This is a genomic window from Parachlamydia sp. AcF125 (assembly GCF_018342475.1).
Taxonomy (GTDB): domain Bacteria; phylum Chlamydiota; class Chlamydiia; order Chlamydiales; family Parachlamydiaceae; genus Parachlamydia.
In genome coordinates, this window is sequence record NZ_JAEMUD010000001.1 from 576,714 (window position 1) to 692,056 (window position 115,343).

The following is a 115,343-nucleotide window of genomic DNA, read 5'->3' on the forward strand; positions in this document are numbered from 1 at the left end:
AGGCATCCTTTTACCTCATTTTGCAAAAGCAGCGTTTCTAAGGGAAATTTTAGAGCTTCTCTTTTTAAAGAAGCTTTAAAAAGAGAGGTCAGGCAAAAAAAGTCATCGCTGGGAATTTTTCGCGCGTCTTCTTTTTCTAAATAGATTCCTAATTTTTTGTTGAAATAGTGTTCAAATGGATTGCGAGTAAGGGCTGTAAGCTGTTTAATTTCAATTAGGTGTTCTTCTTCATGGTTAATAGAGGGAGCAGGTAAAGAAAGAAACCTGGGAATAAAATGATGTTTAGGGGTTTTTTCTGCGGATAAGTTTGCTTTAGCGGCATGATAATTTTCTTGAGAAAAACTGCTAATAGGAGAATAAGGGTCTGTAAAGTAATGGCAGGCATAGGCATGAAAAGGATGTTTAATGAAACATTGCTTAGATGGAGGGCTATTTCCTAAGCGATAACTTTTATCCATATAACTGAGCAGCTCTTGAACAAGGAGAGAAGGAGGGTGTTCTTTTCCATCGGGTGAAATTGCTTGGTAGCTTAGTAAAAGATACTCTCTAGCAGAAATTAAGGTTTCTAAAAATAAATATCTGTCAAAATCTACTTGCGAAGGGGCGTAATCTGCCAAAGGGTGGCGGGCTAAAAGATGGAGGGAAGATTCGGGCAAAAAGCGAGGAAAAGCCCCTTCTTCTAAGCCCATGAGAGCTATTCCTTTTGAAGGGATAGCTCTCATAGGAAGCATAGAGCAAAATTTAACAGCTCGTAAGGATGTTTCTGAGTAAGAAACCGTTTCTTTTTTGAATAAAGAGACGAGTAAGGGGCGAATTGTTTGGAAAGAAAAGGAATGGTGAGGGAGAAAATCTTTAAGAAAACTTTTAAGCAGGATTTCGAGTAAATCTTTGTGTTCGGAATTTTCTGGAAGTAAGTAAAAGTTAGCTAGATTTTGTAAGTAAGCTCCCCATTCTTGAATTGTGCGGCTGGAGTTATCAGAGAGAGGTTTTAAATCTTGGTAGAGAGAGCGGACAAGGTAAATCCAATTTCCTAAAAGAGAGCCTTGCGTATTTTCAACAGGAAAAGTTGTAAGGTCTTCGCCTACAACAAATCCTTTTAAAAGCATCTGGAAACCATGTTCCCAAGTACCCGCCGGATTTTCATCTACGAGAGTTTGAGGACAGTGTTCCTTTTTTAAAACTGCTTTTCGATGAGAAACGTCCATTCCCCATCGAATACCGGTTTCTTTAATCCACATTCTAATTTGATCAATATCTTCAAATTCAAGCCCCCACTTATTTCGAAAAGGGAGGTAATCAAATAAGGTTAATAAAGTCAGGGTATCCCAGCGCGAGCTGGATAACTTAAGCAGATGTAAAAAACTTTGAATATAGAGATTTTGTTCGGGTAGCTCGGCATCCATAATTTGGTAAGCAAGGGGGCTATTTGGATGACCGAATACCATTTTGATAAAAGGAGTATATAAGCGGATATCGGGAGCCATGACGATCCATTCATTAGGAAAAATGGGATCTTCTGTCGAAGCGCGGTAAATGGTACGAATTAAATTGTCATGCAAAATTTGCACTTCCCGCAAAAGAGAAGGAGCTGCATGGATTTGAATAGAGGAATCGTTTTCAGTTAAAGCTAAAGGAGAAGATAGCTCAGGATTTCTAAAAAGAACCATGTCGGCTTGTATAGCCTGAAGCAGGCTTAAGCAATCCTTATGGGGAGAATGGAGAAGAAGTTCAGGGGTAATTTTTTCCTCGTAACAATCAAAGCCTCGCACGCACGCTGGTAGAGTATAACATGCAACTGTCTGGGCATTAGAATCCTCAATAGCAATAGCCATCTCGCGACCTAGACGCCCAAAGTTTGCTAGCAAAGGGTTTTTATCTCTTAGAAGCTCTTCTAAAGCAACTTGCTGGGCTTCAGAAGCTTCTTGTTTTTTCCAATATAGCTGCATTTTTTTGCTTTCTTTATCAGAGTAAATATCGCTCCAAAATGCTTCACAAGGAGATAATAAATAAAATGAAACAGCCACGGTTTTTGCGATTTTTTCAAAAAAATTTTGGTATAACCTGGGGAGATAGCTCATAGCAAATAGATGCACTTGTAACTGGTCGGTGGGTGCTTCTGGAATAGCAGCTCGGGTGAGAAATTGATAAGGATAGGTCCAATTGTAGGAATTGCCTTCTTTAAATAGGCGTTTCCATAAGTAGGCTTGCCAGCAAGAAGAAGGGGCTTGCTCCCATAACGCTAAAGCCTCTCCTCCCGATATGCCGTATTCTAAAAACAGGCTAGCTAGCTTTTCTACTAAAGCGATAAGCCTTTTCTCCCCTTTTTGAGGTAAAAAATTTAGAGAAGGATCAAATTTCAAGTAGTTAAACAAGGGTTTCCAAAGTTTTACTTCTTCACAGCTCAAGGAGGAGTAATTCATTAACGCCTGCCGAATTTCAACTTCTAGAGCTAAGGTTAATTCAAAAGAAGAGGGATGCTTTGCAGGGGGTTGATTGCTTGCAAGCAGGTGGTATAAACGTTGTATCCCTTGATCTAAGTAGAGGATCTCAAATCCCATGGCAATGCCAAATTCTTCTGCCATTTTAAACATGATCCACGACTTCATAGCCGGGCTTGGCACAATAATGAGGCGCTGGCAAAAAGGCTGCCCTTCGATTAATTGTTGCTTCAAAGGATGAATAAGCAACTCAGCTTGGTTGCTAAAGAATACGCGGTGTTCAGGTTGATGAAACATAGTTTTCCCGGAAATATAGAGGTTTTATCATAAACATTGAATGATTAAAAACCAATTTTCTCCGCAAAGAAATGCAGAATGATTTCCCGATTGTTAAGGATTTTTAATTTACACAAATAATGCCATTTATTATTTTGAAGGAATAAAAGCATCGAGTGATTTACACTCACAATAAATTTGGATATCTTTTTTCGATTACTTCTCAACGGCGTATTTGGACCGCGTATCAAAGTTACAAGTAAGTTAGCTAGTTATAGTTTTATTAAACCTTTTACAAGGAGATAAAAATGAAATCTAAATTACTTATTCTTCCCCTTCTTTCATTGGTGTTAGTGGCATGTGAACAACAAGTTAGCAAGCCTCCTCCTAAGCCGCCTGTCCAGAATAATGAGACAATATTAGACAATCGGACGGCAGATACACATCGCAATGGACGAGAACCTCCCTACCCAAAATCGACAAGGGAGGCTGACAATACAGCCCGTAATTTGCGCGATCGAAATGGTGGCACTTTGACCCCTTTTGATCAGCCAGAAAGCGAAGCTGATCGTACAATTTTGCAAAACATTCGCAAAGCGTTAGTTGGAGACCGTGATTTGTCTACCTATGCAAAAAATATTAAGATTATAAGCGTGAACGGGGTGGTAACCTTACGAGGCCCTGTAAAGAGTGTGGCTGAGAAAGAAGCCATTGAGAGAATTGTTTCACGGATTCCTGGAGTTAAACAAGTAGATAATCAGCTTGAAGTACTTCAAGAGAGTGAAAGATAACTTAATTAAAAATTTAATTTTGGAGGTTCTCATGTCAAAAGCAGTATTTGGTCTTGCTAAAAATGAAAGCCAAGCGCAAAGGATCGTGCAAAAATTGCAAGAGTGGGGATTTGCCCCAGGGGAAATTTCTGTGCTTTATGCAGATCGCAAGGATGAGGGGAAAGCGGTAGGAGCTGTTCCGGAGAAAGGGGGCGTGGGACATGAAAAGCACACTAAAGCGCCTGAAGGGGCAACGACAGGCGCTCTTTCAGGAGGGATTATTGGTGGTTCGTTAGGAATGTTGGCTGGAGCAGGCGCGTTAGCGATTCCAGGGCTAGGCCCTTTTATTGCAGCGGGGCCTATTATGGCCGCGTTAGCTGGTAGTGGCTTGGGAGGCTCTCTGGGGATGTTGATTGGAGCCTTGGCAGGGATGGGGATTCCCGAGTATGAGGCCAAAAGATATGAAGATAGCTTAAGGGCTGGAGGCATATTAATCAGTGTACATACAGACGACGCGCAAGACGTAGATCGAGCTTTTGAACTTCTTAAAAAAGAAGGCGCCGAAGATCTCTCTATTTCCTTTGAAAAAGGAGGAGATTCAAGTGATTAGAAGAAGGTTGAAAACATTTTAAAACATTTTCAACCTTTTGTTTGCTTAGGAGGTTTATTAATGGGAAGGATGATTCTCTTATGGTTATTGGGGATACCCCTTTCTATTTTAATTGTTCTAAAGCTTATAGGGATCATTTAAATAGGAGGATAATATGGTTCAAAATGCATTTTATAAGCTGTTTTTAAAAGAAATAAGCGATTTGTATAGTGCAGAAAAACAATTGGTGGAAGCATTGCCGAAAATGGCGCAAGCTGCCACCACTCCAGAGTTAAAGGAAGCTTTTGAGCATCACTTAAGTGAAACGGAAAATCAAGTGGCAAGGCTGGAAAATATTTTTTCCATGTTGAATGAGAACCCTTTAAAAGAAAAGTGTGAAGCGATGGAAGGGTTAATTATGGAGGCCAATAAAGTCATTCAAAATGAAACTCCCTCGGTCGTAAAGGATGCTGCCTTAATTGGGGCGGCCCAAAGGGTTGAGCACTATGAGATTGCAGGGTATGGGGTTGCTAAAACTTTTGCAATCCAGCTAGAGCTGTATGAAATTGCTGAGCTGCTTAAAGAAACTTTAGCGGAAGAAGGAAATGCAGATAAGCATTTAACCATGATTGCTGAAGGAGGTTTTTTTACGGCAGGCATTAATAAGCGCGCAAAAGATATTTCATAACTTAAGAGAGTTAATATTACCTACTAGTCTCTAACTAATAAGGGGGTTGTTATGATTAATAAAGATATCCTTCAAGGGCAATGGAAGCAAATTGTAGGAAAAATCAAAGAAAAATGGGGAAAATTCACGGAGGATGAATTAACAAAAATCAATGGCCGTCGTGACATACTTATAGGAAAGCTACAAGAAAAATATGGAATGGCAAAAGAAAGAGCAGAAAAAGAAGTTCACGATCTAGAAGAATCCTTTAGTCGTTTACAGGAAGAAAATGAAAGTCGTTCTTCTGATTCGTTAAAACGTCAATTCTAATTTGCATGAACAAGGGGGAGAAAAGGGAATTTTTCTTCCCCTTAATTTTTCTCATTTTCTTTGGGATTTAAAACTTGAGAAAACTGAATGTAGATCTCTCTCAAAAATACATATAGAGGGGTTATCCACAGAGGCCCTGTAACTCCAAATAGGGAGAAGCTGGCCACTATTAATAAAATAAGGGTGAGAGGATGAACGTCTAGACGTTTCATCATGACATGGGGGGTTATCAAGTTGGCTTCAAGGACGTGAATAGAAATCATTACTGCAGCAGTGCTCGCGCCCATTAAATAGCTAGACGTTAAGCCGACGAGAGTAGGAGGAATAATAGCGATAAGGGTGCCTAAATAAGGAATTAAGCTTAATAAAAAGGTTAACGATGCCATAAAAATAAGATTATCTACCTGGATGATGGATAAACCTACGAATGCCATCAAAGAGACAACCAAAGCTACAAGAACTTGCCCATTAAAAAAATTTAAAAGAGTTTTATCTAACTGATAAAAAATCTTTTTACACCTCGGTTGATAAGTTGAGGGGATCATTTGCATTGTCCACCCATAAAATTTTTGATCATCTTTTAGGAGATAAAAAAGACAAAAGGGGGTGACGACAAAAATAGAAGCGAGGTGGGTAATCGTAGTCAGGATGAGATAAGTATTCGAAAAAATAAATTGCTGTGTCTTTTCTAAGAGGTGGGTGAGGAGCGATTTAATTTCCTCATATGAATACATATTCAAATTGAAAATACTGATAAAATTCAGCGTAGCATCTTTAGCTTCTTCTAATTTTTGGGCAGGCGAAACGGCCATTTGCTGAAGAGAGGTGATAATGGTGGGAACAACAAAAGTGGCAATGCTCGCAACAATCCCTCCTAAAATAACAAATACGGTGCACATTGCAAGAGCGAAAGGAATATGGTGGGCTATCATGAACCGTACAAGCGGTCTAAACATGTAGTAAAGCACAACTCCTAAAATGAGGGGGCTAAAGAAAGAGGCGATAAATTGAACAATCGGATAAAAAAAAGGCAATAGCTGAACGCTCAGAAAGAGGATAAGTAACCCTAAAATGACTTTTACAGCATATCTGATAAAAGAGGAAGTGTACCACATGCATTTAACTTATGACAGAATGGAATAATTGACAATCTTTTTTAATCCTTAAATTTAAATTTTGTTGACAGGCTTTTTCTTATTTAGTATGCATTAAGTAAACGAAATAATTAAGTTTTTACTATGTTTATAGATGCGATAATTGTAGTTTCCGTAGTTATTTTTGCTGTATTGGCTTATTTTACCATAAGAACGCTAATCACAGTTCGAAAAGTCCTAACAAAACTAGGTTTTTTTATGGATAGCATGGAAATGCGTATGGAGAAGATAGATCCTTTGCTTCGCTCTCTTGCAAACATGGGGGAGATTTGCGAAGAAAAAACTTATCGACTACAAAAAGAATGGATGGAAAAAGAAGAGGCCATCGATTTGCAAGAAGAACCATCCGGTGATCTGGCAGCTTGGTTGCTTTTAAGCTTAACCTTAGTGAGAAAATTTTTAAAAAGGAGATGAATATGGGCTCACAAAACCATGTGAATTGCTTTTTAAAGGGAGCATTTTTGGGGGGATTAACAGGAAGTATAGCTGCCCTATTGCTTGCACCGAAGTCAGGGCGTGAGCTCCGAAATGATCTATCCGAAACTTATGAGGATATTTGCGAAAAATCTCACACGTTTGGAGATCAGTTAAGGCAAACTGGTCACAGAGTTCTTCATCCTTTTGAAGGTTATGAGGCTGAGGAAGAGGAGGAAGATAGCTCTTCAACCATGTGGATGGGGGGCGTTGTGGGGGCCGTTCTAGGGGCCACATCTGCTTTATTATTAGCTCCTCAATCCGGAGAAAGATTGCGCGAAGAATTGGGAGATAAATACGAGGAGATTCGAGAAAAAGCAGAAAAATTTATGTCTAATGTTCAGCATAAAGGGCACGATGCGATGGAGTATGCGGCGGATGAATGGAGAGAGACTTTAAATACAATCATTGAGAAACTCTCTTCTAAAAAGAAACGAGCGGGCTCTCAATTGGAAGAAATTTTTGATTGGGCAAATTTAGGCCTCCGAGTTTTGCAACAAATTCAAGGTAGGAGGAGGTAGTCGCATGGTTAATAAAAGTCACGAAGATTTTTTGTGGGGGACTTTGATCGGAACATTTTTAGGGGCTGCGACGGTTTTGTTGCTCGCGCCAGCTTCTGGGGCAAAATTGAGGGAAAAAATCAGTAACCACCTAAATCAGCTGAATGGGAAAAAATCCAAGCCTACAAGCTCGGCTTCTCCCCGCCCACGCTCAAAAGTTTTGAAACCTCCCCTCTCTCAACCTAAAAAGGCTCCTCGAAAACACCCTCGCACCCACTAGCATCAAAGGAGGAGAAGTCCTCCTTTATTTAAAAAGGATCCCCTTCATGCAACTGATAAATGAGTCTGTCATCCATTCATTCCCCGCGGAAACTTTTTTAAAAAGGTGGCCATTTCCTTGGCATAATTTTCACCAATTTCTAACGGCAGAAAGTTTCAAGCAATTATGTGAGGAATTTCCTCCTCTTGAGCTATTTAAATACCATGAAAACCTGGCAAGAGGCAAAAATCAAAGGTCACATAATCGTTATTATTTGGCTTATGAAAAGTCTAAATATGAGGAAGAAAAAGAGGGTGTCATTCACGCAGATGGGCTATCGCCGCTCTGGCAACAATTTTTGCATGAAATTGAAACAAATCTTGCATATCAAAACCTAATGAAACAAATTCTAGGGGATCAGAAATATCAGAGGCGTTATGCCTGGCATATGGGAATTTCCAGCAATGAAGTCTCTCCTCACTGCGATAATGCTTCCAAGATAGCGACGCATATCTTCTATTTTAACACTTCTGAAGAGTGGGATTTAAGTTGGGGAGGAGCGTTACTGGTGCTTGGCGATAAGCTTACCACTAAGCAAAACCCTGATTTTCATGACTTTATGACTTCAACGCCCATAACCTACCTCAACAACTATAGCTTCTTATTTAAAAATACGCCCAATGCTTGGCATGGAGTCAAGGCTTTAAAATCTCCCTCCGGAAAATACCGTCGATTATTCAACGTCATTTATGACATGGAGTAGCTAAGGAATTCCTCTCGATGAGTTTCGGCGGCTATCTTGTTACCTCATACGCCTTGAGAATGCCATTTTATTTCTAAGTTTTAACATTTAACTAACGTATTAAAAAACGATAAGCATAAAAAATGTGAGGCAACCTTGGCCTTGAAGCAAGAAAGCCTGGTTCGAATCTCTTTCTCACGGGGATGTTTTTACCTTAATTGCCTAAAAATGAATAATTTGAAATTGCCTTAGTAAGCTTTCCTCAAGCTATTTAGCTTTAAAAAGTGGAGTTTCGTTGTATTTTTTTGCTTCTATTGTGATAAGATCCAATTCTTAATCTAATCTCTTGTAAAAACAGAGAAAGATTTTGAGAATGCTTCTCAATAATAGTTAAGTATAGGAACTAACTCGATCAAGATGATTCAATTCTTTAGAGGTTTTATGAAGACAAAACTCCTGATTTCAATCCAATTGCTTTTAGCTTTGATTTTTAGCTTTGGGTGTTCACGATGCAAAGACGAGATGTGGGATGACACTAAGTCTGCTGGGCGTCATATGCAAAGAGGTTTTCGTTCGTTAGCTGGAAAGCATGGTGATTCTCGTCAAGTAAGATGCCGAGAAGAGTTTTCTGTTTATGATGAAGAATATGCTTTTTCTCCGGAAGAAGGGGATTATGTCCCTCTTCAAGACTTAACTAATGACAAATTGATTGCCATGGCAGACATCTCTCGTCATCCTAGACGTTCTCCAGGAGATCCTGGGAGCTCGATTCCCGGAATTGATGCTTTTAATGATCCAGCCACTTATCCTGAATTAGCTGGCATTTTTGAAAACGTGCATTTTCCCTACAATAGTAACTTAATTAAAGGGGAAGAAAACTTATTAGTTTTGCGAAAAGTAGCCGATTACTTAAAAAAACATGAGCGCGTCTACGTATTTATTGAAGGCCACTGTGATGAAAGGGGGGCGGAAGCGTATAATTTAGCTCTTGGAGCTCGCAGAAGTAATGCCGTGCGTGAATTGTTGATTAAAGAAGGGGTTAATCCTGAAAACTTGTTTACCATTTCCTATGGCAAAGAGCGGCCTTTATTCCTGGACCACAATGAGGAAGCGTGGGGCCAAAATCGGCGTGCAGAATTTAAAATTTACCAGCGTTGAGGTAGGGAATGCCGAGGCGATCTAAAGGTTTAAGAAGGGAAGTGATTCCCTTTTTTTTGTTGTTAATCTGTATGTTTCAGCTCGAAGCAGCTCCTTCTCAACGATCCGCAAATCATCGCCTATTGTTTGAGCAAGAGCTAAAATCCTCCTTAGATATCCTACAGCATGAATTTAATAATCATGAAAAGGAAATTGTGATTTTGGAACAAAAGTGTGAAAATTTGCAGGAAACTATTCACGCTTTAAGCAACCAAATATCCGATCATCAGAATAAGCAGAAAGAATTTATCAGGACAAATGCAAGCAGCCAAGAAGGGCGTTTATGCGAGCTTGAATCTCTTACGAAAAAAATGATGCAAGACCTAAAAAGCTTGCAAACGCATTTGAATGAATCTAACCATGCCATTTCAAAGCTCGATCAAAAGCTGACTCAGTTGGCTCATTCCTCTGAGCTTCAACGTAAAAATATGGAGAACATGCAGACAGCCTTGGCAGCTCTGATGGATTTTCTCCAGCCTCAGCAGCAAGTTGCACAAGAGCTGAAGTTATACGAAGTGAAAGAAGGAGATAGCTTAGGTAAAATTGCGCAATTGCATAAGACTTCTGTTAAAGTCTTGAAAGAGCTCAACGGGTTAACCCAAGACCGTATCCGCAAAGGACAAAAACTTAAACTCCCTTAACTGTATGTCTCTAAACAGCGAAAAGACGTCTAACGACTATCCTATTGGGATGTTTGATTCAGGAATTGGGGGCTTGACGGTGATGCGAGCCGTATTAGAGCTTCTTCCCCATGAATCGGTTTTGTATTTGGGAGATACCGCTCATTTTCCCTATGGAGACAATGGGGCGGAAGCAATTGTTCAATACTCTTTAGCAAATGCCCAGTTTTTAATTGAGCAAGAAATAAAACTTCTTGTCATTGCCTGCAATACAGCTTCAGCCTTTGCTTTTGCTCATTTGCAAAATCATTATGCGGTTCCAATTGTCGATGTGATTTCTCCGAGCGTAGAAAAAGCGGTTGAGCAAACTCGAGGTGGCTCTATCGCCGTATTGGGAACAAAAGGCACGATTCGCTCCGGTATCTACCCACAGAAAATCGTGGATTTGATGCCCGAAGCCGAAGTGATTTCCCTGGCATGTCCTCTTCTTGCGCCGTTAGTAGAAGAACAGTGGGTCGAGCATCCTGCTACACGTTTAATTGTCCAAGAATATCTACGCCCTTTAAAAAAGAGGGGCATAGATACGCTTATTCTCGGCTGTACCCATTATCCCCTACTTAAAAGTGTGATAGAGGAAGAAATGGAAGGAAAAGTTAAAATTATAGACTCTGCTTCCGCTTGCGCTTGGAAAGTTAGGGAAAAATTAAGCCAGTTGGAACTATCTTCGAGCCAAAAATCTCCCCACTATCATTACTATGTTTCAGGCGATCCTTCCAGATTTCAACAGGCTGGTGAGCAATTTTTGAAAAAGCCCCTTGAGCATGTATGGGGGCTTCAAACAGCTCAAGCTGTCGTTTCATTTATTTGAAATAGCAATTGGCGATTATCCACTAAAAATTCTACATAACCATAATCAGGAAGAGTATTTTTCTCTTGGTTTGCCCAAACCAAGGGATTCTCTGCAAACCTTTCTGTTAAAGAAACATTTGCGGGATTAGGGACTTCTAGTGTATCTGTAAAAGTTTTTTCTAGAAAAACTCTTTCGAGATTTGGGGTTGCCCGGGCAAAGTTCAGAAAGGGGATCTTCTCTCCTTTGGTGATTTTCCAGGTTTGATAAGCGAGAGCTAACATTTTTAGATAATCATTTAAAAATTGTTTTTCCTCTGGGGCCAATGTGCCAATGGCACGTCGCATCGCTTGTATGTTTTCTGTGTCTGTTTTTTCTGGGGAGTAGATTTCTGGAAGATTTAATGCGCGAAATTTTGCCATGGGTGCTTTAGGCGCCATGACTGTTCTCTTAATCAGATTGGCCGCATCATTCCACGTCTTTGGAAGATTTGGGCTCCCTTTATTTTCTATAAATTCTCTAACCATCTGGTTGACTGTATTTTGACTGCCAGACTCTCGAAATAAACCTTCGGGTATGCCGGAGGCTTGATTGTTGTCTATTGTATCTTGCAACCGTTTGTTCATCTGTTTAATCAGGTGATGATAAGCCTCAATCCTTGAAGGGAGCAGCTTTGGCGGATTTGCCGTTTCTGCATCCGTAGTTTTTTTCGTTTTAAAAAGTTGATTCTTTTTTGCCTTAACGTAGGAAATTAAACTGCGCAAGAATCGCGCAACACTGAAATTCTTTTTCTTAGCTTCTTGCGCTTCAGGAGAAGCCCCCATTTTTTTTGAAATCGCTTCTGAAGAAGCGATTTTTTGAGAAAAGGGTACATGTAAACCATTTTCTTGCCATTTTGGCGCTTCCTTTAGGCTGGCATTCTTTTGTCCAGTTTGACTTTTCTTCGATTTGTTTGGAAAAAGGTTGGCAAGAAATCTTAAAACTTTACTTAAATGACTTTGAGCCGCTTGGTTTTTTTCTTTAAGGTTGCTGCTATCGCTATTCGCAGGTGGAGAAGTAGCAGGGATAGAGGGACCAGATGAAGGTTTGTCTCCTAAAACTTTAGCAGCAGCTTTCCCCACCTTTTGTTCAACTTGGTTTGCTTCTGACTTGGGAAGAGCGTTAGAGGGAGAAGTTTGTGTGTCTTTAACTGAATTAATTAAAGGGGCATGGGGATCGAGATTATTCATAGAATAAAACCTATTAAGATGTTTATTATCTAATAGATATTATAATATTTAGTAAGTTTATTTTAAAGTTATATTTATTATATTTGAAAGGATGAAAAGAAACTAAAGGACTTAAGATTAAGTCCTTTAATTAAGAAAGAAATCTTACTGTTCTTCTTGAGCTAAGGTGTAACCTGGAGACCCGTCAAATGAGCAAAGGTGTTCGGTTTTCACAAAATCAATCTCTGCATCCGCAAATTTTTGTAAAAGACGGGCAATTTGATGATGGGAAAGAGACGATCCTTTTTGAGCTGCTATGTATCGGCAGCGCCAGCTATCTGAACACGCGGTTTCTGGCATTTTAGTCGGCCAAACTCCTGCCCCTCTATTACTAATTAACGACAACTTAAAATCGGGATCTTGGATTTTAACAAGCTTTTTCTCTAGCTCCTCTATTTTTTGGCAGGAGTCTACAAAGATGTCAATGCCGTGAGTGGTTTTGTGGAGGCGCGTTTGCTTTGGTTCGTGCTTTTGGACCGGAAGAGGGTTAAATGCTGTGTAGCTCACTTTTTTAAGAAGTTCGGGTTTTTCTCCTAGTCTTTGCGCCACGGCTTCTGCAAATTCCTTAGTTCCGACCAGTTGCTTGCTAACATTGTCGGCAAAGATGTCATAAGTATGAACCCCTTGCTCAAGTGTAGCAAGCCAAGCGTTATGCACTAAAGTTGCTACGTCTGGTAAGCCCACATGCACAAGCATCAAAATGGCCCCCATTAACAAACCGGAGGGATTTGCCATGTTTTTGCCAGCGCGCCGAGGGGCAGAACCGTGGATGGCTTCAAACATAGCGGCATGCTCGCCAATATTTGCAGACCCAGCTAAGCCAACAGAGCCGGCGATTTGCGCAGCCACATCCGATAAAATATCCCCGTATAAATTGGGCATTACAATTACATCAAATGCTTCAGGCGTATCAGCCAACTTTGCCGAGCCAATGTCGATAATCCAATGTTCATTCTCAAGAGAAGGGTACTCTTGGGCAATTTCTTCAAAAATCTTATGAAACAGTCCATCTGTCAGCTTTAAGATATTATCTTTAGTAAAACAGGAGACTTTTTTTCTTTTGTTAGCCAAAGCATATTCAAAAGCATAGCGAATGATTTTTTCACAACCGGGGCGCGTGGTGATTTTTAGAGCCTGATAAGTATCCGATGTTTGTCTATACTCAATTCCCGTATAAAGATCCTCTTCGTTTTCACGCACGATCACCACGTCCATATGAGGATGTTTTGTTTGAACAAAGGGGAAATAAGAGACACAAGGGCGAACGTTTGCATAAAGCCCAAGAGTAGTGCGAACCGTAACATTTAAGCTTTTGAATCCGCCCCCTTGGGGAGTTGTAATAGGGGCTTTTAAAAAAGCTTTTGTGTTGCGGATGATATCCCAGGTGTCGGGGCTGATGCCTGTTTTTTCCCCTTTTTGATAAACCTTTTCTCCTATTTCTACTTTTGTAATCTCTAAAGGTGCTCTAGCGGCCGAAAGAATGTGCAAAACAGCTTGCATAATTTCAGGTCCAATTCCATCGCCTTCAGCGATTGTAATCGGAATGCGTTTTTGTCCCATTTTCACTCCTATTTAAACCTATTTGCAGCAATCAACTTTTACGAGAAAAACAAACTTGACTTGAGCCTAATACTTTTTTCATTTAATATCCAAGGTCTACTTGATAAAGAAAAATCCACCCTCCTAAAAATTTTTTGATTAAAGCACTTGTTGTCAATTTGGCAATTTCATTTCTAAGGAACCTTATGTTGGAAGATCTTTTTGTAAAGGCAAACACGCATATTGATTATTTTTTTGAACATTTAGATATTCAAAAGGCAGAGAAAGTTCTCGACATATGCAGAACTTGCAAAGGAATGTTGTTTTTTACTGGGGTAGGAAAAAGTGGATATGTCGCTCAAAAGATTGCCGCTACGATCACTTCTACCGGAACTCGAGCCCTTTTTCTTTCTCCTACCGATGCTTTGCACGGAGATATTGGCATTGTCAATACGGACGATGTTTTTTTAATTTTTAGCAAAAGTGGGGATACAGACGAATTATTAAATTTAATCCCTTGTTTGCGCAACAAGGAAGCGAAGATTATTGGGATTATTTCCAATCCTAAAAGCCGCCTGGCAAAAGTTTGCGATCTCTTTATTGAATTGCCCCTTCAAAAAGAATTATGTCCCTTTGATTTAGTCCCCACCACCTCTACGACTATTCAAATGATTTTTGGAGATGTTTTAACGGTAGGTTTGATGAAGCATAAAAAGTTTAGTAAAGATGAGTATGGAATAAACCATCCTGCAGGCACCATTGGAAAACGTGTGAATGTAAAAGTGATGGATCTCATGCTGACTGGTTCGGCAATTCCTGTTTGCCATCCTGAAAACAAATTAGTAGATATCCTGGTCGACTTATCCAATAAAAAATGTGGATGCGTGGTGGTGGTAGATGAGCAATTTGCCTTGAAAGGAATTTTTACAGATGGGGATTTACGACGGGCTCTTCAAAAAAATGGAGTTCAAGTATTGGAGACACCTATTTGGCAAATCATGACTAAAACCCCCAGAATGATCTCTCCTCATGTTTTAGCCCTAGAGGCTATGCGTCAAATGGAAGCTGATCAAACACACCCCATCACAGTCCTTCCTGTGGTGGACGACCATCATAAGGTCGTTGGGCTGATTAAAATGCACGATATTGTGCAATCAGGAATTTAACTCCTTTTTTATTTCCTTGCTTGGCTTAAAAACAGGAGGGACTGCTTGAATAAAAAAGGGCGCTAACGTAAAATTTTATCCTTAATAATATAGGAGAATTTTTTCTTAAAATTCTCAACTACAATGGGAAGAAATATGTTCGGAATCCTCAAAAAAATTTTCGGCACCGCACAAGATCGTCTTGTGAGGAAATACTTTAAAAGTGTGACATTAGTTAACGAGTGGGATGCAAAATTCACTTCGCTTAGCGATGAAGCTTTACGCGCTAAGACAAATGAATTTAAGCAACGGCTTACTAATGGGGAAACTTTAGAACAACTTCTTCCAGAAGCTTATGCGGTAGTTAAAAGTGCTTGCAGACGCCTTTGTGGGACGGAAGTGCACGTCTCAGGTTATAATCAAAAATGGGATATGGTTCCTTACGATGTACAAATTGTAGGCGCAATTGCCCTTCATCATGGTTGTATTGCAGAGATGATGACAGGAGAGGGTAAAACTCTGACGGCTTCAATGCCTCTTTATCTAAATGCCTTAACAGGAGAACCTGTACACTTAGTGACTGTTAACGATTATTTGGCTAAACGAGACTGTGAATGGATTGGAACGATTTTCCGTTGGTTAGGTTTAACAACTGCTTCCATCACTAACGACACCTCACCCGAAGAGCGTAAAAAACTCTATGAAGCTGATATTGTGTATGGCACAGCGTCTGAGTTTGGTTTTGACTATTTGCGCGATAACTCTATGGCCACACGCAAAGAAGAGCAAGTGCAGCGCGGCCATTATTTTGCAATTATCGACGAAGTGGATTCTATTTTAATTGATGAAGCACGCACCCCCTTAATTATTTCTGGCCCTGTGCCCGTTAGTCGTCAAATGTATGATGAATTAAAAACGGGAGCAGCCGACTTAGTCAGAATGCAAAGAGATTTATGCAATCGCTTAGCCAGCGAAGCGCGTAAAACTTTAGAAGGCTTAACGGAGGCGGAAGGAAAAATCCGTGCTAAACGGGATAAAAAAGAGGAAGAGAACTATCAAGAAGCCCTTAGAAAGCTATGGTTAGTAAGTAAAGGAACCCCTCACAACAAACTTTTAAAACGGGCGAAAGAGGATCCTGACCTACGCGCCGCCATTGATAAGTGGGACCTTTATTATTACGGGGATACAAATAAAGAAGAAAAGGCGCATGCGCTTTCAGAACTTTTCATGGTTGTAGATGAAAAAAGCAGTGAATACGAATTAACTGACAAAGGGATTGCAGCTTGGCAGCATGGGGCAAAAGAAGGTTCTGCAGAGGATTTTGTCATGCTAGATATTAGCCATGAATATTTGCTGATTGACGAAGATCCTCATCTAGATGCTGATACCAAAATGGAGCGCAAGCTAGCTATCCAAGAAGAAGATGCAAAGCGAAAAGAAAGGGCCCATAATCTTCGCCAGCTTTTACGGGCGCACCTTTTAATGGAACGGGATGTAGATTATATCGTGCAAGATGGAAAAATTGTCATTATTGACGAGCACACCGGACGCCCTCAGCCTGGAAGGCGTTTTTCAGATGGGCTACATCAAGCCATTGAGGCTAAAGAGTCGGTGTCTATTCAAAAAGAAACGCAAACTTATGCAACTGTAACTTTGCAAAACTTTTTTAGAATGTATAAAAAGCTGGCGGGAATGACAGGAACGGCTATCACCGAAGCGGGAGAATTCAAACAAATTTATAAATTGGAAGTTTTGGAAATTCCTACCCACCGCAAATGTATTCGCAAAGATTTCAACGATGAAATTTACATGACAGAGCGGGAGAAATACAACGCAATTTTGAAAGAAGTGCGGGAAGTGCATGAGCAAGGGCGCCCCATTTTAATTGGGACAGAATCAGTGGAAGTCTCCGAAAAACTTTCCAGAATTTTTAAACAGAATAAGCTGCCCCATACTGTTTTGAACGCGAAGCAACACGATAAAGAAGCGGAAATCATCGCACATGCGGGAACCCAAGGTGCTATCACAATTGCCACTAATATGGCCGGCCGTGGAACTGATATTAAGTTAGCTTCTGGGGTGGCAGAGTTAGGAGGCTTATATGTGATGGGCACGACGAGGCACCAATCGCGCCGCATTGATAGACAGCTGCGGGGACGTTGCGCACGTCAGGGAGACCCGGGAACTTCAAAATTTTATGTGTCTTTTGAAGATGCTTTATTGCGGCTCTTTGCATCCCCCCGCTTAACGGGAATTTTACAAAAATTTAGACCTCCTGAAGGTGAGCCCATTTCAGCGTCTATTTTGAATAAGTCCATTGAAACCGCTCAAAAGCGGGTTGAGCAACGCAATTATACCGTCCGAAAGCATACGTTAGAATATGACGATGTGATGAATAAACAACGTCAAGAGGTTTATTCCTTTAGAAATGAAATCATCCATACAGAGCATCCTGAAGCTGTGGCTGTGGATGTCTTACGCACTGTTTGCCAGACTGCCGCCGATAAATATTTTAAAAATCGATCCGAAGAAGGTGCATGGGATCCTGAGGGCTATCGTCAATGGTTGATCCAACATTTCCCTGTGAGTTTTGAAGAAGGGTATTTTGATGATGATCATCTAGAAATTGAAGAGTTAGAAAAAATGGCTGCTGAGAAAGTGATCGCCGCTTTTGAGGAGAAATTGAAACGGGAAAATCAGAAAGTAGCGCCAGATAATGTTTCTCTGGGCTCTGTGGGACCAGCTCATGAGGCTATTCGCAACCTGATGATTCGCAAAAATGATCGGTTATGGCAAGAGCATTTGCTGACGATGGATCATTTGCGTTCGGAAGTGGGACTAAGAGCTGTTGGGCAACGGGATCCTTTGATGGAGTTTAAGCAAGAAGCTTTTATCAGTTTTGACGAGTTCGGTCAAAATCTGCGCAGCGAAATTGCCCACGACTTGTTCCGTTTCGAAATCATTACACGACAAGTCTCTATTCAAGATTTACTTTCCAGTTTGCAACTCGAAACCAATCGCTCTCTCTTTGCCGGTTTAGGAGCTCATCCTCCTCAAGAAGGGCTGGAAGCCCCTCTACAGCAGCCACAAGTACCCGAAATGGCTGCTCAGCCAGTTATAGCGCAAGGACCTCGGGTGGGTCGTAATGATGTCTGTCCTTGTGGAAGTGGAAAGAAGTATAAAAAGTGTTGCGGGATAAATAAGGATGTCTCTGAGAATTAAACATGTTTACTCACATCGACTTACTTCCCGATGATCCCATTTTTGGCTTAAATCTTCTTTTTTCTCAGGACCCTTGTCCTGAGAAAGTGAATTTGGGGATTGGAGCTTATAGAGATGGGTGTGGAAAACCAGTAGTTTTATCTTCCGTGCGAAAAGCCGAGTACATTTTATGGGAGCAGCAACTGAATAAGGAGTATCCTCCCATAGAGGGGGACTCCGATTTTGTTCAAGTAACCCTCGAGTTGATCTTCGGAACGGATCATCCCCTTTTAAAACAAAATCGGGTAGCGGCTATCCAATCTGTAGGGGGAACCGGCGCCTTAAGAATAGGGGCCGAGTTTTTTCGTGAAATGTCTCTTTCAGGCTTCGTTTTTCTTCCTACCCCCACGTGGCCTAACCATCTTCCAATTTTCAAGTCTGCTGGATTACAAGTGGCCTTTTATCCTTACTATTCCGATCGAGCCCATGCTTTTGATTTTGCTCAAATGTGCGAAGCCCTCACCACCATGCCTGCTAGAAGCTTAATCGTGCTGCATGGATGTTGCCATAATCCCACCGGGATAGATCCTACGTTTGAAGAATGGAAAATACTTTCACACTTAATCAAAGAGCGTCAATTAATTCCATTTTTTGACTTTGCTTATCAAGGGTTTGGAAGCGATATAGAGCAGGATGCCCAAGCCATTCGTTTTTTTGCTAACCAAGGGCATGAAATGTTGGTGGCAAGTTCTTATTCTAAAAATTTTGGCCTTTATGGGGAAAGGGTGGGCACCTTAGTGGTTATTACGCCAGATGATTTAACAAGGGTAAAAGTAAAAGGGCATTTAAAACACCGAGTTCGCAGCAGCTATTCTATGCCCCCTTTACATGGAGCTCGCATTGTGTCCACCATCCTTCATTCTCCTTCCTTGCGACAAGAATGGGTGCAGGAATTAGAAAAAATGCGCAAAAGAATTGCGGATGTGCGCAAATCTTTTGTCGAAGGATTGCTAAAGGCTAGTTGTCAAATAGATTTTAGCTTTATGAATCGGCAACTTGGCATGTTTTCTTTTTCAGGGCTTAATGAGAAACAAGTTTTAACTTTAAGAGAGAAGTATGGAATTTATACCCCTTTAAATGGCCGTATAAATGTGGCTGGCCTTAATTCAAGCAATTTAGACTACGTGGTGCAAGCCGTTAACCAAATTGTGAAAATATGAAGCGCACCCAATCTCATTCCTACCTTTTAGTTTTTTGTTTTTTATTCTTACTTGTCAGTATTCCTTTGCAAACAGCTGAAAAAATGAAGGGAAGCGTGTCTGCCTTATTAGGGCCTTCTTGGGAAAGCTTGACTAACTTCAGGTTAAGACTAACGTCTTTTTTAGCTTTCCCTAAAACAGGAGACCCTTTTGAAGGACAAGTAGAACAAAAACTGAAAGAATTAGAATTGGAGAACGAGCTTTTAACCACAGAAATTGAGCGGTTACGTTTGATAACAGAAGGGGAGAAAAGAGATCCAGGAATAGAAAAACCTCCCTTAGCGCTCCGTGGAATTCCTGCAAAAGTGATTTTTCGCTCTCCCTCCTCGTGGAATAGTTCCTTATGGCTAAATGTAGGCTCTGCTAAAAATGAGGAATTGGGGTTTTCTTACATTTGTAAAAACAGTCCCGTCATGTTAGGAAAGTCAGTCATTGGAGTGGTTGACTATGTGGGAAAAAAACAATCGCGAGTTAAGCTTATTACAGATCCAGGCTTGACCCTTTCGGTTAGAGTACATAGGGGACATGCACAAAAAATCACTCTTTTGGAAAACGTAGATAGGCTTATTCAGTCATGGTCAGCCTCTTGTGTGGCGGATGAACATTTGAAAAAGTCACTTGAAGATTTGAAAGAGAAATTAAAAAAAGAGACACCTCTAAGGTTATTGCTTGCCAAAGGGGAATTAAAAGGGTGCAGCAAATCTTTATGGAGATCACAGATCCCTTGCTTGCGTGGAACAGGGTTTAATTATGACTTCGCAGATCAAGAAGGCCCCGCCAGAGATTTACGAACGGGTATTCCCGAGGATGTGCCGCTTTCACAGCGGGCTACCTGCCAAGCTCCCCCTTTAGTTAAAGTCGATGATCTTCTGGTCACAACTGGAATGGATGGTATTTTCCCTGCTGGATTGCATGTGGCAAAGGTCGTTAATATCTACCCTTTAAAAGAAGGCGATTATTTTTATGAACTTGAGGCAGAACCAACAGCCGGGAGTATGGACGATCTTTCTGTCGCATTTATTCTTCCTCCCTTGGGATTTAATTCTTTAGATTTGCCTCCCCCTATCCATCGGTAACCCCCTCAAGAAAAGCTGAGCATTTATCTCCAATCAGGGTGTAACAGAGTTACACGTGACTTTTTCCATAGAGTACAATGTCAAAATATCCTTTTCTCTCTTTTTTAAGCGGCTCGCAGGGCTTTTTTTTCTTGGGGAGCCTTTTCTCACTTCTGGTTCTCTAAAGTATACCTAGAATGATCGAATGAATACTATAGCCTTCATGCATGGCGAGCAAAGGGTATTCTAGCAAAAGGGAGACAAGATTGGCTATCTCTACGCAGTTGAGAAAAACTTAAGAAGAGTCATTTAGCTTTTTTTATTAGCCAATCAAACTACTTTAATATTAGCCCTCTTTTAAAACCTCTTTTTTTTCTTAAAGGGTAGAAAAGCTTTTACATTTAAAAACAGTTCTGAAATGCTTGTCTTAAAGTTATATTAAATGAGAAAAATGCCTGACGATAAATCTCTTTTAGAATTGCCACCTAATCGATTGGTTGTGAATAAGCCCACCAGAAGTTTTTGGCGGGCGGTGTCTTACTGTTTACTCCTCTTAGCAACCGTGGAGATCGGTTATTTCCTGTACAATGGGGCCTTTTATTTTGCATCCCCAAATCCGCTTATTTTATCTTTAGCAGAATACGGAGATACTTCCTTAGACAGCACGTGGGAACAGTTATGGTATCGCATTCAAAGGCAACCTTTTAATTTGCTTTCTTTAATCATTTTTCTTTGTGCGATCACGCATACCTTTTTTGCGCATAAGTTTATGGAAAAGTCTAATCAACTGAAAGCTGCTCAAAAAGATTTAGAAAACCCCTCTTCATTTGAAAATTTTAAAATAGAAATTTTGCATTTTTTAGGGGAAGTAGAAATTGTCTTTGGAGTGTGGGTAATTCCTCTGATTTTATGTATGGGATACCTTTACAATTGGAAGACTGCCATCCACTATCTAAATGGGATTAGCTATATCGAGCCTTTATTTGTGGTGGTAATCATGGCAATTACCTCTACCAAACCTATCATTTATTTAGCGGAAAAGGGGTTGAAGTGGGTAGCAAGAGTAGGAGGAGAATCAGTTAAATCTTGGTGGTGGGTGCTTTTGACTATAGGACCTTTGACAGGATCGTTTATAACCGAGCCCGGAGCGATGACAATTTGTGCCTTACTTCTAGCTAAACAGTTTTATCATTTAAAGCCGACCCCCCTTTTAGCTTATGCCACTTTGGGATTGCTATTTACCAATATTTCGGTGGGGGGAGTTCTGACAAACTTTGCGGCGCCTCCCGTCTTGATGGTAAGCAAGGTGTGGGATTGGAGCAGCCAAAACATGTTAATGCAGTTTGGATGGAAGGCGGTTTGTGGGATTTTAATCGCAAACTTTTTATATTATCAGTTGTTTCGAAAAGAATTTTCCCAATTGGAGATAAAAAGGCAGCAATTGAAAATTTCCCAAAAGGATGAATCGCAATCTATTCCTGCGTGGATTTGCCTGGCACATATTTTCTTTCTGGCATGGATGGTGCTGCATGCCCATTATCCAGTCGTCTTCATTGGAACATTTTTGTTATTTATAGGTTTCTATCGAGCCACACTCCCTTTTCAGTGGGAATTGGAGCTTAAAACTCCCATCTTAGTGGGGTTTTTCTTGGCCGGTTTAGTCATCCATGGAACCTTACAAGCTTGGTGGATTTCCCCCTTACTTGGGCATGCTTCCAAGGAGATTTTGCTTGGCCTTTCCATTTTATTGACTGCCTTCAATGACAATGCAGAAATTACTTTTTTGGCGACCTTAATTCCTACTTTTACAGAGCCGATGAAGTATGCGGTGTTGGCAGGATCGGTGACAGGCGGAGGCCTTACAGTGATTGCCAATGCTCCTAACCCGCTTGGGCAAGCTATTTTAGCCCCTTATTTTGCAGATGGAATTTCGACCCTTTATCTCTTTTTAGGGGCTCTTATTCCCACTCTGATTATGGGGAGCATGTTTTATTTTTTCTAACTGAGCCGCAGAGCACAAGCAAATCCGCCATCTAACCCTAAAGTATTCGGAAGAATGGTATGGCTGGTTCGCATGAAAAGCCCACATTGGCGGCTGATTTTTTGCACAAGCTTTTGGTTTTCTTGGCTTAAAATACTGCAGGTCATATACCAAATTTCTCCCTGTTCCGAAAGTAAAGTGTGTGCATGCGACAATAGGCGCAATTGGGTGTCTTCCAATTGTTTAAGAACTTGATCCGAAAATCTCCAACGGGCTTCTGGCCGTTTATTTAGCACTCCTGTGTTGCTACAGGGAGCATCTACAATAATCAAATCAAAGCGTTGATTGGCGATATAGAATTCTCCTTTTGTGCAGGTAAGGGTGGCCTCTAATTGATATTTTTGGCAGTTCTCTTGTAGCGTCCTAATTTTAGGGAGAGATACGTCATTGGCGAATAAAGGTGCTGAAGGATAAAAATCATGCGCTAACAATAATTTGCCACCAGGGGAAGCGCAAAGGTCTAAAATGGTGCCAGGGGGAGGGGCACCTTGGCGCAAGTGCTCCATTAAAAGGTAAGGTGTTCCGTTTTGAATGTAAAAATGTGGAGATCGAGCAAAAAGAGGGATGTCGCTTGCTTCTTTAATGAAAGCGAGAGGAGGGGGAAGCTGCGGCACTCGTGTAAGTTTGTCTTGTTCGTTATGAGTGAGAGAAGTTTGGGGCCGTAGTCTAACCATGGTTGTAGAGGGGCGATTTCCTAACTCTAAAATTTGTTTGCATGTGTCTAGGCCGAAATTGGCCAGAAAAGCTTCTACGAGGGGAAGAGGGTAAGAATAACGAATGCTCAAATCTTGGGGCGTATTTTCTTGAGGAATGGGGGGAAGCCCTTTTTCTGCCTTTCGCAATAAGGCATTTAAGAAAGAAACAAAGGTGGCATGGCAATATTTTTTTGCTAGATCGACACTCTCATGTCCAATGGCGTATAGGGGAGTTGTTGTCTGAAAGGCAGCCTGGAATAAAGCCGTTCGAAGGAGGGCTTTTTCTTTAATCTTTAGCGATAATGTTTGCCTTTTAGCCATAGATTTTGCCGTAAAATCTAAGGTCAGCGCCATCCTAACTGAACCATAGGCAACATCTTGTGCAAAAGCAAAATCTAAAGGGGAAGGGGATTCTCTTTGTTTCCACTCTTCAAGAGATTCTGCGAGGAATTTTCCTTCTTTCAAAAAAGCATAAACAGCCAAAAAGGCTGCTTCACGTGGATTTGTTTGGGACATATACTTGGCCAGGGTGAATTCCCTTATAGCTTACTCGATCAATCATTTTGTATCTAGCATTAACCATTGTCCTAAAAACCACTTATGAAACCATTCTTGCAAATTTTCGGCGCTATTTTTAAAGATTGAATCTGTTTGCTCTTCTAGCCATTCACAAGCCTGGTCAATCGAGCAACCTGTTCGGAAAAGAGAGAGAAAGTGGTATTCATCTGGAGCAAGGGGAGCGGTAACGACTTGATTGTTACGATTTCTGAAAACTGCGCAATAGCAGGGCGTATGCTTAAGCTCAGGAAAGTCATGCTCCAACCAGTAGTCAGGCTCTTGCTTTAAGAAGGCTTCCCGGAACTTTACTAATTCATATTTGAAGGCAAAGATTTGCATGTGGGGTTGCAATTTCAAGCTTTTTGCTAGAACAGCCTCCGAATCTCCTCGCATCATCTCATGGAGATTGGTGGAAATGTGGGCCGTATAAAAAGCTTGATTGAAAGCGCAGTCTAATTGAGCTGCATCATAGACAAACTGAAAATCATCCGCACGATAACATTCTTGAATATAGAGGGAAAGGCGGTCTCCGATAGCTTGTAAAAACCAATGAGAAGGGGGGTATAGCACCAAATAAGGGAAGCCTAAAATTTGATTAAAATCCCGGTAACCAAACAAACGTGTGACTAAGGGAAAGGTATCGTGCAAAACATTCAGCAGCCGCCACCAGTATTGTTGATTATAAATTTCAATTCTTTGGGCCGGCTCTAAGGTCGGGCTTGGAACAATATAATGAGCGGCTTCCATCTCCATAGGTTGACCGCTAGGGGAGATGGGATTCATGTGGCTGTCGATATCGATTGGGCGAGCGATGATACTGCCAAACCATTCTTGAATGGATTGAAGGGCAGGGGGTACAAGTGTTTGTTCGGTGCTCATGCCTACCCTTTGCAACTGATGAGGGATTGTTGAAACTGCTTAGCTTTCAAAGCTTCGTTCCAGGTATCTTGGAAACTAAGAAAATTATCATCCCATTCTAGCAATGTTGAAACACCGCCTGTCTTAGGATAAACTTCTGCATAAATTTGCCATACTTCATCAATGACCGGATGGTCATGCGTATCTAAAATATAGGCGCCATAATCGGAATGCCCGGCTAAGTGAATTTGAAGCACGCGATCAAGAGGAATATTTTCCCAATAAGTTTGAGGGGCAAATCCATGATTGCGACTTGAAACGTAGACGTTGTTGACATCCAACATCATATAGATGTCGGCTTTTTCTACCACTGCTGTATAAAAATCCCATTCGGGCATTTCATCTGCTTTATAAGCCACATAGGAGGAAAGATTTTCTAAAGCAAAGGGTAGCTCCAAGTAATCTTGCACAATGCGAGCGCGTTCAGCAACGTAGTCGATGACTTCTTTTGTGCGAGGAAGAGGGAGGAGATCGTGATAATGGGCCCCCGGAAGCCTACCCCAGCACAGATGGTCTGACACCCATGGGGTTTTGGTGAGTTTTGTTAGATCTTTTAATTTTTTTAGATAGTCGAAATCTAAAGGATCTGGGCTTCCGATTGCCAAGGAGACTCCATGCTGCACCACGGGATAACGCTCAAGAATTCTTTCAAGATTTTCGAGCGGTAAGCCACCCTCTACCATGAAATTTTCGCTAATGATTTCAAACCAGTCAATATCCGGTTGATCGCGAAAAATCTCATGATAGTGAGGGATTCTGAGGCCAACGCCAATTCCTAAATTGGGGATATTAGAATTTTTTCTCATAGGTAAGTGTAAAGTCTTGTGTCAGGCTTGTATGTTTATTTTTTAACTTGGATCCCTTTTGCGGCTTGTTTTCTTTTCTCCGCCATGTGTTGAACAACGAGCTTAACAGCTAGGTTTTTGTCGGCAAAAGCACATTTTCCTTGTCCTTTGCACTTCCCTTTGCCCGCACAAGCATTCTGATCTGTGTTGCAAGCGTTTAATCCTCGGCACGCATTAGTACCTGTGCACCGTTGGCTGGCTACATAACGTGCGAGCTCTTTGCCTTTTTCATCTAATGAATTGTAAAGCGAGACACCTTCAGGACTTAACTCCAGCAGAAGCTCATCTTCTGTCATTAAATGATAACCCATGTTGCCACGTTCGCTCGTTTGCTTGGAAACTCCATACTTTTGAACGGCATCGCTATCAGAAGCAGTTCCAGCATAAACAACAGTATTAGCGGTAACAAAAGCGCTTAAAATTCCTCGCAAAGCAAGTTGTTTAGCTCTATTTTTTTTCATATTAAGCTCTTATTTTAAAGGATGAACGTATCATTAATTTTAAATAAATAGCTTATGCATGCCGCGGCATGCATAAGCTATAGCGCTGCTAAAATGAATTAACGAGTTTCTGATAGGATAGGGGGTTAACGGGGAGACTGTTGTCCACCGCAGCCGTTTGAACCGCCACAACCTGAGCCCTGCGTTGGTAGTTGAGTTTGAGGATGAGATTGCCCTCCGCATCCATGAGAGCTAGCAGCGCAGCTAGCAAATTCTGTAAAAGAGTCGTCCTGTGTGCTTTCGGCAGAACCTCTATTGTCTCTGCTATACGCATAGTTTCCACGACGGATGTAGTTGCCGGAGTAGCCGTAGTTATAATTTGAAGCTAGATGGCTTTCAATGGATGGGGCTTCTGCTTGCACAGGAACATCTGCTTGCCCTGGGGATGCCATCATTAGACCGCTGGTAATTCCCAATAAAGCTAATTTTTTCAGGTGATTTTTTTTCTTCATAAATCCACTCCTTAAAGTTGATGGAACACTATTGCATGATAGTTTGCGTCAATCATTCTCTGGGAAGATGCGCTCTCCTCGAACATAAACAGCTTCTAGATAGTTTATGAAGGCACTCGGCCTTTTCTCTTTAATTTGTTTGTAGCATTAATCATTTGATGTTGCAAGTTTTTTTTTGAGTGCTCATAATTGCTTGCTTATCTCTTTGAAAATCTTTGGCTTAATTTCAATCTACTTCCCAGGATTTTGCCCTCTATGAGGATAGCCGGAAGCCTTCACTTATTGTTCCCGCTATAGTAGACTAAAATCGAAGGACCTATCAGCCATAAATATCCTAATTTGTTCAATTTAAGAAAGTAGTAGCTATCTTCGATAGGGGAGGCAATTTTATTCATGATTTCTCCTTTGATGTAAGCAGCCATAAAATCAAGTAGGGGTTGTAAAAAGGGCGCTCTTCAAGTTTATTTTGGAAGGTCGTTTTTTTGGAGGTTTCCAAATTTTTGATAGTTGTTAGCGGTAGGGCTTTAGGTAGAGGGGGTTCAAATTTCCCATAAAAAAAGCTTCCGACCTTGAGGGATATGCTTCATCCCCTACTGCAGCTTTTTGTAGGAATAAAAGGCTTAACGCCCGGCATAGGGCTTACTTTCTAGCTTTCTTTAGTTGAAGGATCTAACCCAGCCTATCTGATCACATAGGAGGGGAAATCACAAGAGAGGCTTTTTATAAGAAGATAATTTCAAGAGCGGTAATCGAGGGCAAATTAGATAATCCATTTCCTTTATTCTTGCATTCTGTTAAAATAGGGATTTGTTCTGTACCTTTTATCATTTACAGGCTGTTTTGAGGAGAGTTGCATGCATAATGAAGTTCAACTACGATTAAAAAATCTAGAAGATCGAATTCTTCATATGTGGAGGTATCTTTGACTTGGCTTCAAAGGAAGCGAAAGTTAGAGCGTTAGAAGCTGAAATGGAAACTCCCACATTTTGGGACAATAATGACACAGCTCAAAAAGTGATCAACGAATGTAATACCCTGAAAGCTTGGACAACTCCTTATTACGATCTCAAAGTACGGTTTTCAAATGTGAATGAATTGTTAGGAGAAGCTTTTGAGTTGGACGACGAAGGTTTGGTTCAAGAGCTTTTGCAAGAATTGAATTCCATTGAGGAACATTTGAAAGAACTTGAAATCAGAAAAATGCTTTCAGGAGAACTTGACAACAAAAACGCTTTTTTAAGTATCAATGCAGGCGCGGGGGGGACCGAAGCGTGTGATTGGGTACTCATGTTATCTCGGATGTATCAACGTTGGGCGGCCAAAAAAAATTGGAAAGTGGAGTTGATTGATACGATTGATGGAGATGTGGCGGGGATAAAGAGTATTACCTATAAATTTACCGGAGCTTTTGCTTATGGGTATGCCAAAGCAGAAAAAGGGGTGCATCGGCTGGTGCGTATTTCTCCTTTCGATAGCAATGCGAAAAGGCATACAAGCTTTGCATCAGTGGATGTAACCCCTGAAATTACAGAGGACATTCAGATCGAAATCAAGCCAGAAGACTTGCGCATTGATACCTTTAGAGCTTCAGGGGCTGGGGGGCAGCATGTGAACAGAACCGATTCAGCCGTTCGTTTAACCCATCTTCCCACAGGAATTGTGGTGTCATGCCAGACTCAGCGCAGTCAACTTCAGAACAAAGAAACTTGTTATAAAATGCTGCGTTCTAAGTTATATGAAATGGAAGTTACGGCGCGCGAAAATGCACTTAAGGCCATAGGTGGTGAGAAAAAAGAAATAGCATGGGGAAGCCAGATTCGCAATTACGTTTTTCAGCCCTATACTCTAGTGAAAGATACGCGCACTAAAGTAGAGTGTGGAAATATTCAAGCGGTTATGGATGGGGAGCTTGATGATTTTGTTAATGCTTACTTAATGGAGTTTGGGGGATGACAGCTCAAAATCAGTCAGATAACGATATTCGTTATACAGAACCTGGTGATGCAGTTTATCTAAAAGAATGGTTGATGGATAAAAGTGTTTCTCGCTGGTTTCCAATGTGTGATGAGGCGGAGATCAACGATGCAGTGAATCGTTGGATTGGTTTTTACCGCTATAAATGCAGTTTAACCGCTGTAAGAGATGGAGTTCCTTGCGGGTTAGCAACTTTATATCTGCAGCCTTATCGGAAGCTCGCGCACCAATGTGAATTTGGAATCATTGTAGGGGCCGAATACAGAAACCAAGGAGTGGGCACAGAACTTCTGAATAATTTAATGTATTTGGCAAAAGAAACTTTTCGCATCGAACTTCTTCACTTACAAGTTTATGCTGAAAACCCGGCGATCCGCCTTTACGAACGTTTTGGGTTTAAAGAATTTGGAAGGCAAAATCAGTGGATTAAAGAAGAAGACCGCTATGTAGGACGGGTGTTTATGGAGCGTTTCTTAACTTGATTTAATCTTAAATGGGCCTCTATGTCAATTATCCATTTTCAAGAAAAGCTAGAAACCACTTCGGGGAAAAAGCTTATCCTGCGTTTTAATAATAATCGCTCCACCATGTTAAGTGTAAAATGGGGAGAGCCCGATTGCGTGGTATCCTTGCACTCTTTTTTTTTGGAAGCTCCTCAAAATGTGATGGATGCTTTAGCTTGCTACATTAAGCAAGAGCACAAAAAAATTGCTCCATCGATTAAAACTTTTATTGAAGACAATCTTAAAAAATTAGACTACTCGCATCAAATCGATCCTTCCAAGCTTTCTACACAAGGTAAGTTTTATGATTTACAAGCAATTTATAACGAGTTAAATGCAGAATACTTTAATGGAGAAGTGAAAGCAGCTATTACCTGGTATAATAAACAATCGCGAAAAAACAGCTCTACTGTGACGTTTGGGCTTTATCATCACCTTCTGCGTTTAATCAAAATCAATCGAATGCTGGATGCTTCTCATATTCCTGCGTACTTTGTGTCCTTTGTAGTTTATCATGAAATGCTGCATGAAGCATGCCCTTCTTATGTAGATAAAAAAGGGATTAACCGTATCCATAGTAAAGAATTTAGAGAGCGAGAGGTTCTCTTCAAAGACTATTTCAAAGCTAAGAAATGGGTTGATCAGTATCTTAAAGAGACGTTCGCATAAACCAAATTTATCTGATTTAAAGGAAATGTAATGGCAGGTCATAGTAAATGGGCAAATATTAAGCACCGCAAAGGGCGTGCAGATGCAAAGAAAGGGAAGATTTTCTCAAGGATTGCCAAAGAAATCATCAGTGCTGCCAAACTAGGGGGCCCCGATCCAAAATCTAATCCCCGTTTGCGCCTCGTTTTACAAAAGGCCAGGGAAGCCAACGTTCCAAATGAGATTATCGAACGAAATATCAAAAAAGCTTCTAGTGCAGACCAAGCAGATTATATTGAGATGACTTATGAGCTTTATGGCCATGGGGGAGTGGGGATTATTATCGATGTAATGACTGACAACAAAAACCGGATTGCTTCCGATATGCGCATTGCGACAAACAAGAGGGGTGGAAGTATTGCAACCCCGGGAGCTGTGGCTTTTAATTTTGATCGTAAAGGTGTCATTCAGATTTCTAAAAAGCATGGGGTAGAGGAAGAATTATTTAATGCCGCTATTGAAGCAGGGGCAGAAGACTTTGAAGTTGCCGATGAGTTTTTCATGATCACGACAGACCCGGCGGGATTGTTTCAAGTTAAAGATGCTGTAAGCCATTTAGGCTTTCAATGTGAGGAGGCTTCTTTAGAAATGATTCCCAAAGCTTATGTGGAATGCGATGAAGAAACAGCTAAAGCAAACTTAGCCTTGATTGATTGGTTAGAGCAATTAGAAGACGTAGATGCCGTTTATCACAATATGAAAGTTCCAGATCAATGGGTGGATGAGCAGCTTCTTTAATGCACTAGATTTAAGCTCTATTATTGCTCTTCCCGAAGATCTTTTGCAAATTGCACGCTATTTTTCACACGAAAAAGGAACGTGCTTTCTTTATTCAGGAGGCTCTTTCCCCCTCTCTAAAAAATCTTTTTTGTGTTTATACCCTTTTTCTTTTATTTGTATTGAACCGACTATCCAAAGAAAATCTTGGGGAGGGGGCATTCTTAAACCTCTCGAGCTTCATTTGAAAAATCCGTGGGATGCCCTTAAACAATTTTTAAATGAGCCGAGCCTCACTTTCTCATTTCCTCGTTGGGTGGGGTATTTAGGATATGAGATGGGGGCTTATAGCGATTCCCAACTGGTTTTGGAGTACACTCCTCCCGAAATTCCTTTGGCTTATTTTCAACGGTTTGCTTGCACAATCGTTTTTGACCACGATTTGAAAAAATGCCAATTGTGGATAGACCAAGAATCTTTCTCTTTTTTAGATCGCTCACAAATAGGGCAGATCCTAGAATGGAGCACTATTTCTACTTGGATACGCGTGAAAGCCCAAGCCTATGCGCTTGCTTCGCCATCTGAAGTTTCTAGCTTGATTTTTAAGATTCAACCAGCTGGACGGGAGTCTTATCTCAATCAAGTCCAAAAAGCCAAAACATTGATCGAAAAGGGGGAAATTTATCAGGTTAATCTCTCGCAGCCCTTTACTTTGCAGGGAAGGCGAGAAGGTTTTGAGCTGTTTTATCGATTAGCTAAGCTCAACCCAGCCCCTTATTCTGGCTACTGGGATCTTCCCTTTTGCTCGATTGTATCTTCTTCCCCTGAAAAATTTTTAAAAAAAGACTCTCTTCTTCTTTCTACCGAGCCAATCAAAGGCACAGCTCCACGCGGAACAACTCCCACAGAGGATGGTGGCAATCGCGAACGGTTAGTGCGTTCCGAAAAAGAGAATGCGGAGTTGCTCATGATTACAGATCTCATGCGGCATGACTTAGGAAAAGTCAGCGTAGCTGGCAGCGTGAAAGTAAACCCTCATTGGAATTGCTATGGCTACCAAAATGTTTTTCACCTAAGCTCTGAGGTTGAGTCTATCGCATGTTCGTCTTTGCATTTCTTAGATATCATACGAGCCTGTTTTCCTGGTGGCTCTATTACAGGTTGCCCAAAAATTCGAGCAATGCAAACCATTCACGCTTTTGAAAAGCGAGCTAGAGGCATCTACACAGGCTCATTGGGATATTTTTCCCATAATGGAGATTTCGATTTTAATATTGCCATTCGCTCTTTAATTCTATCTCCCACTTCTATTCATACAGCCTTTGGGGCGGGAATTGTGGCGGACTCACTTCCCGATCAGGAATACCAAGAAATTCTCTCAAAAGGTCAATCTATTTTTGAAATTTTAAATGTTTCTCTCGTTTAAATCAATTCTAAGCTTTTAACTACCAATCGTTAATGGTTCCCTCGCAAAACCTCAATAGGGGAAAAATAAGAAAGATTTTTAAATGTATCGTCTTTTTTGTTAAACACAAAAATAATTGCTAACACTGCCACAAAGGAGATGATGATGACCTTCGAATCGACTACGCGAATTCCTTCTACATCCTTCTATACTAGTCCACCATCTGGGGAATCTCCTAGAAGTAAAGCTGGAAGCCTAATTAAAGCGGAAAAACTCAAAAATACTTCCACTGACAAAAGAAAGAGCCTTAGTCTAAGTGCTTCCGTAGTGACTAGAATCTCGCAATTGAGGAAGCGTTTAGGTTCTCCTCGAGGAGGATCCCAAGTGTTGGGAAAAGTTGACGAGGATGAGCTTCCACTCAAACAAAAGAAATCTCGAGTTTCCTTAAGAGATAAAGAAAGATTGCAAATTACGCGGCTCAAAGCAGAAGGGGAAAAAGCTCAAATCCCTTCCAAAATGGAGGAAGGCGAGATAGAAATGATTACCTCTCACGAAAACTGGTTAATTCTCTTATCAGAGAATCCGGATACAGAGGAGGAGGATAATTCTTGGGACTTTGTGCATGATTCTGCTGAAGAAAGCGATAGAGCAACAAGCCTCTCCTCCTTAAGGGAACCGGGTATTCAGCAGGTAAGAAAAAATCGGAGAAAAATAGGCTTAAGGCTAGACTCGAGCGAATCTTTCTCCTCTGAAAAAAGCTCTTTCGAGAAGGAAGAGGAAGTTATGGATCCTTGTGAGAGAAGAAAAGGAAAGGAAAAAAGCTTTGAAGAAATGGCGCATAAGCCTGAAGAGCATTGCAGTTCGGAAACTTTGCCCGATTTTTCGGAGGATTCAGAGATTTTAGAGCGACCTGATAGGAAAAAACCAGACAATGAAACGCGCTCCTACTTAACCCCGCAAGATGAAAAACAAACGGATAGAAACGCTCAAAATGCTTTATTGAAAATTAAAGAGGACCTTATTTTTTACGATGCTAAAGTTCTCGATGCCAAAATATGGCATTATTTAAAAAAGCATGCGGAGGAAATCCTTAAAAAGAAAAATTGGGATACCATTACCGCTAAGCAATTAGAACGCTTATTCTCTCCCCGCTCTCTTTACCTTTTTGAAAAAATTCATGCGAGCCAGTCTCTCTTAAAGGGTCTTATCCACAACTTAATTGCGATGGAAAAATGCTTATATGAGTTTGTAGAGACTTCCAAATCGGTAACAAAATGGATTAAAGCCTTTAAAGGTCACTTAAACTTTTTGATTAATGCAGGTTTAAAATCATTTGTTGATTATTTTGAAAATAACCTTACAAGTGAGGATAAAAAAATCATCCTTTTAGCATTGGGGTGCGATGCTGCAAATAACTTGGAAGTCTTAAAAAAATGGGCGAATCGGAGTAACGTAGAAGAGGTAAAAGAATATCTCTTGGCGCGCGAGCGTTTTTATTTAGGAGTAGAAAATCTTACTGAAAAAGAGATAGACGTTTCTTCTGATATTTTTGCAAACCCCAATGTTTTTCATATACCCCGCTCCCATATTGTGCGAGGGCTTCTAACAAAAAATATTTTTGAAATGCCTCATTTTTTAAAGGACCAAAAAATTGCAGTAGATCGTCAGGCGGGCCGCAGTGAGGTGAAGCTAAAAGCTTTTCTGAGCCAAATCTTACAGGAATTTGGGCCTTCTTTTTTTCTAGAAATAAGTCCCCCAAGCTATGCGGAAAAGTTTTTAAAGTTGGAACTCACTCCCTTTGATTATTTTTTTCGACTTTTATATATCGGGCATTTTAAAACGGGGGCTTTTATTCATCGGATTTTTAATTCGACTTATAAAAAGGCTGAGATTCGCTGTTTAGAGTGTAAAATTCACTTTGAGAACTTAAAAAAATTCAAATTAAATTTTGCGATGAATTATTCTCTGCAAGGGGAAGCTGAGTTTGTATTTAGTTTAGAGCTTATCCCTATAAAAAAGGAGATTCCTTCTTTCAAAGCTATCCTGAAGGTAGTTAAATATGAATTTAATGAGGAAATTTTAGAAGAGAAAAAAAATGAAATTTTAGAATGTCTGGTTCGCTATTCCAATTCCATTCCTTCCTATAAAACTCTTCCTCGCGGGATATCTTATTATACCCTCCCTGGAAGCAAAAGTCTTACCGTGGAATTAAAAAAAACATTCGAGCAGCAAATCATAGAATGTAGAGATAAGCATCCTTGTTTAGATTTGTTTAAGTTAGAAGATGGATACCTCAAAGAATGTCGCGCAGCTATATGTGAGAACCATGGCCGTTATTCTCGAGAACTTATCGAAGAATTGTGCCAAAAACTTTCCCTCAATGCGCCCTTTTTTGATTCTGTTATTCCTAGAATTTCCTACCTCGCCAAAACTTTGCAAAAATGTTATGAAGAAAAAAATAGGCAAAGCTCTTTTTTTGAAGAGCTTATGAAAGTTTTGAGAAAAGTCCTTAACTCTTCAGATTACAAGGTGGGAGAGCAAGGGATAACGAATCATCCAAACGTTGCAACTTTACTGAAAATCCTTGGTGAAGTTTCGGACCTTGAAATACGCAATTGCTTTTTTCAAGCGATAGGAGAAACTCCCGAAGCTGGAGAAAGGTTAATAAATTTTTTAAAAGAAAGCGTGAACGTAAAAAAGATTGAAAGGACCCTTGAGAGAATGTCAGAGGAATATCATCGGTATAGGCACGAAATGCTTTCTTCTAAGTGTTATTACTTGACGATTCCCCAGAAATTAAAAAAGAATTTTTTTAGCATTTTACCTAAAGATATGTTTCGGAGTTATAGACCTAAGGAAAGCCAGGTCTATATTTTTAATTCCATTAAAATTAATGGAAATTTGCTGGTTGATTTAGAAGAGGAATCTGAATTTCTCTCTCGTTTTTTTGCGGAAATATATGCTCACTTTGAAAAGGATCGGCACGTCACACGCACAGATTATGAGGTAAAAGCGTTTAATACATTCTTAAATACTTCATGGAAAAAAATCCTTCCCTATTTTTTTTATCGAAAGAAAGAAGATGGCAACCTTTATAAAAACAAGGAGTTCGATATAAACGCTTTGCGCGCCTTTTTTTCTTCTTCAGCCATTAACTATGAGGAAATTCGAAAAAATTTTGGGAAATTTAAGAAAAAGAAAACCCATACGGAAGAGGAGTTATGCAAAATTATCGCCTCCTGGTTTGTTTCGGCAACCGTGTCTTGTTATCCTATTTTAGCTTTGGGAGCTAATGGCATCTGGAGCGTGGTAGAAACCATTTTGCAATCTACTTTTCCCCAATTTAATCAGCTTCCTTTTGGTTTTAAAACTATGTCAGGCATTGATTTAAACCTTCATATTGAAAGCTCAACCTGTTATAAAGTTGGGGTGATCAAAAAAGCTGGGGTTTGTCCTCGGTTGGATCGATGGAATCCGACCTTAACCGCAGTCGATAACAAGAGTCCTTTAGCGACACTGCAGGTAGAAAGTACATTTTCAGTCAATAAAGATATCCTGGAAGTGAGCGTCGAAGTTAGCCCTCCTGTTTTTTTTAGAGAAAATATATATTCCTATGAGGACTTTTATCGCATTATTAATATATTTGAAAAAGCTGTTCCTCCGGCTAGCCTTGAATTTGGCCTTCTAACGGAATCGCAAAAGAAAAAGAAAGTCTGGCATTTAAAAATTAGAGACCGCTCGAATGAGCAACCAAGCGGGCCCTCTCATTCGCTTGCTATCATGCCTGAAGATAAAGAAACCTTAGAAAAAAACTCGGAATTCACATGGCATTAACAACAAGTAAAAATATTTTAATCACTGGAGCGGCAGGATTTATTGGTTTTCACACCGCTCTTTCCTTGGCCCAAAGAGGAGATAGGGTTGTTGGGTATGATAATTTTAATGATTATTATTCTCCTCAACTCAAATATGATCGCTGCCAGCTGCTTAAAAAAGCAGGCATTGAGGTGATTGAGGGAGACATTTGCGATACTTCTAAGCTTAAACATTATGTGAAAGCAAATAAGATCACGCACCTTGTCAATTTAGCCGCGCAGGCAGGCGTGCGTTATTCCCTCATCCATCCGCAATCTTACGTCAAAGCTAACCTCGAGGGTTTTGTCTCAGTCCTGGAAACTTGCAAAGAGCAGCCTGGGATTAGCTTAGTGTATGCGTCCTCCTCTTCTGTGTATGGCTTGAATCGCAAGATTCCTTTCTCTATTGAAGATCGTACAGATCAGCAAGCGAGCTTGTATGGGGCAACTAAAAAGGCGAATGAGTTGTTTGCACAAACCTACCATCACCTATATGGGATTCCTGTAACAGGGCTACGTTTTTTTACCGTGTATGGTCCATGGGGAAGGCCTGATATGGCCTATTCTTTGTTTACAAAGGCCATTTTATCTGATGAGCCCATTGAAATTTACAACTATGGGAAGATGCTACGCGATTTTACCTATGTTGATGATATTATCCAGGGAATTTTAGCAGCCATTGATCGAGAAGCGGGGTGCGATCTATTCAATTTAGGGCATCACGAGCCTGTCGAATTGCTAGAGTTTATCCAGACATTAGAAGAATACTTAGGAAAAACAGCCATTAAAGTATTTAAAGAGTTGCAACTAGGAGATGTACCAGAGACTTTTGCAGATATCCGGGAAAGTACGCGGAGCTTAAATTTCATTCCTAAAGTAGGAATGCGAGAAGGATTGGCTAAATTTTTGGATTGGTACCGGGAGTATTACCAAGTGTAAGCTTGGTAAGTATTCCAAGACAGAAAAAAGGAAATCGTTTATAATTTTCTTAATTTTCCAAGGATAGGCCATGATTTTAATTAACCTCGTCAGTCTGGTTTTTCAAACCTATTTTCTCATGCTATTTGCGCGTATTTTAAGCTCGTGGATTCCTGAATTGCATCAGTACCGAATGATGCAGTTTATTGCCTTTTATACGGATCCTTACCTCAACTTTTTCCGAAGGTTTATTCCTCCTCTTGGAATGATTGATATCAGCCCCATTTTTGCTTTTATGGCGCTGAGTTTTATGGAATATTTCTTAAAAATTGTGATTTCAAATTTGCCATTTTAATGAAGCCTTTTTCTCCTTTCCAGCTAGGGAAATTCACTCTTCCCAATCCCATATTTTATGCACCGCTAGCGGGTTGCTCCGATTTTCCATTCCGACAAATGTCTGCCAAATATTCACCCGGTTTAATGTATTGTGAAATGGTTAAAATGGATGCATTAGTGCGCCATGATCCCAATACCTTTCGCATGCTAGATTTTGAAAAAGGGATGCATCCTATTGGAGGCCAATTATGTGGAGCCAAGCCTCAATTGGCAGGCAAAGCAGCTAAGATCATTGAAGAGTTAGGTTTTGATGTGGTCGACTTAAATTGTGGATGTCCGGTTGATAAGGTGACCAAAGATGGAAGCGGTTCGGGCCTCTTAAAAACCCCCCAATTAATCGGGGAAATTTTAGCAGAGATGGTGGCCGCAGTTAAAATTCCAGTGACGCTTAAAATCCGCGCGGGCTGGGATGAGGAAAACATCTGTGCTGAAGAGGTCACCCAAATTGCAGAACAAGCTGGTGCGCAAGCAATTGCCATTCATGGACGGACCCGACAACAAGCGTATCGGGGCCCCGCTAATTGGGATTATATTAAAGCCAGTAAGCAGGCTGCTAAGAACATTAAAGTGATTGGCAATGGGGACGTAGTTGACCCCGAATCGGCTAAACGCATGTTCGAATATACGGGCTGCGATGCCGTATTAGTCGCGCGAGGTACAATGGGCCAACCCTGGATTGCTCAGGACATTTTGAGTTATCTGAAAGGGGAGCAGGTTCCAGTTCGAACTCCTGAAGATTGCCGGCAAGCGCTTTATACCCATTTTTTATGTGCAGAGAAGTATTATAACCCACGCCAAGTGGTGGTTGAAATGCGCCGAGTGGGGTGTTGGTACATTAAAAGTTCTAGCGGAACGCGCGAATTCAGAGGATTAATTAGCCGAGCTTCTTCGCCAGAGGAGGTGCGGCATTTAATCCAAAACTTCTCCTTTAGCCATGAGAATGAGGCCACCCATTCTCTTAATTCCGATGCAGATTGCGAAGCCTGCTGATTTTCTTCTTTTTTTGGTCGCTTGAGCGCTAAGACTGAGCTTATTAGCCTCGATCCATACATGGATGTATGCCATAAGCTTCTTTCTCCCTAAAGCTGGTTAAGCAACCTTTCCCCTTTCCTGCAGCTTCTAAGTTTTGCCATTTTCTTGGCCTTTAATCGGTTCGAGGCCATCCCGATCTCTAAAAAATAAGTGGAAAAGGCTCTTTCTTATGTTAACTTAATTGGAGGGATTGGTGCTGGGGGACTAACCCTTATGTGCTTTGAGAGGGGCTTAATCCTTTCACGAGCAGCGAGGGATTTATTAGACTCTGGCTAGTTTTTTAAACGGTATCGCGGCATGAGGCGGCTCTACGAGGGCGGCAGTTGACCTGTAAACCTGCCTCATTTTATTTTTTCTTTTATCATTTGCTGTTTTATTCCCTTTAAAATTAAAGGTAAAAGGGCTGTTAAGGAGCAGGGGGCAAGGACGAGTTAATTTGCCTAATTTTTTCTATGAGCTTTGTGCGCAATTCGGTTAAGGCTTCATTTGGCATTCCTATTTTTTCCATTTCTCTTACTATTTCTCCACTTAAGTTTTGATAATGAAAGAGTCTTTGATAGGGAGGAATGCAGGGGTCAAAATCGTAAGTGTCTTTTCCGATCCCTTGAGGAAATTTTTGCATCAATTGTTGGATTGCTTTTTTGTTTTTTAAATGCACGACCTCTTGGTTAAGCGCGAGAAGCTTTTCTGTTACTGCAAATTTGCGCTTAAATATTTTGTTATTCTCATCCACTAATGCATTAAGCTTAGCCGCAGCATGGTTGATGGTGGCAAGTGTTAAGTTGTCACCCTTAAGAGGGGAGATAATCGTGTGTAACTGCCCTCTTGCTTGCGAGGCAGACTCCAACAAAGCATGGATATGCCTTGACAATTGTTCAATCAGTTTTCGGTCGCTTTCAGGCAGCCTCTTTAATGATCCCTTACCTCGAAGTTCAGCCAGCATGACATTTAAAATATCTTTTTGCCTTCTGAGACTTGCCACGTGACTTTTTTCGGTCTCCTCAAGCTCCTTAAACATCTTAAGCGCCTTATTTTTAAATTTATCTACAGGAGTTAGAATTTTTTGGGTGACCTGAGTGGCTTTATCAGCGGCTGGAGAGGTGTTATAGGAGGAGATCGTTTGCTGACTAAGCCTTTTAATGGAGGAGGCCTCTTTTTTGGCTAACCTAAAAAAAAGGCTTTTAAAAAAGCTTCCAATCGTTTCCATGAGGCGTTTCCAACGATGTCCTGCATGTTGCACACTTGAAGAATTGACTGCCGCATTGGTAGCGGAAGAGTTAACTCTAGCTTCTGGAATTTTGACAGGGAATTCAGGGGGTTGCATAATGATTATCCTTATAATTTTTATTTATAGGAGATAGTTTTCTTAAGCTTTGTTTTTATAAAATTAATTATAGCATTTTTTCTGTTTTTTCTAATTATAATTTTAAATTGTCTGTTTTTTAAACCTTTTTAAAAATATGTTTTTTACTTCCTAGGAAAAATAAGGCCTGTTAGGAAAAAGATTGCTGTGATAGGATGAGGCTAATTCAATAAGTGTGAAAATTCGCAAAATTTTATAGACGGAAAAATCAGATCATGTCGAGAGTTAAGAACTTGGGTAAGCTATTAGGTGCTGTTTTTTTGGTATGCATGGCTTTTTTACTCACGAGTTGTGAATCACGCAAAACAATTGTGAATGGCTTAGATGAAAAAGAAGCTAACGAAATTGTAGTGTTCCTTTCTAGCAAAGGGATAGATGCGATGAAGGTACAAAGCCAAGAAGGTGGCGGGGGGGGATCAAAAATTGTGCTGTGGGATATCAGTGTATCTGCAGATAAAGCCACCCAAGCCATGTCCATTCTCAATCAGAGCGGATTGCCGCGCCGAAAGCCGCAAAGCTTGTTAGGAATATTTTCAAACGTAGGACTTGTCCCCTCAGAATTGCAGGAAAGGATCCGCTATCAAGCTGGCCTTGCCGAGCAAATTGCGAGCACCATTCGTAAAATTGATGGGGTCTTAGACGCAGAAGTGCAAATTTCTTTTCCTGAGGAGGATCCCTTAAATCCTGGAGGAGAGAAAAAAGGTAAAATTGTGGCTTCTGTGTATGTCAAGCATTCGGGTGTATTAGACGATCCCAATTCCCACTTGGTGACTAAAATTAAACGCCTTGTGGCTGCCAGCGTCACGGGATTAGATTATGACAACGTGACGGTGATTGGGGATAGAGCGCGTTTTAGTGAGATGCCTATTGGGCTGAAGTCGGGTGGGGATGAAAAGCAATTTGTGAGTATTTGGTCGATCATTGTGGCAAAAGAGTCTGCTTTTCGGTTTCGGGTGATCTTTTTCTCCTTTAGCCTATTTCTCTTGCTTCTGTCTTTAGCGATGATTTGGGCAGGGTGGAAACTTTACCCCCTTTTAAGAGCACATGGTGGAATTAAGCAGCTTTTCCATTTGCAACCTATTACTGCTGAGCCTGTAAAACAGGAGGAAAAGGAGGTTGTGAAGGAAGAAACAAAAGTGGCCGAAGGTGAAGAAGAGCAGGATAAAGGGGTAACCTAAGAGCGTTTTTGGCAGGATTAAACCATGATGAACACAAAAAGTCTACTGATGCTCAAAGTTCTGTTGAATCGTTATCACGAGAAAAAAATAAAAGAACTTGTGGAGTATTTGCCTGCAGAATATGCCCAAGCTGTATTAAAAGTACAAACACAGGCTTCCACTCCCGAAGCGGTCTTGTGGAATTTTGAAAATAAAATCGGCCAAGTTCATTATTCATGGCTTGTCCCCATTTTTGAGAAAATCCCTCAAGAAGAAGCTGCCTGGATGGTAGAGGCCTTGCCAGCTGAGATGGCGACAAAGTTGAAAAAGGCGTGTCAGATCTCTCCTGTCGAAGCGAATTTGTCAGCCCCAGCTAAGGAATTTGCTTTGCATTACCTTTGGAAGCAAATTGAGCCACCAGAGGTTATGCCGTCTGAGTTTCTACCTTCTACGCCAGTGTCTTTTCTCTTGCAATTCTCGCGTGAAGAGCTATTAGAGATAATAGATCTCTTGAGTATTTATGATTTAGCAGACAAAATACGTCAAATTGTCGACAAAAATCAGCTAAAAAATATCTATGCTAGCCTAAAGCCCATTGAAATTCAGTTCTTGCGCTATTGTTTGAATAAGCAAGAAAAATTGGCTGCTTCTCCTTTAAACCTTGCAGATTGGGATGGAGGTAGCCAGCAGCTTCGACAAAAATTGCACAGAAGGGGGCTTAGCCGATTGGGGCATGCTTTAGCTGGCGAGCATTCTGATTTTAAGTGGCACTTCATCCGTAAACTAGATGTCCCCCGGGCGATTGTCTTGCAACATTGTTTCGCAAAAAAGGACGCTTCAAAAGTGACAGCTATCTTAATTCAACAGCTATTAGGTGTGGTGAATTTTAGAAATAAAAAGGGAAATCGTGAGCACTAAAAAATTTTTATCTTTAATTTACGGAAAAGACGCCATTCATTTAGCCCCAAACGCTAAAGTCATTCCTGCTGATGTATTTTCAAAGATCGTGGATGCCCAAGAAATGCTGGCTAGGGTGAAGGAAGATGCTGAACGTTACCGCAAAGAAGTGATTACAGAATGTGAGAAATTGAAAGAGATTGCTCAAAAAGAAGGCTTTGAAGCAGGCTTTAAGCATTGGGCTGAACACATTGCAGATTTAGAAAAAGAGATTAAGGAAGTGCGGGCAGAATTTGAAAAAATTGTTCTCCCAGTTGCTTTAAAGGCTGCTAAAAAAATTGTGGGCAAAGAATTAGAAGTGTCAAAATCCGCCATTTTGGATATTGTGACTTCCACTTTGAAAGCCGTAGCACAGCATAAAAAGATTGCGATCTTTGTCAATAAAGAGGAGCTGGAGGTCTTAAATGAAAATAGACAGAAAATTAAAGAGGTCTTCGAGAATCTAGAAACTCTCTCTTTAGGAGCTCGCGAGGATATTGCTCCGGGCGGATGTATCATTGAGACTGAAAGAGGAATCATTAATGCTCAGATTGAAAACCGATGGAAGTTGCTGGAAGGGGTTTTTGAATCGATAGCCAAGCCTTTGGTGAAGAAAGAAGTAGATGAAGAACCGGCAAAAAATCCTTAGGAAGTTGTACAAGATAAAAAAGGCAAATCGATGACATTTATAAAATGTTCTTTTTATAAGCTCTTTATCCCATTTTTTGCTCTCCTGCTGATGATAGGAGGGGTAGCCGGTGCCTTTCAAGATGTTGTATTGGCACAAGCAGGTTCAACTGCTCCTTCTATAGGGGTGACAAGCCGCCCTACTGCCACTTCATCCTCTTCTTCCATGCGCGCTCCCAAAAAGCAAAGTGCAGCAGAACAGATCTTAAATCAAGGGGGGCTTGAGGATATCAAACATCCTTCCCTGATTACACAGGCAGCTGTTTTGGCAATTCTGTCTCTATTGCCTTTCATTATTATGATTTTGACTTCTTTCCTCAAAATCGTGATTGTTCTTTCCCTTTTGCGCAGCGCTTTAGGCGTGCAACAAGCTCCTCCGAACCAGATTATCAACGGCGTAGCTTTTATGTTGAGCTTGTTTATTATGTATCCAACAGGATTAAAAATGTACGATGCTGCCCACGATGTGATCCAGTCGGCTCGAGCGCCTGATTCATTAGTCTCCGTAGAATCTTCCAAGTATATTGTAGATGTCGCGAACGCTTCTAAAGAGCCGTTAAGGTTATTTTTAAAGAGAAATTCGAGCGTCAAGCACCAGGCTTTATTCTTTCGTATGGCCTATCGGGTTTTACCTGAAGATTACCGGGCAACATTGAAGCCAGATGATTTTATGATTGTGATGCCTGCCTATATTACCAGCCAGCTTAAAGATGCCTTTGAGATAGGAGTATTAATTTATATTCCTTTCTTTGTAATAGATCTTGTGACATCTAACATCTTGCTCGCAATGGGGATGATGATGCTATCTCCCGTGACAATTTCAATGCCTTTAAAGCTTTTTCTCCTCGTCATGTTAGATGGTTGGACTTTACTCATTGATGGTTTGGTTAATACGTTCCGTTAAAAATCCAGGAGATTTCAAAATGCATGCAACGCAGGTCGTTCAATTAGCTTACCAAGGCTTGTTGCTGATTTTAATTTTATCAGCTCCTCCTATCTTGGTTAGTATGTTTTTTGGAATTTTAGTGGCTATTTTCCAAGCTGCTACCCAAATTCAGGAACAAACGCTTTCATTTACCATTAAGCTATGCGCTGTTACGTTGACGCTTATGTTCTTGGGAGGATGGCTAGGGGCTCAAATCATGACCTTTGCTTCCAATATTTTTCAGCATTTCCCTGAATGGAGCGTAGCCACCCAATAATGCGCAAAATACAAGTCATGCCACATGCCTGAATTACAACAAGAAGCTTATATCTCTGTTTTTTTGAATAGCGCATTCGCTTCGGGAGAAGTAGAGGGCGTGTTGACGATTTTTTTGTTATTTTTAGCGAGAATGTTTCCAATCATTGCGCAATCTCCCTTTTTCGGGGCAAGAGTTTTGCCCCACCCCGTAAAGGTGGCGCTAGCGATTTGCTGGTTTGTGATTTTTTTTCCAAAAATGCTTTTACTGACGACTACTCCTATAGGATTCAACTTAAATGCTCTCCTTCTACTCTTTAAGGAAATATTAATTGGTTTTATTTTAGGCTTTATCATGGGCATTCCTTTTAGCATTGTCCAAAATGCGGGAATGATTGTGGACCATCAGAGAGGAGGGGCTAGCTTAATGGTGAACGACCCTACCATCCAAAACCAGTCTTCGCCAGTGGGAACCTTGTTAAATATGGTTCTCATTTTCTTATTTTGGGTCATGGATATTCCTTTTTTATTTCTCGATGCGATTTTTACCTCGTATGAAATTGTTCCTCCTGACCAATTTATCAATCCAAATTTTTTTGATCCCTCCTCTCCCTTTAGGAAAATCCAGATTGAATTAATAAATAAAGTGATGGTGCTCTCCATACAATTAGCTGCGCCAGCTTTATTAGCCATTTTAATGACAGACGTGTTTCTGGGAATTATAAATCGGCTAGCTCCTCAGGTGCAGATTACATTTCTCGGAATGCCTTTGAAATCTCTTTTGGGACTTGCGGTCATTTGTTTTGGATGGAATCTTTTAACCACGCAAATGATTAAGGATTCCTACCTCTGGTTAAACTCCCTTAATGATCTCTTTAAGCTACTTAAAGCTCCCCTGCCATAACGTCCTATTAAAAATTGTAGTCAGGGATCAGGTATTTAACTCTTTTCTTTTCAAATTGTTCTCTTTCTTTTTGATGCAAACTTAACAATTTCCAAGTGGCATATTGTTCCTGATGTAAAATCTTAAGCACTTCCTCTGTGCCATTGACTTTATTGAAAATCTCTTGCTGCTTCTGAGCCTTAGAAAGGGCCTGTTGAAAATGGGTTTTATAGAGAGTTTTCAAAATTCCCAAGATTAAATATTGGGTAGATACGGGCTTAAATTTAGCCATGTCGGTGATAAGAATCAGAACTCCTTGACAGTCTTGTTTGGCGAATTTTCCATAGTAAGGGCGGTATTTAAAAGGCTCAAAGTGAACGCCGGGAAATTCTTGCTCATTGAGTTTTTGGGCTAAAGTGGTTCCATTAATCCAAGGAGCGCCGATTAATTTAAAAGGCAAGGTATAGCCAATGCCGATGCTGACCAATTGCAGCTCTCCGATAATGCCTGTTGTAGGATAGTAAAAAGTGGTGCTTGCTTCTGGTATGCATGGACTAGTAGGGATCCAGGGTAAACCGGTGTCTTGAAAGGTCATCTCCCTTCTCCAGCCTTGCATGGGGATGACAGTAAGTTGACAGCCGACCTTGTACTCTTCATTGAAAAATTGGGCAAGCTCTCCAATGGTCATGCCATGGCAATAAGGGACGTTAATATAGCCGACAAAAGAGCGCCACTTTTCTTCAAGCATAGGGCCATCCATAATCAGCCCTCCTAAGGGATTTGGGCGATCGAGTACCCACACAGGGATCTTTTTTTTAGCGGCTTCTTCCATAGCATAGAAAAGTGTCGTACTATAGGTATAAGACCGTGACCCTATATCTTGAATGTCATAAACCAGCAGATCGATCCCTTTAAGCATTTCATCCGTTGGTTTGCGCGTTTTTCCATATAGGCTATAAATGGGAATCCCCTCAGAGTCTAATTTAGTTTGGCATTCCTGGTCGGCATAAATGTTCCCATCTAGACCATGCTCAGGCCCAAATAAGGCGACCAACTGAAAACCTTTAGATTTAGCATGTGTTTTGAACAGCTGTATGGTGGAATGTTTTTTGGCAGTAAAAGCCGTATGGTTTGTAATCAAGCCAATTTTTTTACCTTTTAAAAGAGGCGCATACGGGGTCTCCATCACTCTATCGGCGCCAACCAGGACCTGAGATTCGGCACTTTGGAGCCCTGTATAAACACATAGCAAAATCCATAAAAAACACATTCGATGCATAAAACCTCAAACTAAATACACCCACCATTTATTCACGAGCTGATCGGGATCATAAGCTTCTTTGGCTTGCCTTAAGTTTGGAAGGCCCAAATCCTGTTCTAAATTAACCCAAAGGGTATCTTCTGAAAGATGAGCGGCAAAGTCTTCATACAAAAAGGGAGTTAAACCTTTAATAGTATGCAAAGCCTTACAAAAACGAAAGATAGCCGTTGAAGGAGTTAGCTGTTCCCCAATCGTAAAAGCTGAGGGAGTTCCATCCACATAACATAGACGTCCCATAAGTTGAAAAGGTTTTAAATGTTTTAAAGCTTCTTGGCAAGGATAAAAATCGGTTTTATCTGACGGAAAAGAAGATTGGTGCTGCCATTTTTCCAAAATTTGCAAAGCCTGGGAGCGATCAAATTCGGAAAAAGATTCCGTATACACTTCATGTTCTTGGGTTAGTTGGTGTAAAAGATTGCGCCTACTACTTAGCTTGCGACCTGGTAAGTTTTTTAATTTATTCACGGAAAAAAGATAATCTGATTGATCGCGATTATAATATGCTTGAATGGGAAGCTCTTTAAAGCAATCTAGCCATTGCTCGGGGATAGGAAATAAAGGGGATAGCTTTAAAAGTTCAAGAAGCTTTTCCTTAGAAAGCGTATTCGGATGAAAAGTCGGGACGATAAACTTTTCTCCCCTGCGCGAAACGCCTCTTACTAAAATAAGGTCTCCATCCAGCATCACTTCATAGCGATGGTGGTTTCGAAATAGAAAATGATTAGGAAAGCTGTATTCCGAAATAAGCAGTCCATTTTGTTGACAGAGGGTTTTCCACTGGGCATCGAGCAGAGAGTGATGTTCTAGAGTAAGGGGGGACCATAGCATAAAAACTCCGCGATTAAGTTTCAAAGTCGGGATTCTAATTTTTTTTCGGAAGCATGGCAAAAGTTCCATTTCTTCCTGTTATACCATCGCGGCGGTAAGAAAAGAAATCTAAAGAAAGGGAATAGGTATCCATTTTTGCAATTTGAATGTGATGGGGTAAAATGCCACAGGTTTCCAATTGCATTTGGCTGATAGCCCACAAATCGAAATAAAAGGGGCGTATTTGAAAATCCCAAAAAGAAGGAGGGAACTCAGCGGAAAAATGCTTAAATTCAGCGTTCGAAGGGCCTAGACTGGGAGAAATGGCAACGAGGATATTTTCGGGTTGCGCTCCAAAAGCAGAATATAAATAGTGAATGGTTTTTTGAAAGATATTTTGCACATTGCCTCGCCAACCCGCGTGCACATTTGCAAGAGCTTGAGTGATAGGATCATACATGATGGCAGCTTGGCAATCCGCATGCATGACAAATAAAGCTCGCTCCGACTCGTTAGTTACGAGTGCGTCAGCTTTCTGGGGGTAGGTATCCAAATTTTTAATGTGCCAGATATGGGTTCCATGAGATTGCTTAGCAATATAAGGAGAAGGAAGTTGAAATGTATGCTTAACTTTCTCAAAGTTTTGCCTAACCGTTGAGCGTTCATCTGGCGTGCTAAAAAGACCTAGATTCAAACTAGTAAAAGGTGCGTTGCTAAAACCTCCTGCGCGCAAAAGAACCCCATGCCGGAGGTTTTTACAGTCAGCCAGTAATTCAAATTCGAGCCATTCGATCCCATCTTTTTGATGACGCAACATTCACTAGGCTCTTTAAGCTTATTTTTTAGTTTTTTGCTTAACCCCAGGCGTCGTGCGGCGCAGCAAAGCTTTCTTAGGTTTTGCTGGAGTTTTTTCAACAGCTTTTTTAGGCTTGGCAGTGGCTTTAGCTTTTACAGCAGATGCTTTGTTTTTTGCTAGCCGTTTCACTTTCGGTTCTTTGGCAGTTTTCGCTGCAGGTTCTTTTTTCTTGTTTTTAGGGGTTTTCGGAGACTCATCTAGATCCCAATCGTCTTCTTCATCCTCATCGTCATCCCAATTCTCTTGAATAGCTGTCTTATTTTTTACTTCTTCAGCTTCAACCCAGCGATTGGAAAGATGCCGGAGTGTTTCCAGCTTGCTGGATAAATCGGTGACATTCAGATCTAAATCATTCATCAAGTGGGAGCGGCGATGGGCCATTAATTCTTCTCCGCTTTCAAACTTAGAAGAAAAAGTCACATCAAATGCGCTTGAAATATCCGGTGTGAAGAGCAGGGGAAGAATGGAAGGAGGCACTGTGATATAGATATCTGTGGTCATTTGCGGTTCAATTTCTTGTTTAACAGCTTGCTTAGGAGGGCGGCCTCTTTTGGGACGAGGGTTAAGAGCTTCGCTCGAATAATAGGTTTTAGCTTTAGCTGTTAGGACTTTACGTGCCGACGCGATATCATTGCTGACTTTGGGTTGGAAAAGATTGCGCTTGAGTTTTTCGATCATATTTTTAGCTAAATCGAGATCTTCTTCAAAAACGAAGTGGAAATTATGACTTCGCAACCATTCAATAATTCGAATGCGAGAACGTTCTTGGTAATATTGTTGCCATTTCTCTAACTCAGAATGATGGTCGTAAATAAACTCGAGAAAATGTTCGCGCGCTTCTTTAGATTGAATGATATCTAAAAGTTTTTCCTTGGTGTCAATATCATATACTTTTTCATTGACGAAACCTTCCATGATTTTTTTTGTTTCATAGAAAGTGAGCTTGGGAATGAGACAAAACCGCTCAGGAGTATTTTTAAGCATTCCTTCAAATGCATCCAAGTCTTCTTGAGGCTTATCAAGGTCTACATAAATAATAAAGCCTTCCTGCCTATCCAGATAAAAATCCCTTTCATCATCCGATTTTGCAAAGGCTTCCATCAGCCGATGGCTGCGTAAGATTAAAGGATTTTGTGCTTGAAGCTTAACTTTCGTATTACTCATGGACTCTCCCTAAAGAAAACGTGAGATCTTAAATTTTTGAATTTGATTCGATTGTACTGAAAATAAAGAGTTCCATTCAACCGAAAAGGGGGATTTAAGGCGAAATGATGATTTCTACAAATGAAAAGTTTGCTATTGTGGGATTAAAACAGATATCAGATAGCTTGATCCACCTAGGAGGCTTTGCCATGAATCCCGTCGATTCCTTTATCGATTACGCGGCTCAATTTCAGTTTTCTGCAAAAAAGATGGGTAAGATAAAGTACCAAATTGCCACTCTTCCTCCTGAAAATTTAACGTTGCGCCAGCAAACTCAGGTTTATAGGGCGTTAGAGTTGATAGAATCCCACCTGCAAAGAAAGATAGGGCGCTTGCTTGTATTTTTCATGGCAAAATCGAGAAAAGAAAAGATACGCCAGACCATTCAGGAGATTGAAAGAGCTAAAGGAAAATTTTACCATGATACTCAGGTGATATGCGAAGAGGAGGCTCGGTTGAAATTTTACCAAGAGTCAGCCCGTCGCTTAGGAATTAAAAAAGCTTGGGCTCACGATGCCCAGACGATTAAAATTGTGAGCAAGAGATTTTGGGAGAGCTTAAAAAACGAGCCGCAAGAGAAGTACCCAAAGTATGAAAAATACATGTGTTTGTTTTTTCAAGGAGAACATATTTTAGTAGAAGAAGATAAAACTTACACGCTATATGATCGTTTGCGAGCCCCTCAAACAGGAGCCTATTTAAGGGGGTCTCGTTGTTATGATCATGGGACTTTGAATGGAAAAACGGGAGGGCGGCCCCCTTCACCCGTAACGCCGATAGGACGCGTGGCAAATCCCCAATACGGGATTGCTGGGCCCCAAATTAAATCGTTCCTTTTTGGAAGAGTCGATTTGGCCTTAGATGAAAATCAGCACCCGATTTTTGGGCAAACCTTCGAAAAAATCTGTCAACAAGCTGCGTTAAAAGGGAAGAGGAGACCGGAAAAGTTCAAAAGATATACCTTTATACAAACGGAGCGGGCACCTTATAGCTTGAGAGTCTTTTCAAAAGATTTTTGGAAATACCGCGTTTTTTCTTTTTGCGTTTACCAATTTCGGAAACTGTTTCATTTTGAAAAGCCAAACGTGGGGGCTTATGGCTATGGACATGCTGACAAAGGATTTAATGAGAAATCAAATCCCACGCTGATTAAGTTAGGACCCCCTTGAAGGTGCAAATAGCAGAGCCTGTCAGGTGCACATTGTGAAATTTAGATGTTTTTTCAAATCGAACCTCCAAGTTATCTCCAGAACGTGTTTTAATAGAAACAGGCGAGGGAATATTCATCGTTTTGGCTGCGGCTAAAGCCGCTGCTGTGGCGCCCGTTCCACAAGCCAAGGTTTCTTGCTCGACCCCTCGTTCATAAGTGCGTAGGGAAATTTGATGCTTTTGAATTTGAGCAAAATTGACATTGACCCCTTTGGGAGAAAAGTGGGGATGAGAGCGAATTTTAGGCGCAAGAGCCATCCAATCGGCCTTCTCCACTTCATCCACAAATATCACCGCATGGGGAACGCCGGTATCAATCCAATGGACCGTGAGAAGCGTTTGGTCGACTTCGATTTGAGTGGCCCATTCAATCTCAGCCGGTTCTCCCATGGAGATTGTAATAGAATCTTCTGAAGAAAAGGCTTCTAAGATAGAATGCATCGTTTGAATGGTATAATGCTTTTTTGTGATGCCGAGATCTTGGGCAAATTTAACTAAACAGCGGATGCCGTTTCCACACATTTCTGTTTCGCATCCATCGGCGTTGAAAATGCGCATCCGAAAATCCGCGATTTGGGAAAGCTCTAAGAGAATTAAACCATCCGCTCCAATTCCATACTGCCGTTGGCAGAGTCGTCGGATGAAAGAAGCATCGCGATCGGGAAAGCGACGATCGCGATTATCAATTAAAATAAAGTCATTGCCGCAGCCATTATATTTAGAAAATGCAAGATTCATTTAATTAAATTAAGTCTTTGTAAGTTTCGACTACTCCGCTGAGAAGGCCAAACTCGTAAGCTTCTTGAGCAGTCATCCAGGTATCCCTATCAATAGCTTTTTCAATGGTTGCGAAATCTTTCCCCGTCTCACGCATATATAGATGAATAAGGGCATTACGTGTTTTTAGCATTTCTTTAGCTTGAATTTCTAAGTCGGTTGCTTGCCCTTTAATCACCCCGCCAATTAAAGGTTGGTGAATCATAAAACGAGCGTTGGGAGTCGCAAACCTTCTTTTATGAGATCCAGCTAAGCTTAACACAGAACCCATAGAAGCAGCCAGGCCTGTGACTAAAGTTGTCACTGGCGAAGAAATCATTTTAACCTGATCCCAAATCGCAAAACCTGAATCTACCGATCCACCAGGACTGTTGATTACAAAAAGAATGGGTTTTCCGGGATCTGTCAATTCGAGATACCACAATTTTCTAATGATATCTGCTGCTGTATCATTGTCAACGGCATCGCTTAGAAAAATGCGCCTAGCTTCGAGAAGCGCGCGGTCGATTTTTTCTTCCATTTTAGGGGGCGGAATGGAATTTGGGTCTTTATCGTTTTTTGGCATTGTGATCTCCGATTTAAAATTCAAAAGAGAGGCTCTAAGGAATAAGTCTCTTTTAAGGCTTATTATCCTGTTTCATTCCCCTTTTTTCAAGCAGATTTCGCTAAAGCAGCCCCACCCAATTTAAAAGAAAAGGAAAGCATGGGTTTAAGCAAGCTGTACTTGCGCGGCAAGCGAAATATTGGTTGCTTGAATGTCTCCAAATGAAGGGCTAGTATTTTTTTCTAGCTTGATTCTAGAAGCTTCAGCCCCTAAACTTTGCAATTTACTTGTAAGATTTTCATATCCACGGTCTAAAAAATGTAATCCAGAAATTGTACTTTCGCCCGATCCGAGCAAAGCAGCCATGACGTAAGCGAAGCCAGCCCGCAAGTCAGGGATCTTAATGTCTTTGCCGACTAGAGGAGTTGGTCCTTTTACGATAATACTATGACAGAAACTTTGAGAATCAAAACGACACTGTTTCCCCCCTAAGCACTGCCTAAATAGAGTAATATCGGCCCCCATACTTCCTAAAATATCTGTGTAGCCAAAACGGTTTTCATAAACAGTCTCATGAATAACAGAAGAACCTGATGCTTGAGTCAAAAGCACTACAAAAGGTTGCTGCCAATCTGTCATAAAGCCTGGATGGACATCCGTTTCAAGGTGAAGCCCCCCTTGAAGAGGACCGTCGTAAAAAAATTCGATCCCATTGCTTTTAATGTCGAAACCTCCCCCCACTTCCCTAATTTTATTGAGAAAAGTAATCATGTTATGATGTTGAGCCCCTTCCACAAAGACTCTACCTTTGGAGGCTATGGCAGCCATGCCCCAAGAGGCTGCTTCGATGCGATCAGGAATAACTGTATGTTCCACTTCATAAAAGCGGCGCGTGCCTTGGATACAAATGGTGCGGTCAACATCATAAAAAATGTTAGCTCCTAGTTTTTGTAGGAAAAGAATCAGCTCGATAATCTCTGGCTCGGTCGCAGCATTTTTGATGACTGTCATTCCACGGGCGGTAACAGAGGCTAGAATGGTGTTTTCCGTTGCTCCAATAGAAGGATAGGGAAGATAGATAATTGTCCCTTTAAGGCCATTATGGGCATGCGCAAAATAGGCGCCTTCTCTTTTCATTTCCCGATACTCAATGGAGGCCCCTAATTTTCGTAGGGCGTCAATATGGAAGTCGACCGAGCGGCTCCCGATTGCACAACCGCCCACGGTAGGAACGATAATATCTTGATCGGTACGCCCCAAGAGTGCTCCGATCATCAAAATCGGAATACGGTTAGACCCAGAAAAGCGTTGGGGGACATAAGCTGTTTTAAGTTCGGGCGTGATCACTTCCATGTAACCCGCTTCTTTATCCCAATTGACTTTCATGCCAATCTCTTGGCAAAGAGAAACGGTTACTTCTACATCCCCAATATTGGGAACATTGTAAAATGTACACTTTTTATCGGAGAGGAGGGAAGCAACTAGAAGTTTAGTCATTGCATTTTTTGCACCAGCAGCTTTAACAGTTCCGTTTAAACGTGTGCCACCTTTAATTCTGAGTATTTCCATAAGGCTCGAGAGTCGCTTTTAGTGGGGTAAGGGTCGTTCTATTTAGTAGATAAAGACAACCCCCTTATTACCAGTCTTTGTATTTAAATTCAATATAAAACCTACTCTAACGCATAATAATGCTATTTATAGGGAAGTAATTAACCGTCTTGCTTCTCCTAACCCTTCCTCTTTTGAGAGCAATTTTTTCTTTATTTATAAAAGGGTTTTTCTGCAATATGGCGGCTGATTTATGGATTACTACCGGGAGACCTTACATATGTCTAAAAAAACGAGAACAGGACTTGGTCAAGACAGCCATCGCTTTTTGCAACCCGATTCGTCTAAGCCCTGTATTATTGCGGGGATAATTTTTGAAGACGTTCCGGGATTTAATGCCAATTCTGATGGAGACGTGGTGTATCATGCGATTTGCAATGCGATCACGTCATTGACCGGAGTGTTCATTCTAGGGGGAATTGCGGACGACTTATGCCTAAATGACGGGATTACAGATAGCGAAGTGTATTTAAAAGAAGCCATAAAGACTTTAGGAAAACAAAAAGTCTCGCATGTTTCTGTGGCATTAGAGGGGAAAAAACCTAAATTTAAGGAAAAAATTCTTTTAATGCGGGAAAAAATCGCTCAAATTATGGGATTGAGCCTTGCAGAAGTTGGAATTACCGCCACCTCTGGAGAAGGGTTAACAGATTTTGGTTGTGGAGATGGGGTACAGTGCTTTGCGATTGTAACCACCGAGGAAGAAGTTTAGCTAGAGAGCGCATTTGAGCTAAATGGGTGAAAACTTAGGATGTTGGAAGGCTTTTTACCCATTCTCTACTCTGGCGTAGGAGGAAAAAAGCTTTAAATAAGCCTAGGGAAAAAGCGCTTGTACTCTCCTCTGCAGTTTATTTAAAATAAGCTATGGCTTTCGAATAGGCTGGCTGCCATTCCTAGCAGCCTGGCTTTTTTTAATTTACCAAAAGCCTTTCTTGCAAGCTTGCCTATAATGTCTAGCATGCAGTTTCGAGTAGCTTTGAATGATTTCCCTTGAGATCTTTTGCTAATAATATCTCTTGATTAGGGGCTTGAGTATGCCTTTTACCTTGCAGCTTAGGGCAATTAATAATAATCGTCTCCTCGTTTGCTAAGGCTTTCACTGTAGAGATAAATTTTTCTTGGTCGGTTTCATCTTGCATGTAATGGCAAATATTACTTAAATAGAGAGTGTCAATTTTAAAATCACCCTTGGCAACTAAGTTGGCAATTTTTTTAAACGTTTTGGTGTTTCTAATATCTTCAGTAATTAACGCGATTTTACCTTCATCAGCTAGGTTTTTAACATACTGGAATTGTGCATCTGAGGAAAGCCAACTTCCTTCTCTAGCCAACTCCCTTCGTATTTCTTCTCCAGGGGAATAACCTTTTTTATATTCGCGGAATTCATCACTTACATTCGGTGAAAAAGTTATAGCACTTTCTTTTACATATTTTCGCATGCTTTTGACAAATTCTTCCCTTGACTCAGAGCGGAGGAGACATTCTAAAGTTTGCTCTAAAAAAATTTTATTTTGGGGATTAAAGTCACAGATAACTCCCATATCTGACCGCCTGATAGCGATGATATCCAGATTATGCCATCCTGAGAATCCTACATGGCATCTTGTGAGAGTAGAGGGATATGTCGATAAAAATTCGCTACTTTTCTTCGTGTTTGATTCATTGGTAGAGATATAGACGCCCCCAATCCTTCCTTTAAGGTTAAAATTGTTTAATAAAGTGATTTTTTCGACAATTACGTTGACATGAGAAGGATGGTTTGCTCTGATTTTTTTATTAACTTTTCCCAGAAGAAGGATAGCTTTAATGCTAAAGTTCAAGCCTGGGATTCTTTCTGACTGTTCTAGCAACGTTAATCTTGCTGCTTGAAAAGGAAAAAAATCTGCTAGGGAGTGCTTAGTATCTTTGTTGCCATATAAAGGAGACATATACACCTCCAAAATTAAAAAGAACAAAGTTTGTATTAATATTTCACAGATAATTAGTTTGATTGTTTTTTTTGGGGTCTTGTTGGCTATTTATTATATCAAACTTTTTGTTTATAAACAAATTATTTTAAAGTTAAGCCGTATTTATTCATTCAATATAAAAAGAAAAAGTTATTAAGTATTAGCTGGAGGAGTTTTTTGCTTTTAATGGGTTGCAGATTACTTTTCTATGAAGATTGATTGTGTTTTTATTAAATTTGGAAAGGAGAGAGAGAATTGAAAGGGGAAGATTATCTTAGCTTTGCTTAAGAATTAGATTGAGTTTTTAAAAATTGCCGAAAAAATGGATCTCTTGCGAATCTCTTTTCTTCTAAGTTTTTGAGAAGGGGCTAAGATTTTTTAGCTTGCTTTGACGCAACCGCCCAAAGAAGACAAAAAGCAAGGTAAAAAAGTGAGGGTAAAAACAAGCAAGGTCCGTCCAAGAGTTTTTTAAAGAACCTAATGGGCAGCGTTAGCATTAGGCCTTCCAAGAGAATTAGCTTGGGCTTAGAGATAAACAGGAGGGGGATAAAAGGGAAAAAGGAATTTATTTTTTTGAACCTCAAGGCTTGAAACTCGTTTTTAGCAGAAACTGTGCTGAGAAATAAAATCCTCGGTAGATTGTGTTTTTTCTGCTCTAATAAACATCTCGCAGATATCTTTTTTCGCTTTTAAGCGTTTTGAAGTATTTTTCTGTCTCTGGCTCATCGAGGTTTCCATGGGTGCTTACAATGTGCTTAAGCGTTTTTTCCACATCTTTCGCCATTCGATGAGCATCCCCACAGACAAAAAGAGAGGCGCCATTTTGCAACCATTCAAAAACTTCCTCCCCTTTCTCGTGAAGAAGATGTTGAACATAAATTTTTTGTTCTTGGTCGCGAGAAAAAGCTGCATCAAGGCGTAAATGACCTTGGGCTTCTAACTCTTTCCAATACCCTTCATAAAAGAAGTTATGCGCTCTATGCCATTCACCAAAGAAAAGCCAGTTTTTCCCGGGAGCTTTTAGCGCTGTCCTCTCCTGCATAAAGGCTCGGAAAGGGGCAATTCCGGTTCCGGGCCCAATCATAATCATAGGGGCATGTATGTTTTCAGGAAGAGTAAATCCATGATGAGCTTGAATGTAAAGAGGAATGACAGGCTCATTTAAAGGGGCCAGATGGCATAAATAGTGAGTGCAAACCCCTCGCTTGACTTCTGTCTCTGCCAGAGCATGGGGCAAGGCAACCGTCAAATGCATCTCATTGCCAACTGCTTTCATAGAAGAGGCAATCGAATAAAAACGGGGAAGAAGGGGCATTAAGCTGTCACAAAGTTCTTGTAAATTCCATTTGACTTCAGAGTGTTCGGCTAAAAATTCCCACAGTCCATGTTTTTCTAGATAGGCTTTCAAAAGAGGTTGATTTTCACTTTGCAAAAGGTAGCTAAGCTGTGCTTTTTTATCAGCTTGTAATTGTCTGGCAGCGGTTTCTGTATACAATTTACGGCTTACCGTGGTAATAGCGACTTTGGTTGTGAGAAATGCATGGAGAGGTAGCGTTTCTTGGGAGCGTTTGTCAACGATGACTTCATTCCCTGAAGCATTCAAAATTTTCAAAGTTCGATCGACGAGCTCAGGATCATGCTGGGGGAAAATGGCCACGCTATCTCCCACGGCATAAGAAATTCCTGAGTCTTTTAGGTCTAAAACCAAATGATAAGTATTTTTTTTTGAGCCTGGATTACAAAGTGAATAGCGCTCTTTGATTGAGGCTAAAAAAGGGTTTTTTCGATCATAAATTTTGGACGGAGCGGACATATTATAAAAGGCCTAAATTAGATTATTAACCGCTTCTATTTTCTCTTAAAAAGTGTCTTTTGTCTATGAAAAAGTAAAAAGATTAAATTTTTTAAAACCAACTATCTACTATTTATTTAAATGGCAGTTTGACGCAAGCTGGCTTTATTTCTGCTGGATATAAAAAGGGTTTTATTAAGAAGGAGAGAATCTATTAAAAGTGTCAAGTTTTTTTGCTGTAAAACTTGGCACTTTTAATAACCTTATGCGCTTCTTCAAATTGCAAAGGATAAACCAAAAGAAAGTGGATTAAATGCGATGAGCATTGCAGCAAACGTTCGTAAGCGCATTGAAACTAATGGAGAATGGGTATAGCGATTATCTGTTTTTGAAAATATGCCCTTTACAGCAGTAGAACAAAGATTGCCTCGCTTATCTAGCTTAGGTGTCATTCAGCGTTTTGGTAAAGGTTTATACTACCAGCCAAGGCAAACAACCTCCGAAAAGGAATTTTTCCTGCTGATAGTGGCGCAGCTAACCTACTCGGTTTTAGCACGCAGAATGCAGCAAGGATAGAAGTCGCAACAAACGGACTCAGCTTACCGCGATTAATTGTAAGTAAAGAAACAATGGTATATGCGAGAAGACCAGATTCATGGCAAAGATTCTCCTATAAAGATGCGGCCATTCTAGATTTCCTCCGTACAGGTGGAGCGGCTAGCGAACTATCTCCTGAGAAAACCGTGGATAGGCTACTTGGGCACTTTCGAACACCAAGCCAATTTGAGCGCTTACTTCAAGTGGCTGAATCAGAGCCTCCATGAGTTCTCACCATGCTGGGGGCCATAGGACAGCAAATCGGCTGCTCTGATAACCAGTTTTCAGCTTTGCGAAAAAGTTTGAATCCCCTTTCTCGATTTGAGTTTGGAAACCTAGTTACACTGGAATATGCCAGACAGTGGTAAGCAAAGGAGCGAAAAACTCCTGAAACTATTCGAATACCTCCTGGCTGCATCCTCTTCTTTATGGAATGGACGAGGATCTCTTTTTTGCCAGGATTTGACGCAGGACATACGGCAAAATTCCCCCATGGCGATAATATTCAACCTCAATAGGTGTATCTAAACGCAAAATTAATTGAGCTTTTTTGAATTCATCTCCTTTTTTAATTTCCAATGTGACTTCTTGCCTGCTCGAGAGCTGATTTTCTATGCCCATGAGTGAAAATGTTTCCTCTCCTGTGATTCCTAGGCTTTCCCAATTTTCGCCCGGTTTAAATTGGAGAGGCAAAACCCCCATGCCAATTAAATTTGTGCGATGGATCCTTTCAAAGCTTTGAGCCACCACGGCTTTAACCCCCAGAAGTGCAGGTCCTTTAGCAGCCCAATCTCGAGAGCTACCCATCCCATAATCTTTTCCCGCAAAAACAATGAGCGAAATATTTCTTTTAGCGTAGATTTGGCAAGCTTCAAAAATAGGCATCACCGAGCCTTCGGGCATCAGCTTTGTAAATCCTCCCTCTTTATCGCCTGCCATTCTATTGCGAATTCGAACGTTAGCGAATGTTCCCCGCACCATGACATGATGATTTCCACGGCGGCTTCCGTAGCTATTAAAATCTCTTTTACCAATCCCTAAAGAAATCAGGTATTTGCCAGCGGGTGTATCCACTCCGATAGAACCGGCCGGAGAAATATGATCTGTGGTGACGGAATCTCCAAAGAGAGCCAGAGGACGCAAATCGTGCAAGGGGGGTCTAGAGGGTAATTCGAGGGTAAAACCCTCAAAATAAGGCGGTTTTTGAATATAGCTGCTCTTTTCATCCCACTGGTAGACTCCCGCCGTATTGACTTGGATATTTTGCCAAATGGGATTGTCTTCTAGGATGCGCCCATACCTTTTTTTAAACATGCCCGGATCGATACAGCGGGCAACGGTTTCTTGGATTTCTTGCCTAGAAGGCCAAATATCTTTTAGAAACACCGGCTTGCCGTCTTTTCCCATCCCTAGCGTTTCTTTTTCAAAATCGATGTCTACTCTTCCTGCGAGGGCAAAGGCGATAACGAGAGGAGGGGACATCAAAAAATTGGCTTTAACCGCACTGTGAATTCTAGCTTCAAAGTTACGATTGCCACTCAGCACGCTGGCTGCTATTAAATCATAATCCTTAAGGGCATTTTCAATATTATCCTCTAGAGGGCCACTATTTCCAATACAGGTGGTGCATCCGTAGGCTACAAGTTGAAAGCCTAAAGCGTCCAAATATTTTTGGAGGTCTGCTTTAACAAGATAATCGGTCACTATGCGAGAACCTGGAGCTAAGCTTGTTTTGATTAAAGGATTGATTTTGAGTCCTTTTTCCACCGCTTTTTTAGCGAGCAATCCAGCTCCTAGCATGACGCTTGGATTACTAGTGTTTGTACAGCTGGTGATAGCGGCAATTACAATCGATCCATGTTTTAAGACAATGTCGCAGTTTTCTGCTTCGCCATAGCCTGGATTAGTAATGGCTGGATTGAATGGGCGATTGGTCACCATTTCTACTTCATCCCAGGCAGGCTCTCCTTCCTGCTTGGTGTCGAGGAAATGGGTGCCGCCGGTATCCTGCGGAATAGTCATAGAAAAAGCTCCTTTTGAATGCACACCTACCGCTTGTTGAAGCTCATCTTCGCTTTTTCCATAGCCACCACCTTGAATTGGATTTTTTAAGATTTGGCGAAATTTATCTTTGAGATGAATAAGTTCAATTCGATCTTGGGGACGTTTTGGCCCGGCAACTCCTGGCTTAAGAGAGGAAAGGTCAAATTCAAGAACTTTGGTAAAGTCAATTTCACCTTGCCTAGGAATTCCAAATAATTTTTGGGCTTTTAAATATTCTTCAATTTGCGCGATATCTTTTTCTTCTCTTCCGGTTAAGCGGAGATATTCCATTGTCTTCTCATCGACAGGAAAATATCCTACGGTCGCTCCATATTCAGGGGCCATATTGCTAATCGTGGCTCTATCGGCCACAGTTAAGCTTGCAGTTCCCTCTCCAAAGAATTCTACAAATTTTCCTACGACGTTTTCTTTGCGCAGTAATTGAGTGATGGAAAGGGTGAGATCTGTTGCCGTGACCCCCTCTGATAGGTGGCCTGTCAAGTGTACTCCAATCACTTCGGGCATCTGTAAAACGTTTGGTTGATCTAGCATGGCCCCTTCCGCTTCAATTCCACCCACGCCCCATCCTAAGACTCCGAGGCCATTGATCATGGTGGTATGTGAGTCTGTTCCCACAACAGTGTCAGGGCTAAGAAGCAAAATCCCCTCTTTTTGATTGGCAAAGACAACTTTAGCAATATGTTCTAAGTTGACTTGATGAACAATCCCTATCCCAGGGGGGACAACTTTGAACGTTTTGAAAGCTTGTTGTCCCCAACGTAAAAATTCATACCGTTCTTGGTTGCGTTCAAATTCCACTTTTAAGTTAAAATCAAAAGCATCTTTTGTTCCGGACCGATCCACTTGCACAGAATGGTCAATGACGAGGTCTACAGGCACTTCTGGTTCAATCAAGATAGCGTCGAGGTTTCTTGTTGCCACGGCATCCCGCATAGCGGCTAAATCAACTAAGAGAGGCACGCCTGTGAAGTCTTGTAAGATGACTCTCGATACCATAAAAGGTACTTCCCCTTTATAGGGGCCTTGTGGGGACCAGCTTGCTAATCTCAATACATCTTCCTTGCGAACCCTTTTCTCATCGCAATTTCTCAGTAAGGATTCCAACATAATCCGAATACTGATGGGAAGACGGCTAATCTTTGCAATCTTTTGCTCTTCAAATGCTGGCAAAGAGTAGTAATAACGTGTTTGATCGTTATTTAGAGATTTCAAAGTACTAAAAGTATCAATTAGATTGGGTTGAGACATGTGTCCTCTTGTAGTTGATTTGATTGAAAGGGATAGAAATGGATGCCTTTTTATTCAATCAATAGACGAGCCTCTTGATACTAAAGGAAAGCAATTATTTGCAACGTACTCTTTTAAAGTTCGGGATGCATAGGAACAAGGAAAAGAGGGTGCAATGGAGCAGCCGCAATGGTTAAGAGATTTCCAAAAAGGCTTTATTAGCGATTTTTGATCTTATCTATAAAGTGGCCTTTTAGTTTGCCGCCATTCATTCCAGGTTTACGTCCTTTGTCTAAAACAATTTTTAAGAATTCAACGCTTTTTGAATGTTTAGTTCCCTGTCTTATTAAATTTAGCTAGATAGCCTTATGAAAAAAAGCTTAGATATCTGGCTATATCTTCTTCTTTTGCATGCAATCTAAAAACTTTATTTGTTGATTAATAAAATATTCAATTGTATAGTTGTGCGGCAAGGATTGCTTATAAAATTTCTGGCAAGCCTTTAAGCAATATTAATTGGCAAAAACGATTAACATAAAGGAAGTCTCATGACTTTAAGTCAATTATGTTTTCGAGTCTCTCTTTGCTTATTTAGTTGTACACTTGTTTTTTTATTGCTAGCAGACATAAGCCCTTTGGAAAAAACCTACCTATTACCTTCTCAATTATACCTGATTCCCGAAGGAATTTTTTTCATGAGTGCTGAGGGAGAATTAGAATCTACTTCCACCCTTTTTGCTGATGGGAATGGACCGTATGTTTTACAAAAATTTCAACAATGTCCGGCCTGCCATTTATGGAGTCGTGATGGGACCCTTCATCGAACGAGCTGCCCTTTTTATGCGGAATAAATCCCTCAATTTGCAGTAGGCAAGTTAGGGTAAATATTTAAGGCTAACGGATGGAATGTATTTATAAATTCCTCAAATAATCCTATATTGTTTCTATTTTGAATTAAATTAATTATGTCTATTCATTTTCTCATTAAAATGCTTTAGATAAAATTTGGGGTTTACATGCAAAGGATCAAAAGATGTATGAATTTACTCGAGAAAGCTTAATGAGGCATGAAGGACCTCAAATAAGCCCATCTTTTCTGAAACCCTTAGAATGCGTACACAAAAGCTTTTAAACGCCACGATGGCACTGAAGAAGGTGACAGAGGGGCATGGAACTGACATAATTTGTTCTGGCGTCACAATTGTTTCTGCTCTTTCCGCCATGGCTACTTCCGGAAACGGGTTATCTTTAGCTGCCAATACGGGTTTATTTCTCATAAAAGCATGCAAGGATTTGCGGCGAGGCGCTATCCGTTTATAGGAGATATTGAAGCTTCTTGTAAAGCTGTAATGGCTTAAAGTATAAGTGGGCGATAGGTTGCTAAATAGGAGTAAAATCCCCCATTCAGCAGCAAATGGATAGCGATCGGAATCACTAGGTGAGCTGGGTGCAGAGGGGTTAAATTTCCATCGGGGGGGGGAAGTAAGTATGCTCATCCGCTCTTTCTTGCTGCGCGCCTTTTAAAGCAATTCTAAGAAAAAATTAAGGAATATAGTTCCAAATTTTAGCAAGCTTCCTAAACGATTGGGGATGATATTTATGAAAAAATTTGGGTAAGCTTTATTTGCTGTCGAGAATCCCAGCTATAAGACCAGTGCCAAGAAGGGCTCTCAATCTTGGTGACTTCATAGGCGATTTGCCCATTTTTATAATAGGCGCGCACTCTATGCCCATCTGGAACTTCAATTATAGTGGGGCCAATAAAAGCGACATTCTCAGCAATAAATTCTCCACTTCCGTGAATATTGATTTGCAGGCTTTCTAAATGATAAACCTCTTGCTTCCAGAAAATATTTTTTTGGGAAAAGTCAATCCCTTTATTGATGACTGTGACATTTTTTAAAATACACTTACCATTTTGCTCACTGTAATGGAGGACCTCCTCTTGATCAAGGTGGCCTAATATGCGCTCAGCCCAAATCTTTAAGCTTCCGTGCAGTTCTAAATTTTCAATCCTTACTTCAGCAATTTCTAGAATCAACTCACTTTGGTTGGTTATTTTGCCATTTTGGATTTTCTGAGCGGTAATGGAATAAAGGGGACCTAAAGCGGGATGTAGGAGAGCAATAAAGGTGGGACCTGTTTTGAGATAATCTTCTTCAGCCGGTATACCAGGCATCTCAATATGGCATGCGCTGTTTAGAAGCTCGTGCATATTCTGCATGAGATCGTAAAAACATTTTTCAGGAGTTTCTGCTATAGAACCCTCAGGAAATAAGCTATGCTTTGTAACGGAAATAGTTTTAAGCCTTTTATGGTACGTTAAATATGTTTTTAATAAAGTATAGTCCTTGGCTTCTAAAGGAGCAGCAAAACAATCAAAAATTTCATCGGCAATATTTTGCATGGTGGTTTCAAGCCTTCCTGCTGGGATCTCTTTCGTTCCTTCAGGGCGTTCAATCGACACGCATGCTTTCATATTGATGAGTTTGCCAGGAAGCGGATAGTTTTCGATGGCCTTTTCTATTTTTTCCAAATTAGCAAATAAAATGTTGGTGTTTGCAGGAAAAGCAGAAAATAGGCTACCTTCTTCACAAGGCATATCTCTTAAGCTGTGTTTTTTGAATTCGGTATATTCAATATTGGTTATACAATAGCGATAAGAGTCTTGGATCCTATCTTCAACTACCACGTTCATTCCCTCAGACGTATTCAGGTAGCGCGGGCAAGAAGCAAACCCAAATACTTTGTTTTCGTGGCCTCCTATTCCCATAAATGCCAACAAAGTATCATCTGTTCCTGCCAGAGGGTTATTGATTTGACGTATGAGAGCGTACCGCCTTTGTTTTTTGTTAAACCATTCGAATAGGCCATAATCTTTTGCAAGCTTCCAGATGACTCCATGGCCGCCAGGTTTTAATAGAAGGGAAAAAGGATTTTTTAGAAGCCATTGCCCTTCTTGGGTGATAACAGGGACAAGGGGTTGAATGAAAAGGAAAAAATTTTTCCGCGATCGGTGAAACCACCGATTCTGTTCACAAATTTGGCAAATGTGCTGATGATTATTTTTTTCGTGAGAAGTCATCATCGCAACAGGTGTAGTGAGCTGCTTTCCATAAAGCTTATAATAGAGATATTCTTTCGCTTGTAAATCGCGCAATAATCCTTCTAGAAGTGTCCTTCCACAGAAAAGCAATTGGGCGGCAGGCAAAGGTTCTTGAGTGGTCTCATCTATCAAATTTAAGCGATCTCCTGCACCTCCGACAGGGTAGATGTGAGCCATGGAGGGCAGACCCTCAATTCCCCATTTAATAGCTTCCCAGGTTCTATCGTTTTTGCGCGAAAAATCGTACCCTTTTGGATGATGATAAGAACGGCTTGGGGATATTTCGGGAGGATTTTTTTGCTCTAAGATTAAAGAAATAACAGCATAGTGATATCCAATTAAGCCGCCTATTTCTTGATAAAAGGTTTCAATCGGCAACAGTTGTTCCAATAGCAGATTAAAAGGGGCCTGGTTTTCTTCAAAGTCTCCCTTTTCTTGAGAAAAAAGGTGTCCTTGATCGATTGCTAATAGGGATTTTATGCATAAAATGCCTTCTGAAGAGGCCCTAGCAATAAAAGGATATTGCTTGGTTAATGTATCAAATTCTTGGGCAACTTGTTTAAACTGAGTAATCAGCTCGATTTTTTTTTCAATGAAAGAGCTTTTTTTAAGAGATTCTATTAAGGGTTCAAGCTCAATTTTTTGCTTTTCAAGCGACAAACAGGGAAAAGTTGCTATCATACACGTTTTGGCCGGGTTGAACAATGGCGTCGCAATCCCATCATCGTTCGGCTGTAGAGAATTAGGGCGCGTCTCGCAATCTATTAGCCCGGATTGTAATCGCATGCATGGCAATTTTCAAGCACAAATCAAAGTAGAATGCCGCATATTCTTCCAAGCCAAGCGCCTTTTTTTTCTTTCGCCATTATCGGTCGCCTCTTATTTTTTCGGGTATTGAAAACAGAAGTTAAAAGGGGAGAAAAGCGGGAAAAGCTTGAAACTGGCACAAAATTTCTGTTGAGTCAGAAATTAGCCTCCAACTATGCTTAAGTCTATTTATTCTTTAGTTTTAATGAGTTTAATTTATGTTTTTTCAGCTGTTTTGGGGAAGAATTTAAATAAATTAATTTATTTGCCAGATTAATAGATAGGTGTGTGCCCTTATTAGGAGAGAATAAATTGTTTTGACTAGAAAATAGTAACAGAGCTAAAAGAAACCTCTAGAATGAACTGAGCTGTACTAAAAATCAGAGATTCCTCTCTGAATAAAAAAGCCAGGTTATCAGGATATATTAAAATGACAAGAAACCTATAGGAGAAAAAATGAGCAAAGAAAAAGAACCGAAGAAAAATTCTGCATTTATGAAACCGGTGTATTTAAGCGAAACTTTGGAAGAACTCATTGGAAAAGGTCCAATGGCTAGAACCGAAGTTACAAAAAAAGTATGGGAATATATTAAAAAGCATAAGCTTCAAGATGCAACTAATAAGCGCAATATCAACCCAGATGCGAAGTTAGCGAAAGTTTTAGGCTCCAATCAGCCGATTGATATGTTCAAAATGACAAGCAAAATTGCTAAACATTTAAAAGAAACTGAAGTGGCAGCAAGCCATTAAGGCGCATTTCGCAAGGTGCTTCCTTGCACCTTGCTTTTTTAGATCTCTTTTGCCTTAAAAACAAATTCTGTTTTTTTAACTCTATTATCCCTTATACTTATCCTATTTTTAAGGGGTATTTAAGAGATATGGGAAATTCTAACAATCAAAAAACAGCTAAACATTTTCATCACTGGTTATGGGATGCTTGGTGCATTTTTTCTGTTATAGGAATATGGCCGCGCTTCATTGAACCTAATTTGTTGAAAGTTTCTCGAATCGATTTAGATATTCCCCATTTGCCCTTAGCTTTGGATGGATTAAAAATCGTTCAGTTTAGCGATCTACATTTGAATAACGCCGTTTCCTCTTTTTTCTTAAGAAAAATAATCCGCAAAATAAAGCTCCTCAACCCTGATTTACTTTTTTTTACGGGAGATTTTTTATGTAAAGGGGTATTAGACGATCGGAAAAGAATGAAAAAGTTTTTTAACTCTTTGCGCGCTCGCTATGGATGTTATGCGATTTTTGGAAATCATGATTATGAAAAATGTATTTCGATCAACCATGAAGGGGATTATGACGTGGTTGAGAATATTCAATCGAACCTTTTGAACGGTTTTCAACGCTTGTTTAGTGATGTAAAGGTAACCGGAACCATTGTAGAGCGTGCGCGGAAAGTCGACCTTCATCCTGAGCTAGTTTCTGTTTTGCAAGAAACCTCTTTTAAGTGTTTGCATAATGAAACCGAGCAGGTTGCAATTGGGGACAGCTTTTTAAATATCTGTGGATTAGGTGAATACATGGCAGGGCGCTGCTTGCCAGAAATAGCTTTTAAAAACTATGACAAACAATATCCAGGAATTATTCTAGTGCACAATCCAGATAGCACCGCTTTGCTTGAATCTTATCCCGGAGAAGTGGTTTTGTCAGGACATACGCATGGATGCCAAATTAATCTTCCGTGGATGTGGAAGAAATTTACCAAGCTAGAAAATATGGCTCTTCAAAAGGGTCTCTTTCGAGTATTCGATAAATGGGTGTATGTTAATCGAGGAGTAGGCGGAATTATGAAATTTCGCTGGTTTTCCGTTCCTGAAATTTTGTTTTTGACGTTGAGAAAAAAATCATGAGGGAGCTGGCCAGCGTTATCCTTTTAGCAGGAGGCAGGGGATCTCGCATGCGTCAAGCTATGCCTAAACAGTTCTTACCTTTAGCTGGTAAGCCCCTTGTATTTTTTAGTTTAGAATGTTTTATGGCTTTGCCAGAAATTTTAGAAATTGTAGTGGTCTGCGATCCCGTTTACCATTCTTTATTTGCTAATTATATGCGTGACCCACGTCTTCGCTTTGCTTTACCAGGCCCCCGAAGGCAAGATTCAGTATGGAATGGTTTGCAAACGATTAAGCAGCCTCCTCAAATTGTTTGCATTCACGACGCGGCAAGGCCCTGTATTGATCAACTTTTAGTTAAGCGTGTTTTAAAGGCTGCCAGAGAGCATGGTGCAGCGACTGCAGGAATGCCCCTTAAATTTACTCTCAAACAAAGTACAGCTGCAGGCTTTGTCGATAAAACTTTAGACCGTTCTTTGTTGTGGGAAATACAAACTCCTCAAGCGATAGATTTTTGTTTACTTCACCAGGGTTTTAAAAAAGTGCACGAGCTAAATAGGGAGGTCACGGATGACGTATCTATGGTAGAACTTTTAGAAAAGCCGGTCAAACTTGTGGAAGGAGACTATGCGAATTTAAAAATTACGACGCCCGAAGATCTAATTGTGGCAGAACAGTGGCTTGCCAAAAAAAGTGCTGAGAATTCACAGGCAGGTGGCTGTGGCTTATAAATATAAAATCACCCTTGCCTATGATGGAACGCATTATAGTGGCTGGCAGATTCAACCTAATGCACTTGCTATCCAAGAAATTGTGGAAAAAGAAATTGGTAAAATTGTTCGTCAGCCCGTGCGTGTTGTGGCTTCAGGGAGGACCGATGCGGGAGTGCATGCTAGAGGGCAAGTGGCTCATTTTTCTACTGATGAAGAATTTGATCTGAACCGCTTTTTATTGTCGATAAATGGGCTTTTGCCTAAAGATATTCGGATCAAAGACATTTGTCCTGTCCCTCTTGATTTTCATGCTCAGTATAGCGTGAGTAGCAAAGCTTATCACTATCATTTAACTCTTTCTCGTGTGCAAAGTCCTTTTGTGAGATTTTATGCCTGGCATATCCGGCAAAAAATTGACTTTTCTCTTTTACAAGAAGCCACTCAGTTTTTTGTAGGAACACACGATTTCACCTCATTTGCCAATGAAGCGCATCGCGAACATCCTCAAAATGCTGTTCGCACCATTAAAAGAGTGGAGGTTGTTTTAGAAGAAGAGGGATGTCGCCTGGAGTTTGAAGGAAATGGGTTTCTCTACAAAATGGTCAGAAATATTGTCGGCATTATATTAGAAGTGGCGAGTGGCTACCGACCCCTCGAAGATATTCCCCAAATTTTTTTAGCGAAGGACCGGACAAAAGCGGGGAAAGCTGCCCCTCCGCATGGCCTTTTTTTGCATCAAGTGGATTTTCCGGAAAGTGCACTGCTGATGAAAAGTTGCTTAGGTTGATCATGTAAAAGGGAAAATTATATGGAACGATTTTTTAAGAAAGTGCTCTCCTTTTTGGCGTGGGCTGTTTTGAGCGCATGCTCTTCCTCTGATTTACCCTTAGATGCTCATCCTGGATATCAAAAAGGAGAATATATTTACCGCGTTCATGACGAATATTTATTTGCTATTCCTTTGCCGGAAGGGGTAGAAGCCCAGCTCTACCCCTGGGAAAAAAACGTGATTGGAGGGTGCCCGAAGATTACCAAAGAATTTTTTCGTTGCAAAGGTAGCAGTTTAAATCCAGAACATGTCGTTCAAACCGAAAAAGAGACTAAGCGATTTTATGATTGTAGCGGAAAACATAGCCTGCCTTTAAGAGAGGGGGAGGAATTTATTTATCCGATCTTGATCGATCTATTGAATGATATTCAGGCCAAAACAAATAGCAAAGTTGTCATCACCTGCGGGCACAGCTGTCCAGACCACCATGCTTATTCTGACCAAACCCCCGAAAACCGGTATTCAAAACATATGATTGGGGCTGAGGTTGCTTTTTATGTTCAAGGCATGGAAAATAACCCTCAAGCGATCATAGAGTTCGTGAAAAATTTTTATAAAAATGACTCAAAGTATTTGAATAAAAGCGAATATACGGAATTCAAGACGGAGGAAAAAAGCACTAGCAATTTAGCGAAAAGACCCCTATATAATAAAGAAATTTATATAAAAATTTTTAAAGAAACAGAAGGGCGTAATTTTGATAATCGGCATCCCTATCCTTATATTGCCATTCAGGTACGCCACGATTTTGACCAAAAAGTTAAAGTGACCTATTCCTGGAATGCAGCCTATCGAAATTATTTAAGATGGTGAAAACATGCAGGCAAAGGTGACTTTTTTCCTTGCACGCTAAAAAAAGAGCTGGCAACCTTACTACTGCTCTGTATTTGTAGAATCAAAAGATGAAGAAGGACTCACCCATGTTATTAGACGATTACGAAGAATTTAGTGAAAGTCAGCTTAAAATTCTTGAGCGTTATGTAACGAATACTCACAGCCACGTTTTTGTTTTGCGCAACTTACCCGAAGTGATTAAGGGAGCATTATTTTCACGTTATTCAAGGTCCACCTTGGGTTTACGCACTCTTCTTTTAAAAGAATTTATAGCGAATAATGAAGAGAGCGCTTTTGCGGCTATTGCAGGAGGGGAATCGGGGGAGACTTCTGAATGGCAGAATGCTCAGACTGCAGCGATTCGAAAAGCCCAAAATTTTTATGACCGCATTTTAGATGGATATGGGGATGATTCTATTGGAGAATTGGGGGGAGCGCATTTAGCCATTGAAAATATTTCTATGATTGCAGCTAAATTGATAGAAGACGCGCGCATTGGAGGTTCTCCACTCGAAAAATCGACCCGATATGTTTATTTTGACCAAAAAGTAAAAGGGGAAAATCTTTTTTATAAAGAACCGATTTTAATGACCTCTGCTTATCGGGATTTATACGTCAACACCTGCAACATGTTGTTTGATACTTATAGTAAACTTATTCCTCCTCTCACCACTATGATTGAAGAAAAAATGCCAAAAGATCAGGCAACTTCAAAATCTGCCTATGCGGCAGCTGTGCGTGCAAAGGTTTTAGATTGTTTGCGAGGGTTGTTGCCGGCCGGAACCTTGACTAATATGGGGATCTTTGGCAATGGGCGTTTTTATGAACAATTAATTCATAAAATGCATTGCAATAATTTAGCTGAATTACAAGATTTAGGTAAGCGTACTTACGAAGAGCTAGGTAAAGTGATTCCCTCCTTTATTCGTCGAGCTGACCTTTTCCACCATACCCACCAAAGTTTTGCCCGTTATTATGAAGCCATGCAGGCGGAAATAGCGGTAGTGACTGCCCAAAATACAAATTTTCCTGAAAGGATGATGGAGCCAGGAGTGAGGCTGCTTTCTTCCGACTCAGAGGCTGTAGTTAAAGTGGCTGCTGCCTTACTCTTTGCTCATTCAGATAAAGGATATCACGATCTATTGCAATATTGTCGCAAATTGCCAGAAGAAGGAATTGCGCGTATCCTGGACGCAGCTTGCAGCGCCCGAGAAAATCGAAGGCACAAATCGCCGCGCGCACTAGAGCATGCAAACTTTACTTTTGAAATGGTGACAGATTTTGGAGTGTACCGCGATTTGCATCGCCATCGTTTGTTGACTCAAGAAAGACAATTTTTGAGCTGCGATTATGGTTTTTATGTGCCCCCAGAACTGGTGGGAACAGAGCTGGAAGAGCCATACCTGCAGGCATTGCATGCTGCTAAAGAAGCTTATGATACGATGTCGACGGAATTACCAGAGGAAGCACAGTATGTCGTTCCAATGGCCTACAACGTCCGGTGGTATTTTCACGTGAATTTGCGCGCTTTGCAGTGGATTTGTGAGCTACGTTCGGCAGCCGCAGGGCATGCTGGATATCGTTTCATTGCTCAAGAAATGGCGAAAAAAGTCAGCCAAGCTTTCCCTCAATTTGAACGTTTTTTCAAATTTGTGGATTTTGAAGGATACGATCTTGGAAGATTAGATCAAGAAATTCGAAAGGAAGAAAAGCAGTTGCGCCAGTAAGCGATGAAATTGCCCTGCAATAGAATGCATGGCAAAGCCCTTTTTGGAGTGGATTAGGCTTAAATTTTTTAAGCGTTGGATATGGGCATTAAGACAGCTCCTTTGTGTATCCCTAGAAGCTGGATAAACCTATGGTTTTGTTGTAGCACGAGCCCCCCTTAATCCCGCCCCAGGAATAATCCACTGGGCTAGTGCCTGCATCTCTTTTAATGTGCAGAAAAATTTATCTTTCGCTTCAGCTCTTTTTTTGCGTGTTCCAGGCGCGTTAAGCCTTCTACTACAAATTTTGGGTCTGGCTTCATACTTAAGGCTTATACCGTAGGCATTTTGTGTAGGGTATGGCGGCGCCAAGGATAATTCCAGGAAATTGCAGGTAATGGAGTTTTAATTGCCAATATGGGCTAGGCTATACCTCTCCTATTGCGGGATAAAAGATAAAAAAAGCTGTGGTAAGGGCGACAAGTTTGAGTGGTGTACACAATCCTTTAGTTGTGATGAAGGCTTAAAATTACATTTAAATATAAATTTATATGTAACAATTAGAGTTACTCCCCTAAAAAGTTAAAGTATTTTTGGGTTTGCTTAATTAAACTCCTTTCGAAATCTGAGAAATAGGGGAATTTCAAAAATAAGCGTATAGAAATAAGAAAGAACTGGGAAAAGTTTGCTGAAATTTCTCTGTTTCAGCAAACTGAAAATCTAAGAATCGCACTGAGAGGCATTTTTTCCACATGGGCAACAGCTCCCTTCCTGCTTGGAAGCAGCCTGTTTGCCTGGTCCGTAATCCGTATAATAAAAGTCTTTTCCTCTAATAAGCAAGCTGCTCCCGCCCCCAGGCCCTCTTCGCAGAGAATCGTTAGAGCAGGCAGGGCAGGTGGTAAGGGGTTCAGCAGTAATTTTCTGATTTACTTCTAATTGATGGCCACATTTTTGGCATGTATAATCGTATGTTGGCATATTATCTGTTCCTTCTAATAAAAAGAGGCACGAGCAGTGCCTCTGTAAATATTGGAAAAAGTTACATCATTCCCATGCCGCCCATACCGCCCATACCGCCCATGCCACCCATTCCCATGCCGCCCATGCCTTCCATCGCGGACATATCTGGTTGCTTGGATTTTGGTTCTGGCTTGTCGGTGATGACGGCTGCGGTTGTCAGCAAGAGTGCTGCTATAGAAGCCGCGTTTGTTAAGGCACTTTTTGTAACGCGCGCAGGATCAAGGACGCCGGCTTCAATAAGATCACCGAATTCGTCTGTCAAGCCGTTGTAGCCATATGCACCTTGCGCTTCAAAAATTTTCTCCGCGATCAGATTGCCTTGTTTACCGCAATTATTGGCAATGGTGGTTGCGGGAGCAAAGACAGCTGTTTTAATAATCCCAATTCCAGTTGCTTCATCGCCTGAGGCTTTGAGATTGTCGAGAGATTTCACAGCGCGCAATAAGGCAACTCCTCCGCCAGGAACAATTCCTTCAGCAACAGCAGCGCGCGTCGCATGTAAAGCATCTTCTACACGGGCTTTTTTCTCTTTAAGCTCTGTTTCTGTGGCAGCTCCAATATTGATGATGGCCACTCCTCCAACCATTTTTGCTAAACGTTCTTCCAGCTTTTCTCGATCATAATTAGAAGTGGAAGGATTGGAGATTTCTGCTTTGATTTGGTTAATCCGCTCTTGGATTAAGCGTGCATCGCCCATGCCATCAATAATAGTGGTTTCTTCTTTAGTCACTTTTATTGTTTTTGCTTTACCGAGAACCGATAAATCCGCTTCTTCAATTTGCAAGCCTACTTCTTCAGAAATAAAGGTTGCACCCGTTAAAATGGCTATATCTTGGAGCAATGCTTTGCGGCGATCTCCAAAGCCTGGAGCTTTGACAGCACAAACAGGGAGTCCTGCTTTAAGTTTATTGACCACAAGAGTGGCAAGAGCTTCGCCATCGATATCGTCAGCGATAATTAAGAGAGGACGCGACCCTTTTTCCATCGTTTTTTCTAGGATAGGGATGAGTTCTTTTGCCGAAGATAATTTTTTATCTGTAATGAGAATCAGAGCGTTTTGCAGCTCAGCAGACATGTTTTCAGGATTTGTGACGAAATAAGGAGATACATACCCTTTATCAAATTGCATGCCTTCCACCACGTCTAGAGTCGTGTCAATCCCTTTTGCTTCTGCTACAGTAATAATGCCATCTTTGCCTACTTTTTCCATAGCTTTTGCGATGATCTCTCCAATTTCAGGATCATTGTTAGCAGAGATGCAGGCAATTTGTTGAATTTCCTGAGAGGTATTTACAGGGGAGGCCAAAGCTGAGATTTGCTTGTTAATAATCTCTACAGCGCGCTCGATTCCCCGTTTTAGGCTCATGGGATTGGCTCCTGCAACGACGCTTTTAAGTCCGGCGCTGTAAATGGCTTCTGCAAGCACAATAGCTGTAGTTGTGCCATCTCCCGCGATATCAGAGGTTTTGGAAGCAACTTCTTTGACAAGCTGAGCTCCAATATTTTCAAATTTATCTTTTAAGGAAATTTCTTTAGCAACTGTGACACCATCTTTGGTAGAAAGAGGAGAGCCAAAACCTCGGTTAATGACGACATTGCGCCCTTTAGGGCCTAATGTAACTTTGACTGCTTTTGCTAAAGTTTTAAGCCCTTTAGAAATAGACTTGAGAGCTTCTTCGTTAAATTGTAATAATTTTGACATAAGTCAAACTCCTATAAATAAGTGATAAAGGCTCGATTTATGCAAAAACGCCTAAGATGTCATCTGCATTGAGAATAAGGTAGGTTTCTTCATCGTTAGGACTTTTAACTTCGGTCCCTGCATATGAGCTAAACAGCACGCGAGCACCTACCTCCAATAAGAGGGGCTCATGCTCTCCATTTTCATTAATTTTTCCAGGTCCCACAGCAATAACAGTCCCTTCTTTAGGTTTTTCTTGGGCTGAATCAGGAAGTAAAATTCCTCCTTTTGAAGTGGATGCCTTGGTACGTTTGACTAAAACACGATCTGCCAATGGTTGAATATGCGCCATGATTCATTGCTCCTTTATACAAATGTTTTCTTGCTTACAAAGCTAAATTGCAAGTGAAAGGGTTTCAGTAAGGGCCTCCTCACTTGAAGTTATAAAGCGTATGAATAAAACTGTTTTATGTCAAGCGTGTAAGTTACAATTTTAGCAGATTAAGCAATAGAGTGCCAAGATGATGGGCCTTGATATTTTCCCATTAAATTGCTAGTCTATTAGGGTATGTTTAAAGTTCAAAAAAATTCACCCTCTCCAACTGAGGTAAAGCTTTCTCGATTGCCTGTGATCAAAGAGAGAGTTCGCTTAGTCCTCGATTATATTCGGGCATTTGTAGGAGATTTAGCCGTTTTCCCTTTTTTTGCCTTGGCCTATCCTTTTTCTATAGCTGATAAGCGTCCTAAAGAAGTGCGACATCTGACTCCCATTTTATTACTGCATGGGTTTGCTCATAATCCGACAGCTTGGCTTATTTATCGCTGGTATCTCGTAAAAAAGGGGTATTCTGTGCATATTTTAGATTTTGGATATCCCCCCTTTGCTTCTCTAGAAGAGTATGCGGGTGAAGTTAAAAAAAAAGCAGAGCAAATCGCCCAGCAGGCAGGCACGGATCAATTAAACATTATTGGGCATTCAATGGGAGGACTTGTAGCTTCTTATTATGCCACAGATCTGGCTAAAGAAGGCAGTGTAAAAAAAGTGGTGACCCTCGGTAGTCCTTTGATAGGCACAAAAGTTGCGACCCTGGGGGCTATGTTGCGGTTAGGAAAATGTGTCGAACAAATGAAGTTTCAATCTGAGTTTGTGCTTCAACAAAATAAAAAAAACGAAGAAAGTCCCACTCAATTTTATCATTTTTCCAGCACGGGAGATCTTTTGATTCAGCCTAACAGATCTGCTTTAGGGCAAAATAAAAAGGCTATAACCCTTCAATTTCGGGGGATGGGACACCTCTCTTTCTTATTTTCGAGAAAAGTTTTGTTACAGGTAGGTAAAGCTTTGAAAACCTAATCTTAGCCCTTATTTAGGGCGCCTGATGGTTTAGAGTTTTGCGCAATCGAAGTTTCGTATAGAGTAAAGCTAGCACGAAAAAGAGAGCCGTGATGCACACAACAATTCCCCCTGTGGATAAGGCGATACCATAGGCAGACAAAATGTGGCGCGATAAAGCCACACCGACTAGCGAAGCAAGCACTCCTAAGCTTGCTGCAAGGGCAAGCATGACCTTTAGGCGCGCGGTGAGTAGCCTGGCTGTCAAGGGAGGACCCGTAATGAAGGAAAGGACCATCAAGACACCCACAGCTCGAAATGCCCCAATAATAGTGATGGAAACTAAAGTCATTAACAAATAGTTAAAGAAAGAAGGTGAGATACCCAGCGCTTGAGAAAGGTTGGGATCAAAGGTGGTGATTTTAAATTCCTTAAAAAAAAACCCTAAAACAATCAAATCAAGGGAGAGAATGAACCCCGCTAAATAGCCATCTTCCAGGTATAAGGCATCTGCATTTCCCATCACGATTTCAGTGCCAATGTGGGCATTGCGTGTTAAAACCGTAACCAAAATAATACCTGCGGCAAATAAAGTGGTAAAAATTATCCCCGTACTTGCATCCTCTTGCATCTTAAGCGTTTTAGTGAGAAATTCCGTTAAAAAACTTGTCACAAGTCCCATAATAAAAGCTGCAAGTAACATGATATGCAAGTTAAGCGAAACATCTGCTGGTATTTGCTCTCCCGGAACGAATACGTGCGATAAAAAAAATGCCCCCACTATGCCGATTAAAATGGTGTGAGAGAGAGAATTTGCCAACATGGTCATTTTTCTTAAGACTAAAAAACAACCAATTAGAGCAGAAGCTGCTGAAATTGCCATAAGGACGATCAGCTGAATTTCATCGTTTGCAAGTTGATTTAAGGAAAGTTTGCCTGTCATAAAAAGAAATAGGCGGGTAATGAGCGTATAAAAAAAATCGAGAAATAGGTTGTCTGTATAAGGATTAAGCGGGTTTTCCATAAAATGCACCTACAAAGATGGGCTTGGGGGAATAGGCTGATGATGGGGATCTTCTTTAGGATCTTTCAAAAGCAAAATGAGTTCTTTTTCTAATTCTGGAGTGAGAATATGCTCCATTTCTTCCGCGCTTCGGTGCACCCTTTCGGCGCCTATTCCTAAATAATCGGCCAGGTAGACCTCCCATAAACGATGGAGGCGCACGATATGAGCGGCTCTAGCCTCTCCAGCAGAAGTCAAGGCATAGGCATTGCAATGCTGTTGCGCGACCCATCCATGGTGTACGAGCCGCATCAGACAAAACCATAGATAGAGACGTGAGGCACTTTGAAACTCAAAAATGGCATCTAGAGAAAACGTTTGTCGATTTTTTTGATACCACATGGCTTTTAGCAAATTTTCGGAAATACACCGATCTTGAAAGCGAAAAATACGAATCAGGCGCAATAAATAACCTCTTTCAGGGGCAAATAAGAGAGAAAATAAGCAAATCACAGCTCCCACCAAGACGATCATGGGTCCGGTCGGGAGGGAAATCCTACCTATGGCATATTTCTTAGCAAAATAGGCGCTTCCTTCCACAGAAAAGTAATTTCCAAAGAATCCACTGATTAAAGCAAAACAGCCTGCCCATATAAACATATGACTTAATTTATTGGTATATTGGCGAGCAGTTGCTGCGGGAATGACGAGCATGGCGGACATTAAGACTACTCCCCCAGAACGGATGCCTGCTACGAGGGCTAAGGCGATGAGAATAAATAAGTAGGTATCGATTTTCTTAAGGGGAATTCCCAGGCTTTTTGCATATTCTCGATCAAAAGTGATCACTTGCAGCTCTTTATAAAAAAAAATAAGCATTAAAACGATCATTAAAGAAAGCAGCGCATATAAGAGGACATGGTAGTCGTTCATAGTGGCGGCTTGGCCATATAAATAACTTTGGCTCTGTTTATAAAAAGTAGGAGAGACAAACTGTAAATAGCTAGCCAAAGTGACGCCAACTCCAAAAAAAGTTGCCAGAATGAAGCACAGTGCTGAATCAGCGCGTATATTGCATTTATGCTCTAGCAAGTGGAGGCACCATAAACTGATTAACGCCGTCATGAAAGCCCCTAAAATAATTAAGGTCGCAATAGGTAACTCTTGCTCTAAAGATATCAAAGAAGCAAAAATAACCCCTAAAATGACTCCCGGGTAGGCGGCGTGCGAAAGAGTTTCGCCAATTAAAGATTGCTTGCGTAGGAAGACGATGACCCCTACCAGGGCTGCCGAAAAGCTCATTAGCATGCATCCCATTGTAGGAGCTCGCAAAACAGGGTCTGTAAAAAATGAAATGAATGTGTGCACAAAGTACCTTTTAAGACATCCCAGAGGTTTTTTGTTGAGAGATTTTCAAGGCTTCATCAAATAACGCGTAGCTTTTACCGTAAGCGGCGTGAAGGTTTTCAGGCGTGAAGACTTCTTCAGTAGGTCCGGCTGCAACGAGCCGCATATTTAACAAGATTACCCAGTCAAAGTAATTGCGGACTGTGTTTAAGTCGTGATGGACAACAAAAACAGTTTTTCCCTGTTTTTTTAGCTGCTGTAAAAGATCTATAATGACTTTTTCAGTTGCAATGTCAATACCGGTGAAAGGTTCATCCATGAGATACACATCGGCATCTTGTATAAGGGCTCTTGCAAGAAAGACTCTTTGCTTTTGCCCACCTGAAAGCTGGTTGATTTGACGATCAGCAAAAATAGACATCCCTAAAGTGCCAAGATGGCGATCAGCGGATGCTTTATCAGCTTCGGTGGGTTTATGGCACAAACCTAGGGCTCCGTAGCGTCCCATGAGGACTAATTCTTTGACAGTAATAGGAAAATCCCAATCTACCGTTTCTTTTTGAGGCACATAGGCGACTTTTAAGCGAACTTTGCCTAAAGGCTCTCCTAAAAAAGAAATCTTCCCAGATAAGGGTTTTAAAAGGCCTAAACAAGCCTTAAGGAATGTTGTTTTGCCTGCCCCATTTGGTCCGATGATGCCCACTAATTGGCCTTTCGGCACCTTTAAAGAAATATCCCAAAGAACCGGCGTCTTATCATAATTGACGGTTAGTTGGGAAGCTTCTAAGGCATTGGGAAGGTTAATATCACGGGATTTTGGCATGGCAAGACTCTTGTATATGAACAGAATATTTGGGTGTATCTGGATAGGTAAGCAGATAATGCTTAATCGTCCGCGCATTATGCTGAATCATTTTCACGTATGTATCTCCGGAAGACCCTGGAGGGCCCATGGCATCTCCATACAAGGGCACTTGGGCCATAATCAGATTCAGGCCATGCTCTTTACCTGCATAGATAATTTTGCGAATCGAATCTTTGCTGACGTTTGATTCTGGAAAAAGAACATGGATGTGATAGTTTTTTAAGTGATCAATCACATTTTGGATATCGAACGCACTAAGTTGGCTATCAGGGGCCAGCCCTTCGGGAGCTGCAAAGCGGCTTTTCCATTTTTGCGAAGAGAGTTCCTCTTCCTCGGCTAGGTAGGCCCTTGCAAAGTAATTAAAGGCATCATGGCTTGTCACCAAAAAACGTTTGGGGCCAGGGATTTGCTGCATTTCATCACGGATTTCTTGGTGGATTTCCAATAGAGTTTTGTAAAGCGTTTCTGCGCGTTCCTGGTAAATTTTAGCATGTTCAGGGTCAATCTCTGAAAGCTTTTCAGCAATAAACGGAACTGTTTGGGCCCAAAGGGACATGTCCATCCAGATATGCGGATCAAATTGGCCGTTTTCTTGTAAAATGGTATGCGGGTTTTGGCTTAAGATTTTATTGCCTAATGAGATCGCCTTCGGGCTTTTTTGTAGGTATTGTTTTAGGCTAGGGCCATGCTCAAGTTCTAAGCCATTATAAAAAATAATTTTCGCGGAAGTGAGTTTTTCGTCATCCCCTTTAACAAGCTGATAAGAATGGGGATCAAGTTCTCCAGGAATCAAAATACGATCTTCAATATAGCTTTCACCGATTTTTTTGACTAAATCGTTAATCATGGCTGTAGTGGATAAGACAGGAATTTTCCTTTCTTGCGAAGTGGAAAGATGTTTTGAATTTTTTTCTGAAGCACATCCCCACAAGATTAAACTGAGAAAAAATGCCCAAAGGCTAAATCGTTTCATGGATGGGTCCTTAGTGGAAGTGCGTGGAGAAAATCATAGGAATAAATGCCATTTGAGCAACCCGAGGAAAAGTGAATGTGAAGCGCATACCTTCCTACGCTTGTGATTTTAATTGCACTCAAATGATCGGGAGTAGTCTGCGCGTGATTAATCCGCTTTTGATTGCCTTCATCCCAACACCCTGCGCACGGACACAGGCGTTGAAGATCCGCTAAACGATAATCCATTAAGCGTCCATCATTCCATTCGATTGTAAAGGTATAATTATCTTTTTGTTGAATCGAACAAATATACAAAGCCGGTGCCTTTGTCATGTAGCCATCTCCTTCCAGTTTAGTTCAAAATGAGAAAGCCCTTTTTTTGTGTTCTCTTTTAGGGCCTCCACGTGATCGACAAGCTGGCTAGCTGCATGTTGAAAAGCTTGGGCGCTAGAGGAAAGAGGAGTTTTGGAAAAAAGGGAAGAGCCCTCATCGCCACTTCGACAAATTTCGGGGTGAAGAGGAATGGACCCTAAAAGAGGTGCTCCAATTTCCAGCGCTAACTTCTTGCCTCCACCCTCCCCAAAAATAAACCGCTTTTCTTGGGAGTAGGGGTCTTCATAATAACTCATGTTTTCGATAATTCCAATCAAGGGGATTTTAACTTGATTAAACATATGCACGGCTTTTCGAACATCTAGTAATGAGATTTCTTGAGGAGTCGTAATCACTACCGCTCCTGTTAAATTTGCCTGCTGGCTCAGGGTTAATTGAATATCCCCTGTTCCGGGAGGAAAATCAATCAGAAGATAATCAAGCTGTCCCCAGCTCACGCTTTGGAGGAATTGCGAAATCACCTGATTGGCGATGGGCGCTCTGACGACAGCTGCTTCATTTTCAGGCCTAAAATATGCCATCGAAATCATCTGAATTCCTTGACAAAGGGCCGGGGTGATCTCTCTTTCTTGTTGGGTTGGCAGGCGATCTTCAGGAAGCATTTTGCGGATAGAAGGACCGTAAATATCTGCATCTAAAATTCCGGCTTTATATCCAAGCTTTTTCAAAGCTAGGGCGAGATTAACTGCCAAGGTAGATTTACCAACGCCCCCTTTCCCTGCAGCAATGGCAATCACATGCTGGATAGAAGGACTTGAAGGCATTGGAACATTATCAAACATGGGGATAGGCATGGTCAATCCTTGGTGAAAAGCAAAATAAATTAAATTAAGCTAGAAAATGGGATTTTATCTGATTTATCCTTTCCTATCAAAAGATATTAAGGGAGCTTTTTCAACTCTTGCTTTACACCAAAAAAAGCTTTGAAAAATTTACGCACGGAGGAACAAACAGTCTATTTTAATTAAGGCAAACGTACAAAGCCTTTTTTCGCATAAAAGTAAGAGGAAGGTCTGCAATAAATATTTTTGCAAACAAAAGTTTAATCTCTCTTTGGGGTTAAAAAACCTTTCAAACCTTAATTTAAGAAAAATGGCGTAAAATGGGGGGAAATGTTGGCAAAATAGGGTTAATGGAAAAAATCGTTAAAGTTTGAAAACTGTTCTTACTCGGACAATTGAATTATTTCTAAGTTTTCCTTGAATTTTTGTTGCATAAAAATCATACAAATCTTTAAGTTCCTAATTTACTAATTTGAGTATAGAAAAAAACCCCTTCCTGTTTGTGATCTAAGCCTTATTTACCTAGAGAAAGAATAGCGCATAAGAGGGGCCTTTAGATACTCAGGGCGTAAGTTTTATTAGAATTTGCGAAAAGAGTTGAATGAGAAGTTGCCAAAAAATTGTCGAACAAGATTATTTAAGGCGAAAATTTCTCTAAAATTCGATCAGTAAAAACTTTCTTTTTATTTTTATTTTTTATAATTACTCAGTTTTTCAGATGGAAAACTGAAAGCCCTAGCGCTTGATTTTAGGTATTAATTGACTTGATTAACAATAAGGAAGGTAGAGATGACCCAAACATTAGAGAGAGAAAAAGTAAAAGTCGACACGAAGCAGATAGAAGCGTTAATTCACGCAGCTGTTAGAAAAATAGCGGGAGAAAAGGAAAACGACATTTGTCGGTATTTGCCTGTTGATACAGGAGGTTACATTCACCATTTTACCATGCGAAAATTGAAAGCAGAAGATCCTATTGAATTGGCTGATTTAATTCAAAAATACATTATCGATCCCGAAGCACCTACTCTTGTAACTCCTAAACCAAGAGCTGCTAGAGGTTCTAGAAAACGACGAGATCAATTCCAGTTTTCTAAGCAAGATATTGAACGCATGCTAAACATGGCTCGTTTGGCCGGCGATAAAGATATGGTTAGAAAATTAACTCCTAAAAAAGATCTTCGTACTATTAAAAGAGAATTAATTGCTTCGATTCGTCATGGGAAAATTGATGCGGAACTGTGGAATTTGTATGTGGAAAGTATCACTAGCCAACACAACCCAATGAATGCAATTCTTCCTTCGCCAACTTTGGTTTAAAAAAATTGAATAGATTTTTCAATTGATTTACGAAAGCACTCTTATGTTAGGAGTGCTTTCGTCTTTTTAGAGCTTTGCTTTTCCAACATTTTTCTTGCCTTTTTAATCGAAAGAGTTTAAATTCTTAAATTTAAAGAATAAGCTTATCATATAAAACGGTCTTGCGTTTTGTAGATAATGGCTAGAATTGAAAAAATATGAACTAATTTGAGGTTGGTTTTATGACAAATGAATCCAAGCCAGAGTTTGGGCCGGCGCGCTCATTTTTTTGGCCTGTGCATAATTATGAGTTGAAGAAACTCTTGCCCATGTTTTTAATGTTTTTTTGTATTTCTTTTAATTATACCATTTTAAGGGATACGAAGGATACTTTAATTGTGACTTCTTCTGGAGCAGAAGCAATCCCTTTCTTGAAAGTTTGGGGCGTGGTGCCTGCTGCTGTTGTTTTCATGCTAATTTATGCCAAATTGAGCAACATTCTTAGCAAGGAAAACCTTTTTTATGTCACCATTACTCCCTTTATTGTTTTCTTTGCCTTATTTACCACACTGCTTTACCCCAATAGAGAACTTTTACATCCTACGACTTCTGCAGAGTACATTCAATCTTTCCTACCTGCAGGTTTAGCAGGGTTAGTTGCTTGTTATCGCAATTGGACATATTCTCTCTTTTACATTCTTTCCGAATTATGGGGAAGCGCCGTTCTTTCCTTGATGTTCTGGGGGTTTGCAAACGACATCATGAAAGTGGCGGAAGCGAAACGTTTTTACACTTTGCTTGGATTAGGTGCAAACGTCGCATTGCTCGCTTCGGGCCCTACCATTATGTATTTTTCTGACATTCGAAAACACCTTCCCCCTGATGTGGATGCATGGCAAGTTTCCCTTAACTACTTGATGGGAGCTGTGGTTATCGCAGGCATTTGTGTGATTACTGTTTATTGGTGGATGCAGCGTAACGTGCTAACAGATCCTCGTTACTACGATCCAAATGATATAAAACAACCTAAGAAATCCAAGCCTAAAATGTCTATCATGGAAAGCTTCGTCTTTTTGGGTAAATCTAAATACATTCTTTGCATCGCCATCTTAGTTATCTGCTACGGAATTTCCATTAACCTCGTTGAAGTAACCTGGAAAAACCAGCTTAAATTGCAATATCCTAATCCCAATGAATACAGTACCTTTATGGGAGCTTTCTCTACCTTTACTGGTGCTACCACCATCATTATGATGTTCGTGGGTGGATACATTATCCGTAAGAAAGGATGGGGATTTGCAGCGATGGCAACGCCTGTTGTATTGCTGATTACAGCGCTTGGATTCTTCTCCTTCGTTATCTTCCGAGACTTATTACAAGGCTATGTGGCTATGTTGGGCACAACTCCGCTGATGCTTGCTGTAGTCATTGGAATGATTCAGAATATTATGAGTAAATCTACCAAGTATTCTCTATTTGATCCGACCAAAGAGATGGCATACATCCCTCTCGACCAAGAGTCAAAAGTTAAAGGAAAAGCAGCCATTGACGTGGTAGGAGCTCGCCTTGGAAAATCGGGTGGCTCATTCATCCAACAAGGACTCCTTGTACTCTTTGGAACAATCAGCGCAATTACTCCTTACGTCGCGATTGCCACAATTGGCGTGATTGTTGTATGGATAATGGCAGTGCGCTCGCTGAATAAGCAATTTGTGGCTCTTACATCTGCGGGAGAAACTGCACCAAAGCCAGCAGTCCCGCCTGTAGCAGGCGTGAAATAAAGAATCTCTTTTGAAGGAAAGAGTGAATGAACCAGCTATAAATGTGCTTATAGCTGGTTTTTTTTTGATCTGATATTTTAGCTTTTTGATCTTTTATGCAGTACCTTGCATAAAAAGAATGCCATTCTGAAGCTGTCTCGAAAGAAATATAACAAACAAGGACCATCCTCCCTTATTTCTTAAACGTCCATTTCTCTCATTGAATTAATAGCTGGGCTTTTTTTATAGTTTCTTTGAAGCAACTTTATAGCCATTAGCATGGCATACAGGATCTTAATGGGAAATTATTTATTCACGTCAGAATCTGTCGCTATGGGACATCCTGACAAAATTGCCGATCAAATTTCGGACGCTATCTTAGATGCATGCCTAGAGAAAGATCCTTTCTCTCGGGTTGCCTGTGAAACGCTTGTGACTGCGGGGCTGGTCATGCTGGTAGGGGAGATAACGACGACAGCAAATGTGAATTACCAAGATGTTGTACGGCGCACCATTCAAGAAATCGGATATCAAGAAGGCTTTTTAGGATTTGATTTTCGTTCATGTGGCATTTTGGCTTCTTTACATACGCAATCCCCCGATATAGCGCTTGGTATTCAAGAAGAAGCGCTAAATGAAATGGGGGCAGGAGATCAGGGCTCAGTATTTGGATATGCTTCTGATGAAACACCCCAGCTAATGCCGTGGCCCATAGCTCTTGCGCACGCGTTTGTGCGAGAGTTATATCGCCTTAGAGTTTCTAAAGAACTCCCTTACTTACGTCCCGATGGGAAAGTACAGGTAACGGTGGAATATAATGAATACGGTTGCCCATTACGCGTGCACAATGTGGTCATTTCTACGCAGCATTCTGCCGATGTAGATAACCAAACCATCTATGATGATATGAGGTGTCTTGCGCGCCGAATAGTCCCTCCGCAACTCATGGATAGCAATACGCTTTTCTTTATTAATCCCACTGGACGCTTTGTATTAGGAGGGCCTGTAGTGGATACAGGATTAACAGGAAGAAAAATTATCGTCGATACGTATGGAGGGATGGCTCGTCATGGAGGGGGCGCATTCTCAGGCAAGGATCCCACCAAAATCGACCGTTCGGCTTGTTATATGGCTCGGTATATTGCCAAAAATCTCGTGAAGGCCAATTTAGCCAGGCGTTGCGAAATTCAGCTTTCTTATGCCATAGGGGTATCTCGGCCAACGGCTTTGCATATTCAAACCTTTGGAACTTCAAAGTATAGTAGCGAACAGCTTGAACAAGCCGTGCGCGCCGTTTTTCCGTTGACTCCCCATGGGTTGATCGAAATGTTGGATCTTCGCCGTCCTATTTATAAAAAGACTGCCTTTAGCGGACATTTTGGGCGGGAAGATCCTGAATTCACCTGGGAAAAAACGGATCAAGTCCAGGCTTTGCAGAAGGCAATAGAAAAGCATGTCCCTTAATCGGATAGAGATGGCGCCTCTAGTAGTAGAATTGCAGTGTCTTCAGGGTGCCCAAGTTTTAGACTGCATTCAAGCAGAACAAAGAAAAATTTTGATTGTTTGTAAAACGAACAAGGGATCGATCTTAAACTTATTGCTGTGTTTTCAAGAACCCTTCCTGCGTTTTCATTTAACTTTTCAAAAATGGCGGGCGAACCACGCCGAGCTGCCTAGAAAACTTTATTTTTATTTGAAAGAGAGCTGTCTTGTAAAAATTGAACAGCTCAATCATGATCGCATTTTGCACCTGACTTTTCAAAAAGAGAAGCAATGCTTTCAATTAATTGGGGAATTTTTCTCCAAGCGTCCAAATCTATTTTTAACAGATTCTCAAAATAATATATTGGTGGCTCTAAATCCTACTCAAGCGGCTATTTATTCCTTACCTACCCACCATCCAAATGCTTTGACAACTCAAAATGAAGAAAATCTTTTAAGTAAAGAGATTGAAAATCGCTATTGTCATTTGGAGAAAGTGGCCGCTTTCCAGAAAGAAAAACAGGCTTTATGCCGAGAGATCAAAGAAAAAATAAGAAGGGGGGAGAGATACATCCAAAAACATACCCAAGAATTGCAATATTTGACGAAGTGGGAAAGTTTTCAGCAAGAAGGAGAACTGATTCAAGCCAATTTATTTCGTATCAAAAAAGGGGTGGTTTGCCTACAAGTTGAAGACTGGTTTCATGAAGGGCAGCTACACACTTTAAAGTTTGACGAACATCAAGAACCGTCCGTTCATATTGCCCAGCTGTTTCAAAAAGCTAAAAAAATGAAGCGGGGAGTAGAGCGTTGCCAAGCACTCCTCAATCAAGCATCAGCAGACATTAAAGGTTGGGAGCAGAGGCTTAGTCTGGCTGAAAACGTTTCGACGGAGCAGGAACTGCAAGAGATACGTGAAAAATGGAAGCTTTATCACCATGGCGAGCAACAAAAACAACCAGTTTCCCTTCCATTTTTTGAGTACCAATCGGAAACAGGCTTGAAAATTTGGGTGGGGAAAGGCGCTAAGCAAAATGAAAGTTTAACTTTTTCGTATGCGCGTGGATCAGATTGGTGGCTTCATGCGCGAGATTTTCCGGGAGCACATGTTGTCATCCCGGTTCCTAAAGGGCAACGGCCCGATAGCGAAACCTTAAAGGATGGTTTGCAACTCGCTCTGGCTTATAGCAGAGCAAAAAATCAAGGAAAAACAGAGATTATTTTGACTCAATGTAAGCATATATCCCGCTTCGGGCGCAAAAGGTTAGGACAAGTGCACGTGTCTTTCTATGAAATCTTTTACGAAAGCTTTGATGTCGAACGCTTTCAAAAAATTAAGAAGCGCAAAATCAACTAGCTCCGGTCATTTTGAAGCGATTATCGCATGCTTCGAATTTATAAAAACCTTTAGATTTAAGAAGTAATAAGGTAAATATGATGGATTACATTTAGCCAAATCTTATTCTTCAACTTTTCATGATCCTCTCTCTTTACGAGAAGAACAACTGGCTGAGTCGCGTTTGAAAAGGAACTAAAGATGAAATCGCTTGTGTTTTTTGCATTATTAATTTGTGTGGCTTCAGGATGTACGCGCCCTTTTTGCGATTACGCGATTGTGGGTGCAGATGAATTTGTGACCGATTCCTATAAAATTCGGGAAGGAAAATTTGGCATTCTAGAAATGGAAGGGATAGAAACAGGTGGTATTCCTTCTGAAGCCATGGAAGAATATCAAGATACCATTGCCGAAGATGATGTATTAAACGTGGTGGTTTACCATCCCAAGCGAAAAGATTTAATGGAATCTTTTCAATTCATTAATGAAAAAGTAGGGGGGTTTAGAATTTATCAAGGTAAGCTCGAGCTTCCAGACATTGAATCCATCTATGTTGAAGGACTGACCTTGGAAGAAGCTCGTCTGGAAGTACAAGCTCGCTTGAGCGAACATATCCAAGATGTGGAAGTTTTCATTGGTTATAAGGATCGGTTGTTAAGGAAAGTGGAATTAGCTGGCCTTGTGAAAGTTCCGGCGGTTCCTGTCGATGGAAAAATTCGATTATTTGAGGTTCTTTCAAAAGCAGCCCCCCCTCCGCAAGCGAATTTATACATGAGCTATGTTTTGAGAAACGGCCAGCCCTTGCCTGTCGATCTATATAAATTAATGAATGGAGGCGACATGAGTCAAAACATTGTGATGAGGGGAGGCGATAAAATTTTCATTGCAAGCCCTTCAGATGCTACCGTTATGCTTATGGGCGAAGTCGGCTTACCTACTGCTGTGAGTTTGCCGTACGGCTTTATGTCTTTGCGGGAAGCGCTAGTAGCCGCAAGAGGAATTCCTTATACAGGGGATAGGCGGCGCATTCAGGTTATTAGAGGAAATATTCCTTGCCCCAAAATCTATGTATTAGCTTGGGAACATATTATCCACCTTCCAAATAACAGCTTACTTCTCATGCCAGGAGATACGGTATATGTCTCCGAAAAACCAATTACTTCTTGGAACCGCTTTATCAACCAACTCCTTCCCAGTTTCCAGGGAGTGCAAGCAGCTTATGGCGTTTATCGCTTAACAACAGATTAAGGCTCGGGTATATGGATCGGAATGAAGAGATTTTTTTAGTCACGTTTTCAGATTTTTGGACGGCAATTAAAAAAGCTAAAAAACGGCTTTTTTATTGGGCATTAGCCTGTGCCTGTTTGGGATTTACCTATGCGATTATTCAGCCTATTGAATTTATCATCGAAGCGACTTTTAAAGAAAAAGGAGCCAAAGATCCCGGGTTAAGCAATCAGGTATTTTCTTCGCTTTTAAGTGGGGGAGAAACAAGTAAAAGTGAAGCTTTGGTGGTCATGAAATCAAATCGTTTGCTTCAAGATGTGATTAGGATACACGGGATACAGGCTGATTTGCGTCAAGAAGGGTGGACTTTCCCCCTGTTTAAACGGATGAAAAACAATCTCCGCACCGAATACTCCTATCTGCGCAATCGCTTAGTGCCCGCCGTTAAAGATTTCCAAGAAAATTTAAAAGTGACCCAAGTTGAATATGAAGGGGAAATTCCTCTGATTCTTTCTATCCGTTTCTTAACAGAAAACACGTATCAAATCTCCGAAAACCATGCTCATTTACTTGGAGAAGGTGTTTTAGGCATTCCCTTTACCACTAAGGACTTCCAGGTAGTTTTAGAAAGAGGAAATAGTGCTCCTTTGACAGGCCAAGAATACACCTTAACGTTCAGAGCTATTCGACATGTGGTGAAAGACTTATTCTCAAGGCTAAACGTAGAATCTGATACGCAAAATAGAAATATTTTAAAACTGACCTATTTTTGGCCAAACCGGCAAGAGGGGTGCAAGCATTTAAATACGATCATGGCTTTTTATCAAGCTTTATTAAAAAAAGAGCACCAACGTGTTTCCCAAGAACAGATTAATTATTTGGAAAATAGGCGGGAAATGATGCGAGCGGGGTTGCATGACATGATGCAAAATTTCGCGGACCGTGTATCCTCTGATGTGGCCAATACAGGCTTTACCAATACAGAAGAGGGAATTCGTTTTCTTGCTGAAGCTTTACAAAAACATAGGCAAAAATTGCTAGATATTAATTTGGAAATAGAACGGTTAGAAAGAGCCCAAAATGGAAATATTGTTTTCCTCGATCGGCAAGGTTCAAGTGACCCTCAAGTGATCAATGCGATGTTAGCTGAAATCAGAACCCTTAAGCAAGAGTGCGATGGGCTTAATTTAGTCGTGCGCCGCCACTCTCCCTATCAAGATCGAGACCATAGAAATCTTTTTGCCAAGCAGATCCAAGAACATGAACAAGCCCAAAAGTATATGGATGAAGCCAAACAGATCTTGGCATGCTTGGAAGGAGATGATATTCAAGGGATCCAAGTCAAACATTTAGATCATTCAGACTATTTTGTTAATCTGTGGAATGCTAAGCTGGAAGAAGCTTATCGCAATTTTGCCACCTGTTCTTTAGAAGAAAGGGTTCCGCGAAAGAAAGAATTCCTCTCTTGTAAGGCAAACTACCTTGCTTATCTCCATCAGTTAACCCATTATTTTGAAGTCCTTGAAAATACTCTAAGTGAAAGGATCGCCAGGCAGCAACTTCCTCAAAAACAGTTTCAGGGGATTAGCTTACCGACAGCGAACTCGCTCTATGTACAGCTAAGTACAGAGGTAAGCCAAGCAGAAACGCTTTTAAAACAAAGAGATTTTATTATTGCTCAGTTAGAGGACGAAACTTTCGAAATCAGTTCCTTAAGCTCGGTTTTAACAGATTCTGTCAGCCGCCAAATGATCGACCGAGCAGGGACTCTTGCCCTATCCTTGCAAGACCAGGCAAATCGCAGCGCAAAAGAACAAGCGCGCCTTAGAGAAGAGTTAGATTTGCAAAAGCAATTCTTAAAAGCTCACTTAAACCAAACGCAACAACTCACCCGCTTGCAAATTGAGCTTCTCACAAATAAAATCTGTGCCCTGCAAAATGTGATCTTAGAGTTAAGCCAGCAAAAAATCTCCGTCCTAGAAACAAATTTAGGGAATTTCCTTCAGAGCCGCTTAGATAATCTTAAAGAAGAAAAAGAGGCGGTGCAAGAGCAATTGAAAGACTTACAATATCAACTTCAGCAATTGCCCTCCCGCTGGATTGCAGAAAAGCTGGTGAATTTGCAAATGGCTTCTAATCAGGCCATGGTGGAAGAGCTAACACGCCTAGTGGAAACCAAAAATACTGCGAGCAACTTAGAAATTATTCAATCAGCCCCTTTAGATTTTGCAGAGCCCCCTTTGCACCCTCGCTCGCCAAAATTGCTATTGTTTACTCTGCTGGGAGCCGTTTTTGGAACATTCTTGGCCGCAGGAAAAGTGGTTATCGAAGCGATCTTGGAGGGAATCCCAGCAAGTGAAGAAAACCTTACAGCCTCGGGTTTTTTAGTTTTAGGGCGCCTGTCTACCTCTTTTCAAGACTGGGATAATAGCTTAATCAGCGAACAAGATAAGGATACATTGAGAAAAGCAGCTGCTTTTATTCATTCAGGTAAAGAATGCCTATCAAAAGGAAAAGTGACCCTATTATTGGAAGGCAAAGGAGCGGAATATTGTCGCAGTTTAGCCACGCTACTTTCTAAAACAGGATCGAAGATTTTAATTCTTCCTCTAACACAAATGGCAGAAAGTTCTCGAGAGGATAGTGGCTTAATTCCCTATCTCGAAACGGGCCAAAAAGTCCCTTCTATTATCCAATGCCCCTCTTTTGATGCGATACCGGCAGGCGCTACCTCTCGTTACGAGGCAGAATTGTTGGCTTCGTCGCAGTTTAATCAATACCTTGCCTCTCTTTTGCCCAACTATGACGGGATTTTTGTGGTGAGCCATTCTTCTGTAAATAGTGGAGATGCCAAATTGCTGCTTGGGCATTACTCGAATGCTATCATTAGCGTCACGCACGAATCCCTGGATGACTTGAAAGAATGCTGTGCATCTCTTTCTGAGAATGGGCCGGCTATTAGACGCGCTTTCATCTTTTCCTAAAAATGAGCGAAGAACGAGTAAGCCGTTTCATTTGTTTGCCTTAGATTTAGGCTATACCTTTTTTATTTTAATTGAATAAAATTGGTTTAATTTATAAATTGGCACCACCATACTTTTTAAATGATTAATCGGCGGCATTATTATGAATCAAATAAATGATTTTTTGTTGGCAGAAATTAAAGCAAAAAATGTTCCGACTTCTGAAAAAGTTGCTAATTTTTTGTTAAAGCCCACCCAATATCTTTGGAATGGAAAGAAAATAGATTTTATTCAAGAAAATGGCCAAAAAGCTGTTCAAATAGACCTTATTTATCAAGTGAATGAACATTCATGGTTAAAAACAGCTTGCATGATTACCTTGCTTATCCCTGCTACTTTTTTAGGAGCTATTTTAAAAATTTATGCGACTTGTAGATACCACAGGGGAGAAGACGATACTTTCATGAAAAAATGTTTAAAACAAGGTGCAATGGGGAAAATACTTACTCCTCGAGGCCAAAGCCAATTTGGAGAAAAAGTTCGCGATTTTATTGAGACATTGCAATCAACAGGTTCTTGGAATGCACATCTGGCAAATACTAATAAGCCCTTGTTTCTTTCAGAAATTAAAGGTATGAGACTTCTTTATGAAGAAAATCATCCGAGTGCTTTTGGAGGCTGGGGAAAAGAATATATGCCTAAAGCAGCTGCAACCAATCGTAAAATCTTAGACAACATTCACTTGCTCTGGAATTTGTCCTCTATTAATTTTGCTGATCATTATGCATTGTCTTCGCCTGAAATGGAAAAAGAAGCATTAAAGGAAATTAATCCCTATGTAATTTCACTGCAAGTTGATCAGTTAAAATTTACCAAACCGGTAAAAGCAAAAGCTTTTTTCGCTAGTTAATTCCATAAAATGGCATTTATGACTGGCTGGCGGCAATTTCGAGAAGCAGGGCCTTCTAGATAGCGGGAGGTTTTCTGAGAAGTTCCAACTTTTAAATTTTTCTCTTCTTCTATAACCTTTGCCGGAGATCTAAGGGATCTGTTGATTTGTTTTAAAATTGGATTTCTTATACAGTCCAGGAAGAGTTTATAAAACTTTTTGCAAACGGAGGACGGCTTCTGCTACCTTTTCCCGCTGCCCAAAAGCACTTAAGCGAACAAATCCTTCACCTGCAGGTCCAAAGCCTGAGCCCGGAGTTGTCACGATTTGAGCTTTTTCTAGCAACGTTTGAAAAACTTCCCACGACTTTTGACCGGGGAAGCGGACCCATACATAAGGAGCATTGGTTCCTCCATAAATTTCCAGGCGGGAATGTTTGAGCCCTTCCACAATCAAGCGCGCATTTTCAAGGTAGAAACGGGTCAGCTGTTGCATTTCCTCAAATCCTTGGTCAGACAAGGCGGCGATCCCTCCATGTTGGGCAATGTTGGAAGCCCCGTTGAATAACGTAGTAAAAAGACGTGTCCAGTCCTTAATCACCGGCGTTCCATCCTCAAAGAGGAGTTTTTCAGGAACCACTGTCCAGCCTAATCGAACTCCCGTAAATCCGGCAATTTTAGAAAAAGACCCCATTTCGATGGCCACTTCTTGAGCTCCCTCAATTTCATAAATGGAGCGTGGTAAAGAGGGATCTTGGATATAATGGGCATAGGCAGAATCGAACAGGATGATTGATTGATGGGCTTTTGCAAATTGGATCAGCTTCCTTAATTGGGCATGGTTAGCGACAGCACCGGTGGGATTATTGGGTGAGCAAAAATAAATCAAGTTGGCAGGTGGTGCGGTTTCCAACGAGGGAAAAAAGTGATTCTCCGGGGTACAAGGCATATAGCAAATCTTTTTAACCCCGTGAAGCATGCTTCCTTCTACATAAACAGGATAAGCAGGGTCTTGCACTGCAATCGAGACATCCCCTCCAAAAAGCGTTTGCAAGCGCCCAATATCGCACTTGGCTCCATCAGAGATAAAGACTTCGTGCGCAGCAATACGGTTACCGTAGATTTTTTCAGCTACACGTTCTCTAAGTAAATTTTGACCTTGCTCTTGCGCATATCCGGTGTACCCTTCTTTAGTTCCTAGGAGGGTCGCTCCCTTTATCAAGCCTTCTGTAATGGTCGCAGGAATAGGCTCAGTGGTATCCCCAATCCCTAGGCTAATTAATTCGGCATGGGCGTGCTGCGCCAGATATTGCTGTTTGCGTTGGTTGATTTCGGGAAAAAGGTAGGTAGGTTTTAAAGTGCTAAAATGGGGGTTGCGTTTTGTCATGAGAGATATCTTTGGGTAAAAAGTAATTCCGCATTCAAGATCCCTCCGCCTGCAGCTCCTCTTAAAGTATTATGAGAAAGAGCCACAAAACGAAAGTCCAATAAATTGCAAGGGCGAAGGCGTCCTACGGTGATTGACATTCCTTTGCCCACATCGCGGTCCAAACGTGGTTGAGGGCGATTGGGTTCTTTCCGATACAGAATTGTTTTTTGGGGAGCTGAGGGGAGTTGCAAGGTTTGCGTCATAGGGGCGTAGGAATTCCAAACGGCAAGAATCTCTTCTTGCGAAGGGGTTTTTGAAAACTTTACAGAGACACAGGCTAAATGTCCATCTAGAACCGGTACACGATTGCAATGAGCAGAGATATGGATTTGAGAAGTGGGGACAATTTCGTGATTAAGAATACTTCCAAATATTTTAAGAGGCTCATTTTCCGATTTTTCCTCTTCTTCAGCGATATAGGGAACTATATTTTCACAGATATCCCATGAAGGGATTCCCGGGTAGCCAGCGCCACTGACAGCTTGCATGGTTGTCACCCAGATTTTTTGAACTTGAAATGTTTCATGCAAGGCTGCCAAAGGGATCATATAACTTTGGATGGAACAATTGGGTTTTGTCACAATGAATCCCTTTTTCCATCCTCTTTTTTTTTGTTGCATAGGGAGAATGGAGAGGTGAGAGGCGTTTACCTCGGGGATTAAGATAGGGACGTCGGCAGTTTGTCGATGGTAGCTCGCATTGGAAATCACAGGAAGGCCTGCAGCGGCATACTGCTCTTCATACTCTTGGGCGGTGTCAGAATCAACGGCAGAAAAAACAAATCGGCACTTGTTTAAAGCGGTAGAAATTTGATCGATTGGCTCCACATACAATTGACTTTCACGTTTGGGAATAGGGGTTGGCATATGCCATCGCTTTTCAACTGCTGCTTGGTATGTTTTCCCAGCAGAATGTGTAGAAGCACAAAGAAAGGTCACTTCAAACCAGGGATGATTCTCTAGCAAGCGCAAATAATGTTGCCCTACCATACCTGTGGCGCCTAAAATTCCCACGGGGATTTTTTCCATGATTGACCTAGCCTTTGATTAAATCCATCTCATGCAACAGCTGGTTAAGCTTAGCTTTATTTTCTGGTAAAAGATCGCATAAGGGCAGACGGCAGCCTCCAGAAGGGTATCCACATATCTGCATGGCTGTTTTGATGGGAGATGGATTTACTTCTATAAAAGCCGCTTTAAACAAAGCTAAAAGCTTGTAATGGCTTTCTTGAGCTAAATCGAACCGTCCTGTCAAAGCTTGGTCGACCATCTGGCTAACTTGCTCAGGAACTAGATTGCTGACGACCGAAATCACCCCTTGGGCTCCTAAGGAAATCATCGGTAGAGTTAAAGCATCATCTCCGCATAAAACGTGAAAATTAAAGCAAGTTTTACGAGCTTGTTGAATAATGTCGGTTGTTTGTAGCAAATTTCCTGCGGCGTCCTTAATTCCCGCTATATGGGGAAGAGCAGCGATTCGTTGCAGGGTGGCTACTTCGATATTTACTCCAGCTCGGCCAGGAATATTGTACACATACATGGGCAAAGAGACTTGCTGGGATAGGGCTTCAAAATGTCTAAAAATGCCTTCTTGTGAAGGTTTGTTATAATAGGGGGCGACCACTAAAAGGGCATTGGCTCCCAAATCTTGGGCTTTTTTTGCTTTTTCGACGGTGTGTTGGGTGTTATTACAGCCCACTCCAACCATGACGGGGATTTTATTTTTAACTTCTTGAATGGCTATTTTAATGATGCGCGTTTGCTCTTCAGAAGATAAGGTAGGAGATTCGCCGGTCGTTCCTAAAACTAGGATCCCATTTACGCCGGCTTTAACTTGGAAGTGGATATTTTCCCTTAACCCTTGCTCGTCTAGATGCAGCTGCTCAGTAAAGGGAGTAATAAGAGCCGTAATTGTTCCTTTTAATGACATAAAAATTTCTCTAAGTTAAGGCATTCTTCAAAAGTGTAAATTCCTTTTTTATCCAGGAGCCATTCTGCTGCCCGAAGAGCTCCTTCAGCAAATCCTTCCCGGCTGCGAGCTTCATGAGTAAATGAAAGAGTATCTGCAAACGTGTCAAAAAGGACGGTATGCGTTCCAGGAAATGTGCCGCAGCGGACGCTTGAAAAAGACAAAGGGGGATTAAGCTTAAGTTCTTCATTAAGCACTTGAGCAAGCTTTTTTGCGGTTCCTGAAGGGCTGTCTAATTTTTGGTGATGATGATATTCAATGCCTGCAGCTGCGTATTCGGGAAAATAGGCCATGAGTTGGGCAGCATGGCGAATCATTTTCAGAAAGAGGTGGATGCCTAAAGAAAAATTGGGGCTATACAAAACTCCCACTTGATACTTATCGATCAAGTTTTTGAGTTGGCTCAGTTTGTCGTACCATCCTGTGGTACCTATCACAGTGGGGAGACCGTGCTTGCAAATTTTTTCTAGATTCTCTAGAACCGACTCAGGTGTTGAAAATTCAATGCACACCTCAGCCTTGTGAATATTTTTCCACTCTTCACAATCGGCAGAGGTAACCCGCGAAACGATCTGGTGCTCTTTTTGGGTTGCGAGCTTTTCAATCATTTGCCCCATTTTTCCATAGCCTATTAATGCAATTTTCATTACGCGCTCCCGATTGCTTTCTTCCATCATTCCATGTTTTTACTTAAAACTCAACTTGTACTCCAAGGGTTTAAACCCTTATTTAGACATTTTATGGATGAGTTCTACGGCTGGGATTAAACGGATGGTTCCCTCTAGCTCGCGCATAAATAAAGCCCATTCCGTAATGGCCTTTCGGGAAATATAGACAACATCTCCAGGAATAAGGAGGAGATTTTGATTGGGCTCTTGGGCTACAACCTCCCAAGGGAAGGAGTAGATTTTTGGGAAGGAGATGTTTCCTCGAATCACTTGAATATGGTTTTTATTTGCTGTGAATTGCATGCCGCGTGCAAGGGTAAGCGCTTCTTTCAGCGAAATATATCCCGCTAATAAAGGAATACGTTTAGGGGAGAGGACCTCTCCTAAAACCATGGCAACCTGATCAGTTGGGCTGGCAATAAAAATTTTGTCTCCCCCTTTCATCACGATGTTCTGGCTCATATCCCCCTTTTTTAGAAGTCGGAATAAATCTAGCCTAAGGGGCATATTCTCTCTTAAAACATAACTTGCAAATAGATTGGCGGTAGGGGGGATAAAGGCTTTGCTCAAAACTTCATATAATCTTAATTGCCCATCTGCACAGGAGGGGGGAGGGGAAACCATGCCGGTGACAATAATTTTATGGAATGCTTTACTTTTGAAAGAGAGATAAACTTCAAGGCCGCTGATTTGTTCTCTATATTGCTCTTTTATTTTTTGACGAGCCTCCGGAAGGGTCATCCCTTTTACTTTTAAAGCGTTCAATCCTGGCAAGGAGATCTTCCCATTCACCACTCGAAATCCCCCTGCGCGATCGTTAATCAATTGGATGGCAGCCATGAGATCGCGGCGAGAAGGGTGATAAAGTGTGATAGTCAGAATATCCTCTTCGTCAATTATCGGGTAATAGGGTGTAAAAGCATCGTTTGGAAGTTCGGCAAATAAATGCCCTTGCAGCTCTTCGATGGCGAATTTCCCTTCTTTTTGGATCTTTTGCGAGTCTAGTACAAATTCGCCAGCATCCAAAATATTGTAGGGAGTAGCGTAAGAAGAGGCGTGTAAAAAAAGCAAGACAAGTAATAATAGGCACATAGTGGCTCGATAAAAAGAGGCTTGTAAGGTAATCTATCATTTTCTGCACTTTCCTGCATTAAACTTTAAGCTTTCTTTGGAAACTCTTAAAATCTAAACTTAACATAATGCTCTTATGGAAAAAAGTTTGTGGTTATTCTAGCGATTTTGTTACGATTTCCTCTTTACCAAGAGCAAGCCAATTTGAAGGGAGGACTTGAACCTTATGCTCCATTTTTTTCGAACTTATGAGCGATATTTTTATCTCGTAATCACTTTTGTGATTGTGATCACATTCTCTTTTTTTGGGACTTATAATGAGATTATTTCCTCCCCAGGAACTGATGAAACAGCCTTTTATAAGGTAGATGGTTCAAAAGTAGGCCGCACTGACGTGCAAAATATTGTGCATTTTATCGCGACTGATTCAGAGGATAAGCTATCTTATGGAGGCATGTGGGGGCCCAATTTTTTGAATGATGGGGTGATTAAAAAAGACTTTCTCCAAACAGGATTAGCAGAAGTTTTAATCCACCATTATCAGAAGGATTTAAAAGACGAGCTTCAAAAAAAGCTAGAAAAAGAAAAACATTTTTCCCTTTATACCCATCCGCAAGCAAAGTTTGTGGGGGTCGAATCGGTCTGGAATTACCTTGCGCCAGACATGAAAACAAACTTTGATATTTTGCGTTTTTCTGACAAAGCGACAGATTCTCAAAGCTTGGCATCTCGAGTAAAGCTCTTTTTAGGCCAAAGTCAACTTCCTCCGGCTTTGCTTAGTAATGTGTTGCGCTATCAAGAAAGGCAATATGACTGGATTTCTCCCGATCTCAATTTAGAGCGCATGGACCTCTCTCTGTTTGGTTATCACACAATTGAAGATTGGTTTGGGTCCCGTTTTGTCCATTTGGTTGCTCAATTTATTGTAAATGCAGCGACGATTGCCGAGCAAAAAGGGTATGTGGTGACAAAAGAAGAGGCTCTTGCAGATTTAGTTCAGCACTCAGAAAAAAGTTTTCAAGAAAATCAATCAAGTCCCTATTTGGGCTTAGCGAGCAGTCGCGAATATTTCCATGAACAGTTGCGCCGAATGGGAATGGAACAAACAAAAGCTGTGCAAATCTGGAGGCAGGTTTTACTTTTTAGACGCCTTTTTCACGACGTGGGCAGTTCTGTTTTTATAGACCCTTTAACCATCGGGCAAATCCATCAATTTGGAAATGAATCGGTGACAGGGGATGTTTATCATTTGCCCCCCTCTTTAAGATTTGCTGATTGGCGTTCCCTGCAAAAATTTGAAGTTTACCTCGAGGCGATTGCGAAAAGGAGAGTAGCAACAAAAAATTTACTGCATTTGCCTACCCAATTGCGTAGTGTAGAGCAGGTTGTAAAGTTGGCACCGGAATTAGTGCAAAAAAAATATACGGTCGAAATAGCAGAAGTAGATAAAAAGTCTTTGCAATCTCTGTTTGGAATCAAAGAAACATGGAATTGGGAAGTACAAGAGGCAAACTGGGATAAGCTTACCGTCCACTTTCCAGAGTTAGCTTCGCCGAAAGCTGATACGAAAGAAACGCGCTTTGCTGTGCTGGAAAATTTAGATCAAAAAATTCGAGCTAGGATAGATGCTTTTGCACGGTCGCAAATGATAGAAGAGAATCCTGCTAAGCTATCAAAGGCATTACAGGAAGTAAAATCGAAAGTAGTGACTGTAGGGCTTCTTAAAAAAGGGGGATTTACGCTTATTAAAGGTCTTAAAGATTCTCAAGAGCTCATGAATTTATTAGATAAAGCTCCTTTAAAAGGACAGGCCGCTAGCTCTCCTGAAGAGGGAGAAGCAGAAGAAAAATTAAAACATTTTACCGCGAATGGAACTCACTATTACAGGATTGAAGTGTTGCAAAAAGCTCCTGCTGAAACGATCATGACCTTCCAAGAAGCTGACCAACAGGGAATTTTGGATGAGCTTTTAACTCGAACTTTGGAAAATTATTACACCAAAATACGGGAAGAAAGAGAAGAAGAATTCCAGCATGAAGACAAAACGTGGAAAGATTTTGCGACGGTACAAGCTAAAGTCGCAGAAACTTACTTCCAGCCTTTGTTATCTGCTATTAATGTAGATTACCAAAAAAATAAACCGAAAGACAGCAGTCAATTGATTCAAACTTTGACACCTGAATTGAGTGCACCGCTGCGTTTTTATGCTTACATGCGAGAAGCTAGGCAAGCCATTCAAAAAACTCCTGAACAGGTTACAGAATGGGTGAATGAGGCCTCTTCAAAAACTGATGCTGACGACCTTAAAAGTCAATGGAAGCTTGTAAAAGAGGCTTATAAAATTGACCGGGATCATGAGGCGACTGGGATAGCAAAAGAGAAGGCTCTTAAAATGAGTGAAGGTGACTGGTCACCCGTTACGCCTCTTCCCAATGGGGATATCCATTTCTTTACCATTCAAACTAAAGGCGTTCGTGAAGACAGCCATGAATTTGAAAGGCAAATGAGTGTGGCTCATCGCCTATTGTCAGATGACGCTCAGCAAGTCTTAATGAGGAAAGTGTTGAAAGAAATCTCAGATAAACAAGCGATTTCGCTGGCTTATCTCACCCGTTCTTATGAAGCAGGTGTAGCAGAGGAATCTAAATAGGGAGGGAAAATGGATAACTTTGTTCCTGTAAGCCCCCTTAATTTTTTTCAGATTCAAGCAGATTGCTATCCATGTGAAATGGAGAGAAAGCACCCCTTTCTCTCCAAGCCTATTCACGAGAAGTTTTTTCTGCCCGATAATTCAGGTTTATCCAGCGAAGAACCATTTGCCAAGGTTGCTTTAGGGTGGCATGCTGAAGGAATTGCTTGTACTGTTCAACTTCAGGCTCCTTTCGTGGAAGCTCATTATCCCAATATTCAGAATGGGGATAGTATCGAGCTTTTTCTAGACACGCGAGACATGAAAAATGCGGGTTTTAATACCCGTTTTTGCCACCATTTTTTCTTTTTAGCCAAAAGCGTAGAAGGAGTTTCTTGTGGAGAAATTACCCGTTTCCGCACTGAGGATTCCCATGAATTATGCGATCCTAGCGAACTGCAAATGAAAGTAGATTTTACTTCTAAGGATCATACGTTCTATATTTTTATTCCCCGGCAGTGTTTACATGGATATGATCCAGAACAGTTTGATCGGCTGGGCTTTACCTATCGAATTAACCGTCCAAAAAGGCCATCTCAGCATTTTTCTGTGCTCTCCAATGAATACCAAATCGATCAACAACCAGCTCTGTGGGGGAGTTTAAAGTTAATCCATGCCAAAAACAGCTCTAAATAGCCATCATGCTTTGAGGTTAATAAAGGAGAAGCCATGAAAAGATATACAGAATCGCACGAGTGGATAGAACTGGAAGGCCCCATCGGGACTATTGGAGTGACAGCTTATGCAAAGCAGGAATTGGGAGACATTGTGTATGTAGAGCTCCCCTATGTAGGCAAAAAAGTTTTTAAAGGTGGTGAGGCGGCTGTACTTGAATCTACCAAGGCCGCTTCAGATGTCTATTCTCCTGTTTCCGGAACAATTTTAGAGGTAAACGATCAGCTTTCTACTGAAGTACAAAAAATCAATGACTCGCCCGAAAAAGAGGGGTGGCTCTTTAAAGTACAGCTTGACAATTTAGAAGAAGTTGCGTCACTTATGACTTGGGAAGAATATCAGAAATCATTAGGCTAGCAGCTACAGGTAAATTTTATTTCCTCCAGCGCCTTAAAATCTAGCTCATTTAAAAGAACTAAGCACAGTACATCTTATTCGGTGGGATTGCGATTCCCGTAAATAATACAGGCCTAAATCACGCTTTGTATGCAAAAGGGTCCGCCCAAAAAGTCAAATCAGAAGGGCGGTTCCTTAAAAATAGCTTTGTTTTAAGATCTGGAAAGTTAGAGCAGTGAGAAGCTTTTTTTTAAGTCTTCTCATTTCTTAAGCATCACATACTCAGTCTTATGCAATTTTACAATTAATCAAAAAGTAAATGATTTTTTCCTACTTGTAATGTTTTTAGGATTTAGTTAGTGTGACCCTATTCTTTCTTTAAGCGGTGCTGATCGTTTTTTTATATTTTAAACGTGGCTTACAATCAAAGGAATTGGCGATGAATGTCGAGTTTTCATTAATAAATAAATTTCCTAAGTCTGCTAACATAAAAAGTAACGAAGCTTCTTTTTCAACTTTTTTCATTAATTCGTTTGTATCTCAGACGGCTCTTCAAGCAGCAAACAAACCCAGAAAAGTAACAAGCATTAAATGTTTCTTCACCCGTATCGTGCGCAAAATTGTCAAATTTTTTGAAAAGTTTATGTCTGCACTTATTCGAACGGTAAAAAAACCTTTCAAGAAACGCGCTGTATTTGTTATACCCACGCCTCCTCCCTCCCCGGCGCTTCCGGCTATCAAGAAAACTTCCAATCAGCTAAAAGGCCAAGCATCTCATCTAGCTTCTCCTTCTCTTGCGCAGGCTAGCGCTCCAGCACCAAATTTTCCTCATAAACCTTCTCCAAGCTTTGCAACCCCTACGAATAAAGATTTGCAAAACTTTTTGGTAAAAAAAGATTCAAACAAATCTCTCACTCTTAGAAACCTTGTTGAGGCCAAAGATTCAATTCCATTAAAGAGTTCAGGTGAGGAGGCTTCATCAGAGGGGCTAACTGTGCGACAGAAAATTGCAAAATTGAATGGAGCCCACACTCCCCTTCTAGAGACCAAGCCTCAACCACCAAAGTCTGTAAGCCAAGCGGCAAAAAGGGAAGAAAATCTTCAACAAATACCCATTTCTGTTGGTCCAGATGAAGCTTTACCACCCAAAATCCCCCTGAAAGCATCTGAGGAAATCACACCCCCAGTAGTAAAGACAAATGGCAAAGAAGCACCCACCTCGGAGATTTGGACAAATACTGACAAGCCAGAAAATGGACAAGTGCTTATGAGATCGGGAGCTATCGATCGTGTGATTTTTCCAACCATGCAGCCTACTGCAAATGGAGTGATTTCGGTGAAAGCGGGACATATGAATCCCTCGCTAAGTTCAGAGTTTGTGAAGATAGGGGAATATCCAGAAGATCATGATCATGCTGAATCTTCTTTACCGGAAGAAATAGTGTTTAATAGAGATAAGGCCTTAAAGAGGGAAGCTGATCCGGTGAAGATGGATAAAGGCTCCCATTCTTCGGGTTCGACCTCGCCTCAAAGCTCTCCCTTGGCTCAAGAGGCAGAAAGAAAGGGGGAAGAGGGGCAAATGCGGTCGTTAGCAAGCTCCGATTTTATTGATTTAGCGATCTCTTCTTCAGAAAATGCTAAGCCTGCTACAAATGGAAAAACTGATTTTGCGGCCATGAAAGCGGCGCAAGTTTGGAACCAGAAAGGTCAAATGAAGGCTCTGAAAGAGGAAGATGTTAAAGCAAATAAGACCCAGGAAGCGCTCAAGGCTTCAAGCCCAGCTCCTATTCAGGGCACTACCCTGCAAAAAGGTGCACGAGATCGCATTAAAGCCGACCTAGAAAAATTTTTGAGTCCCAAACCCAACATTTGCATGACTCCTGAACGTCCAGCTTGTTCTACCCCTAATCCTTCTCTCTATGACCTACCTCTTACATGGGAGACCCCTCTAAAAGAAAACGGGAGTTCCAAGCTGCGAAAGGGCGTGTTGTGGCCTGAAGGTAACCCAATAGCTCAGTTAAATAGTCCTGTTAAAACGGATGATATCTTGTTCGCTTATGGCTCAAAATCCTCTGAATCCAATCCTGGGGATTCTCCTGTTTTAAGTCGCATTAACAGTCCGAACAAGCTGGTACATTTGACTAAAGACAGGCCTGTACGGCCCACACGCTCTCCTTCAAAAAAGATGGTGAAGAAAGATGCTTTTCCAGAAGCTTAACCATTCTCTCCAGGCATCCTGTTTAGGATGCCTTGGGTCTTTTAGCGAGTTTTTCCGTGACATATGTTTCTGGCAAAAGGTCGCAAATTAAATTTTGAGAAAATTCCTCTAATTGCTCCTTTCGCGTATGATCACTTCTATAAATGGTATAGATGACCTCTTCAAAAAAGAGGGCCTTAATCCAATTTTCTTTCTCTGGAAATAATTTAATCGATTCTTCTAACCAAAGGTCGAGCGGGACCTCACTATAAGCCTCTTCGACTATCTGCTGGCTGTAAGGTTTAAGACAGTTAGAAATTAAGCTATGGATCGCTTGCTTTTTGGAAGATTCACTGTGGCAAAAATGGTGCTTGGCAGAATGAAATAATTGAAATAGAGAAGTTGTGTTTGGAAAAGCTGGGTCTCTTGTTTCTTTAAAAAATACTTCCAATGATTCCCCTACCTGGGTTTTAAAATGAAGGATTCTTCCTTCATCACTCAGCTCAAGTTGCTGGTGAACTCCCGGACGTACTGTCGCTCGCATGGCTTCCCAGTACGCTTCTAAAGCCATAGGATCTGCGGCAGTTAAATTGACATGTTCAAAAGCTTTATCTTCGTTAGCATCTAGGCTTGATTTTTCTTTTTTGCGAATTTCTGAAGCCTCACTTCCGGCTTTATGTGTAAAACCTCCCATGAGCTGCAAGCGGAAAGAATCAAGCTTTTTTGTATACCTTAACACTGATCGGCACACTTTAATAAAGGGCTGGGTTGAGCTTTGATATAAGCTGGACGGGGAAATTTTAGATAATTCGCCATTTGCTTGATTAGTTATTTTCAGATCTTTTTGAGAGGGAATTAGATAGCCGTTGAATTTTCTCAAGGCAAACTTTAGCCGGGCCCAAGTTCTTTTCTTGGGCTCTTCGGAGCATTGATTCCATTTCTGAAAGATTTGAAAGTAATTTTTAAAAAGCGCAGCTGCTCGCAAAGTGTAGTAATTGGGGGAAGTGATTGCTTCTACTTTATCGTTTTCTCTCACGATTTTACGCAAACGTGTGTTTGCCTTATTGATAACTTGAATCGATTGGGCCACTAACTTAAGCTTTTGGTCGGTGGCTTGCTGCCGCTCTTGTCGCTTTTTTTTGGAAAGGATACTGGAAATTAAACGACTGATCTCAGCAAGGCGGGCGTGTATCCATGAATATTTGGGGAGGGAGACAAAGACTTTCTCTTCTTCTATCGTAACATTCGAGATTCCGTAGTGAGAAATTTTTGCCACTTCCTGGATAGCATCGAAATAAGTGAGATATTCTTGTTGGGTAAGATTTGCGATCATAAAGGATCCCTTGATGTTGAAAAACAGTTAAAGGATTTATTCTAAAAGATTCGCTGTTTCCAACAAATAGAAATTTCCGTAAAATTTAGCTTGCTTTGCAACTTTTGCTTTAAAAAGGTTAAATGTCACTTAAATTTTCCATCCAAAGAAAAAGCTTAGTAGAAGAGTCCGGATTTTCAGTCAAAGTAGAAGATCATCATGGAGCTCCTCTTTCAAAATTTTCCTCCTTGCTTGCTCTAGCCGTCGGAAAAGAGAAAGTAGAACAAGAGGTGCTGCATTTTTTAGCAAAAGAGGGCACCCCTTCCGAAAATAATCCTTGGATCATAAAAATTTCTAACCTTTCTTCTTTAAAAGCCTTAAAGCTTTTAGCAGCTACAGGAAGTCTATTTTTTGATAATCGGGCGTTGATTACCGATTTTTTCACTCCTGTGGAGTTTTATTACGTGGTGGAGGAGGCCTCAGAAGTAGCCGTTTCGGGTAAACTTAAGACGTCTCAAGAGGAATTTGATATTCGAGAGTGTGATTTTGTGACGGGAGGCCCTCCGCACTGGTTTATTAGAGGAAATTTTTTGCGCCTCATCTCGACAGAGGTTTCCTGGAAAAATTTGCAGAAAATGTTGATTAAGCCCTCCCCAGAATGGGTAAAAAACTTTTTAAAAGAGTTTCGAGAAGACAGCAGGCTAGAAGAAGCAAAAATCCTTTTTCAAAATGAATCCCTTGCTCTTTTTCAAGAAGTGTCGCCTCTCCCTTGCCTAATTTTAAAAGATCGATGGGGTTCATTTGCGGATTTGTGGATGTGCTATGGAGAAAGCAGGATTCAGTATGGAGAAAGGAGTTGTTCTTCCATTCCACGAGATCTCAAAACAGAGAGCTTATGGGAGGGAGATTTACTCGAGACAGGTTTTCAAAAAAAGCAGGTAGGGACCTCTCAATACTATTGTCCCTTGGAAGAGGTTCCTAAAAGCCTCAGCTTTCTTTTAGAGTTAGGCTGGACAGTATGGGATTTTCGAGGGCAGAGAGTGGTAAATTACTCGAGTGGAACTTTAGACTTGCAAACAGGCCATAAAGAAATTTTGATTCGGGGGAAATTGCGCTTTGAAAATTATGAAGCTGATTTAGGGGCTGTGGTGGGGGCTTTTAATCGCCGAGAAAACTTTGTCACGATTGGCTCTGGGGTAGTGGGATTGTTGCCTCAGAATTTTAATAAAAGTGGCCTGTCTGATTTAGCAGAAGAAGGAGAAATTGTGGCGGGAGGCATTAAAACGAAAAAAAGTCATTTTGGCTCTCTTGTAGATTTATTTGACTCTCCTTACTCCATTTCCACAGACCGCTCTTTTGCGCAACTTCGGCAAGGTTTACTGAACTTAAATGAAGCGACACCTTTACCTTTAGTAAATTTTACCGGAAGTTTGCGTCCTTACCAAGAAGCAGGGGTAAAGTGGCTAAAATTTTTGTTCGAGCATAATTTTCATGGAGTTTTAGCAGATGATATGGGATTAGGCAAAACGGTGCAGGTTTTAGCTTTTTTATCGATGTTAGACCCTACGATGCCTGTTTTGATTGTTTTGCCGACTTCTTTGATTTTTAATTGGAAAAGAGAAATAGAGAAATTTTTAAAAAAACAAAGTCTCTTTATTTATCATGGTGGCGATCGCCTTAAGCAATGGGAGGCGTGGGACAAAAAAGGGATTATTCTGACCTCCTATGCGACTCTAAGGATCGATCTGCCCTTTTTTAAGGAGATCGATTTCCAAGCAATTGTTTTAGATGAAGCCCAAGCGATTAAGAATGCGCATACTTTGACGGCTCAATCCTTGATTCAACTAAAAGCTCGATTTCGATTATCCCTTACAGGAACTCCTATTGAGAATCATCTGGGGGAATTATGGTCCCAATTTCGCTTTTTAATGCCTGAACTTTTGGGGAGTGAAAAAGACTTTCAACACGATTTGCAAGCTTCTGAAGGAGACTTAAGGTATTTACAGAGAATTAAAAAGAAAATTCGCCCCTTCCTGATGCGTCGAAAAAAAGAAGAAGTTGCAAAGGACTTACCCGCCAAAATCGAACAAAGAGTATGGGTTGAAATGGGTGCTGAGCAACGGCAAGTTTATGAAGATTATTTGAGTGGCATACGGGGTAATTTGTTTAAAAAGGTTAAGCTGGATGGGATTTCAAAACATCGCATGGAAGTTTTAGAAGCTATTTTGCGCTTGCGCCAGATTTGTTGCCATCCGCTTTTAGTGACAGCTCAAGAAGGGACATATGCAGCCAGTGCAAAATTGGAGGTATTGATCCAAGATTTAGAAACATTAGCGGAAGAGGGAAAAAAAGCTCTGGTATACAGCCAATTTACACGCATGCTTGGATTGATTGCTAAAGAATTACAAAAAAAAGGATGGCGGTTTGTTTATTTAGATGGCAATACGCTGAATCGGGAGAAAGTGGTGACCCAATTTCAGGAAGACCCCTCGATCTCTTTTTTTCTCATCAGCTTAAAAGCAGGTGGGGTGGGATTAAATTTGACCTCGGCTGATTATGTCTATTTGTTTGATCCTTGGTGGAATGAAGCCATTGAAAATCAGGCGATTGACCGCGCTCATAGGATTGGACGCCAAGCTACCGTAATTGCTAAGCGGCTGATTACCCTCGAAAGCATTGAGGAGAAAATTTTAAAATTAAAAGAAAACAAGCGCCAAATGATTGAAAATCTATTTGACGACTCTGATAGCCAATCTCCGTTATCCGCAGAAGACTTTCAGTTTTTACTTTCTTGAAGGGGCATAAGCTCTTGCAAAAAAGCAGGCGCACTAGATGCTTGTCATACAAATAGTGCGCAAGAGTTTACGATTTGTTTTTCGGAATAGCCTCTAAAAACTGCTTGCGGTAACTTTCTTCTTCAAAAAGGCCTCCAAAGTCGCTTGTGCGGGTTAAACTATCCTGATCCTCTACTCCTCTTATTTTTACACAAAAATGGGTCGCTTCTAACACAACGGCTACATCGGGAGTATTTAAGATAGAACATAGACATTCTTTAATTTGTCTAGTCAGCCTTTCTTGTACTTGTGGTCTTCTCGCAAAATAATGGGCGATTCGATTGAGTTTGGAGAGGCCAATGACTCGATCATTTGGGATATAAGCAATATGGCAATAACCTAAAATGGGAACGAAGTGGTGTTCACACATACTATTTATGCGAATATGAGACTCAAGTAGCATATTTCGATAATTAAATTTGTTTTCCTGAGTGGTAATTTTGGGGAAATTATGGGGGTTTAACCCAGGAAACAGCTCCTTCACTAGCATCTTGGCATAGCGATGAGGAGTTTTATTAATGGAATCGTCTTCGAGATCCATTCCAAGAGTTAAAAGGATTTTTTCGAAATAATATTCGATTTTTTTTATTTTTTCCTCATCCGTTAATTGATTGTCATTCCAGGGATAAGGAATTTCATCCCACGTATCATTCATATGGGCATTGATAAATGGATTTGAGAATACTTTTTCATCTAATTCTAGCATTTTACACCTTCTTATAAATAGGCTTCTACATAGCAATTATCTGTCTCATATAATGTGACTTTTGTAATTGTCACCCCCGTCCCCTCAAGCATAAGGGGCCCGATTTCCCGGAGTATATATTCTGCCATATTCTCGGCGGTTGGGTTAAACTTGCAGATAAAAGGTTCCTTTTTTCTTGGGATATTACGCAGCATTTCCACGACTTTCTCGTCTCGCTCATACACTAAGAAGTTATGATCCCAATATTCCTCAATCCAAGATCCAATACGATCTTTTAAAACTGAGAAATCAATGATTCTTCCCAAAGAGTCTAAGTGAGGCGCTTCAGCAGCGAGGTGGATATAGTAGTTATGCCCGTGCACTGTTGCACATTTACCTTCATGATCCATGACTCGATGCCCCGCACAAAAATGCAACTTTCGAATACATTTGATTGTATTTTTCACAAAAACCTGTTGGTTATTCATCTTGAGCTCAAGTTCATAAAAAAAACAATGGAAGTGAGTCCAAGTTACCAAGGTTTTCCAATTCAATCAATAAAAATTTCTCCAATTTAAACTAAATAATCATTAAAGTTTGCGAAGAAATACCTAAAGTGAAATGAATTATTTCATTTTCGACTTATTTGATCTACAAAATTTTTGCTTACTATAAGTAAATGGATGTAAAAATCCTCAAATTAGGGGATTCATGCCTCTTAGCTTATAGCCCAATCTTTGACGAATATTTGAGAAGGGAGCATGCTCCTTTTCCAATTAGTCGGACAAAAAATTGGGGTATCAAATAAAGCTTAAAGAAATTAAACCATTTGATGCGAAAAAGAAAAACAAAATCAAAAATTTAAATCAACCAAAAAACGTATAAAATTTATAAAAAGAGGAAAAGGAGGTAAAAAAAGATAAAATTAAAGAAAAAATTTGGTTTTGTGTCTCTTTATTAAAGACAAATTTAGCAAATAAAATTGTTTTGCTTGAGAGTTTTTATAGAAACGGGAGAAGATAAGTGTTTTCAACACAAAAGGACAAGGGTGAAGAATGTGGAATAATTGGTGTCTCAAAGGTCTATTAATTGTGGGAATTTTTGGATGGTCATCTTGCTTGCTATATGGAGAAGATTCTTCTTCTTATACCCTTATAAAAGATCGAGCAAAAATCCCTCTCTTGACTCCCACCTTTTTTGAAAGGAAAACACTAAAGATTCGCTTAAAGAATGGCTTAGAAGCTTACCTCATTTCTGATCCTTTAGCAGCAAAATCAGGGGCTGCTTTAAGTGTAAAAGTAGGGAGCTGGGAAGACCCAAAAGAGTACCCAGGGATTGCCCATTTTCTCGAGCATATGTTGTTTTTAGGAACAAAAAAATATCCTATTGAATCTGAATATAGCCGTTTTATCAGCGAAAATGGGGGAACTTACAACGCTTTTACTGCTAATAATGCTACGGGTTATTTATTTACCATTAATAATCCCGCTTTTGATCAAGCTGTGGATCGTTTTGTTCAATTTTTCAAAGAACCCCTTTTCAATCCTTCTGGAGTAGAGAGAGAACTGAAAGCAATCGATCAAGAATACGCTAAAAATTTAGAGAATGATGATTTTCGATTTTTATTTGTACGCAAAGCTTTACAAAACCCCGAGCACCCCAATTCTAAATTTAACATCGGGAACAGCGAAACTTTAAAAAATGTGACGCGCGAAACCCTTATCTCGTGGTATCAGACTCATTACAGCGCTAATTTGATGAAATTGATCCTCTATTCAAACCAACCTCTCGAAAAACTTACGCAGCTAGCAGTCCAAAACTTTTCTGACATTCCCAATTTGCGTAAAATACCCTTTAGTACCGTCCTGCCAGCTTTCTTACCTGCTAATCGGGGTAAAATGATTTATGAAGAGCCTCTTAAAAATCTCCGTTCGATTACATTGCTGTGGGAGTTACCTGCCAAGTTTGCAGAGATGCAAGATGGAAAACCTGAGGATATTGTATGCTTCATTTTAGGGCATGAGGGGCAAAAAAGTCTTCTTGCCCAGCTAAAAAGAGAAAAGCTTGCAGAAGGATTGCGCTGCGGGGGAGTAAAATCAGGTGAAAAACTCTTTGAATTTTATCTAGAGGTAGACTTAACTCAAGAGGGGCTGCAAAAAATTAACACGGTCATCTTGCGTTGTTTCCAAGCAATTGCTACTCTCGCAGCAAAAGGCGTTCCTGAATATATATTTGATGAAGTAAAGCGCTCAGAAACATTAAACTACCAATACCAATCGAGAGAAGATGAATTCCTCCAACTTATGCAACACATCCAATGGATTATTCATGAGCCTTTGGAAACCTATCCAGAAAAGTCGCAAATCATTACTTCCTACCAGCCAGATTTGATTCAAGAATTTTTAAGTGCCTTGACGCCAGAAAATTGTGAAATGCATGTGATTGCGCCTTCGGAAGAAACGCAAGTGCCACCTGACCAAAAGGAAAAATGGTTGGGAGCTCCCTTTGCCATACGTTCCATCCCAGAAGAAGTTTTGAAAGAATGGAAGGATGCTGAGCCCCATCCTGCTATAGAGGCCCCTGAACCTAATCCATTTATCCCTCATCATTTAGGAATTCAAAATCCCAAAGTTAAATTGCAGGATTCAGCTTACCTTCCTCAGCCTACGAAAATTCTAGATAATCAGAAGGCAACTGTCTATTTTGCCCCCGATGAACGTTATCAAGAACCAAAAGTTTACTGGTTTTTTCAATTTCGCACGCCGGAGGTGATGATGGACGATCCCGTGAAAATCGCAATGGCAGATTTAGCGGTAAAAAGTGTAACGGAAACCTTAAATCCCTTAAGTTATACAGCAAAATTAGCGGGACTGAACTATACAATCAATCAAGAGTGGAATGGGATTTCTGTCACATTAGATGGGTACAGTGAGAATGCTCTTAAGCTTTTTGAAACAATTTTAGACGCTTTAAAAAATGGGCAAACAACAAAAGAAAACTTTAATCTTTATAAAGATATGTTATTGCGTCAGTACTTGAATTTCAATTGCGAAATGCCGATTAAACAAGCTTTTGAATGGTTGAAAGAGGTTTTGTATAAAAGTTTTACTATGCAAAAACAAAAAGCTGCGGCGATTCAAAACGTGACTTATGAGCAATTTAATGCTTATCGGAAAAAGCTCTTTGAACAAGTCTTTATTGAAGGAGTTTTGTATGGAAATATGTCCCTAGGCGAGGCAGAAAAATGTGCAAGAACCGTTTCAGAACAGTTTTCCGGCGAAACTTATCTGAAAAACGAGCGTCCAGAGGTAGAAGTTATCGCCTTGTCTAACCAAGAAGGCCCTTTTTATATCGATTGTGAAACAAGCTCGCAAGGCAATGCGGTGATACTAGCTATAGAGAGCGAACCCTTTTCCTTAACCTCGCGCGCTGCCCAGCAAGTTTTAATGCAGTCCATGAAAGAATCCTTCTTTTCTACCCTGCGCACAAAGCAGCAAACAGGTTACATTGTATCCTCCTCAGCAGAGGAAATTAAACACCATCTGTTCAACTTTTTTGCGGTGCAATCCAATACGCATAATCCCCGGGATCTACTCGCGCGTTTTGAACTATTTATCGAAGATTTCTTACAAGAATTAAAAAGATCTGAGCTGCGTGAAGAGCAATTTTTAGCGATTAAATCTTCTTTATTAGCTGATTTGCAAGAACCGCCGAAAAGCCTTGTAGAGATGGGCAAAGTATTGAAATGGATGGTAACAGACTACCAAGCTGATTTCCAATGGATAGATAAAAGGATTCATGCTTTGCAAGCTCTCACTTATGAAGAATGCCTCGATTATGCGAATTCTGTGCTTAGTAAAAAAAACAAAAGGCGTTTGGGTATTCTTTTAAAAGGAGCCCAACCGGATGGAAGCATTCTGGATTATAAGCCGATCAGTTCTGTAAAAGAATTAAAGCAACAGAGCACGTATACGTCTGCTGAAGAAGCTCTCTAACCCTGCGTTTTAAGTTATAAGGTAGAACCGAAAGCCTGAGGATGGCTTTCGGCAATTTAATAGGCGTAGAGGAGTTGCTCTGATGAAGAGGGATTAAAGCCACTTGCTGGGATTTTTCTGACAAGCCTTAAACCTAAATAGGCTGCTTGTGCACAGAGCTTCAATGCTTGTTCAGATGTATACTCGGAGACAGAGCTATCGTTGTGATAAAAATAGCGTCCGTCGAGGGTTTTTTCGACACAGGTGTAATGTCCTCCCCCTTCTCCTCCATGGTGGATAATGGCAGTAGCAATTTCATATACGCAAATGCACTTTTGCATGATAGCTAAAGTTTTGCCATCTTTCAAAACTCCAATTTGTCCGGGGTCATGCTCCATTAATTCTAAGGTGCCACATTCATCCACTTGAATACTGCGCGTATTCTTTTTCATTCTCCCTTGTGCATCCAAAAGATTTCTTTGAAGATTGATATAGAGATGTTCGGGGAGATTAATAAATATCTGCTTGAGCAGATAAGATTTTTCAATGTGGGTTGCTTGCAGGGTCGTGAGGTCAAAATCAGATGGAACGTCAATCGCATGGGCGTGTTCGTTATAATAATATTGGCCAATATCTAGCCGTTCTAATTTATTTGCTTCCTCAGGTGTAAAAGTTAGAGTAACGGTAGGGGTGCCAAAATGTTTTAAAGAGGCATATTTAATCATTTCAGGTCCCGGCCCTTGAAATTCATACAGATTAAGAGAGCGAAGTAATCTTCTTTTCGTCTCTTTAGTGGGATTGTCTTGATCGATTCCCTCTGTATTTGGCCACCCAAAACGAGCTTGAATCAAATTTAATGCCTCCGCGGCTTCTTGCTGTTCTAATTTATGAATATTTTGCTCAGGCATTAAAATAGGAAGGGCGTCAACTAAACGTAGGCAGAGGTTTATATCAAGCTTGCCTGTGGATTGTGTGCGAAGTTGATAGATCACTACTTTTAAGGTGCGTTGTAGTTCTTGAATTTGTTGGGTTTGGTGTTGAATTAATGCTCTTTTTACCTCTTCTTTAGCATTGGCAGGGATTCCAAAAGAGAAGGGAGGAAACTCTTTTTGATTATAAATTTCATCAAAGTTTGGATCACATGCAAGCATCTTTAAAACGGCGTTGAGCCAGCAGGTATTTCCCACGTTTGGTATTCCTACCGTGATACCTGTTGCTGGGGGAGGGGGCAAGGGGCCTGGATCTGGCAATAAAGATTGGGTATTTGATGAAGGTGGAATTGGAGAAGGGGGGGTGGGGGAAGGGGACCCTAATTTTTTAATCTTTTGGTTGATTTTTTTTTGTTTTAAATAGGCCAACATAGGCATGATGACCAGGATATTGAGGCCAAAAGAGGGTAAAAGGGTTAAACCCAAGAGGGTAATAATCGTCACTTTTGCTTTTTTGCTAAAACCAGCTGTTACTGTGCGAGTTGTTCCATCAGGCATCTGAAGGTTGGCTTTAATTGTAAAGGGTGTTTTCCAATGTTGTTTAGAAAAAAGAGTGTGAATGGTATTAATTTCTGCCATAAATAAACATCCTTATAAGATAAATATTCTTGTAAAAATGCCTTCTATTATATGGAAACTTGTTATTTTAAAGTAACGTCAAATTTTTTTTTAATTTTGATGGAGCCCTTAAATATTGCAGAAATGGCATAAAAAGGACTACTTAGGGGAAAAGCAGGAGGATTGCCGTTCATTTTGGCGCTTTTCTTTAGCTTTCCGAAGATTTTCTTTAGATTTTTGAAGGGCTTCTTTAAATTGTGGAGACAAAAAGAAAAGTCTCATTATTTTTTTTGTTTCTTTCGATCCTCCGAACTTTTTTCGAATTTCTCTCAACAGAGGGGGAAGATTGGGGTCGATTTTTGCAGAAGCTTCATAGTGGCGCAGGGCCTGCAAAAGCGCTTGTTCGCGATCCCACGCAGACCAGCTTTTATAAATTTTATTTGCAAGACGTTGGGCCTGCTTAATTGCTTGGGTGGACACGAAGCCCCTGTTTTGCAAATTTTCGGCAATCAGAATAAATAACATCCCGCGAAAGGCTGTTTTAAGACCCGCCCAGGCACATATTCCTTTTTCGTAATTTTTATATTTAAAATTGAGGATTTTTTGAGCTTTTAAATTTTGATAAAGCTGGATCGTTTCCTGGTGAGCCTCCCCCAAGGAGGGTTTAGTTTGCGCTTGCTCTAAGGCTTGTATGTTTAGCTGCTCGATTGCATAAATTTGGATCCCCGGAGGAGATTCTTCTTCAAATTGAGCACCTCGGTTACATTCAAGAAACACTTTTTTATAGGCTAGCCGGTAAAGGGCGTGAGTATTCCAGCCTGCTGAAATCAATATAATTTTTCCTTGCTCGTATCTTGCCAAGCGACTTGTATGAATGGAGGGGTGGTCTGTGCGAGCCTCTTTTGCGGCCTGTTCAAAGGCATCCAGGACTTGTTGCCGAGCCTCTGCTGTTAATTCGGAATAATGCTCAGGGAAATGTTTAAAAAAGGCGCGAAGAGATTCGAACATTTCTGAAAGCGTTTGGATAGGGTGAAACGATTCCAAGCTCTGATTTTCTTGCACACTTACATCGAACCGATGCGCCAAAAATTTTTGCCTAATCCAGTCTAAATACTCTTCTCGTTTTATCTCATGGCGATGAAAAGCCTCTAAATGATCCTTTTTTCCTTCTAATTCCAAGATATGATAAGCGCCTTTGGGGGAATTAAGTTGTAGATCTAGCTTTTTATTTTTAATAAATAATTCCAAAACTTCTGGAGACGCATTGGCAAGCAAGATTTTGCGGAAGGATTCGCGCATTTCCCCCCTTTCATCTAGGTAGGGAAACCCTGCGTCAATCAAGGCACCCATCAGATCGGAGTTAGAAGAGCGCAAAGCAGCCTTTAAAGGAAGACACTTCCTGAAACAAGTCGTGGGGTTAGCTTTAAATTCTGCGAGTAGTTGGGTAAATAGAAGATCCCCCTTTTTGATAGAAGGCGGTTTTTTGGGAGGAGGAGGAGGGGGGTGTGGAATAGCGGCAGGTTTTACTTTAAAAGCTTGAAATTGAGGAAACTTTTTAAGCACAGGATTGCCATAAATATAGGTTCTGGGGATAAAAGTTTTTTTCTTGGGGAAAAGCGGGATAGCTTGAAATTGACCCAGGCGGAGAAGGTTGTCAATTTTGCTTTTATTAATCCAAATTCCGGTGAGCATAAAATGCCAAATGCGATTGATTTTCTCTCGCAAGAGGCTGGTTGAGGGAGAGCGGAAAAAAGTGGGAAGTTGGGAAAGTTTAACGCCTAAAGCAGACTGTACATAAGAGGGATTTAATTTTGCGCAGTTAAGGAAAATATCCGACATCTTATTTACTCCTTTTTAAGGCCATAATAAGAGAAATAGGAAATATATTTAAGTTGAATTATAAAAGGGGAGCCGGATTTTGAATAAGGGTAGCGTAATAGTGGGAAAAAGCGGCGGCCATATCCCCATCGATGATTCGGTGATCAAAGCTCCAAGATAAATTCAAAGTATCCCGCAATTCTAAAGATCCGTTGATAACAAGCGGTTGCTTTTGAATCTTTGAGACAGCTAGGATCGCTGCTTCAGGGTAGTTAATAATGGGGGTAGCCCACAAACCTCCTCCTCCTAACACCCCAAAATTACTAATTGTGATGGTGGAATCTTTCATATCGTTGGGAGAAAGGCGATTTTGGACAGCTCGGTTTTTTAGTTGTTCGTATGCTCTGACGATTTGGGCTAAGGACATCTTCTCCACATGTTTGAGGACAGCCACAATAAGCCCTAATTTTGTGGCCATGGCAATCCCGATATTGTGTGGTTGATGAATGCGGAGGTGTTGATTTTCGGGTTCTAAAGAGCTATTAAAGAGGGGGTATTGCTTCAGAGTTAAAGAAAGAGCTCGAATCAAAAAAGGCATGTAGGTGACATGGATTTTTTCTTTAGCTGCCTCTTCTTTTACTTTTTGGCGAAGTTTAACCAAACGGGTGGCTTCCACTTGTTCGAAATAAGAAAAATGGGGAATGAAACGTTTGGAAAGGGCCATCTTTTGAGCCATTAGCTGCCGAATACCTATCAGGGGCTCGATCTGATCGTCTGGAAAAGCAAGGGGAGGAACGGCTTTTGCCTGAGAGTGAGAATAATGGCGTTTAATATCCTCAAACGTGACTTCCCCATGCGATCCGCTCCCTTGAATAAGGCTTAAGTCGAGTCCTAAATCGCGAGCTATCTTGCGGGTAGCTGGAGTAGCAAGTGCCTTCCCCTGTGCGCAAGTCGCAATTTTTGCTTCTGCTTTTTTTTGAACAAGGGGGAGATTTACAATCTGCTCACTCTTTTGTTGTGTGGGCAGGCAAGACAGAGCTTCATCCAGTTCAATATCGTATAGAGGTTTACCTCTAATGGCTATTTCTCCAGGTTGATAATATATTTTTACAAGCTTTCCAGGATAGGGAGCGGGAAGCTCCACCGTGGCCTTATCTGTCATGACAATGACAACAGGTTCATCTTGCTCAAGCTTGGTATTTAATTCTTTTATCCATTCGATGACTTCCCCTTCTACTACACCTTCTCCAATATCGGGAAGCGTTACTGTAAATATTTTTTCCATCATGGCCTCGGCTTAATAATGCATGGTTTCGAGAACGGCTTGGATTACGCGATGAGCATCGGGTAAATAGGCGTGTTCAAGCGTATGAGGAAAGGGAGTGTCTAAGCCACAACATCTCTTTATAGGCGCTTGTAGGCTTAAAAAACATTGTTCCATAATTGTGGCAGCAATCTCGGCTCCAAATCCCGCTGTTAAGGGGGCTTCGTGCGCGACAACACAGCGACCTGTCTTTTGGACAGAGTTGACAATACAGGGAATATCCAGGGGGTTCAAGGTACGTAAGTTGATGACTTCTACATCTATATGGTGTTCTTGGGCAAGTTTATGGGCTGCCTCCATATTTTGTTGGTGTTGCGCCCCCCACCCAATTAAGGTCACCTCTTTTCCCATCCTGGCAATGGCCGCTTTCCCTATGGGAATAGTATATTCTTCTGCAGGGACCTCTTCTTTTATCGCTCGATATAGACGCTTGGGTTCAAAGAAAATGACAGGATCTTTTGAATGAATAGCTGCAGTTAAAAGGCCCTTTGCATCATAGGGTGAAGAGGCAAAAATGACCACAAGCCCAGGAATAGACAAAAATTGGGTTTCAGGAGATTGAGAATGGTAATGTCCCCCATGGATTCCTCCTCCGTATGGTGTGCGGATCACTAAGGATGCAGTGTATTGCCCGGCCGTGCGGT

General features: G+C 40.9%; 98 protein-coding genes (2 of these 98 cut by a window edge). 55 read left to right on the forward strand and 43 right to left on the reverse strand.

The window, feature by feature from the left end:
* Positions 1 to 2,735: the 5' portion of an exodeoxyribonuclease V subunit gamma gene (locus PARA125_RS02340; protein ID WP_213157106.1), read on the reverse strand. 709 nt of this gene lie to the left of the window's left edge; 2,735 of the gene's 3,444 nt are visible here — the first part of the coding sequence; the start codon lies at positions 2,733 to 2,735; the stop codon falls past the left edge of the window.
* A gap of 287 nt (positions 2,736 to 3,022) precedes the next feature.
* Between PARA125_RS02340 and PARA125_RS02345 the strand changes: the two genes are divergently transcribed.
* The 4 genes from PARA125_RS02345 to PARA125_RS02360 all read left to right on the forward strand — a co-directional run bounded on the left by PARA125_RS02345 (position 3,023) and on the right by PARA125_RS02360 (position 5,070).
* On the forward strand, positions 3,023 to 3,505 hold the full coding sequence (locus PARA125_RS02345) for a BON domain-containing protein (RefSeq protein ID WP_213157107.1): 483 nt from the start codon (positions 3,023 to 3,025) through the stop codon (positions 3,503 to 3,505).
* Between the two features lie 31 nt (positions 3,506 to 3,536).
* Positions 3,537 to 4,094, forward strand: coding sequence for a hypothetical protein (locus PARA125_RS02350; RefSeq protein ID WP_213157108.1), 558 nt, complete (start codon positions 3,537 to 3,539; stop codon positions 4,092 to 4,094).
* A gap of 154 nt (positions 4,095 to 4,248) precedes the next feature.
* On the forward strand, positions 4,249 to 4,761 hold the full coding sequence (locus tag PARA125_RS02355; RefSeq protein ID WP_213157109.1) for a ferritin-like domain-containing protein: 513 nt from the start codon (positions 4,249 to 4,251) through the stop codon (positions 4,759 to 4,761).
* Positions 4,762 to 4,815: 54 nt separating this feature from the next.
* Positions 4,816 to 5,070: a CsbD family protein gene (locus tag PARA125_RS02360; RefSeq protein ID WP_349305666.1), complete on the forward strand. Its 255-nt coding sequence runs from the start codon at positions 4,816 to 4,818 to the stop codon at positions 5,068 to 5,070.
* Positions 5,071 to 5,111: 41 nt separating this feature from the next.
* Here PARA125_RS02360 and PARA125_RS02365 read toward each other — a convergent pair whose 3' ends face one another.
* Positions 5,112 to 6,185 (reverse strand): AI-2E family transporter, encoded by a 1,074-nt coding sequence (locus tag PARA125_RS02365; RefSeq protein ID WP_213157111.1) that lies wholly within the window; start codon positions 6,183 to 6,185, stop codon positions 5,112 to 5,114.
* Between the two features lie 123 nt (positions 6,186 to 6,308).
* Here PARA125_RS02365 and PARA125_RS02370 point away from each other — a divergent pair, with 123 nt between their 5' ends.
* The 7 genes from PARA125_RS02370 (at position 6,309) to murI (ending at position 10,884) form a co-directional block, all read left to right on the forward strand.
* Positions 6,309 to 6,638: a hypothetical protein gene (locus PARA125_RS02370; RefSeq protein WP_213157112.1), complete on the forward strand. Its 330-nt coding sequence runs from the start codon at positions 6,309 to 6,311 to the stop codon at positions 6,636 to 6,638.
* A gap of 2 nt (positions 6,639 to 6,640) precedes the next feature.
* Positions 6,641 to 7,219, forward strand: coding sequence for a YtxH domain-containing protein (locus tag PARA125_RS02375; protein WP_249274134.1), 579 nt, complete (start codon positions 6,641 to 6,643; stop codon positions 7,217 to 7,219).
* Between the two features lie 4 nt (positions 7,220 to 7,223).
* Positions 7,224 to 7,478, forward strand: a complete 255-nt coding sequence (locus PARA125_RS02380) for a YtxH domain-containing protein (protein WP_213157114.1) — start codon at positions 7,224 to 7,226, stop codon at positions 7,476 to 7,478.
* Positions 7,479 to 7,524: 46 nt separating this feature from the next.
* Entirely contained in the window at positions 7,525 to 8,220 is a 696-nt protein-coding gene (locus PARA125_RS02385; protein WP_213157115.1) for a 2OG-Fe(II) oxygenase, read from the forward strand.
* Between the two features lie 420 nt (positions 8,221 to 8,640).
* The gene (locus PARA125_RS02390) at positions 8,641 to 9,357 is read left to right on the forward strand and encodes an OmpA family protein (protein WP_213157116.1); all 717 of its coding nucleotides are present in this window, start codon (positions 8,641 to 8,643) and stop codon (positions 9,355 to 9,357) included.
* An 8-nt stretch (positions 9,358 to 9,365) separates the two neighbouring features.
* Positions 9,366 to 10,037, forward strand: a complete 672-nt coding sequence (locus PARA125_RS02395) for a LysM peptidoglycan-binding domain-containing protein (RefSeq protein ID WP_213157117.1) — start codon at positions 9,366 to 9,368, stop codon at positions 10,035 to 10,037.
* A 4-nt stretch (positions 10,038 to 10,041) separates the two neighbouring features.
* The gene (gene murI, locus PARA125_RS02400) at positions 10,042 to 10,884 is read left to right on the forward strand and encodes a glutamate racemase (protein ID WP_213157118.1); all 843 of its coding nucleotides are present in this window, start codon (positions 10,042 to 10,044) and stop codon (positions 10,882 to 10,884) included.
* On the opposite strand, the gene PARA125_RS02405 is transcribed toward murI, so the two are convergent.
* Together PARA125_RS02405 and PARA125_RS02410 are read right to left on the reverse strand one after the other, a co-directional pair.
* On the reverse strand, positions 10,860 to 12,092 hold the full coding sequence (locus PARA125_RS02405; protein WP_213157119.1) for a Rho GTPase-activating protein: 1,233 nt from the start codon (positions 12,090 to 12,092) through the stop codon (positions 10,860 to 10,862). The two genes, murI and PARA125_RS02405, sit on opposite strands and share 25 nt — an antisense overlap.
* A gap of 144 nt (positions 12,093 to 12,236) precedes the next feature.
* Positions 12,237 to 13,691, reverse strand: coding sequence for an NADP-dependent isocitrate dehydrogenase (locus tag PARA125_RS02410; protein ID WP_213157120.1), 1,455 nt, complete (start codon positions 13,689 to 13,691; stop codon positions 12,237 to 12,239).
* A 185-nt stretch (positions 13,692 to 13,876) separates the two neighbouring features.
* Here PARA125_RS02410 and PARA125_RS02415 point away from each other — a divergent pair, with 185 nt between their 5' ends.
* The 5 genes from PARA125_RS02415 to PARA125_RS02435 all read left to right on the forward strand — a co-directional run bounded on the left by PARA125_RS02415 (position 13,877) and on the right by PARA125_RS02435 (position 22,332).
* Positions 13,877 to 14,836 carry a KpsF/GutQ family sugar-phosphate isomerase gene (locus PARA125_RS02415; RefSeq protein ID WP_213157121.1) on the forward strand — a complete coding sequence of 320 codons (960 nt, stop codon included), beginning with the start codon at positions 13,877 to 13,879 and terminating at the stop codon, positions 14,834 to 14,836.
* A gap of 135 nt (positions 14,837 to 14,971) precedes the next feature.
* Positions 14,972 to 18,037, forward strand: a complete 3,066-nt coding sequence (secA, locus tag PARA125_RS02420) for a preprotein translocase subunit SecA (RefSeq protein ID WP_213157122.1) — start codon at positions 14,972 to 14,974, stop codon at positions 18,035 to 18,037.
* Between the two features lie 2 nt (positions 18,038 to 18,039).
* The gene (locus tag PARA125_RS02425) at positions 18,040 to 19,236 is read left to right on the forward strand and encodes an amino acid aminotransferase (RefSeq protein ID WP_213157123.1); all 1,197 of its coding nucleotides are present in this window, start codon (positions 18,040 to 18,042) and stop codon (positions 19,234 to 19,236) included.
* Positions 19,233 to 20,351 carry a rod shape-determining protein MreC gene (locus tag PARA125_RS02430; RefSeq protein ID WP_213157124.1) on the forward strand — a complete coding sequence of 373 codons (1,119 nt, stop codon included), beginning with the start codon at positions 19,233 to 19,235 and terminating at the stop codon, positions 20,349 to 20,351. The genes PARA125_RS02425 and PARA125_RS02430 overlap by 4 nt, the downstream gene beginning before the upstream one ends.
* A 421-nt stretch (positions 20,352 to 20,772) precedes the next feature.
* Positions 20,773 to 22,332, forward strand: a complete 1,560-nt coding sequence (locus PARA125_RS02435) for a putative Na+/H+ antiporter (RefSeq protein ID WP_249274135.1) — start codon at positions 20,773 to 20,775, stop codon at positions 22,330 to 22,332.
* Here the strand turns inward: PARA125_RS02435 and PARA125_RS02440 are convergent.
* From PARA125_RS02440 to PARA125_RS02460, 5 genes are all read right to left on the reverse strand, one after another.
* Complete coding sequence (locus tag PARA125_RS02440; protein WP_213157125.1) at positions 22,329 to 23,582, reverse strand: transcription antitermination factor NusB; 1,254 nt, start codon at positions 23,580 to 23,582, stop codon at positions 22,329 to 22,331. The two genes, PARA125_RS02435 and PARA125_RS02440, sit on opposite strands and share 4 nt — an antisense overlap.
* Before the next feature lie 42 nt (positions 23,583 to 23,624).
* A complete protein-coding gene (locus PARA125_RS02445; protein WP_213157126.1) occupies positions 23,625 to 24,503 on the reverse strand; it encodes an HvfC/BufC N-terminal domain-containing protein in 879 nt (292 codons plus the stop codon).
* Between the two features lie 2 nt (positions 24,504 to 24,505).
* Positions 24,506 to 25,348, reverse strand: a complete 843-nt coding sequence (bufB, locus tag PARA125_RS02450) for an MNIO family bufferin maturase (protein ID WP_213157127.1) — start codon at positions 25,346 to 25,348, stop codon at positions 24,506 to 24,508.
* A gap of 35 nt (positions 25,349 to 25,383) precedes the next feature.
* Positions 25,384 to 25,848 carry a hypothetical protein gene (locus PARA125_RS02455; RefSeq protein ID WP_213157128.1) on the reverse strand — a complete coding sequence of 155 codons (465 nt, stop codon included), beginning with the start codon at positions 25,846 to 25,848 and terminating at the stop codon, positions 25,384 to 25,386.
* Positions 25,849 to 25,973: 125 nt separating this feature from the next.
* Complete coding sequence (locus PARA125_RS02460; protein ID WP_213157129.1) at positions 25,974 to 26,339, reverse strand: hypothetical protein; 366 nt, start codon at positions 26,337 to 26,339, stop codon at positions 25,974 to 25,976.
* An 854-nt stretch (positions 26,340 to 27,193) separates the two neighbouring features.
* Between PARA125_RS02460 and prfB the strand changes: the two genes are divergently transcribed.
* From prfB to dusB, 9 genes are all read left to right on the forward strand, one after another.
* A protein-coding gene (gene prfB, locus PARA125_RS02465) for a peptide chain release factor 2 (RefSeq protein ID WP_502920408.1) occupies positions 27,194 to 28,292 on the forward strand; the annotation gives its coding sequence in 2 pieces (ribosomal slippage) (positions 27,194 to 27,244 and positions 27,246 to 28,292; 1,098 coding nt in all).
* On the forward strand, positions 28,289 to 28,795 hold the full coding sequence (locus PARA125_RS02470; RefSeq protein ID WP_213157131.1) for a GNAT family N-acetyltransferase: 507 nt from the start codon (positions 28,289 to 28,291) through the stop codon (positions 28,793 to 28,795). Before prfB ends, PARA125_RS02470 begins: the two co-directional genes overlap by 4 nt.
* 21 nt (positions 28,796 to 28,816) lie before the next feature.
* Positions 28,817 to 29,485 carry a SprT-like domain-containing protein gene (locus tag PARA125_RS02475; protein ID WP_213157132.1) on the forward strand — a complete coding sequence of 223 codons (669 nt, stop codon included), beginning with the start codon at positions 28,817 to 28,819 and terminating at the stop codon, positions 29,483 to 29,485.
* A 30-nt stretch (positions 29,486 to 29,515) separates the two neighbouring features.
* The gene (locus PARA125_RS02480) at positions 29,516 to 30,262 is read left to right on the forward strand and encodes a YebC/PmpR family DNA-binding transcriptional regulator (protein ID WP_213157133.1); all 747 of its coding nucleotides are present in this window, start codon (positions 29,516 to 29,518) and stop codon (positions 30,260 to 30,262) included.
* Positions 30,246 to 31,667 carry an anthranilate synthase component I family protein gene (locus PARA125_RS02485; protein ID WP_213157134.1) on the forward strand — a complete coding sequence of 474 codons (1,422 nt, stop codon included), beginning with the start codon at positions 30,246 to 30,248 and terminating at the stop codon, positions 31,665 to 31,667. The genes PARA125_RS02480 and PARA125_RS02485 overlap by 17 nt, the downstream gene beginning before the upstream one ends.
* A gap of 363 nt (positions 31,668 to 32,030) precedes the next feature.
* Positions 32,031 to 35,480 carry a hypothetical protein gene (locus tag PARA125_RS02490; protein WP_349305643.1) on the forward strand — a complete coding sequence of 1,150 codons (3,450 nt, stop codon included), beginning with the start codon at positions 32,031 to 32,033 and terminating at the stop codon, positions 35,478 to 35,480.
* A complete protein-coding gene (locus tag PARA125_RS02495) occupies positions 35,471 to 36,439 on the forward strand; it encodes an NAD-dependent epimerase/dehydratase family protein (protein WP_213157136.1) in 969 nt (322 codons plus the stop codon). Before PARA125_RS02490 ends, PARA125_RS02495 begins: the two co-directional genes overlap by 10 nt.
* Before the next feature lie 70 nt (positions 36,440 to 36,509).
* Positions 36,510 to 36,773 carry a YggT family protein gene (locus PARA125_RS02500; protein WP_213157137.1) on the forward strand — a complete coding sequence of 88 codons (264 nt, stop codon included), beginning with the start codon at positions 36,510 to 36,512 and terminating at the stop codon, positions 36,771 to 36,773.
* Complete coding sequence (dusB, locus tag PARA125_RS02505; protein WP_213157138.1) at positions 36,773 to 37,804, forward strand: tRNA dihydrouridine synthase DusB; 1,032 nt, start codon at positions 36,773 to 36,775, stop codon at positions 37,802 to 37,804. The genes PARA125_RS02500 and dusB overlap by 1 nt, the downstream gene beginning before the upstream one ends.
* A 448-nt stretch (positions 37,805 to 38,252) precedes the next feature.
* Here the strand turns inward: dusB and PARA125_RS02510 are convergent, their stop codons facing one another.
* Positions 38,253 to 39,170 carry a hypothetical protein gene (locus PARA125_RS02510; RefSeq protein ID WP_213157139.1) on the reverse strand — a complete coding sequence of 306 codons (918 nt, stop codon included), beginning with the start codon at positions 39,168 to 39,170 and terminating at the stop codon, positions 38,253 to 38,255.
* Positions 39,171 to 39,424: 254 nt separating this feature from the next.
* Here PARA125_RS02510 and sctJ point away from each other — a divergent pair, with 254 nt between their 5' ends.
* Genes sctJ through PARA125_RS02540 form a run of 6 tightly spaced genes read left to right on the forward strand, consistent with a single transcriptional unit; the run spans position 39,425 to position 44,073 of the window.
* Positions 39,425 to 40,387, forward strand: a complete 963-nt coding sequence (sctJ, locus tag PARA125_RS02515; RefSeq protein WP_213157140.1) for a type III secretion system inner membrane ring lipoprotein SctJ — start codon at positions 39,425 to 39,427, stop codon at positions 40,385 to 40,387.
* Between the two features lie 24 nt (positions 40,388 to 40,411).
* Positions 40,412 to 41,284 (forward strand): hypothetical protein, encoded by an 873-nt coding sequence (locus PARA125_RS02520; protein ID WP_213157141.1) that lies wholly within the window; start codon positions 40,412 to 40,414, stop codon positions 41,282 to 41,284.
* A complete protein-coding gene (locus PARA125_RS02525; RefSeq protein ID WP_213157142.1) occupies positions 41,274 to 41,951 on the forward strand; it encodes an HrpE/YscL family type III secretion apparatus protein in 678 nt (225 codons plus the stop codon). Before PARA125_RS02520 ends, PARA125_RS02525 begins: the two co-directional genes overlap by 11 nt.
* A 30-nt stretch (positions 41,952 to 41,981) precedes the next feature.
* Positions 41,982 to 42,893: a type III secretion system export apparatus subunit SctR gene (gene sctR / locus PARA125_RS02530; protein WP_283248318.1), complete on the forward strand. Its 912-nt coding sequence runs from the start codon at positions 41,982 to 41,984 to the stop codon at positions 42,891 to 42,893.
* Positions 42,894 to 42,912: 19 nt separating this feature from the next.
* Positions 42,913 to 43,191, forward strand: a complete 279-nt coding sequence (gene sctS, locus PARA125_RS02535) for a type III secretion system export apparatus subunit SctS (RefSeq protein ID WP_213157143.1) — start codon at positions 42,913 to 42,915, stop codon at positions 43,189 to 43,191.
* Positions 43,192 to 43,215: 24 nt separating this feature from the next.
* Positions 43,216 to 44,073: an EscT/YscT/HrcT family type III secretion system export apparatus protein gene (locus tag PARA125_RS02540; protein ID WP_213157144.1), complete on the forward strand. Its 858-nt coding sequence runs from the start codon at positions 43,216 to 43,218 to the stop codon at positions 44,071 to 44,073.
* Positions 44,074 to 44,080: 7 nt separating this feature from the next.
* On the opposite strand, the gene PARA125_RS02545 is transcribed toward PARA125_RS02540, so the two are convergent.
* The 4 genes from PARA125_RS02545 to PARA125_RS02560 are packed head-to-tail and all read right to left on the reverse strand — an operon-like array spanning position 44,081 to position 48,200.
* Complete coding sequence (locus tag PARA125_RS02545; RefSeq protein ID WP_213157145.1) at positions 44,081 to 45,331, reverse strand: exo-beta-N-acetylmuramidase NamZ family protein; 1,251 nt, start codon at positions 45,329 to 45,331, stop codon at positions 44,081 to 44,083.
* 6 nt (positions 45,332 to 45,337) lie between these two features.
* Positions 45,338 to 46,201: a DUF2156 domain-containing protein gene (locus PARA125_RS02550; protein WP_213157146.1), complete on the reverse strand. Its 864-nt coding sequence runs from the start codon at positions 46,199 to 46,201 to the stop codon at positions 45,338 to 45,340.
* A 34-nt stretch (positions 46,202 to 46,235) separates the two neighbouring features.
* Positions 46,236 to 46,997 (reverse strand): peptidoglycan editing factor PgeF, encoded by a 762-nt coding sequence (gene pgeF / locus PARA125_RS02555; protein WP_213157147.1) that lies wholly within the window; start codon positions 46,995 to 46,997, stop codon positions 46,236 to 46,238.
* Positions 46,998 to 47,015: 18 nt separating this feature from the next.
* Positions 47,016 to 48,200 carry a UPF0158 family protein gene (locus PARA125_RS02560; RefSeq protein ID WP_213157148.1) on the reverse strand — a complete coding sequence of 395 codons (1,185 nt, stop codon included), beginning with the start codon at positions 48,198 to 48,200 and terminating at the stop codon, positions 47,016 to 47,018.
* Positions 48,201 to 48,304: 104 nt separating this feature from the next.
* On the opposite strand from PARA125_RS02560, the gene PARA125_RS02565 reads away from it, so the two are divergent.
* Positions 48,305 to 49,408, forward strand: coding sequence for a hypothetical protein (locus PARA125_RS02565; protein ID WP_249274136.1), 1,104 nt, complete (start codon positions 48,305 to 48,307; stop codon positions 49,406 to 49,408).
* Here PARA125_RS02565 and dapF read toward each other — a convergent pair.
* The 3 genes from dapF to murA form a co-directional block, all read right to left on the reverse strand.
* Positions 49,389 to 50,186 (reverse strand): diaminopimelate epimerase, encoded by a 798-nt coding sequence (gene dapF / locus PARA125_RS02570; RefSeq protein WP_213157149.1) that lies wholly within the window; start codon positions 50,184 to 50,186, stop codon positions 49,389 to 49,391. The two genes, PARA125_RS02565 and dapF, sit on opposite strands and share 20 nt — an antisense overlap.
* Before the next feature lie 4 nt (positions 50,187 to 50,190).
* Positions 50,191 to 50,790 carry an ATP-dependent Clp protease proteolytic subunit gene (locus tag PARA125_RS02575; RefSeq protein ID WP_213157150.1) on the reverse strand — a complete coding sequence of 200 codons (600 nt, stop codon included), beginning with the start codon at positions 50,788 to 50,790 and terminating at the stop codon, positions 50,191 to 50,193.
* A 144-nt stretch (positions 50,791 to 50,934) separates the two neighbouring features.
* Positions 50,935 to 52,338: a UDP-N-acetylglucosamine 1-carboxyvinyltransferase gene (murA, locus tag PARA125_RS02580; RefSeq protein ID WP_213157151.1), complete on the reverse strand. Its 1,404-nt coding sequence runs from the start codon at positions 52,336 to 52,338 to the stop codon at positions 50,935 to 50,937.
* Between the two features lie 232 nt (positions 52,339 to 52,570).
* Here murA and ispF point away from each other — a divergent pair, with 232 nt between their 5' ends.
* Positions 52,571 to 53,089 (forward strand): 2-C-methyl-D-erythritol 2,4-cyclodiphosphate synthase, encoded by a 519-nt coding sequence (gene ispF / locus PARA125_RS02585; protein ID WP_349305645.1) that lies wholly within the window; start codon positions 52,571 to 52,573, stop codon positions 53,087 to 53,089.
* Between the two features lie 241 nt (positions 53,090 to 53,330).
* Here the strand turns inward: ispF and PARA125_RS02590 are convergent, their stop codons facing one another.
* Together PARA125_RS02590 and PARA125_RS02595 are read right to left on the reverse strand one after the other, a co-directional pair.
* Positions 53,331 to 54,305, reverse strand: a complete 975-nt coding sequence (locus PARA125_RS02590; protein WP_213157153.1) for an LIC_10091 family protein — start codon at positions 54,303 to 54,305, stop codon at positions 53,331 to 53,333.
* A 676-nt stretch (positions 54,306 to 54,981) separates the two neighbouring features.
* The gene (locus PARA125_RS02595) at positions 54,982 to 56,139 is read right to left on the reverse strand and encodes a ferredoxin reductase domain-containing protein (RefSeq protein ID WP_213157154.1); all 1,158 of its coding nucleotides are present in this window, start codon (positions 56,137 to 56,139) and stop codon (positions 54,982 to 54,984) included.
* A gap of 812 nt (positions 56,140 to 56,951) precedes the next feature.
* Between PARA125_RS02595 and PARA125_RS09925 the strand changes: the two genes are divergently transcribed.
* The gene (locus tag PARA125_RS09925) at positions 56,952 to 57,083 is read left to right on the forward strand and encodes a hypothetical protein (protein ID WP_283248321.1); all 132 of its coding nucleotides are present in this window, start codon (positions 56,952 to 56,954) and stop codon (positions 57,081 to 57,083) included.
* 58 nt (positions 57,084 to 57,141) lie between these two features.
* Here PARA125_RS09925 and PARA125_RS02600 read toward each other — a convergent pair whose 3' ends face one another.
* On the reverse strand, positions 57,142 to 60,027 hold the full coding sequence (locus PARA125_RS02600; protein WP_213157155.1) for an aconitate hydratase: 2,886 nt from the start codon (positions 60,025 to 60,027) through the stop codon (positions 57,142 to 57,144).
* A 527-nt stretch (positions 60,028 to 60,554) separates the two neighbouring features.
* On the opposite strand from PARA125_RS02600, the gene PARA125_RS02605 reads away from it, so the two are divergent.
* Positions 60,555 to 60,857: a hypothetical protein gene (locus tag PARA125_RS02605; protein WP_213157156.1), complete on the forward strand. Its 303-nt coding sequence runs from the start codon at positions 60,555 to 60,557 to the stop codon at positions 60,855 to 60,857.
* A gap of 192 nt (positions 60,858 to 61,049) precedes the next feature.
* Here PARA125_RS02605 and PARA125_RS02610 read toward each other — a convergent pair whose 3' ends face one another.
* Positions 61,050 to 61,502, reverse strand: a complete 453-nt coding sequence (locus PARA125_RS02610; protein WP_213157157.1) for a hypothetical protein — start codon at positions 61,500 to 61,502, stop codon at positions 61,050 to 61,052.
* 101 nt (positions 61,503 to 61,603) lie between these two features.
* The gene (locus PARA125_RS02615; RefSeq protein ID WP_213157158.1) at positions 61,604 to 63,898 is read right to left on the reverse strand and encodes a UTP--glucose-1-phosphate uridylyltransferase; all 2,295 of its coding nucleotides are present in this window, start codon (positions 63,896 to 63,898) and stop codon (positions 61,604 to 61,606) included.
* Positions 63,899 to 64,375: 477 nt separating this feature from the next.
* Between PARA125_RS02615 and PARA125_RS02620 the strand changes: the two genes are divergently transcribed.
* From PARA125_RS02620 to PARA125_RS02645, 6 genes are all read left to right on the forward strand, one after another.
* Positions 64,376 to 64,669: an SWIB/MDM2 domain-containing protein gene (locus PARA125_RS02620; protein ID WP_213157159.1), complete on the forward strand. Its 294-nt coding sequence runs from the start codon at positions 64,376 to 64,378 to the stop codon at positions 64,667 to 64,669.
* Between the two features lie 128 nt (positions 64,670 to 64,797).
* Positions 64,798 to 65,781 carry a UDP-2,3-diacylglucosamine diphosphatase LpxG gene (gene lpxG, locus PARA125_RS02625; RefSeq protein ID WP_213157160.1) on the forward strand — a complete coding sequence of 328 codons (984 nt, stop codon included), beginning with the start codon at positions 64,798 to 64,800 and terminating at the stop codon, positions 65,779 to 65,781.
* Positions 65,778 to 66,491, forward strand: a complete 714-nt coding sequence (ispD, locus tag PARA125_RS02630) for a 2-C-methyl-D-erythritol 4-phosphate cytidylyltransferase (RefSeq protein ID WP_213157161.1) — start codon at positions 65,778 to 65,780, stop codon at positions 66,489 to 66,491. The genes lpxG and ispD overlap by 4 nt, the downstream gene beginning before the upstream one ends.
* Complete coding sequence (truA, locus tag PARA125_RS02635) at positions 66,481 to 67,260, forward strand: tRNA pseudouridine(38-40) synthase TruA (protein WP_213157162.1); 780 nt, start codon at positions 66,481 to 66,483, stop codon at positions 67,258 to 67,260. The genes ispD and truA overlap by 11 nt, the downstream gene beginning before the upstream one ends.
* A 21-nt stretch (positions 67,261 to 67,281) precedes the next feature.
* Entirely contained in the window at positions 67,282 to 68,115 is an 834-nt protein-coding gene (locus tag PARA125_RS02640; RefSeq protein ID WP_213157163.1) for a hypothetical protein, read from the forward strand.
* Between the two features lie 107 nt (positions 68,116 to 68,222).
* A complete protein-coding gene (locus PARA125_RS02645; RefSeq protein WP_213157164.1) occupies positions 68,223 to 69,863 on the forward strand; it encodes an FAD-dependent thymidylate synthase in 1,641 nt (546 codons plus the stop codon).
* 699 nt (positions 69,864 to 70,562) lie between these two features.
* On the opposite strand, the gene PARA125_RS02650 is transcribed toward PARA125_RS02645, so the two are convergent.
* From PARA125_RS02650 to PARA125_RS02660, 3 genes are all read right to left on the reverse strand, one after another.
* Entirely contained in the window at positions 70,563 to 70,820 is a 258-nt protein-coding gene (locus tag PARA125_RS02650; RefSeq protein WP_213157165.1) for an FmdB family zinc ribbon protein, read from the reverse strand.
* A 61-nt stretch (positions 70,821 to 70,881) separates the two neighbouring features.
* Positions 70,882 to 72,564 (reverse strand): chaperonin GroEL, encoded by a 1,683-nt coding sequence (gene groL / locus PARA125_RS02655; RefSeq protein WP_213157166.1) that lies wholly within the window; start codon positions 72,562 to 72,564, stop codon positions 70,882 to 70,884.
* 37 nt (positions 72,565 to 72,601) lie between these two features.
* Positions 72,602 to 72,895, reverse strand: coding sequence for a GroES family chaperonin (locus tag PARA125_RS02660; RefSeq protein ID WP_213157167.1), 294 nt, complete (start codon positions 72,893 to 72,895; stop codon positions 72,602 to 72,604).
* Between the two features lie 216 nt (positions 72,896 to 73,111).
* Between PARA125_RS02660 and PARA125_RS02665 the strand changes: the two genes are divergently transcribed.
* Complete coding sequence (locus tag PARA125_RS02665) at positions 73,112 to 73,897, forward strand: esterase/lipase family protein (RefSeq protein ID WP_213157168.1); 786 nt, start codon at positions 73,112 to 73,114, stop codon at positions 73,895 to 73,897.
* A gap of 13 nt (positions 73,898 to 73,910) precedes the next feature.
* On the opposite strand, the gene PARA125_RS02670 is transcribed toward PARA125_RS02665, so the two are convergent.
* From PARA125_RS02670 to PARA125_RS02695, 6 genes are read right to left on the reverse strand one after another with little or no spacing between them, the layout of a single operon-like run.
* Positions 73,911 to 74,900: a metal ABC transporter permease gene (locus PARA125_RS02670; protein WP_213157169.1), complete on the reverse strand. Its 990-nt coding sequence runs from the start codon at positions 74,898 to 74,900 to the stop codon at positions 73,911 to 73,913.
* A gap of 9 nt (positions 74,901 to 74,909) precedes the next feature.
* The gene (locus tag PARA125_RS02675) at positions 74,910 to 76,247 is read right to left on the reverse strand and encodes a metal ABC transporter permease (protein WP_213157170.1); all 1,338 of its coding nucleotides are present in this window, start codon (positions 76,245 to 76,247) and stop codon (positions 74,910 to 74,912) included.
* A gap of 10 nt (positions 76,248 to 76,257) precedes the next feature.
* Positions 76,258 to 77,049 (reverse strand): metal ABC transporter ATP-binding protein, encoded by a 792-nt coding sequence (locus tag PARA125_RS02680; RefSeq protein WP_213157171.1) that lies wholly within the window; start codon positions 77,047 to 77,049, stop codon positions 76,258 to 76,260.
* Positions 77,033 to 78,064, reverse strand: a complete 1,032-nt coding sequence (locus PARA125_RS02685; RefSeq protein WP_213157172.1) for a metal ABC transporter solute-binding protein, Zn/Mn family — start codon at positions 78,062 to 78,064, stop codon at positions 77,033 to 77,035. Before PARA125_RS02685 ends, PARA125_RS02680 begins: the two co-directional genes overlap by 17 nt.
* Positions 78,061 to 78,378, reverse strand: coding sequence for a DUF971 domain-containing protein (locus PARA125_RS02690; protein ID WP_213157173.1), 318 nt, complete (start codon positions 78,376 to 78,378; stop codon positions 78,061 to 78,063). Before PARA125_RS02690 ends, PARA125_RS02685 begins: the two co-directional genes overlap by 4 nt.
* On the reverse strand, positions 78,375 to 79,232 hold the full coding sequence (locus tag PARA125_RS02695; RefSeq protein WP_213157174.1) for an Mrp/NBP35 family ATP-binding protein: 858 nt from the start codon (positions 79,230 to 79,232) through the stop codon (positions 78,375 to 78,377). The genes PARA125_RS02690 and PARA125_RS02695 overlap by 4 nt, the downstream gene beginning before the upstream one ends.
* Before the next feature lie 777 nt (positions 79,233 to 80,009).
* Here PARA125_RS02695 and PARA125_RS02700 point away from each other — a divergent pair.
* The 7 genes from PARA125_RS02700 (at position 80,010) to PARA125_RS02730 (ending at position 90,194) form a co-directional block, all read left to right on the forward strand.
* Entirely contained in the window at positions 80,010 to 80,537 is a 528-nt protein-coding gene (locus tag PARA125_RS02700) for a hypothetical protein (RefSeq protein ID WP_213157175.1), read from the forward strand.
* 221 nt (positions 80,538 to 80,758) lie between these two features.
* Positions 80,759 to 82,297: an NTP/NDP exchange transporter gene (locus PARA125_RS02705; RefSeq protein WP_213157176.1), complete on the forward strand. Its 1,539-nt coding sequence runs from the start codon at positions 80,759 to 80,761 to the stop codon at positions 82,295 to 82,297.
* A gap of 276 nt (positions 82,298 to 82,573) precedes the next feature.
* Entirely contained in the window at positions 82,574 to 83,740 is a 1,167-nt protein-coding gene (gene metK, locus PARA125_RS02710) for a methionine adenosyltransferase (RefSeq protein ID WP_213157177.1), read from the forward strand.
* Complete coding sequence (locus PARA125_RS02715) at positions 83,730 to 85,115, forward strand: NFACT RNA binding domain-containing protein (RefSeq protein WP_213157178.1); 1,386 nt, start codon at positions 83,730 to 83,732, stop codon at positions 85,113 to 85,115. The genes metK and PARA125_RS02715 overlap by 11 nt, the downstream gene beginning before the upstream one ends.
* A 180-nt stretch (positions 85,116 to 85,295) precedes the next feature.
* Positions 85,296 to 86,342: a polysaccharide biosynthesis/export family protein gene (locus PARA125_RS02720; RefSeq protein WP_213157179.1), complete on the forward strand. Its 1,047-nt coding sequence runs from the start codon at positions 85,296 to 85,298 to the stop codon at positions 86,340 to 86,342.
* 11 nt (positions 86,343 to 86,353) lie between these two features.
* Positions 86,354 to 89,305, forward strand: a complete 2,952-nt coding sequence (locus PARA125_RS02725) for a hypothetical protein (protein WP_249274139.1) — start codon at positions 86,354 to 86,356, stop codon at positions 89,303 to 89,305.
* A 142-nt stretch (positions 89,306 to 89,447) separates the two neighbouring features.
* The gene (locus tag PARA125_RS02730; protein WP_213157180.1) at positions 89,448 to 90,194 is read left to right on the forward strand and encodes a hypothetical protein; all 747 of its coding nucleotides are present in this window, start codon (positions 89,448 to 89,450) and stop codon (positions 90,192 to 90,194) included.
* Between the two features lie 186 nt (positions 90,195 to 90,380).
* On the opposite strand, the gene PARA125_RS02735 is transcribed toward PARA125_RS02730, so the two are convergent.
* The 5 genes from PARA125_RS02735 to PARA125_RS02755 all read right to left on the reverse strand — a co-directional run bounded on the left by PARA125_RS02735 (position 90,381) and on the right by PARA125_RS02755 (position 95,329).
* Positions 90,381 to 91,559, reverse strand: a complete 1,179-nt coding sequence (locus PARA125_RS02735) for an LL-diaminopimelate aminotransferase (RefSeq protein WP_213157181.1) — start codon at positions 91,557 to 91,559, stop codon at positions 90,381 to 90,383.
* Positions 91,556 to 92,629 (reverse strand): aspartate-semialdehyde dehydrogenase, encoded by a 1,074-nt coding sequence (gene asd / locus PARA125_RS02740; protein WP_213157182.1) that lies wholly within the window; start codon positions 92,627 to 92,629, stop codon positions 91,556 to 91,558. The genes PARA125_RS02735 and asd overlap by 4 nt, the downstream gene beginning before the upstream one ends.
* A gap of 7 nt (positions 92,630 to 92,636) precedes the next feature.
* On the reverse strand, positions 92,637 to 93,530 hold the full coding sequence (gene dapA / locus PARA125_RS02745; RefSeq protein ID WP_213157183.1) for a 4-hydroxy-tetrahydrodipicolinate synthase: 894 nt from the start codon (positions 93,528 to 93,530) through the stop codon (positions 92,637 to 92,639).
* Positions 93,521 to 94,216: a 4-hydroxy-tetrahydrodipicolinate reductase gene (locus PARA125_RS02750; RefSeq protein WP_213157184.1), complete on the reverse strand. Its 696-nt coding sequence runs from the start codon at positions 94,214 to 94,216 to the stop codon at positions 93,521 to 93,523. Before PARA125_RS02750 ends, dapA begins: the two co-directional genes overlap by 10 nt.
* Positions 94,217 to 94,294: 78 nt before the next feature.
* The gene (locus PARA125_RS02755; RefSeq protein WP_213157185.1) at positions 94,295 to 95,329 is read right to left on the reverse strand and encodes a polysaccharide biosynthesis/export family protein; all 1,035 of its coding nucleotides are present in this window, start codon (positions 95,327 to 95,329) and stop codon (positions 94,295 to 94,297) included.
* 205 nt (positions 95,330 to 95,534) lie between these two features.
* On the opposite strand from PARA125_RS02755, the gene PARA125_RS02760 reads away from it, so the two are divergent.
* The 4 genes from PARA125_RS02760 to PARA125_RS02775 all read left to right on the forward strand — a co-directional run bounded on the left by PARA125_RS02760 (position 95,535) and on the right by PARA125_RS02775 (position 101,226).
* Positions 95,535 to 97,958: a SurA N-terminal domain-containing protein gene (locus PARA125_RS02760; RefSeq protein WP_213157186.1), complete on the forward strand. Its 2,424-nt coding sequence runs from the start codon at positions 95,535 to 95,537 to the stop codon at positions 97,956 to 97,958.
* A 9-nt stretch (positions 97,959 to 97,967) separates the two neighbouring features.
* Positions 97,968 to 98,633, forward strand: coding sequence for a DOMON domain-containing protein (locus PARA125_RS02765; protein ID WP_213157187.1), 666 nt, complete (start codon positions 97,968 to 97,970; stop codon positions 98,631 to 98,633).
* 33 nt (positions 98,634 to 98,666) lie between these two features.
* The gene (gene gcvH / locus PARA125_RS02770) at positions 98,667 to 99,029 is read left to right on the forward strand and encodes a glycine cleavage system protein GcvH (RefSeq protein ID WP_213157188.1); all 363 of its coding nucleotides are present in this window, start codon (positions 98,667 to 98,669) and stop codon (positions 99,027 to 99,029) included.
* 418 nt (positions 99,030 to 99,447) lie between these two features.
* Positions 99,448 to 101,226, forward strand: coding sequence for a hypothetical protein (locus tag PARA125_RS02775; protein WP_213157189.1), 1,779 nt, complete (start codon positions 99,448 to 99,450; stop codon positions 101,224 to 101,226).
* A 22-nt stretch (positions 101,227 to 101,248) separates the two neighbouring features.
* On the opposite strand, the gene PARA125_RS02780 is transcribed toward PARA125_RS02775, so the two are convergent.
* Complete coding sequence (locus PARA125_RS02780; protein WP_213157190.1) at positions 101,249 to 102,538, reverse strand: hypothetical protein; 1,290 nt, start codon at positions 102,536 to 102,538, stop codon at positions 101,249 to 101,251.
* A 122-nt stretch (positions 102,539 to 102,660) separates the two neighbouring features.
* Here PARA125_RS02780 and PARA125_RS02785 point away from each other — a divergent pair, with 122 nt between their 5' ends.
* Entirely contained in the window at positions 102,661 to 105,312 is a 2,652-nt protein-coding gene (locus PARA125_RS02785; protein ID WP_213157191.1) for a DEAD/DEAH box helicase, read from the forward strand.
* A 67-nt stretch (positions 105,313 to 105,379) separates the two neighbouring features.
* Here the strand turns inward: PARA125_RS02785 and folE are convergent, their stop codons facing one another.
* The gene (gene folE, locus PARA125_RS02790) at positions 105,380 to 106,057 is read right to left on the reverse strand and encodes a GTP cyclohydrolase I FolE (RefSeq protein WP_213157192.1); all 678 of its coding nucleotides are present in this window, start codon (positions 106,055 to 106,057) and stop codon (positions 105,380 to 105,382) included.
* A gap of 11 nt (positions 106,058 to 106,068) precedes the next feature.
* Positions 106,069 to 106,524, reverse strand: a complete 456-nt coding sequence (locus tag PARA125_RS02795) for a 6-pyruvoyl trahydropterin synthase family protein (RefSeq protein WP_213157193.1) — start codon at positions 106,522 to 106,524, stop codon at positions 106,069 to 106,071.
* Between the two features lie 567 nt (positions 106,525 to 107,091).
* Between PARA125_RS02795 and PARA125_RS02800 the strand changes: the two genes are divergently transcribed.
* Positions 107,092 to 110,031 (forward strand): insulinase family protein, encoded by a 2,940-nt coding sequence (locus PARA125_RS02800; RefSeq protein ID WP_213157194.1) that lies wholly within the window; start codon positions 107,092 to 107,094, stop codon positions 110,029 to 110,031.
* 56 nt (positions 110,032 to 110,087) lie between these two features.
* Here the strand turns inward: PARA125_RS02800 and PARA125_RS02805 are convergent, their stop codons facing one another.
* The 4 genes from PARA125_RS02805 to PARA125_RS02820 all read right to left on the reverse strand — a co-directional run.
* On the reverse strand, positions 110,088 to 111,578 hold the full coding sequence (locus tag PARA125_RS02805) for a hypothetical protein (RefSeq protein WP_213157195.1): 1,491 nt from the start codon (positions 111,576 to 111,578) through the stop codon (positions 110,088 to 110,090).
* 138 nt (positions 111,579 to 111,716) lie between these two features.
* On the reverse strand, positions 111,717 to 113,396 hold the full coding sequence (locus PARA125_RS02810) for a hypothetical protein (protein WP_213157196.1): 1,680 nt from the start codon (positions 113,394 to 113,396) through the stop codon (positions 111,717 to 111,719).
* A 58-nt stretch (positions 113,397 to 113,454) separates the two neighbouring features.
* Positions 113,455 to 114,663 (reverse strand): dihydrolipoamide acetyltransferase family protein, encoded by a 1,209-nt coding sequence (locus tag PARA125_RS02815; RefSeq protein WP_249274140.1) that lies wholly within the window; start codon positions 114,661 to 114,663, stop codon positions 113,455 to 113,457.
* Positions 114,664 to 114,672: 9 nt separating this feature from the next.
* Positions 114,673 to 115,343: the 3' portion of an alpha-ketoacid dehydrogenase subunit beta gene (locus PARA125_RS02820; RefSeq protein WP_213157197.1), read on the reverse strand. The gene runs 307 nt beyond the window's last position; 671 of the gene's 978 nt are visible here — the last part of the coding sequence; its start codon lies off the right edge, out of view; it ends in the stop codon at positions 114,673 to 114,675.

Excerpts from the sequence above, each read along its gene's own strand:
- PARA125_RS02345 (WP_213157107.1), top strand. The coding sequence starts at position 3,023 with ATGAAATCTAAATTACTTATTCTTCCCCTTCTTTCATTGGTGTTAGTG.
- PARA125_RS02350 (WP_213157108.1), top strand. The coding sequence starts at position 3,537 with ATGTCAAAAGCAGTATTTGGTCTTGCTAAAAATGAAAGCCAAGCGCAA.
- PARA125_RS02355 (WP_213157109.1), top strand. The coding sequence starts at position 4,249 with ATGGTTCAAAATGCATTTTATAAGCTGTTTTTAAAAGAAATAAGCGAT.
- PARA125_RS02365 (WP_213157111.1), bottom strand. The coding sequence starts at position 6,185 with ATGTGGTACACTTCCTCTTTTATCAGATATGCTGTAAAAGTCATTTTA.
- PARA125_RS02370 (WP_213157112.1), top strand. The coding sequence starts at position 6,309 with ATGTTTATAGATGCGATAATTGTAGTTTCCGTAGTTATTTTTGCTGTA.
- PARA125_RS02375 (WP_249274134.1), top strand. The coding sequence starts at position 6,641 with ATGGGCTCACAAAACCATGTGAATTGCTTTTTAAAGGGAGCATTTTTG.
- PARA125_RS02380 (WP_213157114.1), top strand. The coding sequence starts at position 7,224 with ATGGTTAATAAAAGTCACGAAGATTTTTTGTGGGGGACTTTGATCGGA.
- PARA125_RS02385 (WP_213157115.1), top strand. The coding sequence starts at position 7,525 with ATGCAACTGATAAATGAGTCTGTCATCCATTCATTCCCCGCGGAAACT.
- PARA125_RS02390 (WP_213157116.1), top strand. The coding sequence starts at position 8,641 with ATGAAGACAAAACTCCTGATTTCAATCCAATTGCTTTTAGCTTTGATT.
- PARA125_RS02395 (WP_213157117.1), top strand. The coding sequence starts at position 9,366 with ATGCCGAGGCGATCTAAAGGTTTAAGAAGGGAAGTGATTCCCTTTTTT.
- murI (WP_213157118.1), top strand. The coding sequence starts at position 10,042 with ATGTCTCTAAACAGCGAAAAGACGTCTAACGACTATCCTATTGGGATG.
- PARA125_RS02405 (WP_213157119.1), bottom strand. The coding sequence starts at position 12,092 with ATGAATAATCTCGATCCCCATGCCCCTTTAATTAATTCAGTTAAAGAC.
- PARA125_RS02410 (WP_213157120.1), bottom strand. The coding sequence starts at position 13,691 with ATGGGACAAAAACGCATTCCGATTACAATCGCTGAAGGCGATGGAATT.
- PARA125_RS02415 (WP_213157121.1), top strand. The coding sequence starts at position 13,877 with ATGTTGGAAGATCTTTTTGTAAAGGCAAACACGCATATTGATTATTTT.
- secA (WP_213157122.1), top strand. The coding sequence starts at position 14,972 with ATGTTCGGAATCCTCAAAAAAATTTTCGGCACCGCACAAGATCGTCTT.
- PARA125_RS02425 (WP_213157123.1), top strand. The coding sequence starts at position 18,040 with ATGTTTACTCACATCGACTTACTTCCCGATGATCCCATTTTTGGCTTA.
- PARA125_RS02430 (WP_213157124.1), top strand. The coding sequence starts at position 19,233 with ATGAAGCGCACCCAATCTCATTCCTACCTTTTAGTTTTTTGTTTTTTA.
- PARA125_RS02435 (WP_249274135.1), top strand. The coding sequence starts at position 20,773 with ATGAGAAAAATGCCTGACGATAAATCTCTTTTAGAATTGCCACCTAAT.
- PARA125_RS02440 (WP_213157125.1), bottom strand. The coding sequence starts at position 23,582 with ATGTCCCAAACAAATCCACGTGAAGCAGCCTTTTTGGCTGTTTATGCT.
- PARA125_RS02445 (WP_213157126.1), bottom strand. The coding sequence starts at position 24,503 with ATGAGCACCGAACAAACACTTGTACCCCCTGCCCTTCAATCCATTCAA.
- bufB (WP_213157127.1), bottom strand. The coding sequence starts at position 25,348 with ATGAGAAAAAATTCTAATATCCCCAATTTAGGAATTGGCGTTGGCCTC.
- PARA125_RS02455 (WP_213157128.1), bottom strand. The coding sequence starts at position 25,848 with ATGAAAAAAAATAGAGCTAAACAACTTGCTTTGCGAGGAATTTTAAGC.
- PARA125_RS02460 (WP_213157129.1), bottom strand. The coding sequence starts at position 26,339 with ATGAAGAAAAAAAATCACCTGAAAAAATTAGCTTTATTGGGAATTACC.
- PARA125_RS02470 (WP_213157131.1), top strand. The coding sequence starts at position 28,289 with ATGACAGCTCAAAATCAGTCAGATAACGATATTCGTTATACAGAACCT.
- PARA125_RS02475 (WP_213157132.1), top strand. The coding sequence starts at position 28,817 with ATGTCAATTATCCATTTTCAAGAAAAGCTAGAAACCACTTCGGGGAAA.
- PARA125_RS02480 (WP_213157133.1), top strand. The coding sequence starts at position 29,516 with ATGGCAGGTCATAGTAAATGGGCAAATATTAAGCACCGCAAAGGGCGT.
- PARA125_RS02485 (WP_213157134.1), top strand. The coding sequence starts at position 30,246 with ATGAGCAGCTTCTTTAATGCACTAGATTTAAGCTCTATTATTGCTCTT.
- PARA125_RS02495 (WP_213157136.1), top strand. The coding sequence starts at position 35,471 with ATGGCATTAACAACAAGTAAAAATATTTTAATCACTGGAGCGGCAGGA.
- PARA125_RS02500 (WP_213157137.1), top strand. The coding sequence starts at position 36,510 with ATGATTTTAATTAACCTCGTCAGTCTGGTTTTTCAAACCTATTTTCTC.
- dusB (WP_213157138.1), top strand. The coding sequence starts at position 36,773 with ATGAAGCCTTTTTCTCCTTTCCAGCTAGGGAAATTCACTCTTCCCAAT.
- PARA125_RS02510 (WP_213157139.1), bottom strand. The coding sequence starts at position 39,170 with ATGCAACCCCCTGAATTCCCTGTCAAAATTCCAGAAGCTAGAGTTAAC.
- sctJ (WP_213157140.1), top strand. The coding sequence starts at position 39,425 with ATGTCGAGAGTTAAGAACTTGGGTAAGCTATTAGGTGCTGTTTTTTTG.
- PARA125_RS02520 (WP_213157141.1), top strand. The coding sequence starts at position 40,412 with ATGATGAACACAAAAAGTCTACTGATGCTCAAAGTTCTGTTGAATCGT.
- sctR (WP_283248318.1), top strand. The coding sequence starts at position 41,982 with ATGACATTTATAAAATGTTCTTTTTATAAGCTCTTTATCCCATTTTTT.
- sctS (WP_213157143.1), top strand. The coding sequence starts at position 42,913 with ATGCATGCAACGCAGGTCGTTCAATTAGCTTACCAAGGCTTGTTGCTG.
- PARA125_RS02540 (WP_213157144.1), top strand. The coding sequence starts at position 43,216 with ATGCCTGAATTACAACAAGAAGCTTATATCTCTGTTTTTTTGAATAGC.
- PARA125_RS02545 (WP_213157145.1), bottom strand. The coding sequence starts at position 45,331 with ATGCATCGAATGTGTTTTTTATGGATTTTGCTATGTGTTTATACAGGG.
- PARA125_RS02550 (WP_213157146.1), bottom strand. The coding sequence starts at position 46,201 with ATGCTATGGTCCCCCCTTACTCTAGAACATCACTCTCTGCTCGATGCC.
- pgeF (WP_213157147.1), bottom strand. The coding sequence starts at position 46,997 with ATGTTGCGTCATCAAAAAGATGGGATCGAATGGCTCGAATTTGAATTA.
- PARA125_RS02560 (WP_213157148.1), bottom strand. The coding sequence starts at position 48,200 with ATGAGTAATACGAAAGTTAAGCTTCAAGCACAAAATCCTTTAATCTTA.
- PARA125_RS02565 (WP_249274136.1), top strand. The coding sequence starts at position 48,305 with ATGATGATTTCTACAAATGAAAAGTTTGCTATTGTGGGATTAAAACAG.
- dapF (WP_213157149.1), bottom strand. The coding sequence starts at position 50,186 with ATGAATCTTGCATTTTCTAAATATAATGGCTGCGGCAATGACTTTATT.
- PARA125_RS02575 (WP_213157150.1), bottom strand. The coding sequence starts at position 50,790 with ATGCCAAAAAACGATAAAGACCCAAATTCCATTCCGCCCCCTAAAATG.
- murA (WP_213157151.1), bottom strand. The coding sequence starts at position 52,338 with ATGGAAATACTCAGAATTAAAGGTGGCACACGTTTAAACGGAACTGTT.
- ispF (WP_349305645.1), top strand. The coding sequence starts at position 52,571 with ATGGATTACTACCGGGAGACCTTACATATGTCTAAAAAAACGAGAACA.
- PARA125_RS02590 (WP_213157153.1), bottom strand. The coding sequence starts at position 54,305 with ATGTCTCCTTTATATGGCAACAAAGATACTAAGCACTCCCTAGCAGAT.
- PARA125_RS02595 (WP_213157154.1), bottom strand. The coding sequence starts at position 56,139 with ATGTCCGCTCCGTCCAAAATTTATGATCGAAAAAACCCTTTTTTAGCC.
- PARA125_RS09925 (WP_283248321.1), top strand. The coding sequence starts at position 56,952 with ATGCTGGGGGCCATAGGACAGCAAATCGGCTGCTCTGATAACCAGTTT.
- PARA125_RS02600 (WP_213157155.1), bottom strand. The coding sequence starts at position 60,027 with ATGTCTCAACCCAATCTAATTGATACTTTTAGTACTTTGAAATCTCTA.
- PARA125_RS02605 (WP_213157156.1), top strand. The coding sequence starts at position 60,555 with ATGACTTTAAGTCAATTATGTTTTCGAGTCTCTCTTTGCTTATTTAGT.
- PARA125_RS02610 (WP_213157157.1), bottom strand. The coding sequence starts at position 61,502 with ATGAGCATACTTACTTCCCCCCCCCGATGGAAATTTAACCCCTCTGCA.
- PARA125_RS02615 (WP_213157158.1), bottom strand. The coding sequence starts at position 63,898 with ATGCGATTACAATCCGGGCTAATAGATTGCGAGACGCGCCCTAATTCT.
- PARA125_RS02620 (WP_213157159.1), top strand. The coding sequence starts at position 64,376 with ATGAGCAAAGAAAAAGAACCGAAGAAAAATTCTGCATTTATGAAACCG.
- lpxG (WP_213157160.1), top strand. The coding sequence starts at position 64,798 with ATGGGAAATTCTAACAATCAAAAAACAGCTAAACATTTTCATCACTGG.
- ispD (WP_213157161.1), top strand. The coding sequence starts at position 65,778 with ATGAGGGAGCTGGCCAGCGTTATCCTTTTAGCAGGAGGCAGGGGATCT.
- PARA125_RS02640 (WP_213157163.1), top strand. The coding sequence starts at position 67,282 with ATGGAACGATTTTTTAAGAAAGTGCTCTCCTTTTTGGCGTGGGCTGTT.
- PARA125_RS02645 (WP_213157164.1), top strand. The coding sequence starts at position 68,223 with ATGTTATTAGACGATTACGAAGAATTTAGTGAAAGTCAGCTTAAAATT.
- PARA125_RS02650 (WP_213157165.1), bottom strand. The coding sequence starts at position 70,820 with ATGCCAACATACGATTATACATGCCAAAAATGTGGCCATCAATTAGAA.
- groL (WP_213157166.1), bottom strand. The coding sequence starts at position 72,564 with ATGTCAAAATTATTACAATTTAACGAAGAAGCTCTCAAGTCTATTTCT.
- PARA125_RS02660 (WP_213157167.1), bottom strand. The coding sequence starts at position 72,895 with ATGGCGCATATTCAACCATTGGCAGATCGTGTTTTAGTCAAACGTACC.
- PARA125_RS02665 (WP_213157168.1), top strand. The coding sequence starts at position 73,112 with ATGTTTAAAGTTCAAAAAAATTCACCCTCTCCAACTGAGGTAAAGCTT.
- PARA125_RS02670 (WP_213157169.1), bottom strand. The coding sequence starts at position 74,900 with ATGGAAAACCCGCTTAATCCTTATACAGACAACCTATTTCTCGATTTT.
- PARA125_RS02680 (WP_213157171.1), bottom strand. The coding sequence starts at position 77,049 with ATGCCAAAATCCCGTGATATTAACCTTCCCAATGCCTTAGAAGCTTCC.
- PARA125_RS02685 (WP_213157172.1), bottom strand. The coding sequence starts at position 78,064 with ATGAAACGATTTAGCCTTTGGGCATTTTTTCTCAGTTTAATCTTGTGG.
- PARA125_RS02690 (WP_213157173.1), bottom strand. The coding sequence starts at position 78,378 with ATGACAAAGGCACCGGCTTTGTATATTTGTTCGATTCAACAAAAAGAT.
- PARA125_RS02695 (WP_213157174.1), bottom strand. The coding sequence starts at position 79,232 with ATGCCTATCCCCATGTTTGATAATGTTCCAATGCCTTCAAGTCCTTCT.
- PARA125_RS02700 (WP_213157175.1), top strand. The coding sequence starts at position 80,010 with ATGACCCAAACATTAGAGAGAGAAAAAGTAAAAGTCGACACGAAGCAG.
- PARA125_RS02705 (WP_213157176.1), top strand. The coding sequence starts at position 80,759 with ATGACAAATGAATCCAAGCCAGAGTTTGGGCCGGCGCGCTCATTTTTT.
- metK (WP_213157177.1), top strand. The coding sequence starts at position 82,574 with ATGGGAAATTATTTATTCACGTCAGAATCTGTCGCTATGGGACATCCT.
- PARA125_RS02715 (WP_213157178.1), top strand. The coding sequence starts at position 83,730 with ATGTCCCTTAATCGGATAGAGATGGCGCCTCTAGTAGTAGAATTGCAG.
- PARA125_RS02720 (WP_213157179.1), top strand. The coding sequence starts at position 85,296 with ATGAAATCGCTTGTGTTTTTTGCATTATTAATTTGTGTGGCTTCAGGA.
- PARA125_RS02725 (WP_249274139.1), top strand. The coding sequence starts at position 86,354 with ATGGATCGGAATGAAGAGATTTTTTTAGTCACGTTTTCAGATTTTTGG.
- PARA125_RS02730 (WP_213157180.1), top strand. The coding sequence starts at position 89,448 with ATGAATCAAATAAATGATTTTTTGTTGGCAGAAATTAAAGCAAAAAAT.
- PARA125_RS02735 (WP_213157181.1), bottom strand. The coding sequence starts at position 91,559 with ATGACAAAACGCAACCCCCATTTTAGCACTTTAAAACCTACCTACCTT.
- asd (WP_213157182.1), bottom strand. The coding sequence starts at position 92,629 with ATGGAAAAAATCCCCGTGGGAATTTTAGGCGCCACAGGTATGGTAGGG.
- dapA (WP_213157183.1), bottom strand. The coding sequence starts at position 93,530 with ATGTCATTAAAAGGAACAATTACGGCTCTTATTACTCCCTTTACTGAG.
- PARA125_RS02750 (WP_213157184.1), bottom strand. The coding sequence starts at position 94,216 with ATGAAAATTGCATTAATAGGCTATGGAAAAATGGGGCAAATGATTGAA.
- PARA125_RS02755 (WP_213157185.1), bottom strand. The coding sequence starts at position 95,329 with ATGTGCCTATTATTACTTGTCTTGCTTTTTTTACACGCCTCTTCTTAC.
- PARA125_RS02760 (WP_213157186.1), top strand. The coding sequence starts at position 95,535 with ATGCTCCATTTTTTTCGAACTTATGAGCGATATTTTTATCTCGTAATC.
- PARA125_RS02765 (WP_213157187.1), top strand. The coding sequence starts at position 97,968 with ATGGATAACTTTGTTCCTGTAAGCCCCCTTAATTTTTTTCAGATTCAA.
- gcvH (WP_213157188.1), top strand. The coding sequence starts at position 98,667 with ATGAAAAGATATACAGAATCGCACGAGTGGATAGAACTGGAAGGCCCC.
- PARA125_RS02775 (WP_213157189.1), top strand. The coding sequence starts at position 99,448 with ATGAATGTCGAGTTTTCATTAATAAATAAATTTCCTAAGTCTGCTAAC.
- PARA125_RS02780 (WP_213157190.1), bottom strand. The coding sequence starts at position 102,538 with ATGATCGCAAATCTTACCCAACAAGAATATCTCACTTATTTCGATGCT.
- PARA125_RS02785 (WP_213157191.1), top strand. The coding sequence starts at position 102,661 with ATGTCACTTAAATTTTCCATCCAAAGAAAAAGCTTAGTAGAAGAGTCC.
- folE (WP_213157192.1), bottom strand. The coding sequence starts at position 106,057 with ATGCTAGAATTAGATGAAAAAGTATTCTCAAATCCATTTATCAATGCC.
- PARA125_RS02795 (WP_213157193.1), bottom strand. The coding sequence starts at position 106,524 with ATGAATAACCAACAGGTTTTTGTGAAAAATACAATCAAATGTATTCGA.
- PARA125_RS02800 (WP_213157194.1), top strand. The coding sequence starts at position 107,092 with ATGTGGAATAATTGGTGTCTCAAAGGTCTATTAATTGTGGGAATTTTT.
- PARA125_RS02805 (WP_213157195.1), bottom strand. The coding sequence starts at position 111,578 with ATGGCAGAAATTAATACCATTCACACTCTTTTTTCTAAACAACATTGG.
- PARA125_RS02810 (WP_213157196.1), bottom strand. The coding sequence starts at position 113,396 with ATGTCGGATATTTTCCTTAACTGCGCAAAATTAAATCCCTCTTATGTA.
- PARA125_RS02815 (WP_249274140.1), bottom strand. The coding sequence starts at position 114,663 with ATGATGGAAAAAATATTTACAGTAACGCTTCCCGATATTGGAGAAGGT.